Below are 112,687 nucleotides of genomic sequence, written 5' to 3' on the forward strand. Positions count from 1 at the left end.
GTGGCTGTTGAAATTCGCCAACCGCTTCGTGCGCAACGTCAATTGAATGGGGCGGTGACATGAGCGTCCAGACCACCGAGTATGCCGCTTCCGAAATCCGCTCGCCGGCGAGCTTTTTCGCGAACCGCCTCTTCATCTATGGGGCGCTGGTCTTCTGGGCCTTCATCTGCCTGTTCCCGATCTACTGGACAATAACCACCTCGTTCAAAACCGCCGTCGACGTCACCCAGGGCCATCTCATCCCGTTCGTCGACTTCCGGCCGGACTGGAAGGGTTGGCGCTCGCTCGGCCTGTCGCCCGACTCGATCTTCCGAACCTCGACAGTGCGCGACGAATTCATCAAGCGCTTCATGAATTCGGTCATCACCTCGGTCGGCGCGTCGAGCCTCGCCATCGTCATCGGCAGTCTCGCCGCATACGGCCTCACCCGCTACCGCTATCACTTCGCCTGGTTCAAGAACGAGGACATCTCCTTCTTCTTCCTGTCGCAGCTGATCCTGCCGCCGGTCGTGCTCGCCCTGCCCTTTCTCGTGCTGTACCGGGAAGTCGGCATGCTCGACACCCGCATCGGGCTGATCCTGCTCTACACGCTGATGGTGCTGCCGATCGTCATCTGGATCATGCGCGACCAGTTCAATTCGATCCCGGTCGAACTGGAGGAAGCAGCCCTCGTCGACGGCCTGTCGATCTGGGGCGCCTTCTTCCGCATTGTCATGCCGATTGCGCTGCCGGGCATGGTTGCCGCATTCATCCTGGCGATGGTGCTGTGCTGGAACGAGTATTTCTTCGCCGCACTTCTGACCTCGACCGACGCCAAGACCATTCCCGTGATGGTGGCGAGCCAGACCGGTTCGCAAGGCATCAACTGGTGGTCGATGGCGGCGCTGGCCACCGCCGCAATCACGCCGCTTGCCGTCATCGGCATCGCGCTGGAGCGGTATCTGATCATGGGCATGACCGCGGGCGCGGTGAAGTAGCGGCTCCTTCTTCCCTTCTCCCCTTTGGGAGGAGGCAGAGCCGCGTTAGGCCGACAATATCGCCCGCAAATGCTTGAGGATCATCGCGGCGCCCTTTTGCCCCAGTTCCGCCGAGGCGTCCGGGGCGGTCGCCGTGTACCATCCCGTATTGTCGGCGAAGCGGCCGGCGTCCACCGCTTCCGGGCATAGCGCCAGCATCAGCGACGTCTCGCCGATGCCGGCATGATCGAACGGATACTGGCCGTTTATTGCTGCCGGCATCAGCGGATGCACCTGTATCCAGTTGAAGAAATTGGCGCCTTCGGCATGTTCGGCATAATAGCCTGCCATCGCCTCGGAGCCCCACCAGCCCTCGCCGCGCTCCTTCTCCAGAAAACGGAAGATCGCCTGGCGGCCGGCGGTCTTGAAGGCGAGATCGGTCGGCATGCCGGCAACAAAATTCTCGGTCTGGTGATGGATGATGGCGTGGATGTTGCAAAAGCCGATGCGCAGCAGGCTGTAGAACAGTTCATCTGCGAACGGCGCCAACGCATTTCCGCCGACCTGAACCGAGCCATTGCCCTCCGGCGGCGCCACAGCGTAGCTCGCCGCGCCATAGTAGAACGGCGGCAGGATGACGATGTCGGCTTCTTTTTCGAACAGCTCCAGCATCTTGACGACTGCCAGCGTATCCATGCCGACGGCCATGTGCTCACCGTGGTATTCGAGCACGCCGAGCGGGAGCACGACCGGCCAGTTTTCGGCGATCGCCTTGCGGATCTGGTGCGGCAGCATCAGCTCGTAGCGCATGACCCTATTCCATGTTGGTTTGGCCGTCGGCGTCGATGCGGCTCTCGCCGATCCGAGCCACCACAGTGCCAAGCTCGTCGAGCACAGCCTCGAACAGGTTTTTGCCAGCATTGGAACCGGAGACCTGCCTGAATGTTTGTGCCATGTTTTTCCCCGAAGAGGTTGTTTTTGCTCATGCTATCACCGTGATAATCCGTGTCCAATGGCTCGGAGTGCTTTTGCAGTGCCCCAGGCGTGATAGTGTCATGGCAATTGCGTAGGTGAGGAAACGGCAAGGACATGAAGACACGGCATTTCGACCGCATCGGCAATGGCGGCATCGCGTTCACGGAACTCGGCTTCGGCACGGCGCCGCTGGGAAACCTCTATCGCGCTGTCTCCGACGAGGATGCCAACGCCACCTTGGAGACCGCCTGGCGAGTCGGCTGCCGTTACTACGACACCGCGCCACTCTACGGGCTTGGCCTGTCGGAAACGCGACTCAATCCGTTCCTGCGTTCGAAAAAGCGCGACGACTTGGTGCTGTCGAGCAAAGTCGGCCGCATCATGCGCGCCTGCCCGCCGGACCAACGCACCGGCATCGGCAAGTTCTTCGATACGCCGTCGCGCCGCGAGGTCTACGACTACAGCTATGACGGCGTCATGCGCTCCTTCGAAGCCTCGCTCGAGCGCCTCGGCGTCGACCGCATCGACATCCTTTTCGTGCATGATCTCGACATCTTCACCCATGGCAGCAAGGAGGCCTCGGACCAACGCATCGAGGAGTTCATGCGCTCGGGCTATTACGGGCTGCTGGCCTTGCGTGACCAGGGCGTCATCAAGGCATTCGGCGGCGGCATCAACGAATGGCAGGTTGCCCAGACACTTGCCGAGCGTGGCGACTTCGACCTTTTCCTGCTTGCCGGGCGCTATACGCTGCTGGAGCAGGAGGCGCTGCAATCCTTCCTGCCGCTATGCCAGAAGCGCGGCATCGGCATCGTTCTCGGCGGGCCGTATAATTCCGGCATCCTGGCAACCGGACCGAAGCCCGGCGCCTATTACAATTATTCCGAGGCGCCGCAGGACATCCTCGACCGCGTCGCGCGCATCGAGGCCATTTGCAAACGCCACGGCGTCCGCCTGATCGAGGCGGCATTGCAATTTCCGCTGCTGCACCCTTCGGTCGTGTCGGTGATCCCCGGCGGCCAGCGGCCGAGCGAGGTCGAAAGCAACCGGTCGCTGCTCGACGCGAAACTGCCATCAGCGCTCTGGGCCGATCTCAAAAAGGAAGGGCTGATGCGCGCGGATGCGCCGACGGCATAGAGCCGTCCGCTGCCCGCCAAAGCGGGTGCAAAGGAAAAGCCGGGGAATGCCCGGCTTTTCTGGTCTCTGAAAAGGGTAAGAAGGCGCTTAGTTGACTGCGTCCTTGAGGCCCTTGCCGGCCGAAAACTTCGGCACGGTGCGCGCCGGAATCTGCACTTCCGCGCCGGTCTGCGGATTGCGGCCGGTCGAGGCAGCGCGTTTTGACACTGTGAAATTTCCGAAGCCGACAAGCCGGACATCGCCGCCCTTTTTCAGTTCGCCGGTGATGACGGAGAACACCGCATCAACCGCCGACTGCGCGTCACCCTTCGAAATACTCGCGGCATCGGCGACAGCGGACACCAGTTCGTTCTTGTTCATAAAAATTCCCTTCCATGAGAAACCGGAACGTACGACTCATCCGGCAGGAAACGGACTTTAGAAAGAAGCGCTTCCGCAACCAAGTCGAAAAGCGTCAAACGAGTCGAAAAAACCCCGGAATTCCGGGGTTTTTCACATGAAAAAGCCGGGCGCTAGGCCCGGCTCTCTCTTGTGCATTGCAACTTTAGCAGTAGCTAATGGGCGAGTGACTTGCCAGCGTCGTCCCCGGCATCCACCGCAGCCGGCGCATTGGCTGGTTCGACCCAGTCGATCGGCTCCGGCATACGCACCAGCGCATGGCGCAAGACTTCACCAACCCGCGCGACCGGAACGATCTCCATACCGTTCTTTACGTTGTCCGGAATCTCCGCCAGATCCTTGGCGTTGTCTTCCGGGATCAGCACCTTCTTGATGCCGCCGCGCAGCGCTGCAAGCAGCTTCTCCTTGAGCCCGCCGATCGGCAGCACCCTGCCGCGCAGCGTGATCTCGCCGGTCATCGCCACATCGGCCCTGACCGGGATGCCGGTCAGCACCGAGACGATCGCCGTCGCCATCGCCACACCCGCCGACGGTCCGTCCTTGGGCGTTGCGCCCTCGGGCACGTGGACGTGGATGTCGCGCTTGTCGAACAGCGGCGGCTCGACGCCGAAATCGATAGCCCGCGAGCGGACGTAGGAGGCCGCCGCCGAGATCGATTCCTTCATCACGTCGCGCAGATTGCCGGTCACGGTCATGCGGCCCTTGCCGGGCATCATGACACCTTCGATCGTCAGCAACTCGCCGCCGACTTCCGTCCAGGCAAGCCCGGTGACGACGCCAACCTGATCGTCGGCCTCGACCTGACCGAAGCGGAAGCGCGGAACACCAAGGTAATCGGCGAGATTGTCCGCCGTGATGTCGACCGTCTTCTTCTTGGTCTTCAGGATCTCTGTCACCGCCTTGCGGCCGAGCTTCATCAGCTCGCGCTCCAGGCTCCTGACGCCTGCTTCACGGGTGTAGGTCTGGATGATGCCGCGGATCGCGTCCTCGCCGACTGAGAACTCCTTCGGCTGCAGGGCGTGATCGCGGATCACCTTGGGCATCAGGTGACGCTTGGCGATCTCGATCTTCTCGTCCTCGGTGTAGCCGGCGATACGGATGATCTCCATGCGATCCATCAAGGGCGCAGGAATGTTCAGCGTGTTCGCCGTCGTCACGAACATCACACTCGACAGGTCGTATTCGACCTCGAGGTAGTGGTCCATGAACGTCGAGTTCTGCTCGGGATCGAGCACCTCAAGCAAGGCCGACGACGGGTCGCCGCGGAAATCCTGGCCCATCTTGTCGATCTCGTCGAGCAGGAAGAGCGGGTTGGACTTCTTCGCCTTCTTCATCGACTGGATGACCTTGCCGGGCATCGAGCCGATATAGGTGCGCCGGTGACCGCGGATCTCGGCCTCGTCGCGAACGCCGCCCAGCGCCATGCGGATAAACTCGCGGCCGGTCGCCTTGGCGATCGACTTGCCGAGCGAGGTCTTGCCGACGCCGGGAGGTCCGACGAGGCACAGGATCGGCCCCTTCAGCTTCTTCTGGCGGCTCTGCACGGCGAGATATTCGACGATACGGTCCTTGACCTTGTCGAGGCCGAAATGGTCGGTGTCGAGCACGTTCTGCGCGAAGGCCAGATCCTGCTTGACCTTGGAGTTCTTGCCCCACGGTATCGACAGGATCCAGTCGAGATAATTGCGCACGACAGTCGATTCAGCCGACATCGGCGACATCGTCCGCAACTTCTTCAGTTCGGCTTCCGCTTTTTCGCGGGCCTCCTTGGAGAGCTTGGTCTTCTTGATGCGCGCCTCGATCTCGGCGGCCTCGTCGCGGCCGTCCTCGCCCTCGCCGAGCTCCTTCTGGATCGCCTTCATCTGCTCGTTGAGGTAGTATTCGCGCTGGGTCTTCTCCATCTGGCGCTTGACGCGCGAACGGATGCGCTTCTCCACCTGCAGGACGGAGATTTCGGCTTCCATGAAGCCCATCGCCTTTTCCAGCCGCTCCTTGACCGAAAGCGTGGCCAGCATCTCCTGCTTCTCGGGGATCTTGATGGCAAGATGCGAGGCAACCGTATCGGCGAGCTTGGAATAGTCGTCGATCTGGCTGGCGGCACCCACCACTTCGGGCGAGATCTTCTTGTTCAGCTTGACGTAGTTCTCGAAGTCGGTGACGACGGAACGGGCCAGCGCCTCGACCTCGACCTCTTCCTCATCCGGTTCGACCAGCGCCGTGGCGCGGGCCTCGTGGAAGTCGGGACGGTCGGTGAACGAAACGATTTTCGCGCGCGAAGCGCCTTCCACCAGCACCTTCACGGTGCCGTCCGGCAGCTTCAGCAATTGCAGCACATTGGCGAGCGTGCCGATGTCGAAGATGGCATCGGCCTCGGGATCGTCATCGGCGGCATTCATTTGGGTCGCAAGCAGGATCTGCTTTTCCTGACCCATCACCTCCTCCAGCGCCTTGATCGACTTTTCACGCCCGACGAAGAGCGGAACGATCATGTGCGGGAACACCACGATGTCGCGCAGTGGGAGGACTGCGAAGACGCCGTCGCTGGGAGCCCTGGATATTTTGGCCATTGTCCAACCTTTCTTGTCGCGACTGCCAATCGCCAACCGCGAATCTCATATTAACGACCGAGGATCGTTCCGCCTACCACCGTTTGTGACGGGAGTTTTACAGCACAGAATTCGGCACCCCGGCCTTCCTCAGTTAGTTGGAGGCACGGGGGGCAAAGATCAAGGGTCAACACGAAACCGTTCATCCAATCTGTCACAATCCGTTCATCATAAGTCGGCCCGTCCGCAAAGCAAAACGGCGCCTCACGGCGCCGTTTGAAGAATTCCACTGCAGGGGCTCACGTCAGGCGCTGACGTTGCCCTTTTTTTCCTTCTGCTCGGAATAGATGTAGAGCGGCCTGGCGTTACCGGACACCACCTCTTCCGAAATAACCACTTCGCGCACGCCTTCCAGCGCCGGCAGTTCGAACATCGTGTCGAGCAGGATCGCTTCCATGATCGAGCGCAGGCCGCGCGCGCCGGTCTTGCGCTCGATGGCGCGCTTGGCGATCGCCGACAGCGCATTCTCATGGAAGGTCAGGTCGACATTCTCCATCTCGAACAGCCGCTGGTACTGCTTGACCAGCGCGTTCTTCGGCTCGGTCAGGATCTGGATCAGCGCCGGCTCGTCGAGGTCCTCCAGCGTCGCCAGGACTGGCAGACGGCCGACAAACTCGGGAATGAGGCCGAACTTCAACAGATCCTCAGGCTCGACCAGGCGGAAAACGTCTCCGGTGCGGCGATCCTCGGGCGAAGCGACGGTGGCGCCGAAGCCGATCGACGTCTTGCGGCCGCGATCCGAGATGATCTTGTCGAGGCCGGCGAAGGCGCCGCCGCAGATGAACAGGATGTTGGCGGTGTCAACCTGCAGGAATTCCTGCTGAGGATGCTTCCTGCCGCCCTGCGGCGGTACGGAAGCGACCGTACCTTCCATGATCTTCAACAGCGCCTGCTGGACGCCCTCGCCCGACACATCGCGGGTGATCGAAGGATTGTCCGACTTGCGCGAGATCTTGTCGATCTCGTCGATATAGACGATGCCGCGCTGGGCTCGCTCGACATTGTAGTCGGCCGACTGCAAGAGCTTCAGGATGATGTTCTCGACATCCTCGCCGACATAGCCGGCCTCGGTCAGCGTCGTCGCATCGGCCATGGTGAACGGCACGTCGATGATGCGGGCCAGCGTCTGCGCAAGCAGCGTCTTGCCGCAACCGGTCGGGCCGATCAGCAAAATGTTGGACTTCGCCAGCTCGACGTCATTGTTCTTGCCGGCATGAGCGAGGCGCTTGTAGTGGTTGTGGACGGCTACCGACAGCACGCGCTTGGCGTAGGGCTGGCCGATGACGTAGTCGTCGAGAACCTTGAGGATCTCCTGCGGGGTCGGCACGCCCTCGCGTGACTTCACCATCGAGGTCTTGTTCTCCTCGCGGATGATGTCCATGCAGAGCTCGACGCATTCGTCGCAGATGAACACCGTCGGGCCGGCGATCAGCTTGCGCACTTCGTGCTGGCTTTTGCCGCAAAACGAGCAATAAAGCGTGTTCTTGGAATCACCGCCGTTGTTGCCGACCTTGCTCATTTTCATGTCCTTTCATAGCCGCCCGCCGATGGTCTGGTTGAAAGGGCGCATATCTCAATCTATCGCGGGAAATCGCCGCCGCCAGTATTCCGGCTCCCGCAACGCATTCCGTACGAAACACATATCAGAAAACGTCGCAATGATTCGCACCAACCCCGCACAAAGCTAAGCCGTCGAAAATCAACATAGGCTTAACGTAGGCAATTGCTCCCGTCGAGGGAACAGCCAATTGTGGCCGAAATGCCGCAAGCGGCATCAAAAAGCGGGTTTTCCCACCAGCCAATTGCCACCGGTCTTATGTGGCAATACCTTCGAGCGGCTCACGCGACGAAATGACCTTGTCGATGAGGCCGAAATCCTTGGCCTCGTCGGCGGTCATGAAGTGGTCACGGTCGAGCGTCTTTTCGATCTCGTCGTAGCTCTTGCCGGTGTGCTTGACGTAGACCTCGTTGAGACGACGCTTCAGCTTGATGATATCCTGGGCGTGGCGCTCGATGTCGGAAGCCTGGCCTTGGAAGCCACCGGAAGGCTGATGGACCATGATGCGGGCATTCGGCGTAGCGAAGCGCATGCCCTTCTCGCCTGCGGTGAGGAGCAGCGAGCCCATCGAGGCGGCCTGGCCGATGCACAGCGTCGCCACCGCCGGCTTGATGAACTGCATGGTGTCGTAGATCGCCATGCCCGAGGTGACGACGCCGCCGGGCGAATTGATGTAGAGGTTGATTTCCTTCTTCGGATTCTCCGCTTCGAGGAACAGAAGCTGCGCGCAGACCAGCGTCGCCATGCCGTCCTCGACCGGACCGGTGATGAAAATGATGCGCTCTTTCAGGAGCCGAGAGAAAATGTCGTAGGCCCGCTCGCCGCGATTGGTCTGCTCGACCACCATCGGAACGAGGTTCATGTAGGTTTCGACGGGGTTCTTCATGGATTATCCCTTATTGAAAGATGGGATTCCGGCGCCGGGAGATTAGCAAATCGGGCAGAATCGGTTCTGGATCGTTATCCTGTAAATAGGATGTCGGCTCACCCTAGCGCAAGGCCGCCCCTCCTAGCCTATCCGGTTAAGTCGAATCAAGGTTTCTGCACAGGATTCGCCCGAGGGTGCGTCGGCGCTAATGCGGTGTAGCTGCGCTGCCGAGTAGCACTTTCTTAACCACGTCGCTTAACGAAATATCTCGAAACTGCTTTCCCGCGATGCCGCTTCCCCTACAATTCAACGTTGAGCTTGCGCTGAAGGTTCAAACAGGGGGAGTGCCATGATCAGGAAAACTGCTTCCTCGGCCATCGCCAGCCTTGCTGTTTTCGGCATGGTGTCCGAAACGGCTGCCGGCGGACGCGCCGTCGAATGCTACGAGCCGGTCAACAGGCCGGCCGTTTACGACACCGTTCACGAAAAGGTGCTGGTCAGCCCCGGTGGCCAGATCGTCGACTACGATCCGCCAATCTACGGCACGCGCGAGAGCGTGGAGCAGATCGCTCCGGCCCGCGTCACTTACGAGGTGGTCCCGGCCGCCACGCGCACCGTCTACCACACGGTCAAGGTAGACGACGGCGGCTATGCCTGGGAATGGCGCATAATCCACGGCCGCAAAGTGCTGTGCAAGGTGTGGCGCAAGCCCCGATATGCGCGGGTCGCCGAAACCGTGCTGGTTGAACCCGAACGCACAAGGCGCGTGGTCATCCCTGCCGAGTATGAAAGCGTGGCCCGAGAGGTGCTGGTACGGCCCGAGCAGCGGCGTGTCATCGAAATCTCCCCGTCCTACCAGACGGTGGCACGGCGAGTGCTGGTCAGGGAAGGTTCGTCGGGCTGGCGGCGCGTTCATATGCCAAGGCATTGCCGGTATTAGGTCACACCCGCCTCCGCCCGCAGCCAGGCCTTCAAGCCGGCGACGTCGTCATTGCCGACCGTCGCCGCCACGCGCCTGCCGACCGCCGCGCCGAACTTGTAGCCGTGGCCGGAGCAGGCCGAGACAACAAGGCATCTGCCTTTTTCATGAGCCAGAAATTTCTCGTCGGCGGTGAAGGTGTAGGCGCAGGTGACGACCTCGGTGATCTTGTATTCTTCGACACGGGCGATTGGCGGCGAAAACAGGTCGCGGATCGCCTCACCCTCGCCCGGCACCGGCTGGCGGTTCCAGTCGGCGTCGCTGGTCGGCACCCTGTGCAGCCCTGAGCCGAATTTCATGCCGGCGCCGCCGGACGGCGGGATCACGTAGCCGTCGACAGCGCCGCCGACATTCAGGATTACGGGGGCTGCCTGCCATGCCGCTTTCAGATCCGCCGGTGGTTCGACATAGGCGAGCGCCGTGCGCCAGGTCTTCAGTTCGCCGTCCAGTTCAGGAAACAGTTTCAGCACCCAGGCGCCAGCGGCGACGACGATGCGGTCGGCCTGCATCGTCTCGCCGCTTTCAAGCACGATGCGGCCGGCCTCGGCGTCAACTTCCACCACCTTGCTGTCTTCGTAGACATTGGCGTGGTTCACGCGCAGCCATCCAGCGAGGCGGGTCGCAATCTTGCGACAATGCAGCGCACCGCCGTCCGGTGAAAAATACGCGTAGCGGAACGAGCCGGGCTCCAGGAACGGCCAGCGTTTAGCCGCGGCGTCCGGCTCGAACAGTTCGAATGGATAGTTCCCGGCTTCCATGCCTTCGCGGTATTCCTCGGCTTCGTCTCCCGGCTCCCGCGAAATGCAGATGAAGCCGCGCGGATCGAGATGGTTTTCGCCGAGATCGGCCCACATCTCGTCCCAGGCCTCATAGGCTTCGGTGATCAGCCTGCCATAGCCCGCCGCTGCGCCATAGGCGCGGCGGATGATGCGATGATGATCGCCCGAGGCAGCAAGCGGATTGGGAATCGGTCCCTGCTCGACGATCGAGACCCGGTGCCCAGCTTTGGCCAGCGACCACGCCGTCGACAGCCCTGCAACGCCTGCGCCAACCACGATCACATTCATCAAGTCAGTCTTTCCGCAGCCGCTTCGGCCGGCTCAACGCGCTTTTGTGCATGTCATTGTCCCAAAACCGCTTCACACTTTTGGGCGACATGCATCGGATTGTCGTGCGCCAACATACGGTCTGGCGGCAAGCTGGCAAGCCTTGGAGCGCCGCGCGTCGATGGACGCGCAAAGGACGCCAACACTTTGAATCCGCGCATGATCCTTTCCGAAAACCAATTCCGGTTTTCGGGGTCATGCGCTAATGATCCAGAATGACCGATTTGGTACCACCAACTTACCTGGCCTTCGATCCAGCCACCCGCCATGTGCGGCTCGATCCGCACGAGCCGGCTTTCTTCCAGAATCCCTGTGAGGCCTATGCCTTTATGCACGGCCGATCGAATGTCATCTTCTGGGAAGAGTTCGGCTTCTGGTGCTTTGGCGGCTTCGACGACGTCAACCGGCTGTTGCGCGATCGCCGCTTCGGCCGCCAGAACCCGGCCGGCATCCCTGACCGCCGGAGCACAGACCAGGACCGCACGCATCTCAGCGCCTTCGACGGCATCGAGGCCAATTCGATGCTGGAACTGGAACCGCCCGTTCACACCAGGCTCAGAACGCTGGTCAACCGCGCCTTCGTCTCGCGTCAGGTCGAGCGGCTCAGGCCGCGCGTAGAGGCGCTTGCCAACGAGCTGGTCGACCGTTTCGAACCGGGCCAGGTCGACCTGCTGCCGGCTTTCGCATCGCCTTTGCCGATCACCATCATTGCCGAAATGCTCGGCGTGCCGGTCGAGATGGGGCCGCAACTGCTCGACTGGTCGCATCAGATGGTCGCCATGTACATGCATGGCCGCACACGTGAGACGGAAGAGACGGCCAATCGCGCGGCGCGGGATTTTTCGGATTTCCTGCGCGGCTATGTTGCCGAGCGGCGCAAAAACCCCGGCGACGATCTGTTGTCGCTGCTGATCTCGGCGCAGGACGATGGCCAAAAACTCTCCGAGGACGAACTGGTGTCCTCGGCTGTCCTGCTGCTCAATGCCGGCCACGAGGCGACCGTCCACCAGACCGGCAATGCGGTGCACGCGATCCTCGCGCAAGGCGGCGACCCCCGCCGCTTCTTCACCTCGCCACAAACGACAGCCGCCACGGTCGAGGAATGCCTGCGCTTCGACGCGCCGCTGCACATGTTCACGCGCTATGCCTATGAAAAGATCGAGGTGGGTGCCGATGTCATCGTGCGGCCGGGCGAGACGATCGGCCTGCTGCTCGGTATGGCCAACCACGACCCGGCGGCGTTTGCCGAACCCTTCGCCTTCAGGCCGGATCGTGCGGACCAGAAGAACGTCTCGTTCGGCGCCGGCATTCATTTCTGCATCGGCGCGCCGCTCGCCCGGCTCGAATTGCAGGTATCGCTGAAAACCCTGTTCGACCGGCTACCGCGGCTCTATCTCGCCGAACAGCCGCGCTTTCGCGACACCTATCATTTCCATGGGCTGGAAACGCTCGCCGTGCACACCGGACAAGTGATCAAAGCTTGATCACATACTCCTTGCGAGTCGTTTCAAGCACTTCCCAGCTGCCCTTAAAACCCGGCCTGAGCACGAAACTGTCGCCGGCCCTGACGGTGCGCGCCTCCCCGCCCTCCTCAGCGATCACTGAAACGCCCGACAGGATGTGGCAGAACTCCCACTCGTCATACTCGATGCGCCATTTGCCCGGGGTCGCCTCCCAGATGCCGGCATAGAGCCCGCCGTCGCGTTCCTCGACATTCCAGGTGCGAAATTTCGGATCGCCTGAAATCAGACGATCCGGCGCCGGCGCGCCAAGTTCCGGTTCGATGCTGTCGACATTGACGGAAAGTAATTTCGGCGCCGTCATGGAAGCTCCTTCCAGGCAGAATCAAACGTTGGCGAGAGCCTGTTCCAGATCGGCGACGATGTCGTTGACATCCTCGATGCCAATCGAGAGCCTGACCGTATCCGGCCCAGCGCCTGCCGCGACCTTCTGCTCGTCGGACAGCTGCCGATGCGTGGTCGATGCCGGATGGATGACCAGCGACTTGGTGTCGCCGACATTGGCAAGGTGCGAGAACAGTTCGAGCGCCTCTACGAGTTTGATGCCTGCCGTATAGCCGCCCTTCAGGCCGAAGGTGAACACGGCACCGGCGCCAAGCGGCGAGTACTTCTTCTGCAGCGCATTGTTCTTGTCACTGGGCAGGCCAGGATAGGACACCCAGGCGACCTTTGGGTGGTTAGACAGCCACCCGGCGACGGTGACCGCATTGTCGCAATGGCGCTGCATCCTGAGCGGCAGGGTTTCCAGCCCGGTCAGGATCAGGAATGCATTAAAGGGCGAGATCGCCGGGCCCATGTCGCGCAGGCCAAGCACGCGCGCGGCAATGGCGAAAGCGAAATTGCCGAAGGTTTCGTGCAAGACGAGGCCACCATATTCGGGGCGCGGCTCCGACAGCATCGGATATTTGTCGGATTTCGACCAGTCGAAGGTGCCGCCGTCGACAATGGCGCCGCCGATCGAATTGCCGTGGCCGCCGATGAACTTGGTCAGCGAATGCACGACAATGTCGGCGCCATGCTCGATTGGCCGCACCAGATAGGGCGAGGCCAGCGTGTTGTCGACGATCAGCGGCAGGCCGTGCTTGCGGGCGATATCGCCGATCTTCTCGATGTCGACGAAGACACCGCCCGGATTGGCCAGGCTCTCGATGAAGATCGCCTTGGTCTTTTCGTCGATCTGGCTTTCGAAGGTCGAGATGTCGTTTGTGTCGGCCCAGCGCACCTGCCAGCCGAAATTCTTGAAGGCGTGGCCGAACTGGTTGATCGAGCCGCCGTAAAGCCTTGTCGCGGAGACGAAATTGTCGCCGGGCTGCATTAGATTATGGAAGACGAGCACCTGCGCGGCATGGCCCGACGCCACGGCCAGCCCCGCCGTGCCGCCTTCGAGTGCCGCGATACGCTCTTCCAGCACCGACTGCGTCGGGTTCATGATGCGGGTGTAGATGTTGCCGAATGCCTTTAGCCCGAACAGCGACGCGGCATGGTCGGCATCATCGAAGACAAAGGAGGTCGTCTGGTAGATCGGCGTGGCACGCGCGCCGGTCGCCGGATCGGGCTTGGCACCCGCATGGACGGCGAGTGTGTTGAAACCGGGCGTGCGGGTCATCGAATACCTCCCCTGAATGCTGAATGCTGAATGCTGAATGGTGATGGCAAAGTCGGCCAGCCTCATCCTGATTGCAAGCGGCTCATATGCCGCTTTGCCCGCCTTCCAGAAAAATCCTTCTATTCACCATTCACTACCTATTTCTGGCGAACGCCGAAGCTCTGGAATCCCGGCCGCATCAGCGGCTTCTTCGACGACAGCACGCCGGAATTAACGCCGGTCCAGCCGATTTCGCCCGACAGCTTGCCATATTCGATCTTGGGGCAGCGGTTCATCACCACCTTGATGCCGGCGGCCTCTGCGCGCGCCGCCGCCTCGTCATGGCGCACGCCAAGCTGCATCCAGATGACTTTCGGCAACGGATCGAGCCGCAAGACCTCGTCGACGACGCCCGGCACTGCCGTGGAGCCGCGAAAAACGTCGACCATGTCGATCGGCTCGGGAACATCGGCGAGCCTGGCATAGGTCATCCGGCCAAGGATTTCCTTGCCGGCCTGGCCGGGGTTGATCGGGAACACCGAAAATCCCTTGCCCAGCAGGTATTTCAGCACGAAGTAGCTCGGCCGGACATCGTTGGCGGACGCGCCGACCATGGCGATGGTCTTCACCGAATTGAGGATGCCGGCGATATAGGCATTGTCGTAGGCGTCGTGGTTCATGCCTCGTCCTCATACAGAGCTTCGGCGAGAAAACCATCCGGGTCGTTGCAGAAACTGCGCATCATGCGGAAATGATCGGTATCGTGAAAATCGGTCGGGTCGAGGCCGAACCGGCTGATGCGGAACAGCCGCGCGCCGGGACAGGCCATCAGCAGCGGCGAATGCGTCGCCATGATCACTTGCGCCGTGCCTGATAGATCCATCCGCCGCAGCATCCTGATCAGCTCGATCTGACGCGTCGGCGACAAAGCGCTTTCGGGCTCGTCGAGGATGTAGATGCCTTGCCGGCGGCAGCGCTCCTCGAAGAAGCGGATGAAGGCCTCGCCATGCGACCAGGACAGGAAATCGGGCGGCGCCGCACCAGAATCCAGCGCCGCTTGGTCGAGATAGCGCGCCACGGAGTAAAAAGATTCGGCGCGAAAGAACCAGCCGGCGGTGACCTTTGGCAGCCAGTGGCCGCGCAGCGTTGCGGCGAGCGCCGCGCCGCTCTTGTCGATGGCGCGGGAGTGGTCGATGGGCATGTAGCCCTTGCCGCCGCCGGCTTCATCGTATCCGGCCAGCGCGCCGATCGCCTCGAGCAGCGTCGATTTGCCGGTGCCGTTCTCGCCGACGATGATGGTGATCGGCGTGGTGAATTCGAGTTCGAAATCGTGGCTGCGGAAGATCGGCAGATTCCAGGGATATTTTTCCCAATCTGCGACACGGCTGGGCTCGATCAGGATGCGCTTGAGATAGGGCGCATTCAGCCGCGTCAGTTGCTTGCGAGGAGCCATGCGGCGGCGGTCAGCCCGGCAGCGAGATGTTGCCGTCTTCCGCGATCGGAAAAGCCGGATTGTGCGCCACTTCCCAGACATGCCCTTCCGTGTCGGCGAAATAGCCATACCAGCCGCCCCAGAAGGCGCGACCGGCCGGTTTGACGATACGACCGCCGGCCTTCTCGGCCATCGCCAGCATGTGATCGACTTCCGTGTCGGAGCGGGTGTTGTAAGCGAGGTAGATCGCCGACGGCGCCGTGCCGAAGGTGATGCCTGAATCCTCTTCGGCGCTTTCGCGCGGAAACAGCCCGAGAATGACGCCGCCCATCTGGAAGAAGGCGACGCCATCGGTGATTCCAGCATGGCGGGTCAGGCCCATCGCCTCGTAGAAGCGTGTGGCGCGCTCCAGATCGTCGACGGCGATGGTGATAATGGAGATGCGAGGCTCCATGTCTATTCCTCCGTCCATTCCGGCTTGCGTTTGCCGATGAAGGCGCCGATGCCCTCTTCCGCGTCGCGCGCCAGCATGTTGTCGACCATGACGCGGCCGGTATAGGCATAGGCCTCGGCAAGCCCCATCTCGGCCTGCGCGTAGAAGGCTTCCTTGCCGGTCTTCACGACCAAAGATGATTTGGCGGCAATGGTTTGCGCGTATTTGGTGACAATCTGATTCAGATATTCGCGCGGCACGACCCGGTTGACGAGGCCGAATTCCTTGGCCGTTGCAGCATCGATCGTCTCGCCGGTCAAAAGCATCTCCATAGCGTGCTTTCGCGAGACATTGCGCGACAGCGCCACCATCGGCGTCGAGCAGAACAGGCCGATATTCACGCCGGGCGTGCAGAAGGTCGCCTCATGCGAGGCGATCGCCAGATCACAGCTCGCGACCAGTTGCGCCCCCGCGGCCGTCGCCAGACCATCGACCTCGGCGATCACTGGCCTGGGATGGCGCACGATCGCCTGCATCAGTGCCGCGCAAGCGGTAAACGTCTCCTCGAAGAACGCCTTGCCGCGGTCGGGATCGCCACGGTGCGCGGTCATTTCCTTGAGATCGTGGCCGGCGCAGAACACCTTTCCGGCGGCCGCCAGGATGATGACGCGGACGGATCTGTCTGATTTCGCGCGGTCGAGTTCCGCCGTCAGCGCTGCCATGACCGCCAGCGACAGGGCATTGGCCGGCGGATTGGCGAGCGTGAGGCGCAGGACGCCCTTGTCCAGCCTCGCGACGACAGGACCTTCGGCAACAGCCGGCTTGATCGCGACGATTTCAGCCATTTCTCCAACCTCTTCATCGGCCAGCGGCATCGCATGCGCGGGCCATGGAACACAAGAACTAGCACGCTGCCGATTGAAGAACAGTCGTCAGACGTGTTTTCTCATGAGCAACAAATGGCCCAGCCGCCTTATTCGGCAAGCCGAGATCAGCACCATCAAGGAGGAACATAATGGCCGAGCAGAGCAACCTCAAACCGATGCTAACCGCGGCCGAAGTCAATGCCTTGATGGAAAGCGTCTATCCCCAGCTCAACAACCAGTTCACCTTCTACGAGGCGATCGACGTGTTTCCGGGCGGCTGCACGGTGCGGCTGAATGCCGGCGAGCGGCATTTGCGCCCTGGCGGAACGGTGTCGGGCTCGTCGCTGTTCACACTGGCCGACATAGGCGGCTATGTCTGCGTGCTTTCGCATGCCGGGCCCGATGCGCTTTCTGTCACCACCAATCTCAATATCAATTTTGTCCGCAAGGCCGAGGCCGGGCCGATCGACGGCCATTGCCGCATCCTGAAGCTGGGCAAGAGCCTGATGGTGTTCGATATCGACATCGTCGCCGGACCGGACGGACACACAGTGGCGCACGCCACGGGAACCTATTCGATCCCGCCGAGGAAGAGCTTTCAATCGCAAGCCTGATTTGCCGGCGAATACGTTTTGCGCTCGTTCCAGGCGAACCCAACGGAACGAAACGTCCGACAAAACGTTCGCAGCACCAATCAGACCCGCAAAAACATGCCCGAACTTCCCAACTATCTGGCGTTCCTGGTCGCAGTGCTTGGCTATCAGCTGTCCGGCCCCGGACCAGACATGCTTCTGGTGATCAGCCGCGGTATCGGACAGGGCCGGCGGGCGGCACTGGCAACGGCGACCGGCTGCGTTTTCGCAGGCGTGATCCAGATTCCGTTGCTGGCAATCGGACTTGCCTCGCTAATCACGTCCTCGTCTATCGCGTATGGCCTGCTGCAAGTGCTCGGAGCGGCGTACCTCATTGCAATCGGGACAAAGTTCTTGCTCGTGCGCAACGAAGCGGAAACAAACAGCATCGTCGCGGCCAAGGAGGGAGGCCTGGCGGGCGCCTTTCGGCAAGGCATGATCTGCAATCTGACCAACCCTACCGCACTCGTTTTCATGCTCGCAGTGCTGCCGCAGTTCGTCCATGCCTCCACAGGATCGTCGGCGATGCAGTTTATCGTACTCGGGACCACCATGAAGGCTACGGGCCTTCTGGTCCTGGGGGCTGTAGCCTTGGCCTCAGGTGCGGTCGGCGCCTGGCTGGCACGCAACTCCGGTTTTCTTGTCTGGCAAGAACGCCTGGCCGGTGCGATCATGATCGCCGTCGGCATCAAACTGCTGCTGGCCGCAATTATTCCGGGCCGGCGCTAAACCAAGTTTGATGGATTCGAATGAGGTATAATAATACCTCAGCTACAACCTGTTGATTTTACACAATAATCCTTTTAGGATGGCGGGAAAAGCAGCTTGACTGCATAACTCTCCTCCCCTATAAGCCTTCACGAAGCAGCGGCCCGCAAGGCCGCCGTTTTGTTATTGGCGGCGGGCAAGCGCTCACGGTCAATCCAAGCAACAAGAAACGCCTTTCCTCGTCGTTCGTCGATGGGCAAGGTCCGAACCGAAAGCAACAATTCATGGCAACCTTTTCGCAGAAGCCTGCGGATGTGGTGAAGAAGTGGGTGCTGATCGACGCCGAGGGTCTCGTCGTCGGCCGTCTCGCCACTGTCATCGCCAATCATCTTCGCGGCAAACACAAGCCCACCTTCACCCCGCATGTCGACGACGGCGACAACGTCATCGTCATCAATGCCGACAAGGTGGTGTTCACCGGCAAGAAATTCACCGACAAGGTCTATTACTGGCACACCGGCCATCCCGGCGGCATCAAGGAGCGCACCGCGCGGCAGCTGCTCGAGGGCCGTTTTCCCGAGCGTGTCGTCGAGAAGGCCGTCGAACGCATGATCCCGCGTGGCCCGCTCGGCCGTCGCCAGATGAAGAATCTCCGCGTCTATGCAGGCACGGAACATCCGCATGTCGCCCAGCAGCCCGTCACGCTCGACGTGGCCAAGCTGAACGCCAAGAACAAGAAGGTTTCGTAAAATGGCTGAGCTTTCCTCGCTCGCAGAACTCGGAACTGCCACCGGCAACACCAACACGCAGCCGGCTGCACCCGTCCATGTCCAGAAGCTCGACAAGTCGGGCCGCGCCTATGCCACCGGCAAGCGCAAGAACGCCATCGCGCGCGTCTGGGTGAAGCCCGGCTCCGGCAAGATCGTCGTCAACGACAAGGTGTTCGCCGAATATTTCGCGCGTCCGGTCCTGCAGATGATCCTTAACCAGCCGATCATCGCCGCCAACCGCGCCGGCCAGTACGACATCGTCGCCACGGTCATCGGCGGCGGGCTTTCCGGCCAGGCCGGTGCCGTGCGCCACGGCATCTCCAAGGCGCTGACCTATTACGAGCCGGCGCTGCGCGCCGTGCTCAAGAAGGGCGGCTTCCTGACCCGCGACAGCCGCGTCGTCGAGCGCAAGAAGTACGGCAAGGCGAAGGCCCGCCGCTCCTTCCAGTTCTCCAAGCGCTAAGCTCTACGCAGCCGCATAGGTCAAAGGCCGCCTTCGGGTGGCCTTTTTCTTTGTGCCGACTTCGCTGAATGTCGGGATCGATCGGCCGATGCCTTGATGAAGTCGATAAACGCGCGCAGTGGAGCCGGCACGAGACGCCGGCCGGGATAATAAAGGAACGGCCCCGAGAAGCTCTGCCACCAGGGTTCGAGGACGGGTTCGAGCACACCGCTTTCGAAATGCGGGCGAAGCCAGTCCTCGAAGAGGCTGACAATGCCGGTACCGGCAATGGCTGCATCGACGGCGAGATCGGCCGCCCCGCCCAGGGTCACGAGAAGCGGCCCCGCCGGATCGACCTGCACCACCTCGCCGTCTCGCTCGAATTCCCAAAGCGGCATCGCGCCGCTGGCGAATCGGCCGCGCAGGCAGGCGTGGCCGAGAAGATCGCGCGGGTGCTCAGGCCGGCCTTGGCGATCAAGGTAGGCGGGGCTGGCAGCGGTGGCGAAGCGCTGCACGCGCGGCCCGATCGGCACCGCGATCATGTCTTGTTCCAGCCGCTCATCGTAACGGATCCCGGCATCGCACCCCGCCGCCAACACATCGACAAAACTCTCCTCGGCGATCACCTCCAGCCGGATGCCGGGATAGGCGGCGAGGAACCGCGGAACAATGCCGGGCAGCACCAGCCGCGCCGCGCTGACCGGCACATTAAGCCGCAACGTACCTGCCGGCCGGTCGCGGAAGCCGTTCACAACGTCAAGTGCTGCCTCGACCTCGGTTAAGGCTGGACCGAGCCGGGCCAGCAAGCTCGCACCCGCTTCTGTCAGGACGACGCTGCGGGTCGTCCTGTTGAGCAGCCTGACATCGAGCTGCGTCTCGAGCCGGCGCACCGCCTCGCTCAAGCCCGACGCGCTGCCGCCGTTCGCGCGGGCGCCATCGCGAAAACCCTTGGCCCGCGCCACGGCCACGAAGGCGTTCAGGTCTCCGAGATCGATCTTCATTGTTCGATATTCCGTACAGCCCGTGCGGAATGTAGCCAATTATCGTAAGATCGGACAGCGCCTATCTCAGCGTCATCTTTGAACGGAGATAGACTATGTCCAGCATCGACTTTTCCGGCACGTTCACTCTCGGCGACCGCACCGTGAAGCGGCTCGGCTACGGCGCCATGCAGCTCGCAGGACCCGGCGTCTTTGGTCCGCCTGGAGATCACGACGCAGCCTTGGACGTGCTGCGCGAGGCCATTGCGCGCGGGGTGAACCACATCGACACCAGCGACTTCTACGGCCCGCACGTCACCAATCTGCTGATCCGCGAGGCGCTCGCGCCCTATTCCGACGATCTGACGATCGTCACCAAGATCGGTGCGCGTCGCGGCACGGATGGCTCGTGGCTCCCCGCCTTCTCGTCCGAAGCGCTGACCCAGGCGGTGCACGACAATCTGCGCAATCTCGGGCTCGATGTGCTGGACGTGGTCAATCTCAGGATCATGTTCGACGCGCATGGGCCCGCCGAAGGATCGATCGAGGCGCCGCTCACTGTGCTGGCCGAGCTGCAGCGACGCGGTTTTGTGCGCCACATCGGGCTAAGCAATGTCACGTCAGCACAGATCGAAGAGGCGCGACGGATCGCCGAGATCGTCTGCGTGCAGAACCAATACAATCTGGCGCACAGGGGCGACGATGCCTTGATCGACAAACTCGCCCGCGACGGCATCGCCTATGTGCCGTTCTTTCCACTCGGCGGCTTCAACCCGCTGCAGTCGTCTACCCTATCCGGCGTCGCTCAGCGCCTCGGCGCCACACCGATGCAGGTCGCGCTCGCCTGGCTACTCGGTCGCGCGCCCAATATCCTGCTCATTCCCGGCACCTCATCGGTCGCACATCTCATTGAGAACCTTGCCGCAGCCGAACTCGATCTGCCGGAGGATGCCGCCAGGGAATTGGACGGAGTAGCGATGGCCGCCTGACAGCGGGCTGGCGACCATCCAGGGAAGCGGCTCCCTTGCCCCGCTCCGATCCAGTCTAGTTGATGCTTGCGGTGTTCGCCGGCTCCGCCGGCCGCGTCTCATCAGAATAAGGCACTCGGTAGCCGTTCGCTGCCAGCCAGTCGATCGCCGCTTTCGGCTCGTCGGTCTGGATGATGGTGGCGCCGCGCTCGGCCCAGAAGCCGTACGTCTCGCGCGGTAGACTGGCGAGCACCGCCAACTCGTCGCCGCGACCGCCGGCAAGGAAGCCGCCCGGCTTATTGACGATAGCGTAGGTATTGGCCCAGATGTGCCAGTCGCCCCTTATCGCCGCCGCGCGCATACGGGGGCTGAACAGCGGACCGCCAGTGTCGGTCAGCGTCTCCGATCCCGCGCGCCAGTTGATCATCTCGACCGCGCGCGGCGAAAAGATCCCGCTGACTTTCTCGGCGAAACCGGCGTCGCGAACCGCGTCATCGGCGATAATCGGCATGAACTGGAAACCACTGCCGATCGCGCCCATGGCGGCTTTGACAGTGGTGATTCTGGCCGGATTCCACAGGTTCTCCTTGACGATCACCTGTTCGGCCATGCCCAGATCGCGCGCGACCGCGATCATGCCGGCCAGGCTGTCGACATCGAGCTTGTTGTCGATGTTGATGAGTATCCTGTCCTTGGTCGCCATCAGCATTTCGCGCAGCGTCGAAACCGGCTCATCGGTGACAGCGCCGGTGCCTTCGATCACCAGTCTGCAGGTTTTGAGCTCGGCCAGCGTGCGCTTGATCACCTCGCCATTGCAATTCGTCGTGCGGTCGAGCCAGCTGTCATGCATGACGACGAACTGGCCATCCTTCGAGCGCCTGACGTCGACCTCGACGATTTCGGCACCCAGCGCGATCGATGCCTCGACGGCGGCGATCGAGTTCTCCGCATAGAGCGTCTTGCGGGCCTGCATACTGCCGGCGCGGTGTGCCGCCACCATGACATGGTCGCGCCACTGGTTGGCGTGTTCGAAACGGTCGAGAATTTGTCTGGCGCGTGTTTCGCCTGCCGATGCCGCGCCTGTGAAGAGCACCGAGGCGGCGGCAAGCAGAAGGTTCAGCCAGGTCGTTCGCATGAGAATCGCTCCGTACCGGATGCAAACCGGTTAAGCGACACACGTGACAGCCTGGTGAACGAAGCCGGCTTCGCAAATGCCGGACGTCCGGGTCAATGCCGGCTGAAGCGGCCGTTCTGAAACCTCGAACCGGCAATCAGCAGGTCGCCGGCAATCAGCTTGCCGAGATGCTTGGCGCGCCCATATCTGTTCCGCTCCGCGGCCGACACCATCCCGTGCGGAGGCGGCTATCTACTTACGGTTGCATTCATGCTTACCTAAGCAATTTCCGGGTTGGCCATGCGGGCTCACCTGACAAGCAAGAATTTGTGACCGGGCTCGAATGGCCCAGGCCTCGGAAGGGGTCGCATTTCTGAGAATTTTATCCAATAAGGTTGCGCCTCGACGCACAGGAGATCGCTTCATGCCGAACAGCAACATCGACCACGCCTTCACCGCCCGGGCCAGGACGGGTGCGTCCTTCGAGCCGACCTATGCCGGCGCGCTGTCGTTCATGCGACGCAAATACACGAAGGACGTGAAGGGCGCGGACGCGGTGGTGTGGGGCATCCCCTTCGACGCCGCCGTGACCAACCGGCCGGGCGCGCGCTTCGGGCCGCAGGCGATTCGCCGCGCCTCGACCATCCTCGACAACGATCCGCAGTATCCGTTTTCGCGCGATCTGTTCGAATATCTCGCCGTGGTCGACTATGGCGATTGCCTGCTCGACAGCGGCAATCACCAGAAGACTCCCGGGACGATCGAGCGCGAGGCAGCAAAGATCCTGAAATCCGGCGCCTTCCTGCTATCGCTCGGCGGCGACCATTTCGTCACCTGGCCGCTGCTCAAGGCGCATGCCGCCGTCCACGGCCCACTTGCCCTCGTGCAGTTCGACGCCCACCAGGACACTTGGCCGGACGACGGCAAGCGCATCGACCACGGCTCCTTCGTCGGCCGTGCGGTCAAGGAGGGCATTGTCGACCCCGACCGTTCGATCCAGATCGGCATCCGCACCCATGCGCCCGAAACCTTCGGCCTCAAGATCCTGTACGGCCACGAAGTTGAGGAAATGCGCGCGTCCGATATCGCTTATGCCATCGTCGATCGTACCGGCGGCAAAAAAGCCTACGTCACCTTCGATATCGATTGCCTGGACCCGGCCTTCGCGCCCGGCACCGGCACCCCGGTCGCCGGCGGGCCGTCCTCGGCAAAAATCCTGTCGGTGCTGCGCCAGATCAATCAGGTCGATATCGTCGGCGCCGATGTCGTGGAGGTTGCGCCGGCCTATGATCACGCCGATATAACGGCAATTGCCGGGTCGACAGTCGCCATGCACTATCTCGGGCTCCTGGCGGAACGAAAGGCTCGACTCGAAGAGCTGAACAGCGGCAATCACGTCGTCGCCGCATTGAATCAGGCAAGCGGCATATAACTTCGAAATATCAGGGAATTCAGGCAGGCAATGAAACCGAAAATCTTCATCGACGGCGAGCACGGCACCACCGGTCTGCAGATCAGGGCGCTGCTTGCCGAACGCGGCGACCTGGAGATCATCTCCATTCCGACCGAGCGCCGCAAGGAACCGGCAGCTAGAGCCGAGTTCCTCAACGCCGCCGATGTCGCGATCCTGTGCCTGCCGGATGCAGCTGCAAAAGAAAGCGTTTCGCTGATCACCAACGACACCACAAGGGTTATCGACGCCTCGACCGCGCATCGCGTCGCCCAAGGTTGGGAATATGGCTTCGCCGAAATGGACAAGGATCAGGCGCGGAAAATCGCTTCAGCGAAGCGTGTCGCCAATCCGGGCTGCTGGCCGCAAGGCCCGATCGCGACGCTCAGGCCGCTGGTGGCAGCCGGGCTGTTGCCGCCGGATTTTCCGGTCACCGTCAATGGCATTTCGGGCTATTCGGGCGGCGGCCGGCCGATGATCGAGGACTATGTCGCCAAGGGCGAGGATGCCCCGGAATTCCTGCCCTACGGGCTGACCCTGCAGCACAAGCATGTGCCGGAGCTCAGGACCTATGCGAAGCTGTCGCATGACCCGATCATGCAGCCGGCGGTCGGCAATTTCGCGCAAGGGATGATTACCGTGGTGCCGTTGCAGCTCGGCGGCCTCGACTATGTACCGACGGGCGCCGAGCTTCATGCGGCGATTGCCGACCATTTCGCCGCGATAGATGGCGGCGTGGTCGAGGTGGCGCCCTATGTGCATCTTGAACGCGTGCCGGAGATCGATCCCGAAATCTACAACGGCACCAACCGGATGAAGCTCTATATATTCGGCAATGACGACAGGGCCCAGGCGCTGCTGTTCGCCGTCTACGACAACCTCGGCAAGGGCGCCTCGGGTGCTGCCGTGCAGAACATGGATCTGATGCTCGGGCTCAAGCCCTGAATGGACGCTCCGACATTTCCAGAACGCTGGAAGGTCAGCGCGCCAGAACTGATTGCCGAGACGTTCAGCAGCCGCATCTGGAAGGTTGTTCGCGCGGACGGCGCGCCGGCGATCGTCAAGGACCACAAACCCTTCGACGATGTCGAAGACGAGTTGCGCGGCGAGCATTTTCTCGCCTGGCGGCGTGGCGAAGGCGCAGTGCAGCTGCTCGGCAGCGACGGCCGCTGCATGCTGCTCGAATATGCCGGTGACAGGATGCTGTCGCAGGTTCTCGCGGAGCAGGGAGACAATGCCGCCACAGCAATCGCGGCCGAGGTGATGGCAAACCTGTTCTCGCCATCCGACCACCCTGCCCCACCGGATCTGCAGCCGCTGCGGGTACGGTTTTCCAGTCTGTTCAAGAAGGCGAAGATCGATCGCGACGCCGGCGAAAAAAGCCTCTACGTCGAAGCGGCTGCGACCGCGGAACGGCTGTTGGCCGATCCTGTCGACGTGCTGCCGCTGCATGGCGACCTGCATCACGACATATCATGCAGGGACCGCGCGGCTGGTTGGCGATCGACCCGAAGGGCGTTCTCGGCGATCCCGGCTTCGATGCGGCGAACATGTTCTACAACCCGCTCGACCGCGACGACCTTTGCAGCGATCCCCGGCGGATTGCCCACATGGCTGAGATCTTCGCCAGAACGCTCGGCCAAACGCCGCCAGCCATCCTGGATCATGCCATCGCCTATGGCTGCCTGTCGGCGTCGTGGCATCATGAGGACGGCAACGCGTTCGAGGAAAGCCGCGAATTGTCCATTGCCACGGCGATCAGGACGGTGCGGCTCAGCCCCTGACGGCGATCTGGTTGGGCAGCGGATAAGCGCCCTTGGTGCCGCGCCAATGCGCTGCAGCAAACCCTAGCAGGACAAGCGCGAATGCCTGATGCGTCAGCGCCATGTGCAGCGGCACGTGCATCAGCAGCGTGCCGATGCCGATCAACGACTGCGCCAGCACCAGCAGAAACAACAACGTCGCGCGGTGCGCATGCGTCGTGCCTGGCTGGCGGCGGTGTGTCGCGATCATGTGCCAAAGTGCTGCGGCGAAGATCGCGTAGGCGCCGAGCCGGTGGATGAACTGAACCGTCTTCGGGCTCTCGAAGAAGTTGCGCCATGCCGGCTCGAGGATCATCAGATCGCCGGGGATGAGCTTGCCGTCCATCAACGGCCAGCTGTTGTAGCTCAGGCCGGCATCGAGGCCGGCGACCAGCCCGCCGAGATAGATCTGGATCAGCGCCAGCAGCACCAGAAAGCCGGCCAGACGCTGCGTCGAACGGTCGGCGGCCGGTTCGGAATGAGGGGCCAATCCACGCGCGACCACCATGGTCGCGGTGAAGATCAGCGCGGCCAGCGTCAGATGCGTTGCCAGCCGGTATTGGCTGACGGAGACCCGGTCGACCAGTCCGGACGCCACCATCCACCAGCCGATCGCGCCCTGGAGGCCGCCGAGAAGAAGAATGCCTGATAGTTTAGGCCCAAGGCCGCGTTCGATGCGGCGCGTCGCCCAGAAAAACACCAGCGGCACGGCGAAAACCACGCCGACACCGCGCGCCAGGACCCGGTGCACCCATTCCCACCAGAAGATCGACTTGAACGCTTCGATGCTCATGCCCTTGTTGAGCTCGGCATATTGCGGGATCTGCTGGTAGCGCTGGAATTCCTCCTGCCATTCGGCGTCGTTGAGGGGCGGGATGATGCCGTGGATCGGCTTCCATTCGGTGATCGACAGGCCGGACTCGGTGAGCCTGGTGGCGCCGCCGACCAGCACCAGGACAAACAGGACCAGAAGCACGACGTAGAGCCAGCCACGCACCAGCGCCCGGTTGCGCAGGTCGCGGTCGCGGGCCACGAAAGGCGCGGCAGCTGATATGGCAGCCATAGGCTTGTCCCGGCAGGTTGCAGTCGCGGATTGGTGGACCATCGCAATCCCGCTGGCAAGACCGGACAGCGCGGCACGCCGTCGCGCCGCTTCTTGCGGGTTGCGTGCCTCTTCCGTTGGGCCTAAGCGATAGGGATCAACGGGATCGCGAAATGCCAATTCGCCTGAAAAAGCTGATCGGAACCTTCCTGCTGGTGGCGCTGGTCATCGTCTACGCACTGGTCGCATCGATCGTGGCGGTTGCCCAGCTGGCAGAATCGGGACCGTGGGCGCATTTTCTGTTCTTCCTGCTCAGCGGCATGCTGTGGGTGCTGCCGGCTATGGGCATCATCAAGTGGCTGATCCTGGAGCCGCCGCGGCCGAAGAATTGAGGCTCGCTCGCCGCCGCTAGATGGTGAAAGCCTGACGCTTGCTACCCGACGTGTAGGGTAGCTCAGGGTGGTTTTCTGCCTTCCGTGTCGCCGATCGGAACGCGCAGGCGGCGCCACTTTCCGACCTCAGCACCTCTAAGCGCGAACGTTGGTGTGATGCCCGATGCGCGCGTTCGTAGGGCATCTCGCTGTTACATCGCGGTGACAAAAGCACCGCCACGGTGGCGTCACCCGGTTACCAAGGGCAGCAAATATCTCCGGCCTTCTGGGAGTGTGTCAGGGTCCCCAGAGGCTGCGTGGGCGTGTCGCCGGTTGGCTGTTAGCGCGGCGACTGGACCGCTCCACGCCTCGCAAGCGGGATAGCGAAATCTCGTGAAGGCAAGGTCAAGCTGCGTTCTCCGTTCTGAATCGGCGACGGGGGGCGGCTGGGAAAGATGGATGCCATGCACGTTGAGCGTCTGGAAGTTGGCGGGGCATTGGCGCGAGGCAGCCCGCGTGCACGCGCCTGGCCGGGCGGTGCAATGACCGCGCAGCGCCGCCTCGCAGCGATCCTGGCTTGCGACGTGGTCGGCTATTCGCGCCTGATGGAGCGCGACGAGCGCGGCACGCTCGAGCGGCTGAAGACATACCGCAAGGACCTCCTCGAACCGCTGGTCTCCGAGCACCAGGGTCGGATCGTCAAGCTCACCGGCGACGGCATGCTGTGCGAGTTCGCGAGCGTCGTCAACGCGGTGACCTCGGCGATGGCGATCCAGCAGGCCCTGGCAGAACACGAGGCGGAGACGCCCGAGGAAGAGCGGATTCGCTTCCGCATCGGCGTCAATCTCGGCGACGTGGTCTGCGAGGAGGACGGCGACCTCTACGGCGACGGGGTCAACATCGCCGCCCGCCTCGAAAGCATCGCCGATCCCGGCACCGTGGTCGTCTCGGGCACCGCCTACGACCACCTTCAGGGCAAGCTCGACGGCGGCTTCACACTGCTCGGCGACCTGCGCCTCAAGAACATCGAGCGGCCTGTGCGCGCCTACCGCGTCGAGACCGACGCCAGCGCCTCGGGGGCTGCACTGCCTCCCCTGCCCGCGAAACCCTCGATCGCGGTTCTGCCTTTCACCAACATGAGCGGCGATCCCGACCAGGAATACTTCGCCGACGGACTGGTGGAGGACATCATCACGGGATTGAGTCGGGTGAACTCCTTCTTCGTGATCGCCCGCAACTCGTCCTTCACCTACAAGGGCCGAGCGGTGGACCTGCGCCAGGTCGGGCGTGAGCTGGGCGTCCGCTACGTGCTCGAAGGCAGCATCCGCAGAGCAGGATCGCGGGTGCGTATCAGCGGGCAGCTGGTGGACGCGATCAGCGGACACCATGTCTGGGCCGACCGCTTCGAGGGCAACGTGAGCGACATCTTCGACCTACAGGACAAGGTGACCGAGAGCGTCGTCGGTGCGGTCGAGCCGAGCATCCGGCTGGAGGAGATCAAGCAGGCGCGCATGAAGCCGACCGACTACATCGGTGCCTACGACCTCTACCTTCGTGCGCTGCCGCGCTTCTACAGCATGACGCGCGAAGGCTTCGCCGACGTGCGCCGGCTCACCAACGAGGCGCTCAGCATCGACCCAGGCTTCACCCTGGCGAAGGCCCTCGGTGCCTATATCCGCAGCCTGTCCGTGAGTCAGTGCTGGCACGAGCCCGACGATATCCGCGTCGCCGTGCGCATGGCCCGCGAGGTGCTGGCGGACGCGCGAGACGACCCGACAAGCTTGCGTTTCGCCGCGCAGGTGATCGCCTACAGCGCCAAGGATTACGAGACGGCGCTGGACACGATCGAACGGTCCCTGCTGCTCAATCCCAATTCGGCGCAGGGCTATACGGGCAGCGGCTGGGTGAACGCCCATTCCGGCCGCCCCCTCGTCGCGATCGAGCACTTCCACAGGGCAATGCGGCTGAGCCCGGTCGACCCCGAGAAGGGCATCGCGCTCTCCGGCATCGGGATGAGCTACCTGATGCTCGAACGCTACGAGGAAGCGCTGACTTGGGGAGAACGAGCGCTGCGCGAGATGCCGAATTACGGCTCCTCGCACCGGGTGGTGATCATGGCGCTGGTCAAACTCAATCGGCCGGACGAAGCGCAGGCGGCGGCGCGGCGGCTGATGGAGGCGTTCCCGACCTACACGCTCGCCCTGCAGAGGCAGATCAACCCGTGGCGGGACAAGGTGTTCGCCGAGCGCTACGTCGAGGCGCTGGGTATTGCCGGCGTGCCGGAGTGATCGTCGCGTTTGCAAAGATGCCCTCTCCTGCGCGTCACGTCCGGCCAGGCGACGTCCCTTGATCCCGCGTCGCTTCTGGAAGGATAGTTCTCTGGCCGGGTTGTCGAGGACTGTGCGCGTAGAGCAGCTGTGAACAGGCGGCGAGCTCTCTGTTGGGTTCGCGTCGAACTTCCGGTTTCCACCCTGACGAGACCTACCGACGGTCCAGACATATGTCGCCTTCGGGTCACGACGTTCCCTTGACCTCCCATCAGAGATGGTCCTCAAGGGGTCGGTTCTTGCCGGACTTTCACCACTAGATGGTGACAAGCATCTTGCCGGCATTGGCCAGCGGCGTCGTCACACCCGACAGCATCGTGCGGATATGGGCAACGCTCTGATAGCGACCGTTGACCGAAATGCGCGGCAGCGCTTGCAGGAAATCGGCATGTTCGGCGCGCAGCACGCCGTGGCGTGTCGTCACCGCCGAGGCATAGCCGGCGTCGCGGGCAATGCCGACTTCGCGGTCGCCAACGGCACTGGCATAGCCATAAGGATAGGCGAAATGGCGCGGCGCCTCGCCGAGTTCGGCCTGCAATATGCGCCTGACGTCGTCGACCTCGTGCCGCGCATCGGCTTCGGAAAGCCGCTTCAGATTGCGATGATTTACGGTGTGCGCGCCGATCGTCACCAGCGAATGCCCTGCCATGGCGCGGATCTCGTCCCAGTTCATCAACATGCTCTGGCGCGCGCCCAACTCGATACCGTTCGACCGCGTCAATTCGCGCAGCACCGCGCGCTGGTCCTCCTCGCGGACGTCCAGCGTCAAATAGTCGTGCAGGCGCGCGAAGGCCTGAAGTTTCCTGCCCGGGGTCGAGCAGTCGATCGTCACCGGACCGTTCGGTGTTGTCAGAATCAACCGGTCCCGCGCGCTGACGATGTCCTCGACCACCTCCCACCATAGATCGGCGGCGCCGTTTATCAGCCCTGGCGCGACATAGATGGTGACCGGCGCGCCGTGCTTTTCCAGCACCGGCAGCGCCTCGGTCATGTTGTCGCGGTAGGCGTCGTCGGCGGTGATCGCCGCGAACTGGCCACCCTTGCCGCCGGCCTTGATGCGCTCGATCGCCTCGTCCAGCGTGACGAACGTATAGCCGTGCGCCTTCATGTCGGCGATCACGGCGTCGAGGAACTCAGGCGCGATGTTGAGATGCCGGTTGACGCCATCAGGCTTTTCCGGCGTGGCGGTGACCCGATGCAGCATCAGGATGGCGCCGATGCCGCCGACGAACGGCTTGGCCAGCGGGACAAGACCGGTATAACGGACGACGTTGAGCGCCAGTTTCCGGATTGCCTCGCCCCCGTCGATCATTCATTCACCTTTTGCGCCTAGGCTCATCCAAGCACGGAATGCGCCTATGCGCGCCCCCAATCGCGGTGAATACGCCCTAAAGGATTGAGGTATGGTTGACGCCACCGCGTCATTTGACGGCAATCGGCTCGAAGCAATGGAGGCGACGCCGCGCGCGTTGCCTGCGGATCATGCCGGCCTGTCGGTCTCGGCCGCCGACGGTGCGGCACTTGCGGCCTATGCCGAGTTCTGCCGTTCGGCGCTGTTCGCGCCGGCGCAGAGCCCGGCCTGGATCCTGAACTGGGCCAGATATGCCGAAGCGGATACTGTTTTGGCGACGCTGAACGCTGAAGGCAGGCCGGCTTTTTCGTTGGCGCTGGAAGTCACCAGCCGCGGTCCGTTCCGCGTCGCCCGTTTCATGGGCGGCCGCCATGCCAACGGCAATTTCGCCGCCGCCGACCCGCATTGGCTGACCAGGGCGGATGGCGCGGCAATCCGCTCGATGCTGGCGGCGGTCGCCAGGGCGCGGCCGGACATCGACCTCGTCGCACTGGAACGGCTGCTGCCCGATCTCGACGGCGTTGCCAATCCGCTTGCCTCGCTTGCGCATTTTCCGAGCCCCAACTTGTCGCTGGCCGTCGATTTGGCGGGAGGCTTTGACGCACTGCTATCCCGCGCGAGCGGCAAGCGCAGGCGTAAGAGGCACCGCTCGCAGGCGCGCAAGTTAGAAGCCGTCGGCAGCTACCGCCGCATCGAGGCCCAGACAGCGGACGAGGCGAACAGACTGCTTGACGCGTTTTTCGAGATGAAGGAGTTCCGCTTCCGCAAGATGGGCATCGCCAACGTCTTCGGTGAGCCGGAGGTTCGTGCTTTCTTCAGCGCGTTGTTCGTCGAAGCGCTTTCCGACGACAAGCCGTCCTTCGTGTTGCATGGGCTCGAAGTCGCCGGCAAGCTTCGCGCCGTCACCGGATCGAGCCGCTCGGGAAAACGCTTGATCTGCGAGTTCGGAGCGATCGCCGACGACGACCTCGCCCATGCCAGCCCCGGCGACTTCCTGTTCTTCGACAACATCGAGGAAGCCTGCGAGAGGGGATTCGAAGTCTATGATTTCTCGGTCGGCGACGAACCCTACAAGCGACTGTGGTGCGATATCGAGACCCAGCATTTCGAGGTCCTGATTCCGCTGACGATGAAGGGCCGCGCGCTGGTGCTTGTCCTGCGGCAAGGCGCGCGCCTGAAAACCTTCGTCAAGAACAGCCCGACGATCTGGAAGCTGACCAAGATGCTGCGCCGCAAGACGGCCGGACAGGCAGCACGTGCCGCGGGCGAAGACGACAGCTGACCGCTGCCGAGATTTCCGGAGCGTTTGAGCAGAATTATCGAACCCGTCTCAGGCGGCGGAGCGTCGTCCGGGTACCGGCGTCCCTGGCGTTTCATAGCCGACCGGCGTCACCAGCGTCAGTTCGGGATAGCCGCTCTCGATCAGTTCGACTGCGGCCTGCGCCACCTCGTCGTTCGGCTCCAGCAGCGACAGGAAGACCTCGGTGCCCTCGCCGACAAGGCGGTCGATGCCTTGCGCGTCGGCGGGTCCGCATTCGACCACGACCAGATCGTAGGCGGTGGTCAGTGACTGCATGATGATCGGCAGCCGGTCGGCGGCGCGCATGGCGCGGACCGGATCGGCAGTGCCGACGGGAATGACGTGGCAGTCCGAATAGAGATCGGGGTGGATCACGTCGCTGAACTGCGCTTCGGAGGCGAGCAGATTGGTAATGCCCGGGAACAGCCCGCTGTCCAGCATCGGCCGTGAGGCGGCGCCCGAGGCGGTGAGATCGAGCAGGAGCACACGCAGGCCGGCGTCGGAGACCTCACGCGCCACTAGCACCGACGAGGCGGCCGCTTCGTCGCCTTCCGGCGACACGAATATGGCGCGCGCCGCCCCGGTTGTGATCAGTTTTTCCACCGCGCTGTCGATTTCGACCTCGCCAAGGGTGGGGCGCGCCGACTTGACGTCCTCGCCAGTTGCCGGGGCAGTTGCTGGCGCCGCGCCAGCCGCCTGCGGCTCTGCCTGGGCTTCCGCCGTCCGATCCTCGAGGTCTTCGATATCGGCCGGTTCGTGATTGGACGGTTCGTGGGCAACCGGCATTGTGACCTGTTCGATCCGATCGAAACGGGCGCCGGCGGCCGGCCGCATGGCGCGACCCGAAAACAGCTCTTGCAGAAGCGTCACGATCGCCATGAGCAGCAACGAGCCGACGAAGGCCGCAGCGGTGATCGGCAGGATCTTCGGGAAATAGGGCTCGGACGGCGCAACCGCGCGGGAAAAGACGCGGGCGTCCACCGGCAGATAGTTGCTGTCCTTGCGCGAAGACGCCTCACGGTAACGGGTCAGGTAGGATTCGAGCAACTGCCGCTGGGCGGTCGCTTCGCGCTGCAGCGCATCCAGTTCGACCTGCTGGTCGCCGGCGCGCGCCGATGCAGCCTTCAGCGTGTTGACGTCGGCGACAAGCTGGTTTTCCCGGGCCTGGGCGGTCTGCGCCTGCGTCATCAGCCCTTTCATGATCTTTTCCGCCTCGTTGCGGATCTGGCGGTCGAGATCGGCAAGCTGCGATCTCAGCGCCCGGATGCGGGGATGATTGTCGAGCAAGGAGGTGGAAAGGTCGGCGATGTTGGTCTTGAGCTCGACCTGCCGCTCGCGCAGCCGCTGGATGAGTTCGGAAGACAGCACCTCTGGTACCGCATCCAGCGAGCCGCCATTCTGCAGCGCCCTGCGCACGCTGTCAGCCGTCGCTTCTGCCGATGCGCGATTGGCCCGCACCCGCGACAGTTCGCTGGACAGTTCGGAAAGCTGTTGGGTGGCGAGCACCGAATTGTTGCCGCCCATCAAAAGATCGGACTGGGCGCGGTAGCTTGCTACCTTGGCCTCGGCGTCCTTCACCCGCTTCGACAGGTCGGCGATCTCAGGCGCCAGCCAGTCGGTTGCGGCGGAATTCGATTCGATGTTGGCATTGCCTTGGACGGAGATGTAGGCGTCGGCGATGGCGTTCGGAATTTCGGCGGCGAGCCTGGGATTTTCCGAAGAGAATTCGATGACGATAACCCGTGATTTTTCAACGCGATAGACGTTGAGCTTCTCGCGCATCGTCGCCAGCACGCGTTCTTCAGGTGGAATCTCGTTGGGGTCGCTTTTCAGGCCGGCGATGACGAGCAGACGGCTCAACATCGGCATGTCCGCTGTCTCGTCGAATTCGGGAAGCCGCGACAGATTGAGCTTCTGCGCCACCTGCTTGAGGATGTCGGTCGAAGACACAACCTCGACCTGGCTGGTCACGCCTTCCTCGTCGAGAATCGGCTTGTCATTGTCATTGGTGCCGTCGGGGCGCGTGTAAACCGATTCGCGCGTCTCGATCAAAAGCCGTGTTTCGGCCCTGTAATGCGGCGTGGCGAGCCAGGTGAGCGCGAACGCCAGGCCGGTTATGACCAGCGCCGCGACAAGAATGCGCAGCCAATTTCTCGCAAGGCTTGCGAAGAGCTGCCTGAGATCGACGTCGACATCTGCGGCCACCGATTTAACGGACATGCATCCTGCTCCGGTACTTAAAGCAGGTCGCGTTTGAACAGATCATACGACGCGCTTTAAGCTCTTGTTTTCATGCATGTTGCTGTCCCAAAACCGCTGCGCACTTTTGGGCGACATGCATTGGTCAGGATGCACCGTAAACAACTATGGTAACTCAGCCGTTAATATCGCGGTAAGTATTTGTTAGGTTTTACTCGCAAGCGGCAACAAAAGCATTAAAACCGGCCGTGTTTTGTCGGTTGCCGCCGCTTCGGACCGCCCGCCTTTACCGGCCATTAACCCTAACGGGATGATAACGGACCTCGATCCCCAGAGTTTGCCGCGGTGTAACAGCGGCCAATCGAAGGTACGTGTCCGGCCATGAAAAGCACTGCTTCCCTCTTCCGCGCGCTGCTCGCCGTGTCGTTGCTTGCCGGCTGCTCCAGCTACCGGCCGGCGCCGGCCGCCTTCCATAAAATGCTCGACCAGCCTTATCGCCTCGGTGCCGGCGACCGGGTCCGCGTCACCGTGTTCGAGCAGGAAGGATTGACCAACGTCTACAGCGTCGACCAATCCGGTTATCTGTCCATCCCGCTCGTCGGCGCCGTACCGGCGCGCGGCCACACCGCACAGCAACTCGAAGGCGAGATCGCCGACAAATTGCGCCAGGGCTACCTGCGCGATCCGGACGTTTCGGTCGAGATAGACCGCTACCGGCCGATCTTCATCATGGGCGAAGTCGGTGCCGCGGGCCAGTACTCCTATGTTCCCGGCCTGACCGTGCAAAAGGCGATTGCCATCGCCGGCGGTTTCAGCCCGCGCGCCAACCAGGAAAGCGTCGACATCACCCGCGACATCAATGGCAAGGTCATGACCGGTCGCGTGGCCACCTCCGACCCACTCCTGCCCGGCGACACGGTCTACGTTCGCGAACGCCTGTTCTAGACCACGTGGCGGACACACTCAGGATCGTCCACTGCTTTCGCTCACCTGTCGGAGGGATTTTTCGTCACGTGCGCGACCTGACCGAGGCGCAGGTCGCCGCCGGGCATGCCGTCGGCATCGTCTGCGATTCGACGACGGGTGGCGATTTTGAGGAACATTTGTTCGAACAAATGAAGGGCAAAATAGCGCTCGGCATCCATCGGACGCCAATGCAGCGGCATGTCGGACCGGGCGATCTCGCCTCGGCCTGGCGCACCTTCGGGCTTATCAAGGGATTGCGGCCGGACGTGCTCCACGGGCACGGCGCCAAGGGTGGCGCCTATGCCCGCCTGTTCGGCTCATTGTTGCGAGTATCAAGGTCTCGCGTAGCCCGCCTTTATTCGCCTCACGGCGGCTCTCTTCACTATGACGAGACTACCGCCACGGGGAAGCTGTTTTTCGCGCTCGAACGGTTCATGGCGCGCTTCACCGACTATCTTCTGTTTGTCTCCGATTATGAAAGGCAGACATATCACAGGAAGGTCGGCGAACCGCCCATCCCGAACAACCTTGTCTACAACGGCTTGAGCGCCGCCGAGTTCGAGCCGGTGCGAACCGAGCAGAATGCGGCCGATGTCCTCTATATAGGCATGATGCGCGACCTCAAGGGACCGGACATCTTCATCGATGCGCTCGTCCTTGCCGGAACGCGGCTCGGCCGCCCGGTGAAAGCGGTGATGGTCGGCGACGGCGACGACCTGCCGCGCTACCATGCGCAAGTAAAGCGCCTCGGTCTCGAAGGCCATACGCGCTTCCTGCCGCCGATGCCGGCGCGCAAAGCCTTCGCGCTGGCCGAACTGGTCATCGTTCCCTCGCGTGCGGAAGCCATGCCTTACATCGTTCTGGAAACGCTCGCCGCCGGCAAATCGATGATCGCCACCGCCGTCGGCGGCATCCCGGAAATCTTTGGCACCGGCTCCCCTGCCCTGATCCGGCCTGACCCGCGCGAACTCAGCAACAAGATGAGCGCGGCGCTGGCCGACCTCAATGCCTACGGCAGCTTGATGCCCGACAGCGCCGACCTCAAGACGCGATTCGGCGCCGACGTGATGGCCGCCGCGATCGAGACGGCCTATTTCGCCGCGCTCAAGCGGTAACCCCAAAAGGGCGCTAACCCCAAAGCTTCTCTAAAGCCACCTGTTGTTTCAAAGGTTTCTTAGCTCTCTTTTGCTATTCACCTGAGGGAAGCTTTGCGGATGGACCCATGAACGAGATCGATCCCGCACGCCGCTTTTCGATAGACGCGGTGCGCAAATTTGACAGCCCGGCCAGCGGCGATAACCTTGGCGGGATGAACGACGTCGCCCGTCAGGTCGCGTCGCAATACCGGCGCGATACCATGTCGCCGATCATGGTCAGCGGCGTCTTGCGCATGGTCGAATTCGCGCTGCTGTTCCTGTCGGGCCTCTGCGTCTATTTCTACTATGTCGGCTTCTTCAGCCATCTCGCCTGGCAATACCCGCTGACGATTGCCGCCGCATCGTTCCTCGCAGTGGTGCTGCTCGACGTCACCGATTGCTACCAGGTCGTCTCGTTGATGCGGCCGCTCGCCAATTTCGGCCGTCTCCTGCTGGTCTGGGCCGGCACCTTCGCCTTGATGGCGCTGACGGCATTCGCCATGAAGATGTCGGAAGACTATTCGCGCCTGTTTTTCGGCACCTGGTTCGTGGTCGGCTTCATGCTGATCTTCGGCCTGAGGCTGCTGATGTCGAAGCTGATCCGGCGCTGGGCGCGCGACGGGCGCATGGAGCGCCGCGCCGTCATCGTCGGCGGCGGCACGGCGGCGGAAGTCCTGATCCGCTCCGTCGAAAAGCAGCCCTACAACGACATTCGTATCTGCGGCATCTTCGACGACCGCGGCGACAAGCGCTCGCCACCCATCGTCGCCGGCTATCCGAAGCTCGGCACCGTTTCCGAGCTCATCGAGTTCGCCCGCATCGCCCGCATCGACATGCTGATCGTGTCGCTGCCGCTGACCGCCGAATCGCGCGTCCTGCAGCTTTTGAAGAAGCTGTGGGTGCTGCCGGTCGATATCCGGCTCTCGGCGCATTCGAACGCGCTGCAATTTCGGCCGCGCGCGTATTCCTACATCGGCTCGGTGCCGATGCTCGATATCTTCGACAAGCCGATCAACGACTGGGATTCGGTCGCCAAGCGCGCCTTCGACATCGTCTTCTCGATCGTCGGCATCATCATGTTCTTGCCAGTCATGCTGGTGACCGCGATCGCCATCAAGCTCGACAGCAAGGGACCGGTGCTGTTCCACCAGAAGCGGCATGGCTTCAACAACGAGATCATCGAGGTCTACAAGTTCCGTTCGATGTACACGGACAAGGCGGATCCGACGGCCAAGCAGACGGTGACCAAGAACGACCCGCGCGTCACCCGCGTCGGCCGCTTCATCCGCAAGACTTCGATCGACGAGTTGCCGCAGTTCTTCAATTCGCTTTTCGGTTCGCTGTCGCTGGTTGGGCCGCGTCCGCATGCCATTGCCGCGCAGTCGCACAACCTCCTCTACAATGAGGTGGTCGACGGCTATTTCGCACGCCACAAGGTCAAGCCCGGCGTCACCGGTTGGGCCCAGATCAATGGCTGGCGCGGCGAGATGGACACCAACGAGAAGATACGCATGCGGACGGAATACGACCTCTATTATATCGAGAACTGGTCGCTGCTGTTCGATCTGAGAATCCTGTTCCTGACACCGATCCGGCTGCTCAATACGGAAAATGCCTATTGAGCGCCGTCGCGCATGAGCTGCCGCCGGCTGCAGTCAACGCCAAGCTGATCGCGCTGATTGCGTCGAGCGCGGTTTTCCTCGGCGCCTTCCTGTCCGGCTTCGTCATCGCCGAGCCGGCGCCATACGATCTCTACATGGTCGGGCTGATGGCAGTGTGGGCCTTGTTCGGCCTGCGCATATCGCGCGCGGCGGCGCCGCTGCTGGTGCTGCTGGTGGTCATGAACATCGGCGGCATGATCTCGATGACCCAGATGTCGGATATTGCCGGCACCCCGCTCTATCTCTCTGTGTCGCTGTTCCTCGCCTTCACCGCGGTGTTCTTTGCCTCGGTGACATCGGTCCAGCCAAACCTCTACCGGGTTATCTTCCTGGCCTATATGATGTCGGCGGTGCTGACCTCGCTGCTCGGCATAGCAGGCTATTTCCATGCCTTTCCCGGGGCGGAGATCTTCACCAAATACGACCGCGCGACCGGCGCCTTTCAGGATCCGAACGTGTTCGGGCCGTTCCTGGTGCTGCCCGGCATTTACCTGCTCTATCTCCTGCTGACAGGCCCTATCTCACGCATGCCGTTGCTAGCGGTGCCACTGCTGATCATCACGGCCGGCATTTTCTTCTCCTTCTCGCGCGGCGCCTGGGGCATGTTCGGCGTTTCGGCGATCCTGCTTACCGGCGCCCTGTTCCTGCAGAGCGCCAGCGGCAAGTTCCGACTGCGTGTCGCCGTCATGACCATCGCCGCCGTCTCGCTGCTGGTCATTGCGATGCTCGTCATCCTGCAGCTGCCGGGCGTCTCGGAGATGTTTTCCAGCCGTGCCCAGCTGGAACAGAGCTACGATACCGCCCGCCTCGGCCGTTTCGCCCGCTACACGATCGGTTTCCAGATGGCGCTGGAGCATCCGCTCGGCATCGGCCCGCTCGTCTTCGGCACGATTTTCGGCGAGGACACGCACGACATCTGGCTGAAGATGCTGATGGATTATGGCTGGCTCGGCTTCGTGTCGTTCCTGACGCTGACCTGCTGGACGATAGCGGCCGGTTTCCGCATTCTCCTGCGCGACAGGCCGTGGCAGCCCTATCTTCTGTGCGCCTATGTCGCCTTCGTCGGCAATATCGGGCTGGGCACCTTCATCGACATAGATCACTGGCGCCACGTCTATCTGCTGCTCGGCCTGATCTGGGGCGCCATCGCATTGGAATACCGTCACCAGCGGCAGTTGCGGCCGGTGGAGCTGACCGCGCCGGCGGCTAAGGCATGATGGATTTTCTGGGGCCAAGTCGAAGTTTTGAAATGGTCGGAGTGGCCGGATTCGAACCGACGACCCCTTGACCCCCAGTCAAGTGCGCTACCGGGCTGCGCTACACTCCGGACCGGTCGCGATGTATCGTGATAACCCGGTTCGGGTCAACCGAATTCGGCGGCGGTCGCGCCGATGCCCAGCATGGTGGATTTGAAGTTCCTGCTCTGTTGGACGTCGTCAGCATTCAGGAACTTCAAATCCAGTATTATACTCGTTTGTCTGGCTTGATCCTCTGGCGTCGCTAGCTATCAGACGGGTCGTCGATTTTCCACGGATTGCGTCAGCACGGCTGTATTGATCAGCGCGTTTTCCGGAAGCCGAAGCGCGGAGGCTATCCGCCGAAGCTTCGACGGATCGGCATTCTTGCCGTTCTCGATGTCCGCGATTTCATCGATCGCCAGGCCGCACGTCAGAGACAGCTCTTCCATGCTGTATCCCCTGGTTTCTCGGATGGCCTTGAGGGCGCTGTGGTCGGGCGCAGCTTCGGTCGCCGACAGTTCGGAAAAAGCTTCGCTTCTTGCTATTTGGGGCATTTGGCAACTCCGTGGATTTAAAGAGTTTGATCAAATCAAGATGTTGCCTGAGACGGCGCAGAGAATGCCCTCTCGGTAGTGATTTGCCAAGCGCCAAAGGTGCCGTCACAGCATCGTGATACCGATCGGCGCAACCCGGCACAGGCCTCGGCGGCACCGGCACGGGACCGCCATTCCGATCGAGTTCTTTGACTGGCCGATCGCCGAAATTTGTTCGACCTCCCTTGTTTAACCGGCTGTCGCTGGCTCGGCAGCCGTTTTGAAAGGAGGGCGGAAGCCTGATGCAACGCAGAACGCATCAGGGCTGCGAATTTTTTGACCGACGCGTGAACCTTTCCTCTCCGGGCCGCACCAAGCATCCGAGCGGCGGCGGCGCGGTTTGTAAGGGCGCGGGTCACTGCCTGGTGCTGCGCTCGACTGCAAGGGCACATACACGGATGCCACCGACTCCAACGGCACCGTCTACGGTAAATGCAGCCAGACCGCGCAGGTCAGCCCGAAGAACAAGCTCAAGCTCGCGCGTTGATCAACTTGTTATCAACGAAAATGGCGGCCGTCAGCGCCGCCATTTTCTTGTCTCAACGTGCCGATCTCGATCTCGTTCGCGACGTTTTCTGCTGGCGGCTGAGGAACAGGCTAGCGACGAGCCCGACCACAACCAGCCCGACAGCAGCCGCTGTCGCCGGGTGATCGCGGGCTGTCTTTTCTATCACCCTGCTGTGCCTCCTGATCGCAGGCAGAGCCTCACTGAAGCGCTCGGCAAGATCCGAATAGTAGTCCGAGGCGGTGTCACGCCCGTCCTCGTAATAGGCGCTGCCGCGCCTGGACACGGCTTTTCTCAGCGCCGCCAGTTCCCTGGAGAGGGCCGCGACCTGCTTTTCAAGGTCAATGTCGGAGAGGGTCGAAAATGATACCATGATATGCTTCCTTCCTTTGCGAAAAGGAACGCATGATTTCGGAAGCAGTTCCGGTTTCTGACGGCAATCGGTCGGCCCTTAAAGCGCGTCGCGTCTGAAGGGGTTCATGCGACCCGCTTTAAGTTCTTTTATCCATGTCGTTATCCCAGCCCTCGTGTCAGGCCTGAGGGTATGCCTTTGGGCGACTTGGACTACAGCGCCGCGCGTCCTATTGGACGCGCAAAGGACGCTGTAGCACTTTAATTTTGCGTATGATCCTTTCCGAAAATCGATTCCGATTTTTGGGATCATGCGCTAGCGCACCTGATCGAGCAGGCGCTTGCATTCCAGCAGGTCGAACAGCGCTTCCTGCAGCAAGGCGCGATTGTCGCGCGAGAGTTTCGACGTGCCTGGCTGCACCGGGCCTTCGTCGTCGGTCTTGCCCAGGCCGAAAAAGCGCCGGCTGGGTTTCACCTTGGGCTCGCCGACCAGCATCTCGTCATCGGCGCCGCGCGGCTGGGCCGCCGGCGTCAGCGGCACCGCATCGGCCTGTCGGCGTTGCGAGATCGCCTCGACGGCCGCCATGTCGCCACTGCCGATGGCGACCAGGAAATGGTTGCCGTTCTCGCGCAGCAGCTTCTGCACGCCCTTGATCGTATAGCCCTGGTCGTAGAGCATGTGGCGGATGCCCTTGATCAGTTCGACATCCTGCGGCCGGTAGTAGCGGCGGCCGCCGCCGCGCTTCATCGGTTTGATCTGGTTGAAACGCGTTTCCCAGAAACGCAGCACATGCTGCGGAAGGTCGAGATCTTCTGCGACCTCACTGATGGTGCGGAAAGCATCGGGGCTCTTGTCCATGGGCGAAATCCTCACGCTGGAGCATGATCCCGAAAAGTGGGAATCGGTTTTCGGCCAAGATCACGCTCAACAAAGAGTCATTCCGATCCGGCTTGTTCTGCCGAATCGGGCCTTATTTCAGCGGTTTATAAAACAATATTCAAGCCCGGCGTCAAAGGGGGCAACCGTTTTCAACCGGGCTTTTGAAGCGCAGGCGCTATTTGCTGCCCTTGGCCTTGCTGTTCTGGTGGGCGCGCAGGATGCGGTTCTTCAGCACATTCGACGATTTGAAGGTCATCACGCGGCGCGGCAGGATCGGCACTTCCTCGCCGGTTTTCGGATTGCGCCCGATGCGCTCGTTCTTGGAGCGGACATGGAACGTCGCGAACGACGACAATTTCACCGTCTCACCGCGAACGATAGCTTCGCAAATCTCGTCCAGAACCGCTTCGACGAGCTCGGCCGATTCAGTGCGCGACAAGCCAACCTTGCGATAAACGGCTTCAGCAAGATCGGCGCGCGTAAGTGTCTTTCCCCCCATGCGAACCGTCCCCATCAGCGCTCAAAAACATAACTCTATATAAGCAAAGATAGAGCCTAAGTAATTGATCCGGCAAGGTCAAGGACCGAACCTGTCAGTTCGGCACTTACCAGCGAACCAAAACCGCGCCCCAGGTGAAGCCCCCGCCCATCGCCTCGATCAGCACCAGATCACCCTTCTTGATACGGCCGTCGGCGACCGCCACCGACAGAGCCAGCGGCACGGAAGCCGCCGAGGTGTTGCCGTGCAAATCGACCGTAACCACCACCTTTTGCTCTGCTATCCCGAGCTTTTTGGCTGAAGCGTCGATAATCCGTTTATTGGCCTGATGCGGCACGAACCAGTCGAGATCCTCAGCGGTGATGCCGGCAGCTGAGAACGTCGCCTCGATGACGTCGGTGATCATGCCGACCGCGTGCTTGAACACTTCGCGGCCTTCCATCCTGAGATGCCCCACCGTTCCGGTGGTCGACGGTCCACCATCGACGAACAGCTTGTCCTTGTGGGCCCCGTCGGAGCGCAGGCTGGCCGCCAGCACGCCGTGGTCGGCAATGCTGCCCGCCCCCTCTCCTGCTTCCAGCACCATCGCCCCGGCGCCGTCGCCAAACAGGACGCAGGTCGAGCGGTCGCTCCAGTCGAGGATGCGCGAGAAGGTTTCCGAGCCGATCACCAGCACGCGTTTGGCCAGACCGCCGCGGATATAGAGGTCGGCTGTCGTAACCGCATAGACGAAGCCCGAGCACACTGCCTGCAGATCGAAGGCGAAGCCGTGATGCATGCCGAGCCGGTTCTGGATGTCGACGGCGGTCGCCGGAAAGGTGTTGTTGGGCGTCGACGTCGCCAGCACGATCAGGTCGATATCGGCAGGCGTCAGGCCGGCATTGTCGAGGGCTGCGCGCGCCGCCGCCTCGCCGAGCGAAGCCGTGGTCTCGTCGTCGGCCGCGATATGGCGTTGGCGGATGCCGGTGCGCTGGGCGATCCATTCGTCGGAGGTCTCGACCATGCCTTCGAAATCGGCATTCTTCATGATGCGGCGGGGCAGCGCGGCGCCTGTGCCGCGCACGACTGATCTGATCAAGGCTCTTTCCTATTCCTCTGCGTCGGCAACGACGTCGGATTTCCTGGATGTCTGGGCATGCGGATTGCGCGCATGGAACAGGTCGAGATCGGCTTCGATGCGATCGAGCAGGTTGTTGCGCACCATGTCGTAGCCAAGCTCGATCGCGGCCGCGAAGCCGTCCGAATCAGCCCCGCCATGGCTTTTCACCACGATGCCGTTCAGACCCAGGAAAACACCGCCATTGGAGCGGCCGACGTCCATCTTTTCGCGCAGGCGATCGAAGGCGCCCTTGGCAAATATATATCCGATCCTGGCCATCAGCGTCCGGTCCATCGCGGCGCGCAGGTAACCCGCGATCTGTCTTACCGTGCCTTCCGCCGTCTTCAGCGCGATGTTGCCGGCAAATCCTTCGGTGACGACCACGTCGACCGTGCCCTTGCCGATGTCGTCGCCCTCGACGAAACCATGGTAGTTCATCGAGGCCATGTTGGCCTCGCGCAACATGCGGCCCGCTTCCTTGACCTCTTCCTGGCCCTTGATCTCCTCGACGCCAACGTTGAGCAGACCGATGCTCGGCCGTTCGATGCCGAACACCGAGCGCGCCATGCCGGTGCCCAAAATGGCGAAATCAACCAGTTGATGCGCATCCGCGCCGATGGTGGCGCCGACGTCCAGCACCACGCTTTCGCCGCGCAACGTCGGCCAGAGCGCCGCGATCGCCGGACGGTCGATGGTCGCCATGGTGCGAAGGCAGAATCTCGACATCGCCATCAGCGCGCCGGTGTTGCCGGCCGAGATGCAGGCGTCGGCAGTGCCTGCCTTGACCGCCTCGACCGCTTTCCACATCGACGACTTCCAGCGGCCATGGCGCAGCGCCTGGCTCGGCTTGTCGTCCATCCTGACTGCTATGTCGCAGTGGATGAACTCGCTCACTTCCGCCAGCTTGGGGAGTTTTGCGAGTTCGGGGCGCACCGCCTCCTCGCGACCATAGATGACGAAGCGGATGTCGGGACGCCGGGTCGCGACCGTCATGAGCGCCGGGATGACCACGCTTGGTCCGTGATCGCCGCCCATGGCATCGATGGAAATCCTGATCACGCGGTGTTCATCTCACAGTTTGCTTGAGCGAGCGCCTGGCGCTGGCAACGGTTTGGGGCTCGCGAAGGTTCGGCGAAAATAGCGTTTTTGGGCTGCCGCACAACCGGCTTTCTCCGATTGGGTCGGGTTTTCAGGATTTTCCGAGCAGGGAACGCAGCTGTTGCTGGAATTCGCTTTCCGCAGTCCCGGCATCGTCGGCAGCCTCCATCGAAACGCCTTGCTTGCGCGGATAGGGATCGATCGCCAACCCAAAGAACTGTTCGGCGAGCGCGCCGACGTCAATCGAATTGCCGGAAAACGTTTCAGGACTGTCCGGCCCTTCGGCATCGAGCATTATCTCGCCGCCGCCCTCGAAACCCTGCCGCCCGAGTTTGGAATGCTCCGGCAGAAACAGTGCGTCGACCGCCTCGTCGATATGCGCCTCGACCGGGTCGAGGGTAACGACGCAGGCTTGGGTGATATCGGCCTCGACGCGGCCGCTGATCTTGACGCCGTTGCGCGTCCATGGCGCCACCAGCAGTTCGGCGCGGTAGTTCTCGACCGAGAGCAACTCGTGCTCGCCTGCTAGCGCGGCGCGCTGCGCGGCGTCGGCCTCGATCACCACCGGCAGTCCCTTTTGCGGCAGCTTGGCGACATTGGCCACGAAGGACACGGGGCTCTGGTGATCGGGGCTCTGGGAATCGGCGTGTTTCATCTTTCCTTAGATAGTCTTAGCCACGGGGAATGCCACCGTGCCGGAAACAATCGATTCGGTCGCCTGTTCCGCGAGTCGCTTGGAGACATCGGCGACGTAGCCGGCCAGATGCGTTGCTTGCGGCCAAGCGCCGGTATCGGGCCGGACATTGCGGGCAACGGCAGCGACGAGTGCATCATGGTCGTTTCGTTCCAGCGCATCGTCATAGGCGGCGGTCCGGCCATAGAACATCTTCGCCAGTTTCTTCATGCGCTTCGGCACACCGACGTCGCCGATGCCCAGTTCCCGCAGTGAATGCTCGACATCCATGAAGAATTCGTCGATCAGCACCTGCGCAACCTCCCCGGCAACACCGCCCTCGCCGCGCAGCCGGTGCTGGAACAGGAACATGTGCAGCGACAGCATCTCGAAGCGGCCGAGCGGCGTGTCCGGTACATTCCAGTCGGAATAAAACACAGTTTGCCGCGCCGCTGCCACGATTTGTGCGTAAAGCGCCTCGGTGATAGCGCGGTTGGCGTGACGTTCGCGACCAAAAAGGCGCTGGAACATTGAGGGTGGTCTCCCGGGGACCGTTTGTTGAATTGGCCTTGTTGCATCGGCGAGCAAGCTGGTTTACCGGTTTTGCGGCCCAGCGCAAGTTGCGGCCAGCTAATGGAGTTGTAGTTGCGCGCGCTGAAATTCACGTCGAGTTTTCTACCCAGGTCCGCTTTGCCTAGATCCGCCGGCGCGGTCTCGCTGCTGGTGGTTGCATCGGCGCTTTCCGCCTGCAACTCGTCGAAGATGATCGGTGATCTCAATCCGAGCGAGACGCTGACGCAGGGCTACGTCATCGACCAGCAGGCGATTGACCTGGTGCCGGTCGGCTCGAGCCGCGAACAGGTGCTTCTGGCGCTCGGCACCCCGTCGACGAAGGCGACTTTCGACAACGAGGCCTTCTACTACATCTCACAGACGCGCAAGCGTTACGTCGCCTTCGACAAGCCGAGGCTGGTCGACCAGAAGGTGCTGGCGGTCTATTTCGGCGAGGACGGGCGCGTTACCCAGATCGCCAATTACGGCCTGAAGGACGGCAAGGTGTTCGACTTCATCTCAAGGACCACGCCGACCGGCGGCAAGGACCAGAACTTCCTCAGTCAGATCATCAACGGCGCCAGCAAGCTGGCGCCCGGCCTCCCCGGCGGCGGCGGCAGCTCGCTCGGCGGCACCTGATCCATCCCCACAGAACCGGCTTTTCATCCTTTCCTTTTGCTTCCCTGGAAGCAGCAACATCTCAGGCGACCGAAAACCCGCGGGAGCGATCCTGCGGGTTTTTGTTTTTGAGACAGCAAGCCATCATCGCAGGCTGCGGGCCGCAGACGACCTGAACGCGAGCTTTGGAGCCGTCACGGCATCAATGCCCTGATGCTGTATGTCCAAAATAGAAGAACCCGCGGGATAGCTCCCGCGGGTTCGGTTCTGGATTTCGGCCCCGGAAGGGCCGAGCGGCCTCAGCCGTGCGCGAGCACGGCCAACAGCAGCAGGGCGACGATGTTGGTGATCTTGATCGCCGGGTTGACAGCCGGACCGGCGGTGTCCTTGTAGGGATCGCCGACCGTGTCGCCGGTCACCGAGGCCTTGTGCGCCTCGGAACCCTTGAGGTGCTTGATGCCGTCCTTGTCGGTGAAGCCGTCCTCGAACGATTTTTTCGCGTTGTCCCAGGCGCCGCCGCCAGAGGTCATCGAGATGGCGACGAACAGGCCGTTGACGATGACGCCGAGCAGCGAGGCACCAAGTGCTGCAAAGGCGGACGCCTTCGAGCCCGAGAGCAGCAGCACGCCGAAATAGACGACCAACGGCGCCAGCACCGGCAGCAGCGACGGAATGATCATTTCCCGGATCGCCGCCTTGGTCAGAAGATCGACCGCACGCGCATAGTTCGGCTTCGACGTGCCGGCCATGATGCCCGGATCCTCGCGGAACTGCTTGCGCACCTCTTGGACGATGGCGCCCGCCGCACGGCCGACGGCGGTCATGGCGATGCCGCCGAACAGATACGGAATCAGACCGCCGAAGATCAGGCCGGCGACGACGTAAGGGTTGGAGAGGTCGAAAGAGACTTCGCTCATACCCTGGAAGTAAGGATATTTGTCGCTATTGGCGGCAAAGAACTTCAGGTCGTTGGAGTAGGCCGCAAACAGCACCAGCGCGCCCAGACCGGCCGAACCGATGGCGTAACCCTTTGTCACCGCCTTGGTGGTGTTGCCGACGGCGTCGAGCGCATCGGTGGACTGGCGCACTTCCTTGGGCAAGCCGGCCATTTCGGCAATGCCGCCGGCATTGTCGGTGACCGGGCCGAAGGCGTCGAGCGCAACGATCATGCCGGCAAGGCCGAGCATCGTGGTGACTGCGATCGCGGTGCCGTAGAGGCCGGCGAGCTGGTAGGTCGATATGATGCCGCCGACGATGACGATCGCCGGAAGTGCCGTCGATTCCAGCGAGACCGCAAGACCCTGGATGACATTGGTGCCGTGACCGGTGACCGAAGCCTGGGCGATGGAGTTCACCGGGCGCTTGCCGGTGCCGGTATAGTATTCGGTGATCACCACGATGAGGCCGGTCACCGCGAGACCGATCAGGCCGCAGATGAACAGGTTCGTGCCGGTGATGGCCATGCCGGCGACCGTTCCGATCTCGCCCCAGCCCAGCGTTGCCGAGGTGGCGATGCCGAGGCCGACGATCGACAGCAGGCCGGTGACGATCAGGCCCTTATAGAGCGCGCCCATGATCGAGCCGTTGGAGCCAAGCTTGACGAAGAAAGTGCCGACGATGGAGGTCAGGATGCAGGCGCCGCAGATGGCCAGCGGATAGAGCATCGTGGCACTGAGAACGGCGGTGCCGCCGAAGAAGATGGCGGCGAGGACCATGGTGGCGACCACGGTCACCGCATAGGTCTCGAACAGGTCGGCGGCCATGCCGGCGCAGTCGCCGACATTGTCGCCGACATTGTCGGCGATGGTGGCCGGATTGCGTGGATCGTCTTCCGGAATGCCGGCTTCGACCTTGCCGACGAGATCGCCGCCGACGTCGGCGCCCTTGGTGAAGATGCCGCCGCCGAGACGGGCGAAGATCGAGATCAGCGAGGCGCCGAAGCCGAGCGAAACCAGCGAGTCGATGACGACACGGTCGTTTGGCTGAAGGCCCATGAATTGGGTGAGGATCAGGTAGTAGATCGAGACGCCGAGCAGGGCCAGGCCAGCGACCAGCATGCCGGTGATGGCGCCCGACTTGAAGGCGATCTCGAGGCCGGCAGCGAGGCTGTTGGAAGCCGCCTGCGCGGTGCGGACATTGGCGCGCACCGAGACGTGCATGCCGATGAAGCCGGCAGCGCCCGACAGAACGGCGCCGATCAGGAAGCCGATGGCGGCGGTGATCGAAAGCAGCCACCAGGCGAGCAGCAGGACCACGACGCCGACGATGGCGATGGTGGTGTACTGGCGCGCCAGATAGGCCTGCGCGCCTTCGCGGATGGCCGCGGAAATTTCCTGCATGCGTGCATTGCCCTGATCGGCCGCGAGGACCGAACGTGTCGCCCAGATGGCGTAAAGGACTGAAAGCAGACCGCAGGCGATGACAGCTGAAATTATGGTCATTGCCGGATTTTCCTCGATTGATGACCCAAAAGAACCCCTCCCTGGGCCGTTGAGACGGGGAGCGGATTCCGCGCGCGGAATCCGCTCCCTTCGCACCGGCTTATGCGAAACAGGGGTGCGAACGTCAAGATATTGTTCGGTTTTTGCCCGGCTTTCGCCCAAAGCCTCTCGGTAGAGCCGCTATCTTTCACTTCAGAACCCGGTCGGGTCATGGAAATCACTGTTTCCCGCCGAGATAAGCAAGGCGATATCTGAGCTGATTGGTCGGCTACGCCGTCTCCTGCCCCATGCGGCGCGCGGTGTAGCGCTCGATCGCCGACAGCCCGTCATAGATCAGCACGGCAAGGGCGGCAACGATCAGGCCGCCCTGCAGGACGAAGGCGAGGTTGTTCGACAACAGACCGGCGATGATCACCTCGCCCAGCGTCCTGGCCGCCACGGTCGAGCCGATCGTCGCGGTGGCGAGGCTGATGACCACCGACAGCCGGATACCGCCGAGGATGATCGGCGCGCTGAGCGGCAGCTCGACCTGGACCAGCCTTTGCCAGCCGGTCATGCCGGCGCCGCGCGCCGCCTCGACCACATTGGCCGGCAGCGTCGTTAGCCCGGTCAGCGCGTTCTCGAAGATCGGCAGAAGGCCGTAGAGAAACAGCGCGATCAGTGTCGGCTTCTCGCCAAAGCCGACCGCCGGCACGGCCAGCGCCAACACCGCCACCGGCGGAAAGGTCTGGCCGATATTGACCAGGCTGCGCGACAGCGGCAGGAATTCGACGCCGGCGGGCCTTGTGACCAGGATGGCGAGCGCCACGGCAACGATGGTCGCCGCCACCGTCGCGATCAGCACGGTCCGCAGATGGAGCAGCGTCAACGTCAAAAGGCTGCCCTGATTGTAGATTGCCGGCGCGTTGTTCTCGGTCAGCGGCTTCAGCAGCGGTTCGAACCAGCCGGGATTGGTCACGAACGCAACCAGCAACACCACCAGGACAAGCCTGAGCAGCGACGGAAGCCAGGCTTTTACACCGGCCTCTTTCACGCCGGCCTCGCCGCGCGTTTCACCAGCCCGTCCACGGTCACGCGGCCGAGCGGCTTGCCGTCGGCGCCCTTCGCCGGCAGCGCCGGGCGTCCCGACCAGAGGAGTTCAGCCAGAGCATCTCGCTGGCTGGCGTCGTCGAGGATCGCCTCGCCTTCGGCGGTGCCCGTCTCCACCGCGTCGCGCACGCGGCCGAGCGACAGCAGTCTGAACGGTTTTTCGCTGGCGCCGACCAGTGTCTCGACGAAGGCGCTGGCCGGCTTCGCCAGGATCTCGGCGGGCTTGGCATATTGCACGAGCTTGCCGGCATCCATCACCGCGATCTTGTCGCCCATATGCACCGCCTCCTCCATGTCATGGGTGACGAGGATGATGGTGGTGCCAAAGCGCTTCTGGATCGCCAGAAGATCCTCCTGCGCCTTATTGCGGATGATCGGGTCGAGGGCACCGAACGGCTCGTCCATCAGAAGCACGTTCGGCTCGGCGGCAAGCGCGCGGGCAACGCCGACGCGCTGCTGCTGGCCGCCGGAAAGCTCGTGCGGATAGCGCGGCCCGAACGCCTCGAGGTCGAGCTGATAGAGCGTCATTAACTCTTCGACGCGGGCCTTGATGCGAGCCTTGTCCCAGCCGAGCAGCACTGGCACGGTGGCGATGTTCTGCGCCACCGTGCGGTGCGGAAACAGGCCGTGGCCCTGGATGGCGTAGCCGATGCTGCGCCGCAGTTCGTAGCCGGGCAGCGAACGGTTGTCGGCACCGTCTAGCTTGATGACGCCCGAGGTCGGCTCGACCAGCCGGTTGATCATGCGTAGCAGCGTCGTTTTGCCGGAGCCGGAAGTGCCGACAATCACGGCGATGGTCCGTGGTTCTATCAGCATCGACACTTCGTCGACGACGGTTGTCGCGTCATAGCGCTTGGTAATGCCTTCGATCTCGATCATGCCGTTTCAACCCTGCGCTTGGTGGCGGTCATTTCGATCACTGCGTCGAGAATGATGGCGGCGGCAAAGGCCATCGCCACCGTCGGCACGGCGCCGAGCAGCACCAGGTCCATCGCCGTCTGGCCGACGCCCTGGAACACGAACACGCCGAAGCCGCCGCCGCCGATCAGCGCGGCAATGGTGGCGAGGCCGATGTTCTGCACCAGCACGATGCGGATGCCAGTGAGGATGACCGGAAAAGCCAGCGGAAACTCGACGCCGAACAGGCGCTGGCGATCGGTCATGCCCATGCCGCGGGCGGCGTCGTTGGCGGCGCGCGGCACGCCGGCAAGGCCGACCACGGTGTTGGCCACCACCGGCAGCAGCGAATAGAGGAACAGCGCGAGGAAGGCGGGGGCGGCGCCGATGCCGCGAATGCCAAGCGCCGCCGCTCCCGGCACATGCGTGGCGACCCAGCCGAGCGGCGCGATCAGCAGGCCGAACAGCGCGATGGAAGGAATGGTCTGGATGATGTTGAGCACATTCAGCACGCCGGCGCGAAATTTGTCGACGCGGTGGCAGAGGATGCCGAGCGGCAGACCAACGACCACCGCCGCCGCCAGCGAGCCCAGCGCCAGCGTCACATGCTTGGAGCCCTCCGCCCAGAAACTGTCGGCGCGGTTGGCATATTCCTTGAGGATCGACAGGCTGTTCCAACTTCCCGAAGCCAAAAGCAGGCCGATTGCCAGCGCAGCTATGACGAGCCCGCCGAGGCGTGCCCATGGCGACAGATTCAATCGCGTCAGCACATCGGCAAGCAAAAGCGTGAAGGCGAAGATGAGCAGCCAGAAACCCGAGGCGGGCGAAATGCGCGCGAACGTATTACCCTCAGGCGTCAGGAAGCTGCCGGCGACGCCGATCAGTATGGCAAGGGCTGCAAGCGCGATCACGCTAGCCGCAAGGCGCAGGACGAGCGGCGTTTTCAAGAGCGCGATGATTGCCGCGATGACGAGGATCGCCAGCAGCAATGGGCCGACCGCCGCCGGCAAGGAATCAAGGATCGAGCGCGCCTCGCCGGGCACGATGCGGTTGGCGCGGAAGGTGGCGAAGGGTGCTGCGAACGCCGCATAGGCAATGATCGCGGCAATGACCACGCCGAGCTTGTCGAACCGGACTGTCATGACTTGCATGTGCGATCGCGGCGACTTGAGGATCTGACGTCAGGACCGTCGCGCTCCGTCGCGCCCCCCTCTGTCCTGCCGGACATCTCCCCCTCAAGGGGAGAGATTGGCAGCGTCAGCGCCGGTATACACCTTGCACAGCTGAAAGGTGGCGAAAGCCGTCGCGACATCTGATCTCCCCCTTGAGGGGGAGATCGCCGGCAGGCCAGAGGGGGGCGCCGCGCACCGATGTCACGATTTCAGGAGCGGTCTACTTCAAAAACCCGTTCTTCTTCAAAAAGTCTTCGGCGACGCCCTTGACCGGCTCGCCGCCGACCTGCACGCGGCCGTTCAGTTCCTGCAGGGTGACGAGGTCAAGCTTGGCGAAGACCGGCTTCAGCAGCGTCTCGATCTCGGGATGCTCCTTCAGCACCGCCTCGCGGATGATCGGAGCCGGCTGGTAGACCGGCTGCACGCCCTTGTCGTCATCGAGCACGACCAGGCCGGACGGCGCGATGCCGCCATCGGTGCCGTAGACCATGGCGGCATTGGCGCCGTTGGTCTGGTTCGCCGCAGCGGCGATGGTCGCCGCCGTATCGCCGCCGGACAGCGTGATCAGCTGGTCCGGCTTAAGCGTGAAGCCATAGGTGGTCTGGAAGGCCGGCAGCGCGGCAGCCGAATTGACGAATTCGGCCGAGGCCGCCAGCACCACCTGGCCGCCGCCGGCGACATATTTGCCGAAATCGGACAGCGTCGCCAGCTTGTTGGTCTCGGCGACATCCTTGCGCAGCGCAATCGCCCAGGTGTTATTGGCCGGCGACGGCGACAGCCAGACGATCTTGTTGGCGTCATAGTCGAGCTTCTTGGCTATTTCATAGCCCTTGGCGGCATCCTTCCACACGGGGTCGTCGGCCTTTTCGAAGAAGAAGGCGGCATTGCCGGTGTATTCCGGATAAATGTCGATCTCGCCGGCGGTGATCGCCTTGCGCACCACCGGAGTGCCGCCGAGCTGGATACGGTCGGTGGTCTGGACGTCGTTGGCGTTCAGCACGAGTTGGATGATGTTGCCGAGCACACCGCCCTCAGTGTCGATTTTCGACGACACGACCACCTGAGCGCTCGCCGAGGCTGCGGTGATGCCGAGCGCCAGAGCCGCGCCGGCCAAAACCTTGACTGAAAACATTTCACAAATCCCTTGCTGAGAACCGGACTACGGCTGCCGCATATGAGCATGGCTTCAATGCTCCGTCGGGGTACACGGTTTCATAAGAAGGGGCATGGGCGCAATAATTGTTCGGAAGCGGGTGAGCTCGCGGCTGCCTCGTCCCGACAGCGTCATGTCACTACAGCGCCGCGCGTCCGCTTGGACGCGCAAAGGACGCTGTAGCACTTTTGATTTTGCGCATGATCCCCAGCGAAATCGATTCCGATTTCGCCGAAGCGAACCTTCGGTTCGGGGTCATGCGCTGGTCGGCCGCGCGCTTGTCATCTTCAACACACCCAGTGCCACGAAGCACAGCACCGTCACCGGGAAGATGATCCAGTTCAGCATCTCCCAGCCCCAGGCGTTGTAGACGGCGCCCGACATCAGCGATGCGAAAGCGACGGAGCCGAACAGGACGAAGTCGTGAAAACCCTGGACCTTGCCCTTTTCGGATGGCCGGTAGCTGTCGGCGACCATGGCAGTGGCGCCGATAAAGCCGAAATTCCAGCCGAGGCCGAGCAGGATCAGCGCCGTCCAGAACTGCCACAGTGCCAAGCCCGAAAGCGCCACCACTGCGCAGCCGACGAGCAACACAAGTCCGGTTGCGACGATCCGTTCGGCGCCGAAGCGATAGATCAGCGAGCCGGTGGAGAAGCTCGGCGCGAACATCGCCATGACATGCCAGGAAATGCCGAGCGTGGCGTCGTCCGTCGACAGGCCGCAGCCGACCATGGCGAGCGGTGCGCCGGTCATGACGAAGCTCATCAGCGCATAACTGCCGACGGCACAAAACAGCGCCGCGACGAAGCGCGGCCTGGTGACGATCTCGGAGAGCGGCCGTGCGTCGCTGTCGGTGATATCCGCTTTGCCGGCTGCCTTTGCCGGGATGCGCAGGAGCGACAGGATGGCAGCGCCGACAGCTGCCAGCACCAGGATGGACGCGAACGAGCCGGCAAACATCACCGGCGCAAACAATTCGCGGGTGAAGATGACGATCTGCGGCCCAAGGATGGCGGTGACGATGCCGCCGGCCAGCACGAAGGAAATGGCGCGCGCCTTGAATTCAGACGGCGCGTTGTCGGCGGCGGCGAAGCGGAATTGCTGGACGAAGGCACCGCCGATGCCGATCACCAGCAGGCCGAAGGCGAAGAGCCAAAAGCTGGCTTGAAACAGCGCCAGCGTGGCGATCAGACCACCGAGCGCAGTGACGATCGTGCCGGTCATGAAGCCGTCGCGCTGGCCGAGCCGGCGGATGATGGCGGCGGCCGGCAAGGCGCCGAGCGCCACGCCGACGTTGAAGCCGGTGATCGGTGCGGTCGCCAGAGACTTGTCGGAGCCGAGCAGATAATGTCCGGCCAACCCGCCCACGGAAATGGCGATGGGTGCGGCCGAACCGATAATCGCCTGCGAAGCGGCAAGAATGAGCGCCGTGCGGCGCGCTTCCCTGCCAGCCTCGGCGATAGCGACGGCCGTCATGAAGCGTCCTTGCCACGCCCTTCGCCGCGCACCCGGCGCGACACGCGATCGAGCACCGCGTTGACCAGCTTCGGCTCGTCTTCTTCGTAAAACGCCTTGGCGATGTCGACATATTCCGAAACGATGACAGCCACCGGCACGTCCTCTCGCTTCATCAGTTCGTAGACGCCGGCGCGCAATATGGCGCGCAGCGTCGAATCGAGCCTGGACAGCGGCCAGTCCTCGGTCAGCGCCTGGCGGATGACCGGATCGATGGTTTTCTGGTTCTCGACGACGCCGGCGAGGATGGCGCGAAACCATTGTGCGTCCGCCTCGCGATAGAGCGCGCCGTCGACTTCCTTGCCGAGCCTGAATGCCTCATATTCGGCGGTGATTTCGAAGACGCCGCTGCCGGCCACATCCATCTGATAGAGCGCCTGCACTGCGGCCAGACGGGCAGCACCGCGCTTGTTGGCGAGGCGTGCTGCGGCCTGGCCGGGTGATGCGGGCCCGCTCACGATCGCTCTCCCAATTGTTGCTTGAGGGCAATCATAGTCAGCGCCGCACGCGCGGCAAAGCCGCCCTTGTCGCCTTCCGAGCGTTTGGCCCGCGTCCAGGCCTGTTCGTCATTTTCGGTGGTCAGGATGCCGTTGCCGATGCAGACCGCTTCCTGCACGGACAAGTCCATCAGGGCGCGGCTCGATTCATTGGCGACGATGTCGAAATGATAGGTGTCACCGCGCACGATGGTACCAAGGGCGACAAAACCGTCATAGCTCGGCCCGCCTTCGGCCGCGCCGTCAAGCGCGAAGGAAATCACCGCGGGAACCTCGAGCGAGCCCGGGACGGTGACCACATCGTATGTCGCGCCCGCTTCCTCGAGCGCGCTTGTCGCGCCTTCGAGCAGCGCATCAGCAAGATCGTCATGGAAGCGTGCCTCGATGATAAGAAGGTGGGCCTTCTTCTTCGGGCGAATGAACGCTTTGCCGTGTTGGGATGTGCCAGCCATAGATGTCTCCGGGATCGCCGGTGACTTAGGCCGAAGCCGGTTTGATCGCAAGCAGAAGATTGGTGGAGATGCGGGAGGTCTGCCGAAACTATTTTATTTCCCGGCGCGCGTCTGACGCGAATTCCTGGGATCAAGGCTCAAAGCCCAAGCCTGCATGACATGGTGGTCAATCACATTACCGGCGTCAACATCGGCTAACGCTTCGCGCGTCAGTTGCTCTTCCTGTCTGGAAGTCCTTCTGCCCTCAATCATCAAAGCCCCACTTTCGCGGCCTCGGCCAAACGCGCCGCGTAGCGAGCCATGGTGTCGATCTCAAGGTTGACCCGGTCGCCGACCTGGCGTTCACCCCAGGTGGTCACCGTCAGCGAGTGATGGATCAGAAGCACGTCGATGCGCGTGCCCTCAACCTTGTTGACGGTGAGCGAGGTACCGTCGAGCGCGACCGAACCCTTGGGCGCGATAAATTTGGCCAGGTCGCGCGGCGCTTCCAGCGTGAAGCGCACAGCATCGCCCTCGTCCTTGCGTTCGATGATCTCGGCCGTGCCGTCGACATGGCCTGAAACGATGTGGCCACCAAGCTCGTCGCCGATCTTCAGCGCCCGCTCCAGATTGATTCTCGTGCCGGATCTCCAGCCCATGGCGGTTGTCAGCCTGAGCGCCTCTTCCCAGGCCTCGACCTCGAACCAGCGCGCATTGGCGCCGCTTTCCGGCAACGCCGTCACCGTCAGGCAGACGCCGCCACAACAAATCGAAGCACCGATGGCGATGGTCTGCGGGTCATAGGCGGTGTCAATGCGCAGGCCGACGCCCATTCTCAGCGGCTTCACCGCAGCGACGGTGCCGACATCGGTGACAATCCCGGTAAACATCAGATGTCCCTTATCCACTCCGCGTAGCTGTCTTCGCCGAAACGCATGTCGCGCAATTTGCGAAATCCTGCCGGGATATGGTTGGCGTCGATGGGCGATACAATGCCGCTCCTGCCGATCGGCTCCTGCCCCTGGAACAGCACGATGCGGTCGACCAGCCCTTCGGCGAGGAAGGCCTTGGCCACCTTGGCGCCGCCCTCGACCAGCACGCTCGCCATCCCAAGCGCCGCCAGATCCTCGAGCAGTTCCGGCAACGCTATATCGCCTTCATACGTCTCGGTGCCGATGAAGCGCACGCCGGCGCGTTCGAGCGCGGCCCGCCGGTATGGGTCGGCTTCGGCACAGGCGGCGACATAGAGCGGAACCCGGTCGACGCCGGCGACCAGCTTCGATGTTTCCGGCAGCCTGATCTGGCGGTCGAGCACGATGCGGGCCGGCGAACGGTTTTCCAGCCCCGGCAACCGCACCGTCAGCGCCGGATCGTCCTCCAGCGCCGTGCCGATGCCGATCAATATGCCGTCGGCTTCGGCCCGCATCAGATAGACTTCGCGCCGGGCGATGTCGCCGGTGATCGAGACTTGCCCCTCGCCTTCCATGCCGATCTTGCCGTCGCTGGAAAGCGCAAGCTTCAGGATCACTTCCGGACGTTTTTTCAGAGATCGAATGAGATAGCCGGCCATCTGCTCGGCGGCTTCTGCCGCGAGCACCCTTTCGACAACCTCGACACCGGCGGCACGCAGGATCGCATAGCCCTTGCCGGACACGCGTGGATCGGGGTCGCTCACAGCCCCAACCACCCGCGTGACGCCGGCATTGAGCAGTGCATTGGCGCAAGGCGGCGTGCGGCCATGGTGGGCGCAGGGCTCCAGTGTGACATAGGCGGTGGCGCCGCGTGCGAGCTCGCCGGCCTCGGCCAGCGCCTCGGTCTCAGCATGCGGCCGGCCGCCGACAGCGGTGACACCGGTGCCGACGATCATCGGTCCGGTGCCGTCGTCACGCACGATCAGCGTGCCGACGGAAGGGTTGGTCGCGGTCCGCCCGGCATTTTTGCGCGACAGCCTGAGTGCTGCCGCCATGAAGCGGCGATCAAGACCCTCTTGTTCGGCTTGGCTGCGCCCGGGCCCTGCCATGCTCAGCCGGCGTCCTCTTCCTTGAGCTCGTCACCTTTGAGCTCACCCAGCACCTCGTGAAAATCCTTGGCCTCGCGGAAATTGCGATAGACCGAGGCAAAGCGCACATAGGCGACGTCGTCGAGCGATTTCAGCGCCTCCATCACCAGGCGGCCGACCTCGCCTGAGGAAACCTCGGTCTCGCCCGAACTTTCGAGCTGGCGCACGATGCCGGTCACCGCGCGGTCGATGCGCTCGGGATCGACATTGCGCTTGCGCACCGCGATCTCGACCGAGCGCAGCAGCTTGTCGCGGTCGAACGGCACCTTGCGTCCGGACTTCTTCACCACCACGAGGTCGCGCAACTGCACACGCTCGAAGGTGGTGAAGCGGCCGCCGCAATCGGGGCAGACGCGCCGCCTGCGGATCGCCGCGCCGTCTTCGGCGGGGCGCGAATCCTTCACCTGCGTATCTTCGGACTGGCAGTAGGGACAGCGCATGGACAGCCTTGTGTTCGCGATTCTCGTGGAGCGAAAGGCTTAGAGGTTTTTGCCGCGATGGCAAAGTATCGGGGTGGTCTCTCGCGCCTCAGAGATAGCGAGGCGCGAGGAAAATTGCCAGATCATACCAGACGGCAACACCGGCCGATTACGGCGCGACGTCGACGGTTGGGAATCCACATGACACGCCGAGGCTGCGATAGGCCTTTGTGAAGCCGTCCATCGATACCGTCGCGACCGGTGTGTCGGCGAAGATCACATCGAGTGCGCTGGCGCGGCGCATGGCACGCAGCAGCGCCAGGCTGATCTCGGGCTTGTTTTTCAACATCCATTTTCCGCCGGCACCCGCCGTGGCATCGACGGACGCCTTGACCTTGCCGTTGCTGTCGCCGAACACCGCCGGAATGTTCTCGCCAGTCGGCAAGTCCTTGTTCTTCATGGTGATGACAAGGGTTGGATAGCCATCGGGCGGCAGTGCATCACCATTCGAGATGGCGAGCGTGAGGGTGCCGCTGGCACCGCTCGCGTCGAGAAAGGCGGTCGAGGCGACACAGGTCCTGCGCAGATCCTCACCGGTATCGATCTCGTCCACAGTGGTGGACCACTTGCCGAAGGTTTCGGTCTTCGGTGCGGCTGGGGTGGGCGCAGACTGTGCCAAAGCGGACAGCGGCAAGGTGGTCAGTGTCGCCAACACGCCAAGCGCGGCAAAGCCAGCGACACGGAAAATCTGCATCATCATCAAGGCTCCTGTCCGGACTCCGTCCCCACTGAAACAGTGCTTTTCGTCCGGCTGATAAGGGACGACACTTTGCGTGAGCTCAACCGAGATAGGGATAGAGCGGAAAACGATCCGTCAGCGCGGCCACCTTCGCCTTCACCGCTGCCTCGACGGCTGCATTGCCCTCGTCGGAATTCGCGGCCTTGAGCCCGTCCAGCACCTCGGCGATCAGCTTGCCGATCTCGCGGAACTCGGCCTGGCCGAAACCGCGCGTGGTGCCGGCCGGCGTGCCGAGCCGCACGCCCGAGGTGACGAACGGCTTTTCGGGATCGAAAGGGATGCCGTTCTTGTTGCAGGTGATGTTGGCGCGGCCAAGCGCTGCCTCGGCGCGTTTGCCGGTGGCGTTCTTCGGGCGCAGGTCGACCAGCATCAGATGGTTGTCGGTGCCGCCGGAGACGATGTCGAGACCGGTTTCCTGCAGGCTGGAGGCAAGCGCCTTGGCATTGGCGGCAACGCTCTCGGCGTAGAGTTTGAAGCTTGGCTTCAGCGCTTCGCCGAAGGCCACCGCCTTGGCGGCGATGACATGCATCAGCGGGCCACCCTGCAGGCCCGGAAACACGGCCGAATTCATCTTCTTGGCGATATCCTCGTCGTTGCACAGGATCATGCCGCCACGCGGGCCGCGCAGCGACTTGTGCGTGGTGGTGGTCACCACATGGGCATAGGGCAGCGGCGACGGATGCACGCCACCGGCGACCAGGCCGGCAATATGGGCCATGTCGACCATCAGATAGGCGCCGATCGAGTCGGCGATCTCGCGAAAGCGCTTCCAGTCCCAGACGCGCGAATAGGCGGTGCCGCCGGCCAGGATCAGCTTCGGCTTGGTTTCGTGGGCGGTCTTCTCGATCGCATCCATGTCGAGCAGATGATCGTCCCTGCGCACGCCGTAGGAAACGACCTTGAACCATTTGCCGCTCATATTGACCGGCGAGCCATGGGTCAGATGCCCGCCCGAGTTCAGATCGAGACCCATGAAGGTATCACCGGGCTGCAGCAGCGCCAGGAACACCGCCTGGTTCATCTGGCTGCCGGAATTCGGTTGGACGTTGGCGAAGTTACAGCCGAACAGCTTTTTCGCACGCTCAATGGCTAGTTCCTCGGCCACGTCGACGAACTGGCAGCCGCCATAGTAGCGCTTGCCCGGATAGCCCTCGGCGTATTTGTTGGTCATGATCGACCCCTGCGCTTCCAGCACGGCGCGGGAGACAATGTTTTCCGATGCGATCAGCTCGATCTCGTGGCGCTGGCGGCCGAGTTCGTTGCGGATCGCGCCGAAAATCTCCGGGTCGGCATCGGCAAGCGTGGTTTCGAAGAAGGATTCGAATTTGTTCGACACTGCCGCTGCTGTTGCCATGCTTGAGATCCTTGTCGTCCGGGGGGTCTGCCGCGCCATTAACACAGTTGATTTCGCCCCGCCACGTTTGCGGCGCGAAATTTGCTGGTCGGATTGCGGCAGCCAGGCCAAAGAGCCACCTATTTTCTTGCCTGCCGGCCGTTCAGCAACGCCTCGGTGAGCGTGATCTCGGTCAGCAGCGCCTGCTTCGTATGGTCGTTGATCTGCCAACGCCGAAACATGGCGCGCACCGCGCCTTGGCCGCGTGGCGACTTGCATGGCTCTGTACCGAACGGCGCTTTCCGGACCCGGCGCGAAGCGCGCCCTCCAGCCGGATACAAAAAGGCCGCCCTCACCGGCGGCCTTTCAGCAAAAAGATCAGTCGCTTAGAGCGCAGAGGTGATTTGCAGCTCGTTGGCTCCGTCGAGCCCGTAGATATCGTCGCGGAACTGCACGACGCCAGGCCCCGTCGACCAGGCCGAGATGTAAAGGAAATAGACCGGCACCGGATTGGTGACCTGCACCGGGATGTTCTCGCCGCTCTTGATCGCCGACTCGAAATACTGGCGGTTCCAGCCCGGCGTGTCGCGCAGGATCCAGGTGACGAGGTCGCGCACGTTCTGGACGCGCACGCAGCCCGAGGAATCGAAGCGCATCATCTTGCCGAACAGGCTCTGCTGCGGCGTGTCGTGCATGTAGACGCCGTCCGGGCTCGGGAAATTGATCTTGACCGAGGCCATTGCGTTGCCGGCGCCCGGATCCTGACGGAAGCGGTATTTCTCCGCGTCGTCGGTCGACCAGTCGACGGTCAGCGGATCGACCTCGCTGCCATCCGGTGCGAACAGGCGGATCTTGCTGTCCTTGAGGTAGTTGGGGTCCTTCCGCATCAGCGGAATGATATCCTTGCGCACGATCGATACCGGCGCGTTCCAGTAGGGATTGACGATGATCTCGTTGATCTTGGAATCGACGATCGGCGTCTGGCGGTCGATCTTGCCGACAACGGCGGTGTGGCGCAGCACGACGCGGTCGTTCTCGACCGCCTCGATCTGGGCGCCCGGGATGTCGACCAACACATAACGGTTGCCCAGCGTGCCGGCGCGTTCGTTCAGCCGCTGCAGATTCGTCTGCAGCTGGCCAAGCCGGACCTGCGCCGAAACATTCATCGCCGCATAGGTATATTGGCCCAGGGTCCCGTCGGAAGGCAGGCCATGGCGCGCCTGGAAGCGCTTGACCGCCGCATCGACATAGGAATCGAAGGCCTCTGACAGGCCGGCGCTCTGCGCCAGGTCGCCCGAAATCATCAAGCGCCTGCGCAATGGCACCACGTCGGGGTCGATAACACCGAGCTGCAATTTCTTGGTGTCCGGGACCGGCTCCCAGCCGCCCTGCGCGACAATGTTCTGATACTGCGCTATCGCCTGCTCGGTGTACGCAACGGTCTGCAGGCTGACGATCGGCAGCGTCGAGGCCACCTTGCCGCCCTGGCTGGCGCGGGCGTCGAACTGGTCGTTCCAGTTGCCGCGGCCTGAGGATTTCAGGATATCCGCGATCACGTCCTGCGCGCTGGCACCACCGGCAAGCATCGTCGCGGCCAACGCGGAGGCTCCGGAAAGGAAGAAACGGCGACTGGTTCTCATGTACGCTCCAGACATTCCTGTAACAATTTCACCGGGCGATGCCGCCCGCACTCTAGGGTTGGCATTGTTAACAATTCGCCAACCATGACCCCTATCACTTCGCGAGAGCGCGCCGGGGGCGACGCGCGTTCAGGGAGACGCCGGCTTTCGCCGCAACATCACCCGCATCCTCGCTTTCACCGGGAATATGGCGGCAACGTGGCCCTGACCGTGATTTGGATCCGCCGGTATCACGAAACGGAAAGACCGATGCTTTTCGGCACCGGTCCTTGATTGGCTGTCCCCGACCGCGCTTCTATGGCGCGGCTCCCGATCTCGATGCGGCGCCTTACATCCGATACGCAATCGTGTCGTTCCAGAACCGATCCAGCCGCTGCAGGGCGCGGTTCATCTGCTTGAATTCTTCCGTGTTGATGCCGCCGACCTGCTCGATCGAGCCGACATGGCGCTCGTAGAGGCCGGCGACGACTTCCGCCACCTCACTGCCCTTCGGCGTCAGCGAAACCCGCACCGAACGGCGGTCGATACGCGAGCGCTGGTGGTTGATGAAGCCGAGATCAACCAGCTTCTTCAGATTGTAGGAGACGTTCGAGCCGAGATAGTAGCCGCGCGAGCGCAGTTCGCCGGCGGTCAGCTCCGAATTGCCGATGTTGAAGAGCAGCAGCGCCTGGATGGCGTTGATGTCGGAACGGCCGTTGCGGTCGAATTCGTCCTTGATCACGTCAAGCAGACGGCGGTGCAGCCGCTCCACCAGCTGCAGCGATTCCATGTACAGCGAACGGATTGCCTCGCGGCGGTCATCGGATACATTGGCGGTCTTCGCCGCCGGACGGGAATTGATCATTGTCTTTGCCTCTCGTTTGTCGCCTGGTGATTTTTTGTTTTTCACCTTGATCGCGACACTATCGAATACTCATAAAATTCGACTTAAACGCTAGGGCTAACAAGAGCTTACCGGTAAGAGGTTTCGAAAGAGGCTTAACGAAGGGTCACCCGAACAAGGATGATTAACCTAAAGATTTAGCCAATGATTTCGGGCGAAATTTGCGCGTCCAATGGGACGCGCGGCGCTATTCTTGTTGAGTGTCGGTCCGATGCTCTATTGCCGGCGCTGGCGCTTCTGGATCCAGATCACCACGCGAAAGACGATGTAGAGCAGCGCCACCGCCGCATGCGAGGCGAGGATCAGCGGCCGGTGGCCGAAGAGCTCGGGAAAGCCGGCATACATGACGATCTCGGTCGCCGCGCAGATGAACCAGATCACCGGCCCCCAGGAGGCCAGCATCCACAGACCGGCGGCGGCGAAGGGGAAGAAGACGGCGAGCGTCACCGCCGCCACCTGCCAATGCACCGGCATCAGGTCGAAGCGCCACAACGAGCCGGGATAGAGGCCGATCAGCCGGATCCAGTACAAAATCCCGAACAACAGGCAGTAGCCCGATATGACGCGCTGGAACCAGGCGAAGATGACCTCGACCGTCGAGGGCTGGAGCACGACGCGTCTCGACGTGACGTCGCTCACAGCTCGAGTTCCCGTTCGCCGAGCGGAGCAAAATAGGCATCGACCTCGGCAGCACTGACGTCGTCGATGCCTGCCGGCCGCCATTGCGGCGTCGAGCCCTTGTCGATGATGGCAGCGCGGATGCCTTCGTAGAAATCGTGGCCGGCAAGCATGCGGTTGAGGATGCGGAATTCCATCCGCATGCACTCGTCCATCGATAGCGTCAGCCCGGCGTTGATCTCGCGCCAGGCGACATGCAGACTGGTCGGCGAGCGGGTGCGGATCGTCGCCAGCGTCTTTGCCGCGAACGCATCGGCGGGTGCGGCGCGCTCCAGGCTGCCAATGACGTCACCCAGCGACGTTTGCGCGAAATGCCGGGCGATCGCTTCCATCGTCCGACTGTCAGTCTCGCGGCGGGCCGGGACGGAAAAGCCGCGCAGCGCCGATTCCGGGTCGCCGGTCGCGACCAGCCGGTCGAGAAAACCGGCCTGGTCCTGCGCCTTGATCGTATGCGTCGCCAGGCCCGACCACAAAGCGTCGCCATAGCGGATGCGGTTTCCGGTCAGGGCCAGATAGATGCCGAAACTGCCGCCAAGGTTCGGCAGGAGATGACTGGCGCCGACATCCGGGAAAAAGCCGATGCCGACTTCCGGCATGGCGAATTGGGCGTTTTCGGTCAGCACCCGATGCGAACCGTGGAACGAGATGCCGACGCCGCCGCCCATGACGATGCCGTCGATCAGGGCGACATAGGGTTTTTTGAACCGCGCGATGCGGGCGTTCAGCCGGTATTCGTCGGCGAAGAAATCGACCGGCGGCTTTCCCGCCCGGCCGGCCTCGTAGATGTGGAGGATGTCGCCGCCGGCCGAAAACGCCCTGCCCTCGGCCTTGACGATGACGACGTCGACGCCGTCGTCCCGCTCCCAGGCGCGAAGCGCCTTGTCGAGCGCCTTGACCATGCGGTGGGTGACGGCATTGAGCGCTTGCGGCCGCGTCAGCGTGACGATGCGGGCCCTGTCCAATCGTCCGAAGCGGATCTCGTCGCTGCCGCCAAAATCCATCGCCTGACATTCCCTCCCCTGCGCCGCCGGGACTGAAGTGCTAAAGCGTGGCGCATGGGTGCGTCAATGCCAAGGTCAATCCTGTCCTGCAACGGTCAGCCGGATTTGGTAGACCGATATCCAGGTAATGCCAGCCTGGCACAAACGCGCCGCATTGGTCAGCGGCGGAAGCTCGTGGTAAAAACTGCCGATCCGGAGTTTTGGCGATGAACAAATTCACCCCAGCAAAGCCTGCCGGCGCGCGCAGCGTCGACGAGATCACCGGCAGCCGCCGTTTGCGCCGCATGCGCAAGGCCGACTGGTCGCGCCGCCTCGTCCAGGAGAACCGGCTCTCCGTCGACGACCTGATCTGGCCGATCTTCGTCGTCGATGGGAAGAATATCCGCGAACCGATCGCCGCCATGCCCGGCGTCTTCCGCCTGTCGCTCGACCTTGCCGTCAAGGAGGCCGAGCGCGCGGCAAAGCTCGGCATTCCGGCGATCGCCACCTTCCCGAATGTCGAGCTCGGCCTGCGCGACCAGACCGGCTCGCATATCCTCGATCCGGAAAACGTCATCAACCGCGCCACGCGCGCCATCAAACACGCGGTGCCAGAGATCGGCATCATCACCGATGCCGCGCTCGACCCCTTCACCTCGCACGGCCATGACGGCATCTTGCGCGACGGCATCATCGTCAACGACGAGACGGTGGAACAGGTGACGGCGGCTGCCGTCATCCAGGCGGCGGCCGGCGCCGACATCATCGCGCCTTCCGACATGATGGACGGCCGCATCGGCGCCATTCGCGACGCGCTCGACGCCAATGGTTTTCAGGATGTGGCGATCATGTCCTACGCGACGAAATTCGCCTCCGCTTTCTACGGGCCCTATCGCGAGGCGGTCGGCACCGCCGGCCTGCTCAAGGGCGACAAGAAGACCTACTATCTCGACCACGCCAATTCCGACGAGGCCGTGCGCGAGGCCGAGCAGGACCTCACCGAGGGCGCCGACATGCTGATGGTCAAGCCCGGCCTGCCCTATCTCGACATCATCCGCAGGCTGAAGGACGAATTCCGGATGCCGACCTTCGCCTATCAGGTGTCGGGCGAATATTCGATGATCAAGGCGGCCGCTGCCAATGGCTGGATCGACGGCGACAAGGCGATGTTGGAATCGCTGCTAGCCTTCAAGCGCGCCGGCTGCGACGGCATCCTCACCTATTTCGCGCCCGAAGTGGCGGCGATGCTGGAGGGGTAGCATCCCCTTCAGCCGAACATTGGTTCGCGGCGCGAACAATAGCCGGCGATCCGCTTCGACATACAGGACAATTTCAGTTTCAGGCCGGTGAAACGCAGCGAGAGTCGCCTGGCCCTTTACTCTCGCCTTGCCGTGTTCCAAACACCGCTTGCAAATCGCAATCAGTTAAGCTACCAATAACTGATTGCATAACGCAACTGGTTATCGAGGAGGCTCTCATGTCCAAACTTCGTGTCAACGCTTTCACCCTGTCGCTCGACGGGTTCGGCGCCGGTCCTGACCAGGATCTCAGCAATCCTCTCGGTGTCGGCGGAGAAGATCTGCACAAATGGATGGTCGGCACCCGCACATTTCGTCAGATGGTTGGCAAGGAGGGCGGCACCATGGATACCGACGAGGAGTTCACCGTGCGCAGCTTCGAAAATGTCGGCGCCTGGATCCTGGGCCGCAACATGTTCGGCCCGATCCGCGGCGAATGGCCGGACGAGAACTGGAAAGGCTGGTGGGGCGACAATCCACCTTACCACGTACCGGTCTTTGTGCTGACCCACCATCCACGCGACCCTATTGTGATGGAAGGCGGCACGACTTTCTATTTCGTCACCGACGGCATCCGCTCGGCGCTGGAACAGGCGAAGGCGGCGGCTGGCGGCAAGGATGTTCGGGTCGGCGGCGGCGTCGCCACCATCCGGCAATATCTGCAGGAGAAGCTGATTGACGAGATGCACCTGGCGGTGTCGCCGCTGCTGCTCGGCAAGGGTGAGAACCTTTTTGCTGGCCTCGACATGTTCAAGCTCGGCTATCAGTGCACCGAACAGGCGGCGACGCCGCTTGCCACGCACGTCATCATCAAGCGGGCTTAGCGGCACTTCTGCAACGTTGGTAATTGGCGAAAGCCCATTTCTCCCCGTCACTATACGGGGAGAAATGCCCGGCAGTGCAATGAGGGGCGGCGCGACCGATCGAAGATTGCGTCAGAATGAGTTTGGCCCACGCAGTAACTTGGCCGGGTTCAACTGCCGAGGTCGGCGCCGCCCCTCATCCGCCTGCCGGCACCTTCTCCCGGTATACTGACGGGGAGAAGGGAACCCTGCCTCAATACTTCTCCGGTACATACAGCTCGCGCGGCAGCACCTGGCGCTCGTATTCGGGATTGAAGACGCGGTCGGGCAGCGTGATCTCTTCGTGCGGCACTTCTTCATAAGGCATTTGCTTAAGGAGATGATCGATGCAGTTCAGCCGCGCCCGCTTCTTGTCGTTGCCTTCGACGATGAACCAGGGGGCTTCGGGAATGTTGGTGCGGGCGAACGTCTCTTCCTTGGCCTTGGTGTACTGCTCCCAGCGCACGCGCGACTGCAAGTCCATCGGCGACAGCTTCCACTGCTTCATCGGATCATGGATGCGCATCTGGAAACGCATCTGCTGCTCCTCGTCGGTGATGGAGAACCAGTATTTGACCAGCGTGATGCCGGAGCGGACGAGCATGCGCTCGAACTCCGGCACGTCGCGAAAAAACTCCTCGACCTGATCCGGTTCGGCAAATCCCATCACCCTTTCGACGCCGGAGCGGTTGTACCAGGAGCGGTCGAACAGCACGATCTCGCCGCCTGCCGGCAGATGCGGGACGTAGCGCTGAAAATACCATTGCGACTTTTCGCGTTCGGTCGGGGCTGGCAAGGCTACGACGCGGCAGATGCGCGGATTGAGCCGCTGGGTGATGCGCTTGATGACGCCGCCCTTGCCGGCCGAATCGCGGCCCTCGAAAACCACGACCAGCTTCTTCTTGTGATATGCCACCCAGGACTGCAGCTTGATCAATTCGGATTGCAGCGTGATCAGGTCGCGAAAATATTGCTGGCGATCCATCGAGGGCGGATGCGCTTTCTTGTAGATCTTGGCGATCTCCAGCGACAGCGCCGGTTCCGACATTTCCAGCTCGTAATCTTCGTCAAGCGTGTCGGCGAGCTCCGCCTCCAGCCAGTCCTTGGCAGGAGAATTCTGTTTTGCTTCGGTCATTTATGCTGCTCCGCGTGCGAGCCCCTGTCGGCGTCCGGCGTGCCGGCCAAGATCGAACACCTTGAGCCGACTTGCATACAGGCCGGCAATGACGGTTTTATTGCAGCCGGCCTGTGTGCCGGTCGCGCAAATCTGTGAGATGTGATCGATCAGCCTCCATGGCATGCACGACAAGCGGGTCGAATTGTCCTACAAATGCCAGGCTCCCCTCGGGCGGCCTTCGAAGCAGCCCTTCTCAACGCAATTGCGAGGATCTGACATGGAATACCGCACTCTCGGCCGTTCCGGGCTGAAGGTTTCGACGCTGACCATGGGCACCATGACCTTTGGCGGCGCCGGCGCATTTTCGGCGGTCGGCAAGACCGATCTCGACGAGGCGCGCCGGATGATCGACCTCTGCATAGATTCCGGCATCAATCTCATCGACACCGCCAATGTCTATTCGAACGGGCTTTCGGAAGAGATCATCGGCGAAGCGCTCGGCGGCAAACGCAAGGGCGATGTGCTGATCGCCTCCAAGGCGCGCATGCGGATCGGCACAGGCCCCAACGACGAAGGGCTGTCGCGCTACCATCTGATCCGCGAGTGCGAGAAGAGCCTGAAGCGCCTCAGGACCGACGTCATCGACATCTATTTCCTGCACGAATGGGACGGCACGACGCCGCTCGAGGAGACCATCGCCGCGCTCGACACGCTCGTCAGCCAGGGCAAGGTCCGCTATGTCGGCTGTTCCAACTATTCCGGCTGGCAAGTGATGAAGGCGCTGGGGATCAGCGACCGCCAGCACCAGCCGCGCTTCGTCACCCAGCAGATCCACTACACGCTGGAAGCACGCGAAGCCGAATATGAACTGCTGCCGATCTCGGTCGACCAGGGGCTCGGCGTGTTGGTGTGGAGCCCGCTCGCCGGTGGACTGTTGTCCGGCAAATACCACCGCGACCAGGCCACCTCCCGCCAGCTCAGCGGTTGGACGGAGCCGCCGATCCGTGATGGAGACCGGCTGTGGCGGATCGTCGATGTGCTTGCCTATATCGGCAAGAACCATGGCGTCTCGGCAGCGCAGGTGGCGCTTGCCTGGCTGCTCGGCCGGCCGGCCGTCAGCTCGCTGGTGATCGGCGGACGGACCGAAGCGCAGTTCAAGGACAATATCGCCGCTGCAAGCCTGGTGCTGACCAGCGATGAGCGCGCACGCCTGGACGCTGTGAGCCGCCCGCCCGTTCTGTATCCCTACTGGCACCAGCAATTCACGGCAAAGGACCGGTTTGGTCCGGCCGATCTGGTTCTTGACCGGGAAGATATCTGACAACGGTCCTGATCAGGTCGAAGGTCGCCGCGGGTTAGCCTGAGATAAAACGCCAGACCTCGGGATCAGGCTCGATCTGGCCGCTGAGCACGAAGTACTTGTAGAGCACGAGCAAGCAGATCGCCTGCTCGGCCCGTTCGTCGGCGAACTTGCGGCAATAGGCGTTGGCGGCGGCAACGATACGCTCGGCCTCAGTCGGATGACGTTCGAGATATTGCACCCGCTCGGCAAATCCGTGAAATCAGGTTCGAGCGGCACATGGTGAACATCGGCCACGAGTTCGCTTTCGGCGAACCATGTCTCATACGTCGGCGGCATCAGGCACAGCGAATTCGAACTCATGATCCATTTTAGGTTGGTCGCCACATCGTTGCCTTCGAGCCAAATGATATAGCGACAGCGCCGCTGCTGATCGATGCTCAGATAAGATTTGCGATATTCCGGCGCTGCCGTCGGTTTGGGCGTGCCGACATCGCAAAAGGGCAGATCGCGCGCGGCCTCCAGAAGCAAGGTCCTTATCGGGTTGGTGAGCTCGCCGCGCCACACCGCAACCGGAAGCTTGTCCGCGAAGGCTATATCGTCGGCGGGCATGTGGAAGTGGCGGAACTTGTTGAGCTTGAACAGGACCCCGTTCCTGTTGTCGCCGGCGATCGGCCGATCCTTGACGATCGACGGCATCGCAGGCACTTCAATGACGTCGCCGAATTCGAAGTCGATGCGCAAATCGGGATCGAAGTAGCGGGCAAATTCCTTCAGATCGTAGTAATACATGCTCCGGCCTCTCGGCATGCGGCTGACCGGCACGGCGCCGGCGCTCGGCGCGAAAGGGTCCTGCAACCTATTGTAATAATTGAGACGCGCGCGGACGGATCCATCCGAAAACCTGGCCTGATCGAGCAGCCCGGCGAGCCTGCGGCGGAACATCGCCTGCGGTGCAATATCGCGTACGGCATTGCGCGCATAGTAGAATAGCTTCTGGGCGTTTCTTTGAAGGGTGGCCATCGGTCACTTGATCAAAAGTCGGCTTGTGATTTGCCCCCGGCCCCTCCTACACCATTGTGCCAGCCATCTTGCAAGCCACAGAACCGTGTTCAGCTAGCCTGCCGGCTGTGTATGGAGCCGATCGCTCTTTGCGGTGTTGTGTTTGGAGCCCAATGCTCCTAGGCAGGGCTAAGAACCTTGGGAGTGTGAAAGGAAGAGATATGGCGCGAGCACCGAATTACGGCCAGGAACGCAAGGAACGCGACCGGCAGAAGGCCGCCAAGAAGGCGGAAAAGCAGGCGGCCAAGGTGGCAGCCAAGGAACGTTCGAAACCCGAAGACGAGACCACGTCCGAGACCGAAACGGAAACGGCAGAGTAAAACGCATCCGGCCCGCGAGGCGGATCGAATTTGGCCTAGGAATCCCGCTGCGTCTTCAGGCCGGCGCCTTGTCGCTGACGAACACGTTCACCTCGCGCGCGGCGGCGATGAAGGCGCGCCTTGCGGTCATCGCCGGTTTGTCGCCGGCCAGCGCATCATGGCAGGCCTGCAGCGCTTCGCGATGCTTTGGACTGCGCTTGCCGGGCCAGCTGTTGAGGAGGTAGTCGGAAGCCTCGCGGACGGTACGCAAGAGCTGAGTGGTTCCCTCCGCGCCCGACTTGACGGTCACGGGTGTTTCAAATCGGTTGTTTTCCATCGCCGCTCTTACGCCATCGGCGCTCGCGAAGCGAGGGCGAAAGTGGTTGCCTCCGCAATCACGCCGCGACGACGGCAAATCCCCTGGCGCGCAGGCCGCGCCGGTCATTGTGCAATGACATCACCAGCCGGTCGCGGCTGCCGACGATATGGGCCGAAAGCCGCCGTGCCGCCTCATCGGCATCGCCGGTCCGCACCGCTGCCAGAATGGCACGGTGTTGGGCCCAGGCACGGCCGAGTGCCGCCTCGTCGCGCACCTCCAGCCAACGGGCGCGTGACAGGCGCGTCATGGCATCGCGAACGGCCCTGAGCAGGAACTCGTTGCCGGACAGGCGTGCCAGCTCGATGTGAAATCCATGCCGACGCGATGCCATTCCTCGCGCGGGGTGCCGGCGTCACAGGAGTCCAGCATCGCCTCGATGACGTCGACGGCGCTCCTCTCCTCCAAGGCACAAGTCAGCTTGACCGCCGCCACCTCGACCGCCTCGCGGTAAACGGCGATCTGCTCGAGCTCGGTGAGGTTGATCGGCGATGCCGTCCAGCCGCGCCCGTCGCGGCAGACCAGACCTTCCGTCTCGAGCCGCAGCAATGCTGCCCTGACCGGCGTACGCGAGGCCCCGAAGCGGCTTTCGATCCAGCGCTCCGTCAGCCGCTCGCCCGGGCCGATCTCAAGGCCGAGGATCATTCCGCGAAGGTGTTTTTCGACATTCTGCATCTGCGACATGGTGTTCCGTTCTGGCTATTTGTTCTGGCTATCTGGTCGCTGCTCAGCGTTGAGAGCGCCGCATTGACAGCCGTCGAGCTTGCGTCCATGACGAATACCAACTTGGTATCCCAAAACGGTATCTGCAGCAAGCCGCCGACAGACTTGCCGGACAGGACAGGACATGCCGCAAGACGCCACCCCTGCCACGCAAGGCGCCCACAACATCCACTGGCGCCGCAATCTCGCCGTGTGCTTTGCCGGCTCGTTCAGCACGCTTGTCGCGATGACGCTGCTGTTGCCTTTCCTGCCGCTCTATGTCGAGCAGCTGGGCGCCGTGGGGCACGCAGCTGTTGTACAGTGGTCCGGCATCGCCTATGGCGCGACGTTCTTCGCCGCAGCGCTGGTGGCGCCGCTGTGGGGACGGCTGGGCGACCGCTACGGCCGTAAGCTGATGCTGGTGCGTGCCAGTTTCGGCATGGCCGTCTGCATGTCGCTGACCGGCATGGTGGAGACTGTCTGGCAATTGGTGCTGCTGCGCCTGCTAATCGGTTTCGCCGGCGGCTATTCCTCGGGCTCGACCATTCTCGTCGCCATGCAGACGCCGAAGGACCGGTCAGGCTGGGCGCTTGGTGTGCTGTCGGCCGGCATCACCGCAGGCGCCCTCGTCGGCCCCCTGCTCGGCGGCGCGCTGCCGCCTTTGATCGGCATCCGCGCAACCTTCCTGCTCGCCGGCGGCGTCATTTTCTTGGCGTTCCTGGCAACGACTTTTCTCATCGAGGAGAACCCTCGCCCGGTAGCCGACAAATCAGCATCGACTGAGAAGCCGAAACGCGGCTGGTCGCAAATCTCGGACAAGCGCCCGGTCGTCGCCATGCTGGCGACCGGCGCGCTGTTGAGCTTCACCACAATGACGATCGAGCCGATCATCACGGTCTACGTCCAACAGCTCATAGAGGATCAAAGCCGCGTCACGCTGATCTCCGGCGTCGTCATGTCGGCGGCAGCACTTGGCGCCATTCTGTCGGCCTCGCGTCTCGGCAAACTCGCCGACCGCGTCGGCCATTGGAACGTCATCATTGGGGCGCTTGCCGTCTCGGCGCTGCTGCTCATCCCGCAAGCCTTCGTCACGCAGGGCTGGCAGCTCGTCGGCCTGCGTTTCCTGATGGGGCTGGCGCTTGGCGGTCTTTTGCCCTGCATCACCAGCGTCATCCGCCACAATGTTCCGGACGGCGTCGGCGGCAATGTGCTCGGCCTATCGATCTCGGCGCAATATGTCGGACAGGTCGCCGGACCACTGCTCGGCGGCTTCGTCGGCGGTCATTTCGGCATGCGCGCGGTGTTTCTCGGCACATCCGTGCTGATGGCGGGCGGAGCTGCGTATAACTGGCTGGTCCAGTCGCGACGCGCGCGCGACATGCTGGTGCAGGCGGGCAAGTCGTGACACCGTTCGCGAGCTATCATTACTTGACGGAGACCAGAGACATGAGCACGGCCGAGCAGCCAGCAAGCGGCAGTGGCCGCATTCTCATTTTCACCGGCGGCCTGTGCGGCGCGGCCGGCGTGGCACTCTCCGCCGCGGCCGCGCACCTGGGCGGCGCTTTCGTCGGCACGGCCGCGTCCTTCCTGCTCATGCATGCGCCGGTCTTTCTTGCCGTCGGCCACGTCGGCGCAAACCGGATCCTGCGAACCGCAAGCCTTGTCCTTCTTGTCGGGCTTGTATTGTTCTGCAGTGATCTCCTCGCCCGTGACTTTCTCGGCTCGCGGCTTTTCCCGATGTCGGCGCCGATCGGCGGCACCCTGCTCATCGCCGGCTGGCTGGCGGTTGCAGCCTCGGCGCTCATGCGCCCGCGCTCCTGAGATGGCGCTTGCGGGCAAACGGCCGGGGTCCGTTTCCGCCAAACGACGATCAGTCAGACGATAACCAATCCTGCCGGCGTTCGGGCCGGACCGGCAGGTCGCGATTGCGTGCAGCCGGCTTGGTCAGGCGGCGCCGCTCCGGCCTATCGATGGCCGGCGAGATGCCCCAATAGTTGCGATAGATGTCTTCGAACAGATGATTGATCGGATGCATGGCTAGGCTCCTTTTCCAACTTGAATCGATCCAATCGACAGGCCGAAAATGCCGTGCCGATCAGCTCCGCTTGCGCTCCACGAGAAAACGTAGATCGCGGATCCACGGGCCCGCCCTGCCGCGCCGTGTCCGGGTCACCGCGTTCGAGGTTATGCTCCAGTCGTTGCGATAGATGTCTTCGAAAAGATAGTTGACGGGGTGCATGGCTGTCTCCTTCCTGAATCGATCCAACCGACAGATGGCATTGGGCTTGGATCGATTCAAAAATACACCCAACCGCACCGATGTCAAGCAAAAATTTGAATCGATCCAACGAAAGTGCTAGAGAGGAGTCTGGGGGCAAAATGGCGTCATCCACCGAAAGCAATACAAGACCCATCCGGCTGGCCGACATCGCCAAGGCCGCCGGGGTTTCGCACGGCACCGCCTCCAACGTGTTCAGCCGCCCTGAGATCGTGCGCGAGGAGGTCCGCGAACGGGTCAAGGCGGCCGCCGAGGCGCTGGGTTATGCCGGGCCCGACCCCAAGGGCCGGCTGCTGCGCGCCGGCAAGGTCAACGCGATCGGCGTCGCCACGACCGAGCCCCTCGCCTATTTCTTCGACGACCCCTTTGCCCGCGCGATGATGGCCGGGATTTCCGAGGCATGTGACGCCACCGGCGCCGGCATCGCGCTGGTATCGGCCGGCAACCAGGAGAAGCTTGCCTGGAACATCCAGAGCGCCCTGGTCGATGGCTTCATTCTTTTCTGCATCGAGGGAGGTCCGCGCCTCGTCGAGCTAACACGCGAACGCAAGCTCCCCTTCGTTGCGCTCGAGCTCGGTTCCGAGGACGACACAGTCTCGGCGATCGGCGTCGACAATGTCGTCGGCGCCCGCATGGCGGCACGCCATCTGGCGGAGCTTGGTCATCGCCGCTTCGCCGTGCTGTCGCTTGCCCTCGCCGACGGTCGCACCGGTCTGGTCACACCAGAGCAGGTCCGCTCGGCGGTCTACACGGGAACACGCGACCGCTATGCAGGCTATTTCGAGGAGCTCTCCCGCTTCGGCGTGGATACGGCCAGCGTACCGGTCTTCGAGACCGAGAACGACGAGGCCGGCACCAGAGCGGGCCTCGAAACGGTATTCGCCTCGGCCGAGCCGCCCACCGCCATCCTGGCGATGTCGGACAGGATCGCCATGATCGCCATCGAGTGGCTGAAGGCACGTGGCCTCTCGGTTCCCGGCGACGTTTCCATCGTCGGCTTCGATGGCGTGCCGGACGCGGCGCTTTGCGATCCTGCGCTCACCACGATCGCCCAGCCGATCGCCGAGATCGGCCGCCGGGCGGCACGAACGATCCTTGATTTCGACGGCACGGTGCGGCGTGAGACGCTCGGCGTCGAGCTTGTCGTCAGGGCATCTTCCGGACCGCCGCCCAAAACAGCCTGAACCCGGACGCTTACGGATTGCTAGTCGCCATGGCCCCCACACCGAAGGGCGTATGGACAGGCGGCGCCTCGCTACGGACCGGCTTGCTCTTACCGGACTTTCCAATACCCGACAGCCATTCAAGATAATAAGCGAGCGCGAACTGCATGGCGATGCCGGCGGCGATAAGCAAACTGTCATAGGCAAACCCGCCCGGGTTGATCAGCTTCATCACCTGCGCCACCATAGCGATCACCGTGCCGGCGATGAAAACCGGCAGCGAACGTTTGCCCAATATGGCGAGCGGATGGTCGCGACTGGTGCGGAACAGGTTCGAGACAGAAGGAAAGGCCACAATCAGGTAGCTCACCGCCAGGATGTGGATCAGCCTCGGCAGCGACAGGAATGTCTTGTCGAAGCCGGTCAGCACCACGGGCAGGTTCAGCCACGACACGTGCCCCCATAGCGGGCTGTGCACCCAAATCAATGCCGCCGCGACATAGACCGCCGCCGTGCCGACCAGCCAACGGTTGACCGGAATGGTGCCGCCGCGCTTGATATGCAGCATACTCGCCAGGCCGATGTTGAAGAGGAACTGCCACGACAGCGGATTGAGGAACCAGAAGCCGGGCTCAGGATAATTCGGCGGCGCGATCTGATAGATCCCGGCAACCAGCCACAGAGCTCCCGATATCGCGAGCGCCGCCACGGGCCTGTAGCTGATGAACAGCAGGAAGGTTGGCGCCATCAGCAGCAGCACCGCATAGACCGGCAAGATGTTGTTGTAACCGAGCTGATGGCCAAGCGTGACGATGCCGATCAGCACTTGCTGCGGGTTCCTGATCAATGGCTCGATGTTGATCAGCGTCAGCATGTCCGGCCGCTTCTCGAACACCGCCGCCCCGCAGAAAATGGCCACCACCACCATCGTCGTGACGATGTGGGCGACATAGAGCACACCGGCGCGGCGCCACAATTTCAGTATGGCCATGAGCCGGTTTCCCGGCTGGAATTTTGAACCATAGGCGAGCGCAACGGACATGCCGGAGATCAGCACGAAGGCTTCCGCGGCATCCGAAAAGCCGAAATTCTTGTAGGTCAGGGTTTCGAAAACCGTGCCCGGGACATGGTCGACAAATATGATCAGCAGAGCGAGAGCGCGGAACACATCGATACGCGTATCGCGTTCCGAATTTGGCATGGTCATCGATAAAAGGCCTCAAAGCTGGTTGTTCATGCCGGCGATCGATGCGACCGCCCGACGCACCGCTTCGCTTCCTCCCCGCAGGAGCATATCGCGGACAAACGGACTGAAATGCGCCCGGTTCAATCAACTTTGAAGGAGCCCGAAAATATTCCGTTTTGAAGCCGGCAAATGAACAAAAACGACGCGAAATCAAAAGGATGCAACTATGGCCGAAAAACCTCCGGAAGACGGCTTTTTGCGGCGAGACCTGCCGTTTTTCTATCGCCTCTACAGACCAGCAGAACCAACCGGCGAATGCCTTTTTCTCCTGCATGGATCCGGCGTCGACGAGACGACGCTGGTGGCGCTGGGGCAGCAAATCGCGCCGCACGCGTTGTTGGTGGCGGTGCGTGGCCGTATCGCTCAGGAGGACGGTTTCCGCTGGTTCAGACGGATCTCGCCCATACGCTTCGAACAGGGTAGCATCCGCAAAGAGGCGGACGCTTTCGCGGCCTTCATCACCGAGGTGGCGAAACGCCACGACCTCGCCCTCTCCCGGGCAATTTTTCTCGGCTATTCGAACGGCGCCAACCTGGTTTCAAGCATGATGCTGCTGCATCCGCAGCTCATCGCCCGAGCAGCATTGCTGCGGCCCATGCCCGTGATGGACGAGGTGCCGCCGGCGGATCTCCGCAAGGCACGGGTGGCAATCATATCCGGCGCCGCCGACCTGACCTATGGGCCCTTCGCACTCGCGCTGGTCGGACTGCTCGGCCGGCATGGTGCCGAGGTCGAGGCCCACACGATCGCCTCCGGCCATGAAATCGGCGATCGGGATGCTGAAATCGTCAGGCAATGGCTGGCCGGCCCCGCAACCACTATTGCGCAGGCAAATTGATGAGCCGAGATTTTACCCTCGCCCCATCCGGGCCCAGGCGTCCAGCCCCGCGATCTTGTAGGCTTCGGCCAGCGTCGGATAGTTGAAGGTGTTGTTGACGAAGAAATCGACGGTGCCACCGAGATTGATCACCGCCTGGCCGATATGGATCAGTTCGGTCGCGCCCTCGCCGACGATATGCGCGCCGAGCAGCCGGCGTGTTTCGATCGAAAACAGAAGCTTCAGGAAGCCGGTGTTGACGCCCATGATATGGCCGCGCGAGGTCTCGCGGAAGCGCGCCACGCCGACCTCATACGCGCCGCCACCCTCGCGCACCTGCTCCTCGGACTGGCCGACGGTCGAGATTTCCGGCACGGCGTAGATGCCGTAGGGAAAGGTTTCCGGCGGCGGCGGCAAGGGCACGCCGAAGGCATGGCAGGCGGCCACCCTGCCCTGTTCCATCGAGGTGGAGGCGAGGCTCGGAAAGCCGATGACGTCACCGGCGGCATAGATGTTCGGCGCACTGGTCCGGAAGGTCTGCGGATCGACCTTGATGCGGCCCCGGGAATCAGCCTCGATGCCGACCACGTCCAGACCGAGCGCGCCGACATTGCCGGTGCGCCCCGCGGCATAAAGCACCATCTCCGAGCGTATGGTGCGGCCGTCGGCAAGCGTCACCTCGGCATAGTCCGGTTTCGAGGCGATCTCCTTGATCGCACTGCCCAGCCGGATCGTCATGCCGCGGTCGCGCATCTGATGGATGAAATCGTCGACGATCTCGCGGTCGACGAAATCGAGGATGGTGTTGCGCGGTTCGACCAGCGTCACCGGCACGTCGAGCGCCGAAAAGATCGTCGCGTACTCCACGCCGATGACGCCGGCGCCAATCACCGTCAGTGTCCGCGGCAGGCGCTCGAGCTCCAGCATCTCGTCGCTGTCGAAGACACGTGTCTTGTCGAAGGGCACGTCGCGCGGCCGGTGCGGGCGGGTGCCGACCGCGATCAGCGCATGCGCAAAACCGACTTCGCTATAGTCGCCCGTGTCCGTCGTCAGGCTCGCTCTGTTGGGACCGAGAAACTTGACAGCGGCGCGTGCGCTCTTGACCGTGTTGCGCATGAACTGGTGCTGCAGCACCTCGACCTCGTGATCGAGCGTCTTGTGCAGGCGTTCGATCAGATCGCCGACCAAAATGTCCTGCTTGACCCGGTAGCCGCGCCCGTAGAAGCCGCGCTCGCGCCAGCCGGAGAGGTTGAGCACAGTTTCCCGCAGCGTCTTCGACGGGATGGTGCCGGTGTGCACGGAGACACCGCCAAGCCGCCGGCCCCTGTCGACCACCAGCACGGCTTTGCCGAGCTTGGCCGACTGCACTGCGGCGCGGCGCCCTGAAGGGCCGCTGCCGATGACCAGCATGTCGTAGTCCATGTCGCCCTCGCCTGCGCTTTGTTGCGCTGCAGCAAGCTAACGCCATCGGCGCTCCAAATTCAACCGATTCGGGCTGTGCCCGGCGCTGCTTCCCACCGCATGTCGCGGAAAGGCTTGATCTTGATTCCGCAGCAAGACTTCACCATTTCAACACCAGGCGGCCCGCACCCTATCCCGGGCCTGATTACGAGGAAATGACATGAACGCGCGCGTTCTCGACGGCGAAATCATCACCACCAGGCTCGATGATATCAGGGCCTATGATGGCGTGCGCAGGCGGCGTGTCCTCGCCTTCATCATCGACTATTGCATCGTCGCGCTGCTCACCATCCCGTTCGCGATCCTGGTGTTCTTGCTCGGGATTCTGACGCTCGGCCTCGGCTGGATGCTGTTTTCCGTCCTCGTGCCGGCCGTCGCCATCCTCTACATCTGGAACACGCTCGGCAGCGCCGACCAGGCCACGACAGGCATGAAGATGATGGGGATCCGGCTCGACCGTCTGGACGGCACCCGCATCGACGGGCTGACGGCGGTGGTGCATTCGGTGCTGTTCTGGGCCGGCAACGTTATCCTGACGCCGCTGGTCCTTCTGGTGTCGCTGTTTGCCGACCGCAAACGCACGCTGCACGACCTGCTGCTGGGCACGGTGGTCAGCCGCAGTGACCGCTGAAACAGCTTTTTTACGAGTCCCGCGTGCATTTGTGTGCAAAGTGACGGCTTCCGATCACCCACGCCTTCACAATCCTGTTGAATTTTTCGCCGTGCGCGCCAAAGGTATGATTCGCAGGAGTGTTTCCAAGGTTCGATGACGCACCATCCTACCCAGTCGCCGCAGTTCTTCCTGACCGCGCCGTCGCCGTGCCCGTATCTTGAGGGCCAGTTCGAGCGCAAGGTGTTCACGCATCTGGTCGGCGACAAGGCACCGGAGATGAACGACCTATTGACGCAAGGCGGCTTCCGGCGATCGCAGAACATCGCCTACCGGCCGGCCTGCGAGACCTGCCGCGCCTGCGTTTCGGTACGCATCCTGGCCCAGGAATTCACTGCCAGCCGCAACATGAAGCGGGTGATACAGCACAATTCAGACCTCATCGGTGCCATGCACGACGCGCAACCATCCACCGAGCAGTATTCGCTGTTCCGCAGCTATCTCGATGCCCGCCATCGCCGCGGCGGCATGTCCGACATGACGGTGCTCGACTACGCCATGATGGTCGAGGACACCCATGTTGATACCAAGGTCATCGAATACCGGCGCCGCGGCCCAGACAGCTTCATCACCGGCAAGGGCCAGGGCGAGCTGATCGCGGTGGCGCTCACCGACAAGATGGCCGACGGCCTGTCGATGGTCTATTCCTATTTCAATCCGGACTTCGAGGACCGCTCGCTCGGCACCTTCATGATCCTCGACCACATCGCCCGCGCCAGGGCGATGGGCTTGCCCCATGTCTATCTCGGCTACTGGGTCAACGGCTCGCGCAAGATGAACTATAAGATGCGCTTCATGCCGCAGGAGCATCTCGGCCCGAAAGGCTGGGAACGCTACGGCCACGAAGCGGTTTCGCGCTGATCCGCCCTTTCGCCAACATCCTTAAAACTGTTTCAAGGAGGATGCCGCTGGTTTTCGGCCGCTTGGCTGGAACGACAGACGCTGGGCCAATTTTGCGCCTGCCTCCACTTCATTGCGAGAATTGCCATGTCGTCCCACAACGATCACCAGAAGGGCCTTCTCATCACCGCCATCGGCGGGCTGACGCTGACCATCGACATTCCACTGATCCGGCTCGCTGACGGCGGCGCGTGGACGATCCTCCTGCTGCGCACCGGCACCACCTTGGTCGCGGCGCTGATCATCTGGACCGTCTGGCGCTCGCTGAGCAGGAACGCGCCGCAGCTCATCCCCGGCTGGTCGGGGCTTGTTGTCGCGATATGCTATGGGCTGACCTCGGTCACCTTCGTCACCAGCATCTATTATACCACGACCGCCAATCTGGTCTTCATCCTGGCCTTCAACACCGTGTTCGCGGCACTGCTGTCCTGGCTGTTCCTGAAGGAGCGGCCACGACTGGTCACGGTGGCCGCGATGCTGGTCATGATTGTCGGCGTCGCGATCATCGTCGGCGATTCGATCGGCACCGGGCACCTGTTCGGCGATCTCATGGCGCTGTGCTCGGCTTTCTTTATCGCGCTGGCCATCACCATCTCGCGCGCCAGCGGCAAGGACATGGGGTTCACATCGCTGGTCGGCGTGATCCTGCCCCTGGCCGTCGCAGTGTTCATGGTCTCAGGCGAAGGCCTTCAGGTGAACGCGCCGTGGTGGATCATCTTCAACGGCGCCGTAATCATGCCGATCTCGTTCTTCTGCCTCGCCAACGGGCCGAAATATATTTCGGGACCGGAAGTGGCGATGTTCTATCTACTCGAAACCGTGCTGGCGCCGGTCTGGATGTGGATGATCTTTGCCGAGACGCCTTCGCGCAACAGCCTGATCGGCGGCGCGATCCTGATCGTCACGCTGGTCGCCCATTCGCTGTGGCAGCTGCATGAGGGGCGCAAGCGCCGCGCAAGCCTTGCGGTCAGTCACCCGGCCTGAGACTTCTTCTCGGCAACGATTTCGATTTGCGGCGACCCTTCCAGCTCCGCCGGTGCTGCGGGGGCGAGTTCGTCGGCCAATTCCACCTCGCGCAGCCATTCGCGCCAGATCGCGACCAGCAATGCCATCAGCACCGGGCCGATGAACAGGCCGAGAAAGCCCATCGTCTTGACGCCGCCGATCAGGCCGAAAAAGGTCGGCAGGAACGGCAGCTTTATCGGGCCGCCGACCAGTTTCGGGCGCAATGTCTTGTCGACGATGAACAGTTCGACGCTCCCCCAGATGAACAGCGCCAACCCGGCCATCGGCGAGCCGCTGGCGGCGAGATAGATCGAAACAAGCGTGAAGGACAGCGGTGCGCCGCCAGGGATCAGCGCCATGATGCCGGTCAGGGCGCCGAGCGTCACCGGCGACGGCACGCCGGCCAGCCAGTAGGCCACGCCCAGCACCACCCCCTCGCCGATGGCGATAATGGTCATGCCGGTTACCGTCGAGGAAATCGTCGCCGGCACGACGCGTGAAATCCGCTCCCACCTGGTCGGCAGGATGCGTTCGCCAAGACGGTCGACCTGCCCGGCAAAATGCTCGCCGTCGCGATAGGCAAAGAACAGCGCGATCATCATGAACAGCAGCGCCAGCAGAAGGCCGAAGGCACTGCCGCCGGCGGCCAGCACGCCGCGGTAGATGCTGCCGATGTTGGCGCCGCTGATCAGCTGGATCAGTTCGCCGATGCCGCCGGGATGGCCGAGATTGCGCGTCCACTGCTCGTTCAGCCAGTCGCCCACCACAGGCAGCGTGGCGATCCAGTGCGGCGTCACCGCGCCTTCGCGGTTGGTCTCGATCGCCCAGCCAACCCATTCGCGGACTTCGTTGCTGGCGTAGGCGCCGGCGAGCGCGATCGGCACCACCAGGAAAGTGAGGATGAACAGGATCGCCAATGTCGCGGCGATCGTGCGGTTGCCGCCGACAGCAGCCAGCAGCCGCCGATAGAGCGGCCAGCTGGCAAAGGCGATGACGAGAGCAGCCAGCACCGGGACCAGGAAACCATGAAAGAAATAGACCCCGGCGGCAACGATCAGCACCAGGAGCCAGCGCGCTGCCGACAGCGGCGGAATGACGGCGGATCTGACCGGCGTCGACAGGCCGAACAAGCGCTGCTGCCCTTCCGGTTTCTTAATCCTGGCTTCTTTCAAATGCCCATTTCTCCCAAAGGCGTGTGTCCCCGCCTTATGTAGCGATGCTTATGTACCATCATAGTGCAGCAATCGTGGCGACATTCCAAATGTTTGCATGGAGGCGCTAATCTCCCCCCTTGAGGGGGAGACGTCGCCGCAGGGCGACAGAGGGTCGGGACGTTCAGACACGACCTCTTATTGCGAACAGGGGAGGCTGGCGCTTTATGCGCGGGGACCCCTCTGGCCTGCCGGCCATCTCCCCCCTGAGGGGGGAGATTACCTACCCAAACTTCCCCGCCCTCGGGAAGCCCTTCGGTACCATGCGTCCGGCCGAGGCTCGAGCACCGATCCACCCAATCAGCTCTTCGCGTGATTTGACGAAGGTGCGGTCGGCCGAATCCTGCCAGGAGAGACCACCTGCGAGCGTGAAGGTCTTGAGGTCGAGGACGCCACCATCCTTGTATTTCTGCAGGCGAACGCCCTTGCCGCGACCCATCTCAGGGATCTCGGCGAGCGGGAAGACCAGCATCTTGCGGTTCTCGCCGACGATGGCGAGATGGTCGCCGGCGACCGGCACGCAGCGCTGGGCCTCGTCGGGCGCCTTGACGTTCATCACCTGCTTGCCCTTGCGGGTGTTGGCGACGACTTCCTCTTCCGGCACGATGAAGCCATTGCCGTCGTGAGACACCAGCAGCAGCTTGCGTTTGGGATCATGGACAAAGGCGGTGACGATGTCCTGGTCGTTGTCCATGTCGACAATGATGCGGATCGGTTCGCCATGGCCGCGCCCGCCCGGCAACCGGTCGGCGCCGATCGTGTAGAACTTGCCGCCGGTGGTGAAGACCAGCACCTTGTCGGTGGTCTGAGCGTGGAAGGCGAGCTTGAGGCTGTCGCCCTCCTTGAAGGTCAGCAACGAATGATCGGTCAGGTGACCTTTCATCGCCCTGAGCCAGCCCTTTTCCGAAACGACCACGGTGACCGGCTCGCGCTCGATCATCGCATGGGCGATGTCGGTCAGGTCATGTTCGGGCGCGTCGGCGAACTGGGTCCGGCGCTTGCCGAGCTCGGTCTCCGGTCCGAATTTCTCGCGGATGCTGGAGACTTCCCATTTGATCGTCGACCACTGCCTGGCGTCGGACGCAAGCAGCGCCTCGATCTGCTTTTTCTCGATAGTGAGGCCGTCGAATTCCTTGCGGATCTCGAATTCCTCGAGCTTGCGCAGGGCCCTCAGCCGCATGTTGAGGATGGCTTCGGCCTGGTTGTCGGTGAGCGACCAGCGCGCCATCATCACTTGCTTGGGCTCGTCCTCCTCGCGGATGATCCTGATCACCTCGTCGATGTTGAGATAGGCGATCAGATAGCCGGCGAGGATCTCCAGCCGCCTTTCGATCTCGCCCAAGCGATGCCTGGAGCGGCGGATCAGCACCTCGCGGCGGTGCTCCAGCCATTCCTTGAGCACGCCTTTCAGCGACAGCACGTTGGGTATCTTGCCGCGCGACAGGACGTTCATGTTGAGCGGAAAGCGGCTTTCGAGCTCGGTCAGCTTGAACAGCGATTCCATCAGGATGCCGGGATCGACCGAACGGCTCTTCGGCACGAGCACGACGCGGACGTCTTCGGCGCTCTCGTCGCGGATGTCTTCGAGCAGCGGCAATTTGCGCGCCATCAGAAGCTCGGCGATCTTTTCGATCAGCCGCGCCTTCTGGACGCCGTAGGGGATTTCGGTGACGACGATGCTCCAGGTGCCCCTGCCCTGGTCCTCCTGGCTCCATTTCGCCCGGAGGCGGAAACCACCGCGACCGGTTTCATAGGCTTCGAGGATCGAGGCCCGGCTATCGACGATGATGCCGCCGGTCGGGAAATCCGGACCTTGGACGAAGTCCATCAATGCCGTCACCGGCGCATCGGGGTTCTCGATCAGATGCAGCGCGGCGTCGCAGAGCTCGGCGGCATTGTGCGGCGGGATCGAGGTCGCCATGCCCACGGCAATGCCGGACGAACCGTTGGCGAGCAGGTTCGGGAAGGCGCCGGGCAGCACGACCGGCTCCTCGTCCTCCTCATTGTAGGTCGGCCGGTAGTCGACCGCATCCTCGGTGATGCCGGACAGCAGCTCGGTCGCCACATCGGTCATGCGCGCTTCGGTGTAGCGCATGGCGGCGGCGTTATCGCCGTCGATATTGCCGAAATTGCCCTGCCCGTCGACCAGGGGATAGCGCATCGAAAAATCCTGCGCCAGCCGCACCAGCGCGTCGTAGATCGACTGGTCGCCATGCGGATGAAACTTGCCCATCACCTCGCCGACGATGCGGGCGCATTTGGCGAACCCCTGGTCGGGGTTGAGCCTGAGCAGCCGCATGGCATGCATGATGCGGCGATGGACCGGTTTCAGCCCGTCGCGCACGTCCGGCAGCGCCCGGTGCATGATGGTCGACAGCGCATAGGCGAGATAGCGCTCTTCCAGCGCTTTCTTCAGATCGACCGGCTCGATGTTGTCGCCACCGCCATCGCCAGGCGGCAAAAGCCTTTTTCCCATGGGCTGGGACTAGCCGAGCGGGTGATTCGCGGCAAGAGGCTTGAGTGCGCCTCCTTCCGCAACACGAACTGGACGCACTGCTGCTCCGACCAACATCAATCGGTTACATCCCGGCTCTATGGCAATGGATCGGATTTGCCTTTCGCCATGGTTTTCGACCATTTTGCGGGAGAACGCCTTTTTCCCGTCCAGTTCATCACGGAAGGGTGACGGCGCAACGAGTTTAAAAAACAATCTTCAGGACACTCTCAGGGGACTCGCGATGACGATCAGACGCTCGACACTCAACAAACTTGCTTTTTCGACGTTTTTGCTGACGCTGCCGCTGAACGCGGCCTTGGCGCAGGACGCGGCGGTCGCCGACCGGCTGAAGGCGGCTCTCGCCGCCCAGGGCGTCGACATCTCCTGGACCGGGGTGACGGGGGATGCCTCCAGCATGGTGCTGCAAGGCGTGGCCTTCAAACCGGCGGCCGAAAAGGAAGCGTTCAAGATCGGCGACGTCACACTCGAAGGCGTGACCGAAGCCAATGGCGGCTATGAAATTGAAACCGTCTCGACTGCGGCGTTCCGGCACAGCGAGGACGGCGTCACGGTCGACCTCAGCCCCTTCATCATCCACGACATGACGGTTCCGGCGGACGGCGCCACAGGCCCGCTGGGCTCAATGATGATGTATAAATCGGCCGAACTCGACAACATGACGGTCAAGGTTGCCGACAAGACCGCATTCTCGATGGACGGACTCGCCATCGAAATCACCCCACCGGCCGACGGCAAGGCGATGGAATTTTCCGGAACCACGGAAAAGTTCAATGCCGACCTGACGCTGGTCGAGGACCCGAAGTCCAAGGACGTGATCAACGCACTCGGTTACCAGAACATCACCGGGAACCTTGAAATGAAGGGCACCTGGCAGCCTGCGGACGGCAAGATGGAGCTGTCGAAATACGACATCTCCGTCGACAATGCCGGAACGCTCGGCATGACCTTCGGTCTCGGCGGCTACACGTTGGACGTCATCAAGTCGCTGCAGGAGATGCAGAAGAAGATAGCGGCTCAGCCCGAAGGCGCCGACAACTCGGCGCAAGGCATGGCCATGCTCGGCGTCCTGCAGCAGCTTTCGTTTAACAGCGCTTCGATTCGCTTCGACGACGATTCGCTGACCAACAAGGTGCTCGACTACGTCGGCAAGCAGCAAGGCGTGTCCGGCAAGGACATCGCCAACCAGGCCAAGGCGATCGTGCCTTTCGGCATGGCGCAGCTCAACAATCCCGAATTGACGGCGCAGGTGTCGGCGGCAGTCGGCAAATTTCTCGACGATCCGCAGAGCCTCGAGATCTTGGCCGAGCCGCCGGCGGCAGTTCCGTTCGCGCTGATCATGGCGGGCGCCATGTCCAACCCGCTCGACCTGCCGAAGACGCTTGGCGTGACGGTCAAGGCGAACGAAGACTGACCGGCACGTCTCTGGCCGGTTCTGCAAAATGCGCTTACATTGGAAGTGTCAGCGTCGCCCCTCATCCGCCTGCCGGCACCTTCTTTCCCCGTATAGTGACGGGGAGAAGGGAAATGGCCGCGACCTTGGCGCCCATTTTGCAACGCAGGCAGCTGGCGAAACCATTCGTGACGGCGTCTTTCTCCCCGTCACTATACGGGGAGAATGCCCGGCAGGGCAATGAGGGGCAGCGCAAACCGATAGCGTTTAGAATCGGTTGCTGGAGGTTTTTAAGCCTCTTTCTTGGTCACGGCGACGCGCAGCGATAGTTCGCGGAGCTGCTGCGGGCTGGCTTCCGACGGCGCGCTCATCAACAGGTCATAGGCCTGCTGGTTCATCGGGAACATCGTCACTTCGCGCAGGTTTTTGGCGCCGACCAGCAGCATGACGACGCGGTCGATGCCGGCCGCCATGCCGCCATGCGGCGGTGCGCCGTACTGGAAGGCGCGGTAGAGGCCGCCGAAGCGCTCCTCGACCGTCTCGCGGTCCAGCCCGACAGTCTCGAACGCCTTGACCATGGTTTCCGGCAGATGGTTGCGGATGCCGCCAGACGCGATCTCGAAACCATTGCAGACCATGTCATACTGGAACGCCTTGATCCCAAGCAGATCCTCGCCGTTGAGCGCGTCGATGCCGCCTTGCGGCATGGAAAACGGATTGTGGGCGAAATCGATCTTTTTCTCGTCCTCGTTCCATTCGAAGAAGGGAAAGTCGACGATCCAGCACAGTTCGAAGCGGTCGCGGTCGACAAGGTTCAGCTCCTCGCCGGCGCGAGTGCGCGCGGCGCCCGCGAACGAGACGAATTTCTTCGGGTCGCCGGCGACGAAGAAAGCGGCGTCGCCATCGGCAAGACCGAGTTGCTGGCGGATCGCCTCGGTGCGCTCCTCGCCGATGTTCTTGGCGAGCGGACCGGCGCCTTCGAGCTTCTCGCCCTCCTTTCGCCAGAAGATATAGCCGAGGCCCGGCTGGCCCTCGCCTTGCGCCCAGGAATTCATGCGGTCGCAGAAGGCGCGCGAACCGCCGGTCTTGGCCGGAATGGCCCAGACCTCGGCCTTCGGGTCGTTGGCGAGGATATTGGCGAACACCTTGAAGCCGGAATCGCGGAAATGATCAGAGACCGCCTGCATCTCGATCGGGTTGCGCAGGTCCGGCTTGTCGGTGCCGTATTTGCGCATGGCGACGTCATAGGCGATGCGCGGAAACTCCTGCGTCACCGGCTTGCCGGCGGCAAAGGTCTCGAACACACCGCGCATCACCGGCTCCATGGTCGCCAGCACGTCGTGTTGCTCGACGAAGCTCATTTCCACGTCGAGCTGGTAGAATTCGCCCGGCAGGCGGTCGGCGCGCGGATCCTCGTCGCGGAAGCACGGCGCGATCTGGAAGTAACGGTCGAAGCCCGAAACCATGATCAGTTGCTTGTATATCTGCGGCGCCTGCGGCAGCGCGTAGAAGGTGCCGGGATGGATGCGCGACGGCACCAGGAAGTCACGGGCCCCTTCAGGCGACGAAGCGGTCAGGATCGGCGTCGAGAATTCGGTGAAGCCGACCTCGCCCATGCGCTTGCGCATCTCGGCGATGATTTTCGTACGCGCCACGATGTTCTTGTGCAGCGTGTCGCGGCGCAGATCGAGGAAGCGATATTTGAGACGAATGTCCTCGGGATAATCCGGCTCGCCGAACACCGGCAGCGGCAGTTCCTTGGCCGCCGACAGCACTTCGATCTCGCGCGCGAAAACCTCGATCTCGCCGGTCGGCAGGTTGGCGTTCGCGGTCTCGGCCAGGCGCGCCTTGACCTCGCCGTCGACACGGATGACCCACTCGCCGCGCACCGTCTCCGCGATCTTGAAGGCCGGCGAATCCGGATCGGCGACGATCTGGGTCAGGCCATAGTGGTCGCGCAAATCGATGAAGAGCAGGCCGCCATGATCGCGCACGCGATGCACCCAGCCCGACAGGCGAACGGAAGAGCCGACGTCGCTCTTCCTCAACTGGGCACAGGTATGGCTGCGGTAACGATGCATTGTCATTGATAAGTCCGGATGTTGATTGCGGCCAAGGCATGATGGCCCGGCCCGAAAATTTGGGCGAAAAGCACATGAGAGGCCGCCTTTGTCAAGGCAGGCGGCGCACGGGCAGCATCTCTCGGTTTGAACTTCGGCTTGTAAACCCTGGCTGTGTGAAAACTCCACACCACAGTCAAAGCGTAGAATTTGCTCCGCTTGATCGTGATCGGGGTGGTCAAGCCGTGTACAATGGCCATTACACGGACGGGAGGACTACCATGAGCATTCGCACATTGACTGTCCTGGTGACGCTGCTTGTCGGCACCTGCACATTTGCACACGCTCAGACAAAGCCGATGTCAATCGAGGTGTTTCCATTCGAATTGGAGGACAAGAGCGCTGGGGCGGGAATAATTCCGCCGGATGAACACGATAGGCGCTATCTGTCCGAGTCGGCACAAGTGGCGAAGGACATGCTCTCCCAGTCCGGACGTTTTACAGTGGTTGATGCGCCGGCGACAGATGAGCAGGCGGTTGCACCGCACGGATTGCGCAATTGCGGTGGCTGTGAAAGCAAAATCGCCAAAGAGCACGGCGCATCTCTTGCCTTGCTAGGCGTCGTAACGCGCGTCAACCGAACAGAACATACCATGTTCATTCGCATCCTCGACGCTGAAACCGGGAAACCTGTTTCGCAGGGCTTTACCGATCTTCGCATGGGTCCGAACTACGCGTGGCCCCGCTCCGTGAAATGGCTGATGACAAACAGAATTCTGCGGTAGGACGCCCACCACCCCAGCGCGCCATCGGGAGCGCGAAAGATCGCCCCACAGCTAAAAATCAAACCGAGAAACTGATTGTCGGCGCTGGTCTGCTAATCGCCGGGAATTGCCGCTGGCATTGGCGCGGGCGATGGTTCAAGAAGGATCAACGACAGGCCTTCCTTCATGTCCTCCATGCGCCCGCTGATCCCGCTCCTTATTGCCGCCGGCATCCTGCTCGGCGGCAACGGCCTGCAGAGCACCCTGATCGCGCTGCGCGGTGCGCAGGAGGGATTTTCGGCCTCGACCATCGGCCTGATGGGCACGTTCTATTTCGCCGGCTTCCTGCTCGGCTGCCTCGCAGTCACCCACATCATGAAGGCCGTCGGCCATGTCCGCGCCTTTTCCGCGCTGGCGGCGATCGCTTCCGCCGGGACATTGCTTTTGGTGCTGGTCGTCGACCCGGTCATGTGGTGCGTGTTGCGCCTCGCCGGGGGCTTCTGCTTCGCCGGCCTGTTCACCATCATGGAAGCCTGGCTCAATTCCGGGGCAGCCAACAAGGATCGCGCGCGGGTGCTGGCCATCTACCGGATGGTCGACATCGGTTCGGTCACAGGCGCACAGTTCCTGATCCCGATCGTCGGCGCCGGCGGTTTCGCCATCTTCGCCGTCATGTCGATCATGATCACGCTCTCGCTGGTGCCGGTGTCGCTTGGCGACCGCTCCAACCCGACCCCGCCGGAGGACGTCAAGCTCGACCTGGCCCGCGTCTGGCGGATTTCGCCGCTCGGCTGCTTCGGCTGCATTGCCGTCGGTGTCACCAACAGCGCCTTCCGCACATTGTCGCCGGTCTATGCCGAACAGATCGGCATGTCGGTCACCGACGTCGTCACCTTCGTCAGTGTCGGCATCTTCGGCGGCGCCATCATCCAGTATCCGCTCGGCTATCTGTCCGACCGCTGGGACCGGCGTTCCGTGCTGCTGATCACGACGTGCTGCGCGATGCTCGTATCGCTGGCGCTGGTGTTCTGGGCGGGCAGCGACCCGTCGCTCAACTTCGTGATCGTCTTCATCTTCGGCTGCTTCGCCATGCCGCTCTACTCGCTATCGGCGGCGCATTCCAACGACCGCGCCGACAAGGGCGAGTTTGTGCTGATCAACGCGGCGCTGATGCTGTTCTATTCCTTCGGCGCCATTGGCGGGCCGTTCGCCGCCTCGACAGCGATGCAGTATTTCGGGCCAAGCGCGCTGTTCGTGTTCACCGCCACCGTCTACGCCATCTTTGTCGTCGTCATCCTTTACCGGATGCAGGTGCGATCGGGCGTGCCGGCCGGCCATCGCAGCCGTTTCATCGGCCTTTTGCGCACATCGACAGTGTTCGCCCGACTGGCCAAGCGCAACGATGATTCCGACGGGCCTGCGAAGCAATGATGACGGTCCCCGATGTCTTGAACCCGGGGCTGCCGCTTGACGAAAGCCCGCGCGGCTGAAATTGAAGGAGACCTTACCCCCTTTGCCAAAAGCGATTTGATGCACGTCATATCAACCCAAGAAGAGCTCGAAACCGCTGTTGCCGCGTTCGAAAAGTCGGATTTCGTCACCGTCGACACCGAATTCATTCGCGAGACGACCTTCTGGCCGATCCTCTGCCTGATCCAGATGGCGGCGCCCGGGGTGACGGCACTGATCGATCCGCTGTCATCCGATATCGATCTGCAGCCGTTCTTCAGGCTGATGGCCAACGAGGCCGTCGTCAAAGTCTTCCATGCGGCGCGCCAGGACATCGAAATCATCGTTCATCTCGGCGACCTGGTCCCGCATCCGGTGTTCGACACCCAGGTGGCGGCGATGGTTTGCGGCTTCGGCGACAGCGTCTCCTATGATCAGCTCGTCCAGAAGATCACCGGCGCTCGGCTCGACAAGTCCTCACGTTTCACCGACTGGCGCCACCGGCCGCTTTCCGAAAAGCAGCTTGACTACGCGCTCGCCGATGTCACCCATCTAATCGAGGTCTACCAGCACCTCAGCGCCGAACTGGTGCGGGAAAACCGCGCTCATTGGCTGAACGAAGAGATGGAGGTGCTGACTGCGCGTGAGACCTACGATCCGCATCCGGAGGATGCCTGGAAGCGGCTGAAGATGCGGCTGCGCAAGCCGCACGAGCTGGCGATCGTGCAAGCGGTGGCGGCATGGCGCGAGCGCGAAGCGCGCGAACGCGACGTGCCGCGCGGCCGGGTGCTCAAGGACGACGCCATCTACGAGGTGGCGCAGCAGGCGCCGCGCGATGCGGCAGCACTCGGCAAGCTGCGCACCACGCCGAAGGGTTGGGAACGGTCGGCGACGGCAACGGCGCTGCTTGGCGCGATCAACAGCGCGCTTGCCGTGCCCAGGGAAGAGATGCCGAAGCTGCCGAAGAGTTTTCAGCCGCCCGAAGGCTCCAATGCCGCCGCGGAATTGTTGAAAGTCCTGTTGCGGATCGTCGCCGAAAGGGAGGGCGTCGCTTCGAAGGTGCTGGCCTCCAGCGACGACATCGACCGCATCGCCGCCGAGGGCGAGGCCGCCGACGTGCCGGCCTTGCAAGGCTGGCGACGCGCCGTGTTCGGCGAGGCCGCGCTCAAACTGGTGCGCGGCGAGATTGCGATCAAGTTCGACAAGCGCAAGATCGCGCTGTTCGATTTGTAACGTCTGCCACATCCTTCTCCCTTTGTTGTGGGAGAAGGAAAGTCAACGCTGGCGCGGCTGACCAGTCAGGTGGAAAACCGCGATGACGATCACCGGTATCGCCAGAAGCGCGAATTTGGTGACGATCAGCGCCGAGGCGAAGGACAGCGAATCCGGATTGGCCGACAGGAAATCCGAGAGCAGGCGGGCCACAGCGATGTTCTGCGCATAATCGGCAAGCGTGTAGGGCAGCACCAGGACAAGCGCGAACAGCGACTGGAGCTGCGCGGGCAGAGCCCGGAAGCTCTTCAGCCGCCGCCCCGTGGCCAGGATCAGGCTGACCAGCGTCAGCGACAGCAGCGCCGGGAACGGCAGGTCGAAGGTCAGGTAGTGCCAGACCAGGATGATCTCGCTGCCGCGCCGGCCGAGCGCCGTCAGCCAGGCCATGCCCTCATCCGGGGTGAAACCGGTCCAGCGCAAATCGAGCGACGGCAGGCCACCACTCAGCTGGCGGAAATAGAGGATCATGGGGACGAAAACCGCCGCGCAGGCAAAACAGAGCGCGGCAGCGTGGCGCGACAGCCGCAGCGTCATTGCCGTCAGGCTTCGTGCGAGTTGGTTAGGCTCCGCCGGGGTAATTCGGGCTTTCCCGGGTGATCGTGACGTCATGGGCGTGGCTTTCACGAAGTCCGGCGTTGGATATGCGTACAAAGGTGGCGCGGTCGCGGAAATCGGCAAGATCGCGCCCGCCGACATAACCCATAGCGGCTTTCAGGCCGCCCGCAAGCTGGTGCAGCACGCCGGACACAGGTCCCTTGTAAGGCACCTGCCCTTCGATGCCTTCCGGCACCAGTTTCAGCGTGTCGCGCACCTCGGCCTGGAAGTAACGGTCGGCGGAGCCGCGGGCCATGGCGCCGACCGAGCCCATGCCGCGATAGGCTTTGAACGAGCGGCCCTGGTGCAGATAGACTTCGCCCGGGCTCTCGTCGGTGCCGGCCAGCAGCGAGCCGATCATGGCGGCACTGGCGCCGGCGGCGAGCGCCTTGGCGAGATCGCCGGAATATTTGATGCCGCCATCGGCAATGACCGAGACGCCCGATTTCTGCGCTGTCTCGACCGCCGACATGATTGCCGAAAGCTGCGGCACGCCGACGCCGGCGACGATGCGGGTGGTGCAGATGGAGCCGGGCCCGATGCCGACCTTGACGGCATCGGCGCCGGCATCGATCAGCGCCAGCGTGCCTTCTGACGTGGCGACGTTGCCGGCCAGAATGCGGACCGAATTGGACAGCTTTTTAGCCCGCGTCACCGCATCGAGCACGCGTTGCGAATGACCGTGCGCGGTGTCGATCACCAGAAGGTCGACGCCGGCATCGATGAGCCGCTCGGCGCGCTCGAACCCGTCATCGCCGACGCTGGTGGCGGCCGCCGCGCGCAAGCGTCCCTGCACGTCCTTGGTGGCGTGCGGGTTGAGCTGCGACTTCTCGATGTCCTTGACGGTGATCAGCCCGACGCAATTGCCGTCGCTATCGACCACGACCAGCTTTTCGATGCGGTGCTGATGCAGAAGCCGCTTGGCCTCGTCCTGATCGACATTTTCCTTGACCGTGATCAGGTTCTCACGGGTCATCAGCTCGTAGACTTTCTGTGCCGGGTCGGAAGCGAAGCGCACGTCGCGGTTGGTCAGGATGCCGACCAGCCGTCCGACCTTATGCCCGCCGGCGCCGCCATTCTCGACCACCGGAATGCCCGAGATGCTGTAGGTGCGCATCAGCCCCAAGGCGTCGGCGAGCGTCGCGTCGGGGCCGATGGTAACGGGGTTGACCACCATGCCGGATTCGAATTTCTTGACCTGCCGCACCTGCTCGGCCTGTTCGGCCGGCGAGAAATTTCGGTGGATGACGCCAATGCCGCCAGCCTGGGCCATGGCGATGGCAAGACGCGCCTCGGTCACTGTATCCATGGCGGCGGACAGGATCGGCACGTTGAGGTCGATGTCGCCGGCAATGCGGGTGCGGATGTCGGTCTCGCCCGGCATGACCTCGGAATGACCCGGCTGCAGCAGCACATCGTCAAAGGTCAGCGCCAATGCGCCCGTGGACGTTTCGATAATCTTTGCCATGGCCAGCCCTCGGAATGCATGAAAAGCGCTGGACCGGATGGACAGCGCCGACTCGTCTTCTTCCCTTTCAGGATTGGCGCTGGCTCGTAACACGTCCCGTCGCCGATGAAAAGCCGATTGCTTTGCGCACGGCAGGGCTGCGAACTCAGCTTGGTGCCTTCGCGGTGACGGATTGGTGACCGGCATTCGCCGCTGCTCTGCGAGCGCAGCGGGAAAGATACGCTCGGATGGTCGCTCGGGTAGTGGGTCAGGTTGAAATTTGAGCGCCGGCAGGCGATGGATGGCCTAATAGTAATCGTAAACGCGCCGCTTGCCCCGCTTGCACTTGATCTCTTCCTTGTATTCGTCACCTTCCCACTTGCGCTCGATCGTGCAGTTGCCGCGCCGATATTCCTCTTTGTAGCTGTAGCGTTCCCGCTTCCGCTCATAATTATCTTCGTATCGGTAGCGGTCCTGCCATTTTTCATGGCCGCTCTCGTCCTTCCACGGATCGGCAGCAGCCACGCTGTTGCCTCCGACGATTGCAACCCACGCGGCAAGCATGGTGCCTAGCATCTTCATGACGCATCTCACTTCAAAGGGGTTTAACTCGGATAAACCAGTTCCGGTTCCCGGCGCTTCCGCGCTCGTGATCCGTTGGCAGTTATGCTATTGATTTGTGCATGGTGCTGATTTGCGCCAACCGACCCGCCGCCGAGGCGGGTCTTTTATTTTAAGCGCCGTTCTTCGCAAGGGTTCGGGCTGGCACGGCTGCCCGGGTCGCACAAATGTGACGGCAAATTAAGGCGACATCCGACCCAACCCGTGGTAACCCGCCCTGCCTGTCGGCCTGCCCCTCCCCTGGACCGGCAAAGCAATCGACGACGCAACATTCAAATCCGGACGCGTTCCATGAACCGCACCATTCCGCTTATCCTGGCGGTCGCTCTGTTCATGGAAAACATGGATTCGACCGTTATCGCAACGTCGCTGCCGGCGATCGCCATCGACCTCCAGACCAGCCCGGTCGCGCTCAAGCTGGCGCTGACCGCCTATCTGGTGTCGCTGGCGGTCTTCATTCCGATCAGCGGCTGGATGGCCGATCGTTTCGGCGCCAAGAACGTGTTTCGGGCGGCGATCGCCGTGTTCATCGTCGGTTCGGTCGCTTGCGCCGTGTCCAATTCGCTGCCGGCTTTCGTGATTTCGCGCTTCCTGCAAGGCATTGGCGGCGCAATGATGACGCCAGTGGGACGGCTTGTGCTGGTGCGCGCCACGCCGAAAAGCGAGCTTGTCGCCGCCATGTCCTGGCTGAGCATCCCGGCGCTGGTCGGGCCGCTGGTCGGTCCGCCGGTCGGCGGTTTCATCACCACCTATTGCAGCTGGCACTGGATCTTCCTGATCAATGTGCCGATCGGGCTGATCGGCATCTGGCTCGCCACACGCTTCCTGCCGGAGACCGAATCGGCGCAGACGCCGCCGCTCGACTTCATCGGCTTCGTGCTGAGCGGGCTGGCGGCATCGGGCATCGTGTTCGGCCTGTCGGTGGTCAGCCTGCCCGCTTTGCCGCCGATCGCCGGCTTTCTCACCGTGGCTGTCGGGCTGGCGTCAGCCGTGCTTTATCTCCTGCATGCGCGCCGCGCCAAGAATCCGCTATTGGCGCTCGAGCTGTTCCGCAACCAGGTGTTCCGCTCCTCGGTTCTCGGCGGCGGGCTGTTCCGCATCGGCATTGGCGCCGTGCCTTTCCTTTTGCCGCTGATGTTCCAGATCGGCTTCGGGCTGACGCCGTTCCAATCGGGAATGATCACCTTCGTAGCGGCGGTCGGCGCGATCGGCATGAAACTCGTCACGACGCTGATCTTCAGGGTCGCCGGCTTCCGCCGGGTACTGATCTTCGGCTCGCTGATAGCGGCGGCGTCGATCGCCATCAACGGCTTGTTCACGCCCGACACGCCCTATGTGCTGATTCTCGCCGCCCTGCTCGTCGGCGGCTTCATCCGCTCGATGTTTTTCACCGGCATCAACGCGCTTGCCTATGCCGAGATTTCGACCGCCGACACCAGCAAGGCAACGCCGATCGCCGCGGTATTCCAGCAACTGTCGATCGCGCTCGGCGTGGCGCTGGCCGGCGGCATCCTGGAAGTGTCGACGACAATCCATGGCGGGCCGCTGACGCTGAGCGACTTCCACATCGCGTTCTTCATCGTCGCGGCGGTGTCGGCGGCCGCATCGCTGTCATTCATGCGGCTGGCGCCGGACGCCGGCAACGCCGTGTCAGGATATGGCGGGCTGACGGCGCCCAAGACGCTGGAGGCGGGTCCACCGGCGGGGCAGTGAGCCCTTCACCACCCGGCCCTTCGCAGGCTCAGGGCGTTCGAAGCTCGAAAAGCCAAGCAATTGGCTTCTCGTCCGCTAACGCGGACCGCTTCTCACCCCTTAAAATCCTTCGCCAGCAGATAAAGCTCGACCGACTCGTCCCGCGAGGCCGGCGGCTTGACGTGATGGACCGAGCGGAAATTCTGCTTGAGCCTGGCGAGCAATTCGTTCTCGGCGCCGCCCTGAAACGTCTTGGCAAGGAAATGGCCGCCCGGCTTCAACACCGAAAGGGCGAAATCAGCCGCCACCTCGCACAGATACATCGTGCGGATGTGATCGGTCCGGCGGTGGCCGGTCGTCGGCGCCGCCATGTCGGACAAAACGATGTCCGGTTGGCCACCGAGCGTTTCGGCGAGCTTTTCCGGCGCCTGCGGGTCGAGAAAATCCATCAACAGCACCGGCGCGCCGGGCACCGCGTCCATCTCCAGATAGTCGATGCCGACGACATGCGGGTGTTCGGCCGTCGATTTCGTCCGCGCGGCGGCGACCTGGCACCAGCCGCCGGGTGCCGCACCAAGGTCGATGACCTTCATGCCGGGCTTGAGCAGATGGTGCTTGTCGTCGATCTCGATCAGCTTGTAGGCCGCGCGCGAGCGGTAGCCGTCGGCCTTCGAACGCTGGACATAGGGGTCGTTCATGTGGCGCTGCAGCCAACGGCGCGACGATTCCTTCAGGCCGCTCTTCTTCTTGATCCGCGTCTTCAGCACGCGAATGCCGGCAGAGCCTGGTTTTTCCGGCTTCTTGGTCATCGCCTATCACGCCCATTGCTGCGCCAGACGCCGTCGTCGGCCATCAATTCGCTCAATATGCCCTCGCGCAGGCCGCGGTCGGCGACACGCAGCCTTTCGGACGGCCACACCGCGCGGATCGCTTCCAGGATGGCGCAGCCGGCCAGCACCAGATCGGCGCGATCGGCGCCGATGCAAGGGTTGGCGACGCGCTGCTGGAAATCCCAGCCGACCAGCTTCTCGACCATGCGGTCGACGCTGTCGCGGTCCATCCACAGCCCGTCGACCCGGCGGCGGTCGTAGCGTTCCAGGTCAAGGTGGACGCCGGCGAGCGTCGTCACGGTGCCCGAGGTGCCGAGCAAATGAAATTTCGGGCTGGCGAGCACATGGCTGAGCCGGTCGCGCCCATCAAAGGCATGCAGGCGCACAGCCACATCTTCGACCATGGCGGCGAAAACCTCGCGGGTGACGGTGCGGCCGCCGAAGCGCTCGGCCAGCGAAACCACCCCGACCGGCAGCGACGTCCAGGAGACGATATGGTTGGCGAGCCTCGGCGAGCGGTGGCCGGTGAGGTCGATCAGCGCGATTTCCGAGGAGCCGCCGCCGATGTCGAACAGGACGACGCCTTGCGTGTCGCGGTCGACCAGCGAGCCGCAGCCCGAAACCGCCAGCCGCGCCTCGGTCTGGCGGTCGATGATTTCGAGCTTCAAGCCGGCCTCGCGCTCGACGCGGTCGAGGAACTCGGCGCCGTTCGCGGCCGTGCGGCAGGCTTCAGTGGCGATCAGCCGCGCCTTCCTGATCTTGCGGCTGCGCAATTTGTCGCCGCAGATCTTCAGCGCCTCGACCGCACGATCCATCGCCGGCTGCCCAAGCCGGCCATTGGCGGTGAGGCCCTCGCCCAACCTGACGATGCGCGAGAAAGCGTCGATGACGCGGAACTGGCCGTGGCGCGTCGGCACCGCCACCAGCAGCCGGCAATTGTTCGTGCCGAGATCGAGTGCCGCAAACACCGGCAGTTCCTGTGCCGGCGAGCGGCGAACATCCTGCTCCGGCCTGCTTGGCGCAGCTGAGGGCAAAGGCGCGACGATCGCCTCGGGAGGACGGCTGGCTGGGGCGCTGTCGGAGGCCGCCGACAGCCCGGCCGCCGCGAGGTGTGCGTCATCGCGCACGAAAACCTTGCGGCCGCGCCGGCGTTTGCGCCGCTTCCTGGTCTTGGCCTTCTGATTCTGGCCATTCTGATGCTGGGACGCGTCGCCTGCCTGTCCGTGACCGGACCAAGGCAGCACCGGGCGGCCATTCTGCCGACCGGCGGATGGGCTTGCCTGGCCTGAAGGCGGCGGCGAAGCCCTGGACACGCCCACTTCCGGCGCGCCAGCGCCGGTGTCGTGGTCTTCCACTGTCGTTCCTTCCGGCGCCGCGCGAACCGGAGATCGGACGCAGCAGGCGCTTTCATGTGTTCTAAGTTGCCGCCAGACTAGCAGCGCCGGGCCGGATCACCAAGAGCGCAGGGGCCGAATTTTGCCGGCGGCATGAAGCGGCAGCAGGAAGAGCCGCGCGTTGCCGGTTGAATAGCCGGCTTCGATAAGGCATTTCTGAAATGGCGGAATGGAACATTCGGAATCGCGGCCAGTTTCCCTGACGCGAACCGAAAGAGGGCAACGGGGCTGCAACGCATGATCGTCACGCCATGAACTGGAGGCGCTATTTCTGGCCGGTCGTCGGCATTGCGGCGGTCGTATTCTCGCTGTGGCTGCTGCTGCACGAACTGCGCGGCATCTCGCTCGACGATGTCTGGGACGGCATCGTCGCCATCCCTGGCCGCGGCTGGATGCTCGCCGCGCTGAGCTCGGTCATCGCTTATGCATCGCTGGCCGGCTACGACCACATCGCGCTCCTGCATATCGGCAAGAAGGTCTCTTGGCTCTTCGTCACCTTCTGCTCATTCACCACCTATGCGCTGTCGCACAACATCGGCGGCTCGGTATTTTCAGGCGCGGTGATCCGCTACCGCGCCTACGGAACCAGGGGCCTGACCGGAAAGGATGTCGGCGTGCTGGTGGCGATCTGCTGGATAACCTTCGTGCTGTCGACGATCCTCGTCTCCGGCCTCGTGCTGGTCTTCGAGCCTGAAATCATCGACCGGTTCTCCGGCGCACCGCATCATGGCCTGACCATGGCCGCGGGCGTCGCCATGCTGCTGTTGGTGGCGACCTATGTCTTCGGCAGCTGGCTGCATCTCAGGCCATTGAAGATCGGCAGCTTCCAGATCCATTATCCGGCGCTGCCGATCGTCGCGCGGCAATTGCTGATCGGCCCGATCGAGCTTTTGGCGGCGGCGGCGATCATCTTCTTCGCCCTGCCTGTATCAGGTAATCCCGGCTATTTCGTCGTGCTCGGCGTTTTCCTGGTGTCGTTCTCGGTCGCCCAGATCTCGCATGCGCCGGGCGGGCTCGGCGTGTTCGAGGTCGTCTTCCTCGCCGGGCTGTCGCACATGGACCCGGTCGGCGTGCTGGCGGCGCTGCTGGTGTTCCGGCTGTTCTACCTGATCATCCCGCTGGTGATAGCGCTCGGAGTGGTGCTGTACTTCGAGCACTCGCAGCTCGGTCGGGGTGGGAATTGAGGGGCACCGGCCCTTCTTCCTTCTCCTCTTGTTGTGGGAGAAGGTGGATCGACGCGCAGCGCCGAGCCGGATGAGGGGTGTTGGATGGAACGCGGCGATGCCAAGCTGGAACACCCCTCATCCGGCCGAGCTTCGCTCGGCCACCTTCTCCCACAACAAGGGGAGAAGGAAGAGCCCACGAGACAAACGGCTCGCCCCGGAATGGGCTAGAGTGAGGGCAAGTCAAAACCGGAAGCAATCGCGCCGATTGAAATGCCTGGGCAGGCTTGACTATTTTCCGGCGGCGGCTACAAGGCACGCGCGGCGCCATCGCCGCCCTGCCCGCGCGGTTTTCTTCAACCGGGCCTGCTGGGGAATAGGTTAACGGTAGACCCACGGACTCTGACTCCGTTAGTCCTGGTTCGAATCCAGGTTCCCCAGCCAGATCTCACTTTTCGCAGATTTGGCCCAGTCGTCAGCCCCAACGCGGGCGGCAGAAGTCACAGTTTCCGCAAGCATGTCAAAGGGTTGGCGGAACGTAGCGACCACTTCGCCATCCTCCCAAGTGCAGTTCGATAGCACAAAGTTGGCAACCGGCGTTTTTCGCGCGGTTCCTGCATGGCGAACAGCCTTTGGGCATTCCGGGCCAGGTCGAGAAGCGCAACGCCTTCGTCCAGATAGGATTTGTCGGCGTTCTGGTGCCACTCGATATCTCGCGTTGGCAGCGGTTCTGCTCCTCGCGCCACTGGTTCGACATTTTCTCGAAGAAGGCCGTGTCGACCACCGATAAGTGCCAGGGCAACCCGGCCACCTGCCGCCGCAAATATGTTCGCGAGGAAGCGCTCGAAGCACAGTTCACCGAATTGCTTGGACGGCTGAAGTTCGACGACGAGGTGCTCGAATGGATGCGCGATGCGTTGCACGCCAGCCACGCCGACGAGCGCAGCGAGCACGAGGAAGCGATCAGGCGCTGGTGCCAGTCGAGCTATGGGAGCGCGTTCAGGGCGTGCTCGACGGCCGCTTCGCCAGCAAGGCTAAGCGCGGCCGGCACGACTTCGCCTTTTCGGGCCTGATCGCCTGCCATGCCTGCGGCTGCGCGCCGTGGTCGGCGAGATCAAGAAGGAACGTTACGTCTATTATCATTGCACCGGATACGGCCTCGTGCTTGCCCTGAATGAGCTTGCCGTTCCATTCGAACCAGCCGGTATAGAGTCGATTGCGCAGGATGGTGTGAACCGTGCTCACCGGGACATTCGCACCGCTCTTGGGATAAGTGAGGCCCGCCACATGCGCCTTGCGCGCCGCTTCCTTGAGCGAAATGTCGCCGCGCGCATACCATTCGAATAGCCGCACCACGACCGGCGACAGCGCCGGGTCGGTGGCGATGATCTTCTTGCCGTCCGGGCCGGTGATGTTGCGATAGCCGAGCGGCGTCTTGGTCGGCCATATGCCCTGCTCGGCCTTTTCCTGCATGCCCTTGCGGGCTTCCTCGGACAGGTTGTCGATGTAGTTCTTCGCCATCAGCACCTTGATGCCGTGCATGAACTTTTCCGAGGATCGCGACTCGCGCGAGAGCACCACGCCTTCCTTCGGGAAGTGCATTTCCACGTCGAGGTCGTCGACCGTCACCCAATCCTTGAGGTTGCGATAGAGGCGGTCGGTCTTCTCGACCAGCATCACGCGAACGGACGGATGCGCCTTGAGGTAGGCGACCATCTCGCCGAACGCGGCGCGGCCGGTCTGCTTGGCGGTTTCAACGTCGATGTATTCCTGCGCAACCGCGAAGCCGCTCGCCGCCGCGTATTCCTTGAGCAGCTTCAACTGCGCCGGGATCGAGAAGCCTTCCTTCTCCTGCTCCTTGGAGGAGACGCGGGCATAGATCACCGCCTGTTTGCGGGCGGGATCGGCGGCGGGTGCGGGTTTGGTGGCTCTTTTCATGTCGTTTAGTGTAACCTAAACACACTCTGACCGCAAGACTGTCATAGAGTCAACCGAACAATTTGGAGGCGTCTATCTCGTCGCCTTCGTCGTCACTATCGCCTGCAATAGCGTCGAGGTGGCCCTCCTTCGGAACAACGTGCTTGATAGCAAATGTGACGGTTTTGCCCGAAGCGAGTATCTCGCGGATCAACGGCCCGAGAATGGCGGATTGTTCGATTGAGGTCCCAACCCAAGACCCCGCGACAAGGCCGACGAACTCCGAATTGTTGATACGACGCCCCACATTCTCATAGGTGAGAACATTGCCGCCCTTGGAACCTTTGAGCTTCCCCGCTGCGTCCGCACGCTTCCAAAGGTCCAGCGGAAGATAGATGCCCTTAAACAAGCCCTTGTCATCGGGATTGAACACGACGCGCGGACAAAATTTCAGAAAAAAGGGGTTATCCGAGAACCGATAGCCGTCAGGATCGTCGCCCGATTGTATCTTGTTCAACTCCGCCAGCAGCGCGTCCATTCGGGCGATCTCTTGGACAAACTGGTCGCCCGCCTGCCATCGAAATTCCGACTGATCTTTGCCTTTCTCCATTGCCTTGTATTGAACCATGACAAACGAGCGATACGCTTCATTGAAATAAATAAGGTCCGCCCCGGTTTGCTGCTCCAGAGGCAACCTGTTCGCCATGATGACGGTTAGCCGCACAGCAGGGTTTTCCGTCTTCTGGAACACTTTCGATCCATAGTGCGTCACTTCGCGGATCGCCTCGAAGCCAGGCACGATTGAAAAATCCGCCAACAGCATCGCATCTTCGCGAACTTGCGCGCCGGGAAGGCCATCCAGAAAAGTTTGTTGCGAGCCATCAACCGGTTGCCAGGCCAGAAGCTCGTCTTTCGAGATGCCGCTGATTTCCAGAGCGATCCCGAGAGTCTCTTTCTGATATGCGAGGTTTTCCTTCGCGCGGGGTTCAAAGCGTCGCAAAGCTTCGCGGCGGCGCTCCGAATAGCGCGTCAATCGCACGCCGACCGACGCATCGAGTTCCACGATTCGATCGACGAATGCGCCAAGGGTTTTTGGCGGCAGGATGCCGCCGCCCGTCAACACACGTTCGAGATGGGCTTGAACCCTTCTTGGAACGCCGCTCTTGAGTTCGTCGAACGCGATCGGGCGAGAGAGCGGTTTCAAGTCCTGCATGTTAAGTCGCGCGAGACTTGTGCCAGCAGAAGCGCCTCTTTTACCGTCCGCAATATGGGTGATCTTCATGTCTTCAAACGACGCGAAGACAACCAGCGGCGCGCGGCGACTGTGCTCGAAGTTTGGAACCGGCTCAGCGACAAATGGCGAGGAACGATAGAATGAACCCCCGTTCTCAGCTTCGTGCAGGAGCACCTCGCGCCGATCGGTCGGGACCTTAAGCACATAGCCTGCTGCCGCGATGCTCATTCGACCGCTTCCATTTGGTCAATAACAACACTTTGGCTATCCATTGCGCACACCCATGAGGTGCAAGGCGTGTCCGATGAAATCCGCAGCATCGTTGGACCGATCGGCCAGCCGCTTGATCTTGCGGCCCTCCGGGTCCCACTGATCCACCTGCGTCTTCTGCTGCCGATAGCGGTGGAACCGGTCCCAGATGAACGCCAGCATTTCTGCCCAGAGCAGTTGCGCCACTTCGGGATACGCCGCCGCAATGCCCTCGCTTCGGTCGCGCCCCACCGCTACGAGGCGGATGCGAAGCGTGTCGCTGCGGTGGAAGCCCGCCCGATAGATGTCCGCCGCCGCCGCTTCGATCCGGTCGGCTGGAAGGCATCCTATCGCTGCAAGCACGCGATGGACATTCTGCCGATCTTGCCGCGTCCACGGCCCGTTCAAAGTGCAAGGCTGATTTGTCTTCACCTCAGCAATTGCGATGTCGATTAGATCGTCGGACAGCGCGAGCTGCTGCACGTCGTCGGCCATGATATCGTTCGGATCATCGAACAGGCGCTCGGCACGAAACGGAAATCGAACTGCCAGCAGATCGGCGTCCGTGCGCTGGCCGCCGCGCCTTTCCGGGTGGACGACGAAGTTCTCGATCTGCAGGAAGCCGTTCAAGCGGAAATACCAGTAAGCCACATTCTCGGGATCGAGGTGCTCCACCACGCGCCTTTCCGGCACGCGGTTCATTCCGCCGCCTCCAGTTCGCGATCCTCGGCCGGCGCCAACGCTTCGGCCAGGAGGGCGTCGAGCAGGCGGCGGCGGGTGGCGGCGGTGCCGGTGAGGTTTGCCTCCAGCCGGTCGCAGAGCGCCATCAGCGTATCGACCTTGGCGATGATGCGGTGTTGTTCGGCGAGCGGCGGGAGGGGAATTGGCATCCGTCGGAAATCGCCGACGTTCACACCTTGCAAAGCTACTCCCTTCGTCTCACCCGAAAGCCACGCCTGGCAGAACGGTGCGTCGATGGTGAGGCGCACGTATTGCGAGTTCACAAGGTCACAAATCGGGAACCGGAGCATATGCTGCGTAATGTTTCCTCCCGCCAACTCTGGCGGCACGAACGCAGTCTTGCCGATCGTGCCATCTTTCGAGACGAGCAAATCTCCCGGCGCGAGTGTGGTCTTCTGGAATTTTGCAGCGCGCTTGGGATCACATTTCGGAAGACTGGAAACATCAATTATGCCCGTCTTCATTTCCGTAACTCGAACTGTGGGCACGCCGTCTGAAACCCATTCCGGCTTCAAAATGCCGTAGGTCACGGTCTCGTTCGGGCGCACAAGCGCGTCCACCGAAGCCCACTCCCATCCGCCAGGAAGTGGAAAGGCATCTGCGAGGGCATCATTGTCCGGTGCAAGATCAGATGGCTTTCGCTTCTTTGTCCACGGCAAAGCGAAAATGCGATTCAGCAACTCCTTGGCTGGTTCGTCGTTGAGTTCTTGCGGCACGAGTTTGCCGCGTACGGCGAGGTTCAGGATTGTCTGGCGCAAGGCCTTGATCTGGTCGGGGCGCGTGGTCAGCGCGGGCAGCGCGTCGAGGGCGAAGCGGGCGTCGGCCTGGAAGGTGTCGGGATCTGGCGTGCTAAGGCGGGCGAGGCTTGCCGCCGCAAGCCGGTCGCGCAGGCCCTCGCGCCTTGCCCGCGCCGTCGCCAGCCGGTCGCACAGGCCCATCAATTCATCGACCTTGGCAACGATGCGGCGCTGTTCGGCGAGCGGTGGGAGGGGAATTTCAATCCCGTTCACCTGCTTTGCGGACAGGTGCTTGACTGTCGTGAGCGAGGTTTGCCCGTGCAGATGGTCCAGTATGAATTGAAGCGGAAGTCTCACGAATTCGGGATCAACGCCGCATCGCCACCCATTGATCCGCATGACTCGCTGATTAAGCAGGCCATCAATTCCACGCCAACGACGCAAATTGAAGTCGCCGTCCATGCCGACGAGATAGTCGCCTGCGGTCACTAGATAGGCTGGGTCGTAGTCGCCTTCGAAATATGCTTCGGCATCCGTGTTGGATATGTCGCGGATGCGGATAAGAGGCATTCCCCGTTTTGCGGAATTAAACTTACCGGATGCGAAAGCGAAGCCGTAGCTCGGACGGGCAATTTCGATCAATCGAGCCCAAACCCAATGAGAGGCGGGCGTGAATGGAAGGGCTTTGCGGTCAATCCGAACAAAGCTACTCGGTTCACGAAATTCACCCGCCTTCACCAGGCGCGCCTTCTCTTTTGCGATCCGATTCAACAGTTCCTGCGCAGTTTCGTCGCCCGGCTCCTGCGGCACGAGCTTGCCGCGCACGGCCAGATCGAGAATGAAGCGTCGCAGCCGGGCAATCGCGTCGGGCGAGTCGGCGATCTGCTCGTAATGCGCCAGCAGGCATTCTGCGTTCATCGGGCCAACGCCTCGGCCAGAATCGCCTTCAACTGGTCGCGATACTCCGCCGTCTCGGCTTCGGCGCGGGCAAGATCGGCCATCAGCGTTTCCGGGTCGCCATGATCGTCGGCCACCGCGTGGGGGTTCTTGATGTCGAGATTGTAGCCGCGCGCCTTCACCTCCTCGGCCGTGACGCGCCACGCCTGCGGCGTCTCCTCGCGGTCTTTACGCGCCTTGCCGCCCCACCAGTCGATGCAGTTCTGGAAATGCTCCAGCCGGATCGGCCTGGTCATCGAATAGGCTTTCTGACCTTCCGGCACGCGGTGCTCGTAGAACCAGATGTCCTTGGTGGCTTGGCCCTTCTCGAAGAACAAAAGGTTGGTCCCGATCGAGGCGTAGGGCTTGAACACGGAATTGGGCAGGCGCACGATGGTGTGGAGGTTGCACTCCTCCATCAGATGTTCCTTGAGCCGCGTCTTGACGCCCTCGCCGAACAGCGTGCCGTCCGGCAGCACTACGGCGGCGCGGCCGTCCTGCTTCAAGAGGCGCACGATCAGGGCGAGGAACAGATCGGCGGTTTCCTTGGTGCGGAAGGTCGGGAAATTGTTCTCGATGCCGTCTTCCTCCTTTCCGCCGAACGGCGGATTGGTGACGACGATATCGACGCGCTCGTCCTTGCTCCACGAAATGAGCGGCCGGGCCAGCGTGTTGTCGTGGCGCACGAAGCTCGGGTCCTCGATGCCGTGCAGCAGCATGTTGGTGACGCAGAGCATGTGGGGAAGCTGCTTCTTCTCCACCGCTCGCAAGGCGCCCTGCATCGTCTCGCGCTGCTTCGGGGTGCGGACGTAGCCCTTGCTCTCCATGTAGCGGATTGCGCAGGTCAAGAAGCCACCCGTGCCGCAGGCCGGATCGAACAGGATTTCGCCGGGATGCGGGTCGATGCGATCGACCATGAACGCGGTGACGGCGCGCGGGGTGTAATATTCGCCGGCATTGCCGGCCGATTGCAAATCGTTGAGCAACTGCTCGTAGAACTCGCCGAAGTGCCGCCGCTCGTCGAGATTGTTGAAATCGACCTGATTGATTTTGTTCACCACCTGCCGCAGCAACTGGCCGGATTTCATGTAATTGTAGGCGTCCTCGAACACGTCGCGCACCACGCGGCGGCGGTCGCCGGGCTTGGCGGACACAGCCAAGCCCTTCAGCGCCGGGAACAGCTCGTCATTGATGAAATCGAGCATAGCCTGCCCGGTGATGCCCTCCGGGTCTGCCGCCCAATTGCGCCACTGGAATCTCTCCGGGAGCGGCGAGCGATAATCGGAATACGTTTCCTCCAGGTCCTGATCCTGATCGTCGATGATCTTGAGGAAGAACAGCCAGGTGAGCTGGCTGATGCGCTGCGCATCGCCATCGACGCCCACGTCCTGACGCATGATGTCCTGAATGGATTTGACGGTGGTGCGAACAATCATGGCTATGCGGTTTCCTGATAAATTGCGTCTTGCATCTCGTGAACGGCCTGCTCGAAAGCCACCTTCCCGCCGAACGCTTGAAGAAGCTCGCGCCGAGTGCCGAGGGTATTGAGCGGCGGGATTAGTAGAACGTTCGTGTCCTCGAGGTTCAGCATTCCCTCATCGCGATACTTTTCCAGAAGCGCATCGAGCACAGCACGGGCCCGCGGCCCGTATTTCGTGAACACATCGCGCTTCTTCACGTTTTCGGCCCGCTCGCGGCGGGTCAGCGGCTTCCTGTCGAAGGCGACATGGCAGATCAGATCGAAAGGGTCGAGACCCTTTCCCAGCTCATCGGCGATGGCGTCGAGCGGCAAGCCCTCGGCTTCCAGTTCCTCGATGATCGCCTGCTTGCGCTCCGCCGATTTCCAGCGCTTGAGGAAATCGTCGAGGCTGGCGAAGCGCTTCTTCAGCGCCGTCTTGGTGAAGTCGCGCAGGGATTCGGTGACGAGCTTGCCGTTCTCGTCGAGATATTCGACACGCTCGGCGAGGACACGGGCGCCGACGCCATCGACATAAATCTTGCGGATCGGATCGCCGGGCAGGAACGGCAAGCCCGGCTGATCGACCACGGTTTCATCCGCGCCGGGTGTGGGCGGGACCGCGTCGTCGCCGGTGGGCGGCGCGTCATCTGACGGTGTGATCGGATCGCCGTCGCCGGGCGTGTAAATCTGCACCGGATCGCCGTCGAAATCCGGGTCGGCGAAATGGCTCGTCGCGCCGCGAAAGTCGATCAGCGTGAAAAAGAACTTCTTGGTGTCCTCGTGCACGCGGGTTCCGCGCCCGACAATCTGCTTGAACTCGGTCATCGAGCCGACCGCGCGATCAAGCACGATCAGCCGGCAGGTCTGCGCATCGACGCCGGTCGAGAGAAGACGCGAGGTTGTCACCATCACGGGATATTTCGATTCCGGGTCGATGAAGTTGCCGAGCTGGTCCTGACCTTCCTTGTCGCTGCCGGTGATGCGCATGACATAGCGCTGGTTTTCGGCGACCAGATCGGCGTTCTCGTTGACGAGCGCCTGCCGCGTCCGCGCCGCATGCTCCTGATCGACGCAGAACACGATAGTCTTCTGGAAGCGGTCGCCGCTCTCCTTCAGGAACTCGGTGATTTTTTTCGCGGTCAGCACCGTGCGGTCGTCGAGCACGATGTGGCGGTCGAAATCCTTGGCGTTATAGATGCGGTCCTCGACCTCGTTGCCGTCGCGGTCGAGTTGGCCGAGTTCCGGGCGATAGCCCTCCACGTCGCGGTCGATGTGGACCTTGATGACCTTGTAGGGCGCCAGGAACCCGTCGCTGATGCCCTGCTTCAGCGAATAGGTGAAGACCGGCTCGCCGAAATAATCGCTGTTGGAGACGTATTCGGTTTCCTTCGGCGTGGCGGTGAGGCCGATCTGCGTCGCGCCCGAGAAATGTTCGAGGATTTCGCGCCAGGCCGAATCCTCGGCGGCGCTGCCGCGATGGCATTCGTCGATCACGATCAGGTCGAAGAAGCCCGGCGAGAACTCGCGATAGAGCTTCTGCCGATCCTCCGGCCCGGTGATCGCCTGATAGAGCCCGAGATAGATTTCGAAGGCGGTGTCGATGCGGCGCTTGTTGTCGAGCGCCAGCGTGAGGTCGATCTTTGTGCCGTCCTGCCGTTCGATGGTCTTGGCGTTGGTCGAAAGCTTCGCCATCGCCGCGCCGAACGGGCGAAAATCGTTCACCATCGTCTGGTCGATCAGCACATTGCGGTCGGCGAGGAACAGGATGCGCTTCTTGCGGCCCGCCTTCCACAAACGCCAGATGATCTGAAACGCCGTGTACGTTTTGCCCGTGCCGGTCGCCATGACCAGCAGCACCCGGTCGCGGCCCTTGGCGATGGCCTCGATCGCGGCGTTGACGGCGTTCACCTGATAATAGCGCGGGGCCTTGCCGCTGCCGTCGTCGAAATAGTCCTGAAGCACGATCTTTTCGGCTTCCGCGTCGAGGCCCCTCCATGCCCGATAGCGCGCCCACAGGTCGGCCGGCGACGGGAAGGCGTCGAGGCCGAGGTTGGTTTCGACCGGAACGCTCCGCCCGGTGCGGTCGTGGAACACGAAGCCGTCGCCGTTCGAGGAAAACACGAAGGGGATATCAAGCGTCGCGGCGTAGTCGAGGCCCTGCTGGATGCCGTGGCCGACGCTGTGATTGTTGTCCTTGGCCTCGATCAGCGCGATCGGGATGTTCGGCTTGTAGTAAAGAACGAAGTCGGCCTTCTTCGCCTTGCCGCGATAGGTCATTTTGCCGCGCACGATGATCCGGCCCTTGGTGAAATAGACCTCCTCCCGAACCTGCACCATCTCGTCCCAGCCGGCCCGCTTGACGGCCGGCAGGATGAACTTCGTGCAGATATCGCGTTCGGTGAGGCTCCGTTTATCCATCGTCGCGGGCGAATCCCCCAATCGTCCAAGTCAAAAACTAGTATTGGTACGGATGCAAACATACAAGCCGCTCAACAAAGCCCGACCGGCGGCCCTGATCTCGAAAAGGCCCACCGCATTCAATCCTCGCCGTCGACCTGTTCGACAAGATCCTTCATATCGCGCAAAAGTGCCATCAATTCCCGCCGTTCAGCGATGGCCTCGGTGGTATAGCGCCCATGCTTGAAGGCGTGGCTATTGCCCTTGGCCGCTCCCGGCGCCTTGCCGCCGTGCATCCGGCAGCGCCCGTTGGCCATCACGGGCGACTGGCACGGCGTCCCTTTGCGGGTCCGGGCAAGGCAGCGCGGACTCAGGTGCATGGGCAATTTGCTTTGCATGGGGTTGTTCCTCAAGTTTGTTGCGATCCCCACCCCCGGGTTGGTCGGGCGGGGTGGCGACCATGCCGACCACTGCTTGCCCTCCCGCATGGACGTGGACGTGTTCGACCGTGACCTTTTGCTGGCCCTTGCCACGATGACGGTTGAGGGCTTCGAGCAGCGCCGCATAGGTGCGCGACAGCTTGTTGGCTTGGGCGAGGTTCTCGCGCCGGCCCTCGAAGGTCTGTTCGCCGATCATGGCGCGCCGGTAGCATTCCATCGCGGCGTTGTGGGCGGCGACCAGTTGCGCCGCCATCATGCCTTCCAGTTCGTCCTTCGGCGCAATGCCCATCAATGCCGCGATCGTGGCGCCTAATTGCTTGTCGCGCGTGTTGGCGTCCGAGTTTTTCGTCCACAACGCCTGCATCGCCTGATTGGCAAGCGTATTGTTCCATTGATCCGATTTCGATCCGCCGATGTCTTTCAGCCGCCCCTTTCGATCCTCGGGATCGTCGGCAACCACTGTGTTCGGCTTGGTGGCAGGCTTCTTCGTGCTCATGACGATATCCTCATGTCGGGATTCCAAAGCTTGATAGGGCGGCGACCGCCTCGGCCTTCCGACTTGCGTCCCAGGCGGTCCAGCAGCGCGAATGCAGCCAGGCATGGCAGGTCTGTTCGGTGCCGAACGGCAGCAGCTTGTCGTGGGCATGTCCGCCGCCACCGCAGCCGAGGCAGCGTCCGGACGGCGAGCGCACCGGATTGCAGTTCAGCCATTCGGCGACGCAGCAGGCCAAGGCGCGGGCCTCGGCGGACGCGCGCGGCAGCCCGCCATCGAACTCGGCGATTGCAGCCCGTTCGTCGAACAAGGCCCGCCAGTCCTCGCCCGACCAGCCGTCATCGCCTTGGCGAAGCAGCGCGACCACGCCCGCCTTGTGACGCGAAAGCAGGGCCACCACGGCCGCAAGTGGCGCGGCGTCGGCGTACAGCGTGAGGGCGTCGCCGTCGATCCCGATCGACACGCCAGCATCGCGCGCGGCCTTCAGAGCTTGGAAGGCGCTCATAGCCTCGCCCTCCAGCCCGTATTTTCCGGCGCGGATTGGCGCGGGTGCCTTGCGTCCGCATCGTCCGCTTCGGTCGTGGCGTTGGATGTCAACGGATTGGCGCGGACGGTTGCGCCGGTCTCGCCCGCTGAACCGTCCGCGACCTTGCCGACCGTCCGCAAGCCCGGCGATGCGATGCCGTTGCCGGAACTGGCCTTCGGCAGATCGGCGGGCGGTGCGGACGATGCGGACGGTCGCGCCCCTCCGGTTTCTGGCGACGCAAATTTGCCGGTCGTGGTGATGCAGATCATCCGTGTCCGCGCCCTGCCTTCGCGCTCGAAGCCGATGTCGATGCCGATCTTGCGCAGGAACGTCGCCGCCCGGCGCAATCGGCCCGCCAGCGCCCGAGGGCTTTCGGGCCATGTCTTCGACTTGGGGACGCGCTCCCCCGACATTTCGGCAAGGGCGCCCAGAAGCTCCGAGGCGGTTCCCGTCCACTCCGTCCGCGCGGTCATGACGGCGCGCACGGCGGCGGCGATCGGATCGGCGTCGATCACGCCGTCCACCGCCTCGTCACGATTGCCGCAATAAGCCGACCAGAACGTGCCCGATGACCAAAGCGCGGTTTCGCAGGCCGTCGCCCACAAGGCGAAATCAGCCATGCGCGGCAGCTTGTCGAGCTTTGTGCGCGGCAGTTCGGCCAGGCCTTTCGCCACCGCATCAAGCAGCACGCCAAGCAAGCGCGGGCGTTCAGCTTCGAATGCTGCCCACAATTCCTGCTCGGGTCGGCGGCGTTCCTCGGGGATCGGCTCCAGCGTTAGAAACACGGCGCGATCGGCTAGGTCGGGCCTTGTGACGATATCCTCGATCCCGTTCAGGATCACCGGCCGGGCAGCGTCGAACAGCACTTCGTCCTGATCGGAATAAAGCTGGCGCACCGCGAACCCGCCGCCAGTGGCAAGGCGGCAAAGCGTGTCCGAAATCCAGAGGGCAGGCCTGATACATTGTCGAAGGCGAGCACATGGCCGTTGCTGGCGGCGATGAACAGATCGCGATCCTCGCGCGGCAAGGCCCGAAGCGGCGCGGTGTTGGGATCCAGCAACGCCCTGAGGATCGCCGAGAAGGTGGACTTCGCCGATCCCTGCTCGCCCGAAAGCACGATCACCGGATAGGGACCCCGATTGCGAAGGCAGGCGAGCGCCCAGGCGACCACCAGCACGAAATCGGCGTCGGTCTGCACGTTTAGGAACGAGCGCAGCGTGGCGACCGATCCGCCGCGCGCCGGGATCGGGATCGGCTTCATGCCGGAAGCGCGGCGAAAGCGAACGGGCGGGTTGTCGATCACGCGCCAGCCGGTGGCGTCGATCTCCACGGCGCGCCATGTTTCATCGCCGAGGTCGAGATAGAGCCGGCCGTCGAGCCCGCCGACGCGGATGTGGACCTGCCGTTCAGGCGCATCGAAATGCGCCTTGGCCTCGATCACGTTCAGCGCCGATTGCAGCGCTTCCGAACTCGGCGCGCCGCCCGTCTCCTCGAAGAAGCTGCGGGCGAGCCAGCGGCGAAAACCCTTGGCGCGGATCGGCCAGGTTTCGCGATGGCCGTTGATGTCGAGGTCGGCGAAGCCGGCGCCGTCCGGTGTGTGGAACAGTTCGGCGGTTTGGGCGAGGCCGATCAGGACATCGGCCTGCGTCGGCCCGCGCCCGCTTGGCGTCCCGTTCTCCTCGGCGATGGCGTCATCAAGCGCCGTCACCCGGCATCCGGCCTTCTTCAATTGCGAGCGCTGCGCCTCGAAGGCGGCGCGGTTCTCCTTCTTCAGCGCCGCGAGTGCCTCCAGCGCCTCGGGCATGAAGGGCGCGCCAGGATCGGCGACGGTCTTCTCGGCCAATCCCGCAAGGGGATCGTGCAGGTCTTCGGCGGCGTCGATGACGTCCGCGATCAGCAGACCTGGTTCAACAGTGGCGTCGGGGTTCATCGCGCGCCCTCCATGAAAGACGGCGTGCCGAGCTGGAGCAGATCGTTGAAATCCATGCCTTGCGGCGGGCGGGCGATCCGAACACGCCGCCCTTCGCGCCTCCAGCGTCGCGCACAATCCTGCGCCGCCGCTTCGCCGGGTTCGTCGCCATCGGCGAGAACGATCACGTCACGAACGTCGCGCGGCAGATCGAGCGACCGAAGGCCCGAGGTTGAAAGCGCCGCCCAGGCGGTGTTTCCCGTCGCCTGCATGGCCGCAAGGCAGGTCTCAATCCCTTCGCCGATCATCAGAACGGCGCCGGGCTCGCCGAGACGGATTGCACCGCCACGACAAGGCCCCAGCATCATCTTCGCTGGATCGACTGGCGCCTTGCCGCCGCCGTCGCGGGCAAGAAAGGTGCGGTGAACCGCGATCGGCGATCCGGTGGCGCCATGCGTCACGAGCGCCACCATCGCGGGCCAAACGCCGCCCGAGGGGTGTTTCAGGCCGGCATGGAAGCGCACGGCCGGCGAAGGCGGAAGGTCGAGCCCGCGCGAACGCAGATAGGTCGCGATGGGCGTTCCCTCGGCCGCTTGCGATGCCTGCCAGATCGGCAGCGCCGCCTCGCTGCGCTTCAGGGCGTCGGCGTCGAGTTCCTCGGCAATCCGGCGGCGATGATTGCGGACTGTACCCAAAACCCGTCCAGTCGTTTGCCACAGGCCGCGCTCTTGAAGGGCGGCGATTACGTCGCGCTGCTCGCAGCCGGCATGGCAGCGCACCAGCACCTTGCCGTCCTTGCCCGCACTGATCGAAAGGCTAGGGCTCCGATCGTCATGCACCGGGCAGCGGGCCATCCATGTTGCGCCCGCGCGGTGCCCGCCAAGGGCCTTGGCGATGGTTTCAGCGGTCATGGCGCACCTCGCCATCGTTCTTGGCGGGCGCAACGGCGTCATTGGCGGCAGCAAGCCTTTCGGCTC

The 112,687-nt window shown here is 62.7% G+C and carries 109 protein-coding genes, 2 tRNA genes and 2 pseudogenes (2 of these 113 running past the window's edge); 40 read left to right on the forward strand and 73 right to left on the reverse strand.

From position 1 onward, the window contains the following. Positions 1-46, forward strand: partial view of a carbohydrate ABC transporter permease gene (locus tag CIT31_RS31310; protein WP_029353496.1) — the 3' portion only. Its footprint begins 1,076 nt before the window's first position; the window shows 46 of its 1,122 coding nt (coding positions 1,077-1,122); its start codon lies beyond the left edge, outside the window; it ends in the stop codon at positions 44-46. A gap of 13 nt (positions 47-59) precedes the next feature. Next, on the forward strand, positions 60-977 hold the full coding sequence (locus tag CIT31_RS31315) for a carbohydrate ABC transporter permease (protein WP_095521696.1): 918 nt from the start codon (positions 60-62) through the stop codon (positions 975-977). Between the two features lie 45 nt (positions 978-1,022). Here CIT31_RS31315 and CIT31_RS31320 read toward each other — a convergent pair whose 3' ends face one another. Next, a complete protein-coding gene (locus CIT31_RS31320; RefSeq protein ID WP_095521697.1) occupies positions 1,023-1,766 on the reverse strand; it encodes a creatininase family protein in 744 nt (247 codons plus the stop codon). 4 nt (positions 1,767-1,770) lie between these two features. After that, positions 1,771-1,911 carry a hypothetical protein gene (locus CIT31_RS34520; RefSeq protein ID WP_164759587.1) on the reverse strand — a complete coding sequence of 47 codons (141 nt, stop codon included), beginning with the start codon at positions 1,909-1,911 and terminating at the stop codon, positions 1,771-1,773. 134 nt (positions 1,912-2,045) lie between these two features. Between CIT31_RS34520 and CIT31_RS31325 the strand changes: the two genes are divergently transcribed. Then, positions 2,046-3,068 (forward strand): aldo/keto reductase, encoded by a 1,023-nt coding sequence (locus tag CIT31_RS31325; RefSeq protein WP_095521698.1) that lies wholly within the window; start codon positions 2,046-2,048, stop codon positions 3,066-3,068. Between the two features lie 87 nt (positions 3,069-3,155). Here the strand turns inward: CIT31_RS31325 and CIT31_RS31330 are convergent, their stop codons facing one another. From CIT31_RS31330 to clpP, 4 genes are all read right to left on the reverse strand, one after another. After that, a complete protein-coding gene (locus CIT31_RS31330) occupies positions 3,156-3,428 on the reverse strand; it encodes an HU family DNA-binding protein (protein WP_023798342.1) in 273 nt (90 codons plus the stop codon). A 194-nt stretch (positions 3,429-3,622) separates the two neighbouring features. Next, positions 3,623-6,034: an endopeptidase La gene (gene lon / locus CIT31_RS31335; RefSeq protein ID WP_029353488.1), complete on the reverse strand. Its 2,412-nt coding sequence runs from the start codon at positions 6,032-6,034 to the stop codon at positions 3,623-3,625. A 283-nt stretch (positions 6,035-6,317) separates the two neighbouring features. Then, the gene (gene clpX / locus CIT31_RS31340; protein ID WP_029353486.1) at positions 6,318-7,592 is read right to left on the reverse strand and encodes an ATP-dependent Clp protease ATP-binding subunit ClpX; all 1,275 of its coding nucleotides are present in this window, start codon (positions 7,590-7,592) and stop codon (positions 6,318-6,320) included. 295 nt (positions 7,593-7,887) lie between these two features. Further along, positions 7,888-8,517, reverse strand: coding sequence for an ATP-dependent Clp endopeptidase proteolytic subunit ClpP (clpP, locus tag CIT31_RS31345; protein ID WP_029353484.1), 630 nt, complete (start codon positions 8,515-8,517; stop codon positions 7,888-7,890). Positions 8,518-8,848: 331 nt separating this feature from the next. On the opposite strand from clpP, the gene CIT31_RS31350 reads away from it, so the two are divergent. Next, on the forward strand, positions 8,849-9,439 hold the full coding sequence (locus CIT31_RS31350) for a hypothetical protein (RefSeq protein ID WP_095521699.1): 591 nt from the start codon (positions 8,849-8,851) through the stop codon (positions 9,437-9,439). Here the strand turns inward: CIT31_RS31350 and CIT31_RS31355 are convergent. Next, on the reverse strand, positions 9,436-10,545 hold the full coding sequence (locus CIT31_RS31355; protein WP_095521700.1) for an NAD(P)/FAD-dependent oxidoreductase: 1,110 nt from the start codon (positions 10,543-10,545) through the stop codon (positions 9,436-9,438). The genes CIT31_RS31350 and CIT31_RS31355 overlap by 4 nt on opposite strands. Before the next feature lie 254 nt (positions 10,546-10,799). Here CIT31_RS31355 and CIT31_RS31360 point away from each other — a divergent pair, with 254 nt between their 5' ends. Then, the gene (locus tag CIT31_RS31360; protein ID WP_095521701.1) at positions 10,800-12,068 is read left to right on the forward strand and encodes a cytochrome P450; all 1,269 of its coding nucleotides are present in this window, start codon (positions 10,800-10,802) and stop codon (positions 12,066-12,068) included. On the opposite strand, the gene CIT31_RS31365 is transcribed toward CIT31_RS31360, so the two are convergent. The 6 genes from CIT31_RS31365 to CIT31_RS31390 form a co-directional block, all read right to left on the reverse strand. Beyond that, complete coding sequence (locus tag CIT31_RS31365; RefSeq protein WP_095521702.1) at positions 12,058-12,408, reverse strand: cupin domain-containing protein; 351 nt, start codon at positions 12,406-12,408, stop codon at positions 12,058-12,060. The two genes, CIT31_RS31360 and CIT31_RS31365, sit on opposite strands and share 11 nt — an antisense overlap. A 21-nt stretch (positions 12,409-12,429) precedes the next feature. After that, positions 12,430-13,710 (reverse strand): O-acetylhomoserine aminocarboxypropyltransferase, encoded by a 1,281-nt coding sequence (locus CIT31_RS31370; RefSeq protein ID WP_095521886.1) that lies wholly within the window; start codon positions 13,708-13,710, stop codon positions 12,430-12,432. A gap of 137 nt (positions 13,711-13,847) precedes the next feature. Continuing rightward, a complete protein-coding gene (locus CIT31_RS31375; protein WP_065008091.1) occupies positions 13,848-14,369 on the reverse strand; it encodes a CoA-binding protein in 522 nt (173 codons plus the stop codon). Then, the gene (locus CIT31_RS31380; RefSeq protein WP_095521703.1) at positions 14,366-15,142 is read right to left on the reverse strand and encodes an AAA family ATPase; all 777 of its coding nucleotides are present in this window, start codon (positions 15,140-15,142) and stop codon (positions 14,366-14,368) included. The genes CIT31_RS31375 and CIT31_RS31380 overlap by 4 nt, the downstream gene beginning before the upstream one ends. Before the next feature lie 10 nt (positions 15,143-15,152). Continuing rightward, a complete protein-coding gene (locus CIT31_RS31385; protein ID WP_095521704.1) occupies positions 15,153-15,575 on the reverse strand; it encodes a VOC family protein in 423 nt (140 codons plus the stop codon). A gap of 2 nt (positions 15,576-15,577) precedes the next feature. Continuing rightward, positions 15,578-16,399, reverse strand: a complete 822-nt coding sequence (locus tag CIT31_RS31390; protein WP_095521887.1) for an enoyl-CoA hydratase — start codon at positions 16,397-16,399, stop codon at positions 15,578-15,580. A 170-nt stretch (positions 16,400-16,569) separates the two neighbouring features. On the opposite strand from CIT31_RS31390, the gene CIT31_RS31395 reads away from it, so the two are divergent. From CIT31_RS31395 to rpsI, 4 genes are all read left to right on the forward strand, one after another. Beyond that, entirely contained in the window at positions 16,570-17,034 is a 465-nt protein-coding gene (locus tag CIT31_RS31395) for a PaaI family thioesterase (RefSeq protein WP_095521705.1), read from the forward strand. A gap of 18 nt (positions 17,035-17,052) precedes the next feature. After that, on the forward strand, positions 17,053-17,781 hold the full coding sequence (locus tag CIT31_RS31400; RefSeq protein ID WP_245316532.1) for a LysE family translocator: 729 nt from the start codon (positions 17,053-17,055) through the stop codon (positions 17,779-17,781). A 263-nt stretch (positions 17,782-18,044) separates the two neighbouring features. Continuing rightward, on the forward strand, positions 18,045-18,509 hold the full coding sequence (gene rplM, locus CIT31_RS31405) for a 50S ribosomal protein L13 (RefSeq protein WP_023798353.1): 465 nt from the start codon (positions 18,045-18,047) through the stop codon (positions 18,507-18,509). Between the two features lies 1 nt (position 18,510). Further along, positions 18,511-18,993 carry a 30S ribosomal protein S9 gene (rpsI, locus tag CIT31_RS31410; RefSeq protein WP_023717316.1) on the forward strand — a complete coding sequence of 161 codons (483 nt, stop codon included), beginning with the start codon at positions 18,511-18,513 and terminating at the stop codon, positions 18,991-18,993. A gap of 20 nt (positions 18,994-19,013) precedes the next feature. On the opposite strand, the gene CIT31_RS31415 is transcribed toward rpsI, so the two are convergent. After that, positions 19,014-19,973 carry a LysR family transcriptional regulator gene (locus tag CIT31_RS31415; RefSeq protein WP_095521706.1) on the reverse strand — a complete coding sequence of 320 codons (960 nt, stop codon included), beginning with the start codon at positions 19,971-19,973 and terminating at the stop codon, positions 19,014-19,016. A 95-nt stretch (positions 19,974-20,068) separates the two neighbouring features. Here CIT31_RS31415 and CIT31_RS31420 point away from each other — a divergent pair, with 95 nt between their 5' ends. Continuing rightward, positions 20,069-20,941: an aldo/keto reductase family oxidoreductase gene (locus CIT31_RS31420; protein ID WP_095521707.1), complete on the forward strand. Its 873-nt coding sequence runs from the start codon at positions 20,069-20,071 to the stop codon at positions 20,939-20,941. Between the two features lie 55 nt (positions 20,942-20,996). Here the strand turns inward: CIT31_RS31420 and CIT31_RS31425 are convergent, their stop codons facing one another. Further along, positions 20,997-22,055, reverse strand: a complete 1,059-nt coding sequence (locus tag CIT31_RS31425) for a glycerophosphodiester phosphodiesterase family protein (RefSeq protein ID WP_095521708.1) — start codon at positions 22,053-22,055, stop codon at positions 20,997-20,999. 403 nt (positions 22,056-22,458) lie between these two features. Between CIT31_RS31425 and speB the strand changes: the two genes are divergently transcribed. The 3 genes and pseudogenes from speB (at position 22,459) to CIT31_RS31440 (ending at position 25,268) form a co-directional block, all read left to right on the forward strand. Continuing rightward, the gene (gene speB, locus CIT31_RS31430; protein ID WP_095521709.1) at positions 22,459-23,466 is read left to right on the forward strand and encodes an agmatinase; all 1,008 of its coding nucleotides are present in this window, start codon (positions 22,459-22,461) and stop codon (positions 23,464-23,466) included. 30 nt (positions 23,467-23,496) lie between these two features. Continuing rightward, positions 23,497-24,429, forward strand: a complete 933-nt coding sequence (gene argC, locus CIT31_RS31435) for an N-acetyl-gamma-glutamyl-phosphate reductase (protein ID WP_095521710.1) — start codon at positions 23,497-23,499, stop codon at positions 24,427-24,429. Beyond that, a pseudogene (locus CIT31_RS31440) lies at positions 24,430-25,268 on the forward strand (aminoglycoside phosphotransferase family protein). On the opposite strand, the gene CIT31_RS31445 reads toward CIT31_RS31440, so the two are convergent. Continuing rightward, complete coding sequence (locus tag CIT31_RS31445; protein ID WP_095521889.1) at positions 25,258-26,349, reverse strand: COX15/CtaA family protein; 1,092 nt, start codon at positions 26,347-26,349, stop codon at positions 25,258-25,260. The pseudogene CIT31_RS31440 and the gene CIT31_RS31445 sit on opposite strands and share 11 nt — an antisense overlap. Positions 26,350-26,501: 152 nt before the next feature. On the opposite strand from CIT31_RS31445, the gene CIT31_RS31450 reads away from it, so the two are divergent. After that, positions 26,502-26,720, forward strand: a complete 219-nt coding sequence (locus tag CIT31_RS31450; RefSeq protein WP_029353452.1) for a DUF2842 domain-containing protein — start codon at positions 26,502-26,504, stop codon at positions 26,718-26,720. Between the two features lie 521 nt (positions 26,721-27,241). Continuing rightward, on the forward strand, positions 27,242-28,987 hold the full coding sequence (locus tag CIT31_RS31455) for an adenylate/guanylate cyclase domain-containing protein (protein ID WP_095521890.1): 1,746 nt from the start codon (positions 27,242-27,244) through the stop codon (positions 28,985-28,987). Positions 28,988-29,282: 295 nt separating this feature from the next. On the opposite strand, the gene CIT31_RS31460 is transcribed toward CIT31_RS31455, so the two are convergent. Beyond that, positions 29,283-30,338, reverse strand: coding sequence for a polysaccharide deacetylase family protein (locus tag CIT31_RS31460; protein WP_095521711.1), 1,056 nt, complete (start codon positions 30,336-30,338; stop codon positions 29,283-29,285). Positions 30,339-30,429: 91 nt separating this feature from the next. On the opposite strand from CIT31_RS31460, the gene CIT31_RS31465 reads away from it, so the two are divergent. Continuing rightward, positions 30,430-31,659 carry a GNAT family N-acetyltransferase gene (locus CIT31_RS31465; protein WP_095521712.1) on the forward strand — a complete coding sequence of 410 codons (1,230 nt, stop codon included), beginning with the start codon at positions 30,430-30,432 and terminating at the stop codon, positions 31,657-31,659. A 48-nt stretch (positions 31,660-31,707) separates the two neighbouring features. On the opposite strand, the gene CIT31_RS31470 is transcribed toward CIT31_RS31465, so the two are convergent. Beyond that, on the reverse strand, positions 31,708-33,897 hold the full coding sequence (locus tag CIT31_RS31470) for a GumC family protein (RefSeq protein WP_095521713.1): 2,190 nt from the start codon (positions 33,895-33,897) through the stop codon (positions 31,708-31,710). Positions 33,898-34,257: 360 nt separating this feature from the next. Here CIT31_RS31470 and CIT31_RS31475 point away from each other — a divergent pair, with 360 nt between their 5' ends. From CIT31_RS31475 to CIT31_RS31490, 4 genes are all read left to right on the forward strand, one after another. After that, positions 34,258-34,821: a polysaccharide biosynthesis/export family protein gene (locus tag CIT31_RS31475; protein ID WP_029353441.1), complete on the forward strand. Its 564-nt coding sequence runs from the start codon at positions 34,258-34,260 to the stop codon at positions 34,819-34,821. A 5-nt stretch (positions 34,822-34,826) separates the two neighbouring features. Beyond that, the gene (locus tag CIT31_RS31480; protein WP_095521714.1) at positions 34,827-35,957 is read left to right on the forward strand and encodes a glycosyltransferase family 4 protein; all 1,131 of its coding nucleotides are present in this window, start codon (positions 34,827-34,829) and stop codon (positions 35,955-35,957) included. A 107-nt stretch (positions 35,958-36,064) separates the two neighbouring features. Further along, a complete protein-coding gene (locus CIT31_RS31485) occupies positions 36,065-37,600 on the forward strand; it encodes an undecaprenyl-phosphate glucose phosphotransferase (RefSeq protein WP_095521715.1) in 1,536 nt (511 codons plus the stop codon). Then, positions 37,597-38,856: an O-antigen ligase family protein gene (locus CIT31_RS31490; RefSeq protein ID WP_095521716.1), complete on the forward strand. Its 1,260-nt coding sequence runs from the start codon at positions 37,597-37,599 to the stop codon at positions 38,854-38,856. The genes CIT31_RS31485 and CIT31_RS31490 overlap by 4 nt, the downstream gene beginning before the upstream one ends. A gap of 33 nt (positions 38,857-38,889) precedes the next feature. Here CIT31_RS31490 and CIT31_RS31495 read toward each other — a convergent pair. The 9 genes from CIT31_RS31495 to CIT31_RS31540 all read right to left on the reverse strand — a co-directional run bounded on the left by CIT31_RS31495 (position 38,890) and on the right by CIT31_RS31540 (position 45,106). Beyond that, positions 38,890-38,966, reverse strand: a tRNA-Pro gene (locus CIT31_RS31495). Between the two features lie 180 nt (positions 38,967-39,146). Beyond that, a complete protein-coding gene (locus CIT31_RS31500) occupies positions 39,147-39,431 on the reverse strand; it encodes a helix-turn-helix domain-containing protein (protein ID WP_095521717.1) in 285 nt (94 codons plus the stop codon). A gap of 578 nt (positions 39,432-40,009) precedes the next feature. Next, on the reverse strand, positions 40,010-40,348 hold the full coding sequence (locus CIT31_RS31505) for a hypothetical protein (protein ID WP_065008066.1): 339 nt from the start codon (positions 40,346-40,348) through the stop codon (positions 40,010-40,012). A gap of 294 nt (positions 40,349-40,642) precedes the next feature. Further along, positions 40,643-41,185 carry a MerR family transcriptional regulator gene (locus CIT31_RS31515; protein ID WP_065008065.1) on the reverse strand — a complete coding sequence of 181 codons (543 nt, stop codon included), beginning with the start codon at positions 41,183-41,185 and terminating at the stop codon, positions 40,643-40,645. A gap of 196 nt (positions 41,186-41,381) precedes the next feature. Further along, entirely contained in the window at positions 41,382-41,705 is a 324-nt protein-coding gene (locus CIT31_RS31520) for an integration host factor subunit alpha (protein ID WP_095485783.1), read from the reverse strand. Between the two features lie 106 nt (positions 41,706-41,811). Then, positions 41,812-42,783 (reverse strand): beta-ketoacyl-ACP synthase III, encoded by a 972-nt coding sequence (locus CIT31_RS31525; RefSeq protein WP_065008063.1) that lies wholly within the window; start codon positions 42,781-42,783, stop codon positions 41,812-41,814. Between the two features lie 9 nt (positions 42,784-42,792). Then, on the reverse strand, positions 42,793-43,863 hold the full coding sequence (plsX, locus tag CIT31_RS31530) for a phosphate acyltransferase PlsX (protein WP_029353422.1): 1,071 nt from the start codon (positions 43,861-43,863) through the stop codon (positions 42,793-42,795). 130 nt (positions 43,864-43,993) lie between these two features. Beyond that, on the reverse strand, positions 43,994-44,557 hold the full coding sequence (locus CIT31_RS31535; RefSeq protein ID WP_095521719.1) for a YceD family protein: 564 nt from the start codon (positions 44,555-44,557) through the stop codon (positions 43,994-43,996). A gap of 6 nt (positions 44,558-44,563) precedes the next feature. Continuing rightward, on the reverse strand, positions 44,564-45,106 hold the full coding sequence (locus CIT31_RS31540; RefSeq protein WP_095521720.1) for a ubiquinol-cytochrome C chaperone family protein: 543 nt from the start codon (positions 45,104-45,106) through the stop codon (positions 44,564-44,566). A 114-nt stretch (positions 45,107-45,220) separates the two neighbouring features. Between CIT31_RS31540 and CIT31_RS31545 the strand changes: the two genes are divergently transcribed. Beyond that, complete coding sequence (locus CIT31_RS31545) at positions 45,221-45,766, forward strand: outer membrane protein assembly factor BamE (RefSeq protein ID WP_095521721.1); 546 nt, start codon at positions 45,221-45,223, stop codon at positions 45,764-45,766. 278 nt (positions 45,767-46,044) lie between these two features. Here the strand turns inward: CIT31_RS31545 and CIT31_RS31550 are convergent, their stop codons facing one another. From CIT31_RS31550 to CIT31_RS31640, 17 genes are all read right to left on the reverse strand, one after another. Further along, the gene (locus CIT31_RS31550; RefSeq protein WP_065008058.1) at positions 46,045-48,186 is read right to left on the reverse strand and encodes a sodium-translocating pyrophosphatase; all 2,142 of its coding nucleotides are present in this window, start codon (positions 48,184-48,186) and stop codon (positions 46,045-46,047) included. A 268-nt stretch (positions 48,187-48,454) separates the two neighbouring features. After that, positions 48,455-49,219 carry an ABC transporter permease gene (locus tag CIT31_RS31555; protein ID WP_095521722.1) on the reverse strand — a complete coding sequence of 255 codons (765 nt, stop codon included), beginning with the start codon at positions 49,217-49,219 and terminating at the stop codon, positions 48,455-48,457. Beyond that, positions 49,216-50,154: an ABC transporter ATP-binding protein gene (locus CIT31_RS31560; protein WP_095521723.1), complete on the reverse strand. Its 939-nt coding sequence runs from the start codon at positions 50,152-50,154 to the stop codon at positions 49,216-49,218. The genes CIT31_RS31555 and CIT31_RS31560 overlap by 4 nt, the downstream gene beginning before the upstream one ends. Then, positions 50,151-51,314: an ABC transporter permease gene (locus tag CIT31_RS31565; RefSeq protein ID WP_095521724.1), complete on the reverse strand. Its 1,164-nt coding sequence runs from the start codon at positions 51,312-51,314 to the stop codon at positions 50,151-50,153. Before CIT31_RS31565 ends, CIT31_RS31560 begins: the two co-directional genes overlap by 4 nt. A gap of 250 nt (positions 51,315-51,564) precedes the next feature. After that, entirely contained in the window at positions 51,565-52,476 is a 912-nt protein-coding gene (osmF, locus tag CIT31_RS31575) for a glycine betaine ABC transporter substrate-binding protein OsmF (RefSeq protein WP_095521726.1), read from the reverse strand. Positions 52,477-52,752: 276 nt separating this feature from the next. Continuing rightward, positions 52,753-53,973: an MFS transporter gene (locus CIT31_RS31580; protein WP_095521727.1), complete on the reverse strand. Its 1,221-nt coding sequence runs from the start codon at positions 53,971-53,973 to the stop codon at positions 52,753-52,755. Then, on the reverse strand, positions 53,970-54,470 hold the full coding sequence (gene nusB / locus CIT31_RS31585; RefSeq protein ID WP_029353406.1) for a transcription antitermination factor NusB: 501 nt from the start codon (positions 54,468-54,470) through the stop codon (positions 53,970-53,972). Before nusB ends, CIT31_RS31580 begins: the two co-directional genes overlap by 4 nt. After that, positions 54,467-54,961, reverse strand: a complete 495-nt coding sequence (gene ribH, locus CIT31_RS31590) for a 6,7-dimethyl-8-ribityllumazine synthase (RefSeq protein ID WP_029353404.1) — start codon at positions 54,959-54,961, stop codon at positions 54,467-54,469. The genes nusB and ribH overlap by 4 nt, the downstream gene beginning before the upstream one ends. A 251-nt stretch (positions 54,962-55,212) precedes the next feature. After that, positions 55,213-55,830 (reverse strand): riboflavin synthase, encoded by a 618-nt coding sequence (locus CIT31_RS31595; RefSeq protein WP_095521728.1) that lies wholly within the window; start codon positions 55,828-55,830, stop codon positions 55,213-55,215. Further along, a complete protein-coding gene (gene ribD / locus CIT31_RS31600) occupies positions 55,830-56,960 on the reverse strand; it encodes a bifunctional diaminohydroxyphosphoribosylaminopyrimidine deaminase/5-amino-6-(5-phosphoribosylamino)uracil reductase RibD (protein ID WP_095521729.1) in 1,131 nt (376 codons plus the stop codon). The genes CIT31_RS31595 and ribD overlap by 1 nt, the downstream gene beginning before the upstream one ends. A gap of 2 nt (positions 56,961-56,962) precedes the next feature. Continuing rightward, entirely contained in the window at positions 56,963-57,439 is a 477-nt protein-coding gene (nrdR, locus tag CIT31_RS31605; protein WP_029353394.1) for a transcriptional regulator NrdR, read from the reverse strand. Between the two features lie 148 nt (positions 57,440-57,587). Further along, positions 57,588-58,175, reverse strand: coding sequence for an invasion associated locus B family protein (locus CIT31_RS31610; protein ID WP_095521891.1), 588 nt, complete (start codon positions 58,173-58,175; stop codon positions 57,588-57,590). An 82-nt stretch (positions 58,176-58,257) separates the two neighbouring features. Beyond that, on the reverse strand, positions 58,258-59,571 hold the full coding sequence (glyA, locus tag CIT31_RS31615) for a serine hydroxymethyltransferase (RefSeq protein ID WP_029353390.1): 1,314 nt from the start codon (positions 59,569-59,571) through the stop codon (positions 58,258-58,260). A gap of 365 nt (positions 59,572-59,936) precedes the next feature. Next, positions 59,937-61,190 (reverse strand): L,D-transpeptidase family protein, encoded by a 1,254-nt coding sequence (locus CIT31_RS31625; protein ID WP_095521731.1) that lies wholly within the window; start codon positions 61,188-61,190, stop codon positions 59,937-59,939. Between the two features lie 328 nt (positions 61,191-61,518). Next, positions 61,519-62,034 carry a transcriptional regulator LdtR gene (gene ldtR / locus CIT31_RS31630; protein WP_027154640.1) on the reverse strand — a complete coding sequence of 172 codons (516 nt, stop codon included), beginning with the start codon at positions 62,032-62,034 and terminating at the stop codon, positions 61,519-61,521. A gap of 255 nt (positions 62,035-62,289) precedes the next feature. Then, complete coding sequence (locus CIT31_RS31635; RefSeq protein ID WP_095521732.1) at positions 62,290-62,712, reverse strand: DUF6163 family protein; 423 nt, start codon at positions 62,710-62,712, stop codon at positions 62,290-62,292. Next, a complete protein-coding gene (locus tag CIT31_RS31640) occupies positions 62,709-63,752 on the reverse strand; it encodes an enoyl-CoA hydratase/isomerase family protein (RefSeq protein WP_095521733.1) in 1,044 nt (347 codons plus the stop codon). The genes CIT31_RS31635 and CIT31_RS31640 overlap by 4 nt, the downstream gene beginning before the upstream one ends. Positions 63,753-63,958: 206 nt before the next feature. On the opposite strand from CIT31_RS31640, the gene hemB reads away from it, so the two are divergent. Then, complete coding sequence (hemB, locus tag CIT31_RS31645; RefSeq protein WP_095521734.1) at positions 63,959-64,990, forward strand: porphobilinogen synthase; 1,032 nt, start codon at positions 63,959-63,961, stop codon at positions 64,988-64,990. 218 nt (positions 64,991-65,208) lie between these two features. Next, positions 65,209-65,853 carry a dihydrofolate reductase family protein gene (locus CIT31_RS31650; RefSeq protein WP_095521735.1) on the forward strand — a complete coding sequence of 215 codons (645 nt, stop codon included), beginning with the start codon at positions 65,209-65,211 and terminating at the stop codon, positions 65,851-65,853. A 232-nt stretch (positions 65,854-66,085) separates the two neighbouring features. Here CIT31_RS31650 and ppk2 read toward each other — a convergent pair whose 3' ends face one another. Then, the gene (ppk2, locus tag CIT31_RS31655) at positions 66,086-67,006 is read right to left on the reverse strand and encodes a polyphosphate kinase 2 (protein WP_065008041.1); all 921 of its coding nucleotides are present in this window, start codon (positions 67,004-67,006) and stop codon (positions 66,086-66,088) included. Between the two features lie 259 nt (positions 67,007-67,265). Here ppk2 and CIT31_RS31660 point away from each other — a divergent pair, with 259 nt between their 5' ends. After that, positions 67,266-68,309 carry an aldo/keto reductase gene (locus CIT31_RS31660; RefSeq protein WP_095521736.1) on the forward strand — a complete coding sequence of 348 codons (1,044 nt, stop codon included), beginning with the start codon at positions 67,266-67,268 and terminating at the stop codon, positions 68,307-68,309. A 12-nt stretch (positions 68,310-68,321) separates the two neighbouring features. On the opposite strand, the gene CIT31_RS31665 is transcribed toward CIT31_RS31660, so the two are convergent. Beyond that, positions 68,322-69,080: a glycosyl transferase family 90 gene (locus CIT31_RS31665; protein WP_342586969.1), complete on the reverse strand. Its 759-nt coding sequence runs from the start codon at positions 69,078-69,080 to the stop codon at positions 68,322-68,324. 431 nt (positions 69,081-69,511) lie between these two features. Here CIT31_RS31665 and CIT31_RS31670 point away from each other — a divergent pair, with 431 nt between their 5' ends. Next, a complete protein-coding gene (locus tag CIT31_RS31670) occupies positions 69,512-69,670 on the forward strand; it encodes a hypothetical protein (RefSeq protein WP_023798419.1) in 159 nt (52 codons plus the stop codon). Between the two features lie 55 nt (positions 69,671-69,725). Here CIT31_RS31670 and CIT31_RS31675 read toward each other — a convergent pair whose 3' ends face one another. Next, complete coding sequence (locus tag CIT31_RS31675) at positions 69,726-69,959, reverse strand: DUF982 domain-containing protein (RefSeq protein WP_245316534.1); 234 nt, start codon at positions 69,957-69,959, stop codon at positions 69,726-69,728. Positions 69,960-70,044: 85 nt separating this feature from the next. Then, positions 70,045-70,709: pseudogene (locus tag CIT31_RS31680) on the reverse strand (GntR family transcriptional regulator). A 163-nt stretch (positions 70,710-70,872) separates the two neighbouring features. Between CIT31_RS31680 and CIT31_RS31685 the strand changes: the two are divergent. Both CIT31_RS31685 and CIT31_RS31690 read left to right on the forward strand, forming a co-directional pair. Next, positions 70,873-72,132, forward strand: a complete 1,260-nt coding sequence (locus tag CIT31_RS31685; RefSeq protein WP_095521737.1) for a multidrug efflux MFS transporter — start codon at positions 70,873-70,875, stop codon at positions 72,130-72,132. A gap of 41 nt (positions 72,133-72,173) precedes the next feature. Then, a complete protein-coding gene (locus CIT31_RS31690) occupies positions 72,174-72,548 on the forward strand; it encodes a DUF423 domain-containing protein (protein ID WP_095521738.1) in 375 nt (124 codons plus the stop codon). A gap of 49 nt (positions 72,549-72,597) precedes the next feature. On the opposite strand, the gene CIT31_RS34525 is transcribed toward CIT31_RS31690, so the two are convergent. Continuing rightward, positions 72,598-72,762, reverse strand: coding sequence for a hypothetical protein (locus tag CIT31_RS34525; RefSeq protein WP_095521739.1), 165 nt, complete (start codon positions 72,760-72,762; stop codon positions 72,598-72,600). Positions 72,763-72,822: 60 nt separating this feature from the next. Then, positions 72,823-72,966 (reverse strand): hypothetical protein, encoded by a 144-nt coding sequence (locus tag CIT31_RS31700; protein ID WP_095521892.1) that lies wholly within the window; start codon positions 72,964-72,966, stop codon positions 72,823-72,825. Between the two features lie 140 nt (positions 72,967-73,106). Between CIT31_RS31700 and CIT31_RS31705 the strand changes: the two genes are divergently transcribed. After that, entirely contained in the window at positions 73,107-74,189 is a 1,083-nt protein-coding gene (locus CIT31_RS31705; RefSeq protein ID WP_095521740.1) for a LacI family DNA-binding transcriptional regulator, read from the forward strand. A gap of 10 nt (positions 74,190-74,199) precedes the next feature. On the opposite strand, the gene CIT31_RS31710 is transcribed toward CIT31_RS31705, so the two are convergent. Then, positions 74,200-75,375, reverse strand: coding sequence for an OpgC family protein (locus CIT31_RS31710; RefSeq protein ID WP_095521741.1), 1,176 nt, complete (start codon positions 75,373-75,375; stop codon positions 74,200-74,202). A 340-nt stretch (positions 75,376-75,715) separates the two neighbouring features. Here CIT31_RS31710 and CIT31_RS31715 point away from each other — a divergent pair, with 340 nt between their 5' ends. After that, positions 75,716-76,252 (forward strand): alpha/beta hydrolase, encoded by a 537-nt coding sequence (locus CIT31_RS31715; RefSeq protein ID WP_342586970.1) that lies wholly within the window; start codon positions 75,716-75,718, stop codon positions 76,250-76,252. 12 nt (positions 76,253-76,264) lie between these two features. Here CIT31_RS31715 and sthA read toward each other — a convergent pair whose 3' ends face one another. Then, positions 76,265-77,653: a Si-specific NAD(P)(+) transhydrogenase gene (gene sthA, locus CIT31_RS31720; protein ID WP_095521743.1), complete on the reverse strand. Its 1,389-nt coding sequence runs from the start codon at positions 77,651-77,653 to the stop codon at positions 76,265-76,267. 199 nt (positions 77,654-77,852) lie between these two features. Here sthA and CIT31_RS31725 point away from each other — a divergent pair, with 199 nt between their 5' ends. The 3 genes from CIT31_RS31725 to CIT31_RS31735 all read left to right on the forward strand — a co-directional run bounded on the left by CIT31_RS31725 (position 77,853) and on the right by CIT31_RS31735 (position 80,246). Beyond that, positions 77,853-78,323 (forward strand): RDD family protein, encoded by a 471-nt coding sequence (locus tag CIT31_RS31725; RefSeq protein ID WP_095521744.1) that lies wholly within the window; start codon positions 77,853-77,855, stop codon positions 78,321-78,323. Positions 78,324-78,458: 135 nt separating this feature from the next. After that, complete coding sequence (locus tag CIT31_RS31730; protein WP_095521745.1) at positions 78,459-79,223, forward strand: arginyltransferase; 765 nt, start codon at positions 78,459-78,461, stop codon at positions 79,221-79,223. A gap of 126 nt (positions 79,224-79,349) precedes the next feature. After that, entirely contained in the window at positions 79,350-80,246 is an 897-nt protein-coding gene (locus tag CIT31_RS31735; protein ID WP_095521746.1) for a DMT family transporter, read from the forward strand. Here the strand turns inward: CIT31_RS31735 and CIT31_RS31740 are convergent. Together CIT31_RS31740 and parC are read right to left on the reverse strand one after the other, a co-directional pair. Beyond that, positions 80,234-81,439: an AI-2E family transporter gene (locus CIT31_RS31740; protein ID WP_095521747.1), complete on the reverse strand. Its 1,206-nt coding sequence runs from the start codon at positions 81,437-81,439 to the stop codon at positions 80,234-80,236. The two genes, CIT31_RS31735 and CIT31_RS31740, sit on opposite strands and share 13 nt — an antisense overlap. Positions 81,440-81,701: 262 nt before the next feature. Continuing rightward, positions 81,702-83,954: a DNA topoisomerase IV subunit A gene (gene parC / locus CIT31_RS31745; protein WP_095521748.1), complete on the reverse strand. Its 2,253-nt coding sequence runs from the start codon at positions 83,952-83,954 to the stop codon at positions 81,702-81,704. 262 nt (positions 83,955-84,216) lie between these two features. On the opposite strand from parC, the gene CIT31_RS31750 reads away from it, so the two are divergent. Further along, positions 84,217-85,407, forward strand: coding sequence for a hypothetical protein (locus CIT31_RS31750; protein ID WP_095521749.1), 1,191 nt, complete (start codon positions 84,217-84,219; stop codon positions 85,405-85,407). Between the two features lie 269 nt (positions 85,408-85,676). Here CIT31_RS31750 and aspS read toward each other — a convergent pair whose 3' ends face one another. Then, positions 85,677-87,467: an aspartate--tRNA ligase gene (gene aspS / locus CIT31_RS31760; RefSeq protein ID WP_165778622.1), complete on the reverse strand. Its 1,791-nt coding sequence runs from the start codon at positions 87,465-87,467 to the stop codon at positions 85,677-85,679. 260 nt (positions 87,468-87,727) lie between these two features. Here aspS and CIT31_RS31770 point away from each other — a divergent pair, with 260 nt between their 5' ends. The 3 genes from CIT31_RS31770 to rnd all read left to right on the forward strand — a co-directional run bounded on the left by CIT31_RS31770 (position 87,728) and on the right by rnd (position 90,892). Next, positions 87,728-88,231, forward strand: a complete 504-nt coding sequence (locus CIT31_RS31770) for a DUF3280 domain-containing protein (RefSeq protein WP_095521893.1) — start codon at positions 87,728-87,730, stop codon at positions 88,229-88,231. A 165-nt stretch (positions 88,232-88,396) separates the two neighbouring features. Then, complete coding sequence (locus CIT31_RS31775) at positions 88,397-89,641, forward strand: MFS transporter (protein ID WP_095521752.1); 1,245 nt, start codon at positions 88,397-88,399, stop codon at positions 89,639-89,641. A gap of 99 nt (positions 89,642-89,740) precedes the next feature. Continuing rightward, positions 89,741-90,892 carry a ribonuclease D gene (gene rnd / locus CIT31_RS31780; RefSeq protein WP_095521753.1) on the forward strand — a complete coding sequence of 384 codons (1,152 nt, stop codon included), beginning with the start codon at positions 89,741-89,743 and terminating at the stop codon, positions 90,890-90,892. A 42-nt stretch (positions 90,893-90,934) separates the two neighbouring features. Here rnd and CIT31_RS31785 read toward each other — a convergent pair whose 3' ends face one another. The 3 genes from CIT31_RS31785 to CIT31_RS31795 all read right to left on the reverse strand — a co-directional run bounded on the left by CIT31_RS31785 (position 90,935) and on the right by CIT31_RS31795 (position 93,554). Then, complete coding sequence (locus tag CIT31_RS31785; protein WP_165778612.1) at positions 90,935-91,465, reverse strand: hypothetical protein; 531 nt, start codon at positions 91,463-91,465, stop codon at positions 90,935-90,937. Between the two features lie 25 nt (positions 91,466-91,490). Further along, positions 91,491-92,993 carry an IMP dehydrogenase gene (gene guaB / locus CIT31_RS31790; protein WP_065008021.1) on the reverse strand — a complete coding sequence of 501 codons (1,503 nt, stop codon included), beginning with the start codon at positions 92,991-92,993 and terminating at the stop codon, positions 91,491-91,493. A 285-nt stretch (positions 92,994-93,278) separates the two neighbouring features. Then, positions 93,279-93,554: a hypothetical protein gene (locus CIT31_RS31795; RefSeq protein ID WP_095521755.1), complete on the reverse strand. Its 276-nt coding sequence runs from the start codon at positions 93,552-93,554 to the stop codon at positions 93,279-93,281. A gap of 330 nt (positions 93,555-93,884) precedes the next feature. On the opposite strand from CIT31_RS31795, the gene CIT31_RS31800 reads away from it, so the two are divergent. After that, a complete protein-coding gene (locus CIT31_RS31800; RefSeq protein ID WP_095521756.1) occupies positions 93,885-95,306 on the forward strand; it encodes a DHA2 family efflux MFS transporter permease subunit in 1,422 nt (473 codons plus the stop codon). Positions 95,307-95,398: 92 nt separating this feature from the next. Here CIT31_RS31800 and CIT31_RS31805 read toward each other — a convergent pair whose 3' ends face one another. Together CIT31_RS31805 and CIT31_RS31810 are read right to left on the reverse strand one after the other, a co-directional pair. Further along, on the reverse strand, positions 95,399-96,094 hold the full coding sequence (locus CIT31_RS31805) for an RlmE family RNA methyltransferase (RefSeq protein ID WP_095521757.1): 696 nt from the start codon (positions 96,092-96,094) through the stop codon (positions 95,399-95,401). Further along, positions 96,091-97,470 (reverse strand): Ppx/GppA phosphatase family protein, encoded by a 1,380-nt coding sequence (locus CIT31_RS31810; RefSeq protein WP_095521758.1) that lies wholly within the window; start codon positions 97,468-97,470, stop codon positions 96,091-96,093. Before CIT31_RS31810 ends, CIT31_RS31805 begins: the two co-directional genes overlap by 4 nt. A 290-nt stretch (positions 97,471-97,760) precedes the next feature. Here CIT31_RS31810 and CIT31_RS31815 point away from each other — a divergent pair, with 290 nt between their 5' ends. The 3 genes from CIT31_RS31815 (at position 97,761) to CIT31_RS34530 (ending at position 99,745) form a co-directional block, all read left to right on the forward strand. Then, positions 97,761-98,693 carry a lysylphosphatidylglycerol synthase domain-containing protein gene (locus CIT31_RS31815; RefSeq protein WP_095521759.1) on the forward strand — a complete coding sequence of 311 codons (933 nt, stop codon included), beginning with the start codon at positions 97,761-97,763 and terminating at the stop codon, positions 98,691-98,693. Between the two features lie 349 nt (positions 98,694-99,042). Beyond that, positions 99,043-99,116 (forward strand) — tRNA-Gln (locus CIT31_RS31820). Between the two features lie 188 nt (positions 99,117-99,304). Next, positions 99,305-99,745, forward strand: coding sequence for a hypothetical protein (locus CIT31_RS34530; RefSeq protein WP_165778613.1), 441 nt, complete (start codon positions 99,305-99,307; stop codon positions 99,743-99,745). Here CIT31_RS34530 and CIT31_RS31835 read toward each other — a convergent pair. From CIT31_RS31835 to CIT31_RS31885, 13 genes are all read right to left on the reverse strand, one after another. Beyond that, positions 99,672-100,610: a recombinase family protein gene (locus tag CIT31_RS31835; RefSeq protein ID WP_245316535.1), complete on the reverse strand. Its 939-nt coding sequence runs from the start codon at positions 100,608-100,610 to the stop codon at positions 99,672-99,674. The two genes, CIT31_RS34530 and CIT31_RS31835, sit on opposite strands and share 74 nt — an antisense overlap. Positions 100,611-100,659: 49 nt before the next feature. Then, positions 100,660-102,051 carry a hypothetical protein gene (locus CIT31_RS31840; protein WP_095521760.1) on the reverse strand — a complete coding sequence of 464 codons (1,392 nt, stop codon included), beginning with the start codon at positions 102,049-102,051 and terminating at the stop codon, positions 100,660-100,662. Between the two features lie 36 nt (positions 102,052-102,087). Further along, positions 102,088-102,774 carry a hypothetical protein gene (locus tag CIT31_RS31845; protein WP_095521761.1) on the reverse strand — a complete coding sequence of 229 codons (687 nt, stop codon included), beginning with the start codon at positions 102,772-102,774 and terminating at the stop codon, positions 102,088-102,090. Continuing rightward, a complete protein-coding gene (locus CIT31_RS31850; RefSeq protein ID WP_095521762.1) occupies positions 102,771-104,468 on the reverse strand; it encodes a restriction endonuclease subunit S in 1,698 nt (565 codons plus the stop codon). Before CIT31_RS31850 ends, CIT31_RS31845 begins: the two co-directional genes overlap by 4 nt. Next, entirely contained in the window at positions 104,465-105,922 is a 1,458-nt protein-coding gene (locus tag CIT31_RS31855) for a type I restriction-modification system subunit M (protein WP_095521763.1), read from the reverse strand. Before CIT31_RS31855 ends, CIT31_RS31850 begins: the two co-directional genes overlap by 4 nt. A gap of 2 nt (positions 105,923-105,924) precedes the next feature. Then, positions 105,925-108,363, reverse strand: coding sequence for an EcoAI/FtnUII family type I restriction enzme subunit R (hsdR, locus tag CIT31_RS31860; RefSeq protein WP_095521764.1), 2,439 nt, complete (start codon positions 108,361-108,363; stop codon positions 105,925-105,927). Between the two features lie 119 nt (positions 108,364-108,482). Next, entirely contained in the window at positions 108,483-108,662 is a 180-nt protein-coding gene (locus CIT31_RS34535; protein ID WP_280950421.1) for a hypothetical protein, read from the reverse strand. After that, a complete protein-coding gene (locus CIT31_RS31865) occupies positions 108,598-109,242 on the reverse strand; it encodes a hypothetical protein (RefSeq protein WP_245316536.1) in 645 nt (214 codons plus the stop codon). The genes CIT31_RS34535 and CIT31_RS31865 overlap by 65 nt, the downstream gene beginning before the upstream one ends. 46 nt (positions 109,243-109,288) lie before the next feature. Next, positions 109,289-109,780 (reverse strand): hypothetical protein, encoded by a 492-nt coding sequence (locus CIT31_RS31870; RefSeq protein ID WP_095521766.1) that lies wholly within the window; start codon positions 109,778-109,780, stop codon positions 109,289-109,291. After that, positions 109,777-110,697: a hypothetical protein gene (locus CIT31_RS35580; RefSeq protein WP_245316537.1), complete on the reverse strand. Its 921-nt coding sequence runs from the start codon at positions 110,695-110,697 to the stop codon at positions 109,777-109,779. Before CIT31_RS35580 ends, CIT31_RS31870 begins: the two co-directional genes overlap by 4 nt. After that, a complete protein-coding gene (locus CIT31_RS35585) occupies positions 110,640-111,731 on the reverse strand; it encodes a hypothetical protein (RefSeq protein WP_245316538.1) in 1,092 nt (363 codons plus the stop codon). Before CIT31_RS35585 ends, CIT31_RS35580 begins: the two co-directional genes overlap by 58 nt. After that, positions 111,728-112,621 (reverse strand): DUF7146 domain-containing protein, encoded by an 894-nt coding sequence (locus CIT31_RS31880; protein ID WP_095521767.1) that lies wholly within the window; start codon positions 112,619-112,621, stop codon positions 111,728-111,730. The genes CIT31_RS35585 and CIT31_RS31880 overlap by 4 nt, the downstream gene beginning before the upstream one ends. Next, positions 112,611-112,687 carry the 3' end of a hypothetical protein gene (locus CIT31_RS31885; RefSeq protein WP_095521768.1) on the reverse strand. 163 nt of this gene lie beyond the right edge of the window, so the window shows 77 of its 240 coding nt (coding positions 164-240); its start codon lies off the right edge, out of view; its stop codon occupies positions 112,611-112,613. The genes CIT31_RS31880 and CIT31_RS31885 overlap by 11 nt, the downstream gene beginning before the upstream one ends.

Source organism: Mesorhizobium wenxiniae (genome assembly GCF_002284535.1).
GTDB lineage: Bacteria > Pseudomonadota > Alphaproteobacteria > Rhizobiales > Rhizobiaceae > Mesorhizobium > Mesorhizobium wenxiniae.

Bases quoted from the DNA above. Each gene is read 5' to 3' on its own strand.
- CIT31_RS31350 (WP_095521699.1), top strand. From the start codon at position 8,849: ATGATCAGGAAAACTGCTTCCTCGGCCATCGCCAGCCTTGCTGTTTTC.
- CIT31_RS31425 (WP_095521708.1), bottom strand. From the start codon at position 22,055: ATGCGAACGACCTGGCTGAACCTTCTGCTTGCCGCCGCCTCGGTGCTC.
- CIT31_RS34525 (WP_095521739.1), bottom strand. From the start codon at position 72,762: ATGCATCCGATCAATCATCTGTTCGAAGACATCTATCGCAACTATTGG.
- CIT31_RS31415 (WP_095521706.1), bottom strand. From the start codon at position 19,973: ATGAAGATCGATCTCGGAGACCTGAACGCCTTCGTGGCCGTGGCGCGG.
- CIT31_RS31330 (WP_023798342.1), bottom strand. From the start codon at position 3,428: ATGAACAAGAACGAACTGGTGTCCGCTGTCGCCGATGCCGCGAGTATT.
- ribH (WP_029353404.1), bottom strand. From the start codon at position 54,961: ATGGCTGGCACATCCCAACACGGCAAAGCGTTCATTCGCCCGAAGAAG.
- parC (WP_095521748.1), bottom strand. From the start codon at position 83,954: ATGGGAAAAAGGCTTTTGCCGCCTGGCGATGGCGGTGGCGACAACATC.
- CIT31_RS31640 (WP_095521733.1), bottom strand. From the start codon at position 63,752: ATGGATTTTGGCGGCAGCGACGAGATCCGCTTCGGACGATTGGACAGG.
- CIT31_RS31520 (WP_095485783.1), bottom strand. From the start codon at position 41,705: ATGGGGGGAAAGACACTTACGCGCGCCGATCTTGCTGAAGCCGTTTAT.
- CIT31_RS31735 (WP_095521746.1), top strand. From the start codon at position 79,350: ATGTCGTCCCACAACGATCACCAGAAGGGCCTTCTCATCACCGCCATC.
- guaB (WP_065008021.1), bottom strand. From the start codon at position 92,993: ATGGCAAAGATTATCGAAACGTCCACGGGCGCATTGGCGCTGACCTTT.
- CIT31_RS31485 (WP_095521715.1), top strand. From the start codon at position 36,065: ATGAACGAGATCGATCCCGCACGCCGCTTTTCGATAGACGCGGTGCGC.
- CIT31_RS31355 (WP_095521700.1), bottom strand. From the start codon at position 10,545: ATGAATGTGATCGTGGTTGGCGCAGGCGTTGCAGGGCTGTCGACGGCG.
- CIT31_RS31730 (WP_095521745.1), top strand. From the start codon at position 78,459: ATGACGCACCATCCTACCCAGTCGCCGCAGTTCTTCCTGACCGCGCCG.
- CIT31_RS31625 (WP_095521731.1), bottom strand. From the start codon at position 61,190: ATGAGAACCAGTCGCCGTTTCTTCCTTTCCGGAGCCTCCGCGTTGGCC.
- CIT31_RS31700 (WP_095521892.1), bottom strand. From the start codon at position 72,966: ATGCACCCCGTCAACTATCTTTTCGAAGACATCTATCGCAACGACTGG.
- CIT31_RS31325 (WP_095521698.1), top strand. From the start codon at position 2,046: ATGAAGACACGGCATTTCGACCGCATCGGCAATGGCGGCATCGCGTTC.
- CIT31_RS31660 (WP_095521736.1), top strand. From the start codon at position 67,266: ATGGAATACCGCACTCTCGGCCGTTCCGGGCTGAAGGTTTCGACGCTG.
- speB (WP_095521709.1), top strand. From the start codon at position 22,459: ATGCCGAACAGCAACATCGACCACGCCTTCACCGCCCGGGCCAGGACG.
- CIT31_RS31455 (WP_095521890.1), top strand. From the start codon at position 27,242: ATGACCGCGCAGCGCCGCCTCGCAGCGATCCTGGCTTGCGACGTGGTC.
- CIT31_RS31380 (WP_095521703.1), bottom strand. From the start codon at position 15,142: ATGGCTCCTCGCAAGCAACTGACGCGGCTGAATGCGCCCTATCTCAAG.
- CIT31_RS31845 (WP_095521761.1), bottom strand. From the start codon at position 102,774: ATGAACCGCGTGCCGGAAAGGCGCGTGGTGGAGCACCTCGATCCCGAG.
- CIT31_RS31870 (WP_095521766.1), bottom strand. From the start codon at position 109,780: ATGAGCGCCTTCCAAGCTCTGAAGGCCGCGCGCGATGCTGGCGTGTCG.
- CIT31_RS31795 (WP_095521755.1), bottom strand. From the start codon at position 93,554: ATGAAGATGCTAGGCACCATGCTTGCCGCGTGGGTTGCAATCGTCGGA.
- CIT31_RS31460 (WP_095521711.1), bottom strand. From the start codon at position 30,338: ATGATCGACGGGGGCGAGGCAATCCGGAAACTGGCGCTCAACGTCGTC.
- CIT31_RS31580 (WP_095521727.1), bottom strand. From the start codon at position 53,973: ATGACGGCCGTCGCTATCGCCGAGGCTGGCAGGGAAGCGCGCCGCACG.
- clpX (WP_029353486.1), bottom strand. From the start codon at position 7,592: ATGAGCAAGGTCGGCAACAACGGCGGTGATTCCAAGAACACGCTTTAT.
- aspS (WP_165778622.1), bottom strand. From the start codon at position 87,467: ATGCATCGTTACCGCAGCCATACCTGTGCCCAGTTGAGGAAGAGCGAC.
- CIT31_RS31750 (WP_095521749.1), top strand. From the start codon at position 84,217: ATGACGATCAGACGCTCGACACTCAACAAACTTGCTTTTTCGACGTTT.
- CIT31_RS31800 (WP_095521756.1), top strand. From the start codon at position 93,885: ATGAACCGCACCATTCCGCTTATCCTGGCGGTCGCTCTGTTCATGGAA.
- sthA (WP_095521743.1), bottom strand. From the start codon at position 77,653: ATGGACTACGACATGCTGGTCATCGGCAGCGGCCCTTCAGGGCGCCGC.
- hsdR (WP_095521764.1), bottom strand. From the start codon at position 108,363: ATGGATAAACGGAGCCTCACCGAACGCGATATCTGCACGAAGTTCATC.
- CIT31_RS31670 (WP_023798419.1), top strand. From the start codon at position 69,512: ATGGCGCGAGCACCGAATTACGGCCAGGAACGCAAGGAACGCGACCGG.
- CIT31_RS31710 (WP_095521741.1), bottom strand. From the start codon at position 75,375: ATGACCATGCCAAATTCGGAACGCGATACGCGTATCGATGTGTTCCGC.
- CIT31_RS31475 (WP_029353441.1), top strand. From the start codon at position 34,258: ATGAAAAGCACTGCTTCCCTCTTCCGCGCGCTGCTCGCCGTGTCGTTG.
- ribD (WP_095521729.1), bottom strand. From the start codon at position 56,960: ATGGCAGGGCCCGGGCGCAGCCAAGCCGAACAAGAGGGTCTTGATCGC.
- rnd (WP_095521753.1), top strand. From the start codon at position 89,741: ATGCACGTCATATCAACCCAAGAAGAGCTCGAAACCGCTGTTGCCGCG.
- rpsI (WP_023717316.1), top strand. From the start codon at position 18,511: ATGGCTGAGCTTTCCTCGCTCGCAGAACTCGGAACTGCCACCGGCAAC.
- CIT31_RS31690 (WP_095521738.1), top strand. From the start codon at position 72,174: ATGAGCACGGCCGAGCAGCCAGCAAGCGGCAGTGGCCGCATTCTCATT.
- CIT31_RS35585 (WP_245316538.1), bottom strand. From the start codon at position 111,731: ATGAACCCCGACGCCACTGTTGAACCAGGTCTGCTGATCGCGGACGTC.
- CIT31_RS31770 (WP_095521893.1), top strand. From the start codon at position 87,728: ATGAGCATTCGCACATTGACTGTCCTGGTGACGCTGCTTGTCGGCACC.
- CIT31_RS31665 (WP_342586969.1), bottom strand. From the start codon at position 69,080: ATGTATTACTACGATCTGAAGGAATTTGCCCGCTACTTCGATCCCGAT.
- CIT31_RS31650 (WP_095521735.1), top strand. From the start codon at position 65,209: ATGTCCAAACTTCGTGTCAACGCTTTCACCCTGTCGCTCGACGGGTTC.
- CIT31_RS31610 (WP_095521891.1), bottom strand. From the start codon at position 58,175: ATGATGCAGATTTTCCGTGTCGCTGGCTTTGCCGCGCTTGGCGTGTTG.
- CIT31_RS34520 (WP_164759587.1), bottom strand. From the start codon at position 1,911: ATGGCACAAACATTCAGGCAGGTCTCCGGTTCCAATGCTGGCAAAAAC.
- CIT31_RS31595 (WP_095521728.1), bottom strand. From the start codon at position 55,830: ATGTTTACCGGGATTGTCACCGATGTCGGCACCGTCGCTGCGGTGAAG.
- CIT31_RS31880 (WP_095521767.1), bottom strand. From the start codon at position 112,621: ATGACCGCTGAAACCATCGCCAAGGCCCTTGGCGGGCACCGCGCGGGC.
- CIT31_RS31315 (WP_095521696.1), top strand. From the start codon at position 60: ATGAGCGTCCAGACCACCGAGTATGCCGCTTCCGAAATCCGCTCGCCG.
- CIT31_RS31725 (WP_095521744.1), top strand. From the start codon at position 77,853: ATGAACGCGCGCGTTCTCGACGGCGAAATCATCACCACCAGGCTCGAT.
- osmF (WP_095521726.1), bottom strand. From the start codon at position 52,476: ATGTTTTCAGTCAAGGTTTTGGCCGGCGCGGCTCTGGCGCTCGGCATC.
- CIT31_RS31450 (WP_029353452.1), top strand. From the start codon at position 26,502: ATGCCAATTCGCCTGAAAAAGCTGATCGGAACCTTCCTGCTGGTGGCG.
- nrdR (WP_029353394.1), bottom strand. From the start codon at position 57,439: ATGCGCTGTCCCTACTGCCAGTCCGAAGATACGCAGGTGAAGGATTCG.
- CIT31_RS31855 (WP_095521763.1), bottom strand. From the start codon at position 105,922: ATGATTGTTCGCACCACCGTCAAATCCATTCAGGACATCATGCGTCAG.
- CIT31_RS31560 (WP_095521723.1), bottom strand. From the start codon at position 50,154: ATGATCGAGATCGAAGGCATTACCAAGCGCTATGACGCGACAACCGTC.
- glyA (WP_029353390.1), bottom strand. From the start codon at position 59,571: ATGGCAACAGCAGCGGCAGTGTCGAACAAATTCGAATCCTTCTTCGAA.
- CIT31_RS31705 (WP_095521740.1), top strand. From the start codon at position 73,107: ATGGCGTCATCCACCGAAAGCAATACAAGACCCATCCGGCTGGCCGAC.
- CIT31_RS31370 (WP_095521886.1), bottom strand. From the start codon at position 13,710: ATGACCCGCACGCCCGGTTTCAACACACTCGCCGTCCATGCGGGTGCC.
- CIT31_RS31565 (WP_095521724.1), bottom strand. From the start codon at position 51,314: ATGACAGTCCGGTTCGACAAGCTCGGCGTGGTCATTGCCGCGATCATT.
- CIT31_RS31850 (WP_095521762.1), bottom strand. From the start codon at position 104,468: ATGAACGCAGAATGCCTGCTGGCGCATTACGAGCAGATCGCCGACTCG.
- CIT31_RS31375 (WP_065008091.1), bottom strand. From the start codon at position 14,369: ATGAACCACGACGCCTACGACAATGCCTATATCGCCGGCATCCTCAAT.
- CIT31_RS31360 (WP_095521701.1), top strand. From the start codon at position 10,800: ATGACCGATTTGGTACCACCAACTTACCTGGCCTTCGATCCAGCCACC.
- ldtR (WP_027154640.1), bottom strand. From the start codon at position 62,034: ATGATCAATTCCCGTCCGGCGGCGAAGACCGCCAATGTATCCGATGAC.
- CIT31_RS31395 (WP_095521705.1), top strand. From the start codon at position 16,570: ATGGCCGAGCAGAGCAACCTCAAACCGATGCTAACCGCGGCCGAAGTC.
- CIT31_RS31505 (WP_065008066.1), bottom strand. From the start codon at position 40,348: ATGGTATCATTTTCGACCCTCTCCGACATTGACCTTGAAAAGCAGGTC.
- CIT31_RS31390 (WP_095521887.1), bottom strand. From the start codon at position 16,399: ATGGCTGAAATCGTCGCGATCAAGCCGGCTGTTGCCGAAGGTCCTGTC.
- clpP (WP_029353484.1), bottom strand. From the start codon at position 8,517: ATGAAGAACCCCGTCGAAACCTACATGAACCTCGTTCCGATGGTGGTC.
- CIT31_RS31775 (WP_095521752.1), top strand. From the start codon at position 88,397: ATGTCCTCCATGCGCCCGCTGATCCCGCTCCTTATTGCCGCCGGCATC.
- CIT31_RS31805 (WP_095521757.1), bottom strand. From the start codon at position 96,094: ATGACCAAGAAGCCGGAAAAACCAGGCTCTGCCGGCATTCGCGTGCTG.
- CIT31_RS31470 (WP_095521713.1), bottom strand. From the start codon at position 33,897: ATGTCCGTTAAATCGGTGGCCGCAGATGTCGACGTCGATCTCAGGCAG.
- CIT31_RS31500 (WP_095521717.1), bottom strand. From the start codon at position 39,431: ATGCCCCAAATAGCAAGAAGCGAAGCTTTTTCCGAACTGTCGGCGACC.
- lon (WP_029353488.1), bottom strand. From the start codon at position 6,034: ATGGCCAAAATATCCAGGGCTCCCAGCGACGGCGTCTTCGCAGTCCTC.
- CIT31_RS31465 (WP_095521712.1), top strand. From the start codon at position 30,430: ATGGTTGACGCCACCGCGTCATTTGACGGCAATCGGCTCGAAGCAATG.
- CIT31_RS31515 (WP_065008065.1), bottom strand. From the start codon at position 41,185: ATGGACAAGAGCCCCGATGCTTTCCGCACCATCAGTGAGGTCGCAGAA.
- CIT31_RS31320 (WP_095521697.1), bottom strand. From the start codon at position 1,766: ATGCGCTACGAGCTGATGCTGCCGCACCAGATCCGCAAGGCGATCGCC.
- hemB (WP_095521734.1), top strand. From the start codon at position 63,959: ATGAACAAATTCACCCCAGCAAAGCCTGCCGGCGCGCGCAGCGTCGAC.
- CIT31_RS31385 (WP_095521704.1), bottom strand. From the start codon at position 15,575: ATGGAGCCTCGCATCTCCATTATCACCATCGCCGTCGACGATCTGGAG.
- CIT31_RS31365 (WP_095521702.1), bottom strand. From the start codon at position 12,408: ATGACGGCGCCGAAATTACTTTCCGTCAATGTCGACAGCATCGAACCG.
- CIT31_RS31840 (WP_095521760.1), bottom strand. From the start codon at position 102,051: ATGAGCATCGCGGCAGCAGGCTATGTGCTTAAGGTCCCGACCGATCGG.
- CIT31_RS31535 (WP_095521719.1), bottom strand. From the start codon at position 44,557: ATGAAACACGCCGATTCCCAGAGCCCCGATCACCAGAGCCCCGTGTCC.
- CIT31_RS31815 (WP_095521759.1), top strand. From the start codon at position 97,761: ATGAACTGGAGGCGCTATTTCTGGCCGGTCGTCGGCATTGCGGCGGTC.
- CIT31_RS31420 (WP_095521707.1), top strand. From the start codon at position 20,069: ATGTCCAGCATCGACTTTTCCGGCACGTTCACTCTCGGCGACCGCACC.
- CIT31_RS31685 (WP_095521737.1), top strand. From the start codon at position 70,873: ATGCCGCAAGACGCCACCCCTGCCACGCAAGGCGCCCACAACATCCAC.
- argC (WP_095521710.1), top strand. From the start codon at position 23,497: ATGAAACCGAAAATCTTCATCGACGGCGAGCACGGCACCACCGGTCTG.
- ppk2 (WP_065008041.1), bottom strand. From the start codon at position 67,006: ATGACCGAAGCAAAACAGAATTCTCCTGCCAAGGACTGGCTGGAGGCG.
- CIT31_RS31785 (WP_165778612.1), bottom strand. From the start codon at position 91,465: ATGACGCTGCGGCTGTCGCGCCACGCTGCCGCGCTCTGTTTTGCCTGC.
- CIT31_RS31445 (WP_095521889.1), bottom strand. From the start codon at position 26,349: ATGGCTGCCATATCAGCTGCCGCGCCTTTCGTGGCCCGCGACCGCGAC.
- CIT31_RS31540 (WP_095521720.1), bottom strand. From the start codon at position 45,106: ATGTTCCAGCGCCTTTTTGGTCGCGAACGTCACGCCAACCGCGCTATC.
- rplM (WP_023798353.1), top strand. From the start codon at position 18,045: ATGGCAACCTTTTCGCAGAAGCCTGCGGATGTGGTGAAGAAGTGGGTG.
- CIT31_RS31835 (WP_245316535.1), bottom strand. From the start codon at position 100,610: ATGAAAAGAGCCACCAAACCCGCACCCGCCGCCGATCCCGCCCGCAAA.
- CIT31_RS31550 (WP_065008058.1), bottom strand. From the start codon at position 48,186: ATGACCATAATTTCAGCTGTCATCGCCTGCGGTCTGCTTTCAGTCCTT.